General features: G+C 63.1%; 111 protein-coding genes and 1 tRNA gene (2 of these 112 cut by a window edge). 51 read left to right on the top strand and 61 right to left on the bottom strand.

The features are described from left to right. Positions 1-1,305 carry the 3' portion of a xylose isomerase gene (gene xylA, locus NKH21_RS03500; RefSeq protein WP_352863060.1) on the top strand. Its footprint begins 21 nt before the window's first position, so only the last 1,305 of its 1,326 coding nucleotides appear in the window; the start codon falls outside the window, past its left edge; the stop codon is at positions 1,303-1,305. A 130-nt stretch (positions 1,306-1,435) separates the two neighbouring features. Here the strand turns inward: xylA and NKH21_RS03495 are convergent, their stop codons facing one another. Next, complete coding sequence (locus NKH21_RS03495; RefSeq protein ID WP_352863058.1) at positions 1,436-2,068, bottom strand: TetR/AcrR family transcriptional regulator; 633 nt, start codon at positions 2,066-2,068, stop codon at positions 1,436-1,438. Between the two features lie 93 nt (positions 2,069-2,161). On the opposite strand from NKH21_RS03495, the gene NKH21_RS03490 reads away from it, so the two are divergent. Beyond that, positions 2,162-2,818 (top strand): O-methyltransferase, encoded by a 657-nt coding sequence (locus NKH21_RS03490; RefSeq protein ID WP_352663403.1) that lies wholly within the window; start codon positions 2,162-2,164, stop codon positions 2,816-2,818. Positions 2,819-2,983: 165 nt separating this feature from the next. Further along, on the top strand, positions 2,984-3,193 hold the full coding sequence (locus NKH21_RS03485; RefSeq protein ID WP_254815980.1) for a hypothetical protein: 210 nt from the start codon (positions 2,984-2,986) through the stop codon (positions 3,191-3,193). A 6-nt stretch (positions 3,194-3,199) separates the two neighbouring features. Here the strand turns inward: NKH21_RS03485 and NKH21_RS03480 are convergent, their stop codons facing one another. Then, the gene (locus NKH21_RS03480; protein ID WP_352663405.1) at positions 3,200-4,180 is read right to left on the bottom strand and encodes a GlxA family transcriptional regulator; all 981 of its coding nucleotides are present in this window, start codon (positions 4,178-4,180) and stop codon (positions 3,200-3,202) included. Between the two features lie 76 nt (positions 4,181-4,256). On the opposite strand from NKH21_RS03480, the gene bcoG reads away from it, so the two are divergent. The 7 genes from bcoG to NKH21_RS03445 all read left to right on the top strand — a co-directional run bounded on the left by bcoG (position 4,257) and on the right by NKH21_RS03445 (position 12,082). Further along, entirely contained in the window at positions 4,257-5,168 is a 912-nt protein-coding gene (gene bcoG / locus NKH21_RS03475; RefSeq protein ID WP_352863055.1) for a 3-dehydrocarnitine:acetyl-CoA trimethylamine transferase BcoG, read from the top strand. Between the two features lie 28 nt (positions 5,169-5,196). Beyond that, positions 5,197-5,826, top strand: coding sequence for an HD domain-containing protein (locus NKH21_RS03470; RefSeq protein WP_352863053.1), 630 nt, complete (start codon positions 5,197-5,199; stop codon positions 5,824-5,826). After that, positions 5,823-6,896: a 3-hydroxyacyl-CoA dehydrogenase NAD-binding domain-containing protein gene (locus NKH21_RS03465; protein WP_352863051.1), complete on the top strand. Its 1,074-nt coding sequence runs from the start codon at positions 5,823-5,825 to the stop codon at positions 6,894-6,896. The genes NKH21_RS03470 and NKH21_RS03465 overlap by 4 nt, the downstream gene beginning before the upstream one ends. Before the next feature lie 4 nt (positions 6,897-6,900). Beyond that, entirely contained in the window at positions 6,901-8,064 is a 1,164-nt protein-coding gene (locus NKH21_RS03460; protein ID WP_352863049.1) for an acyl-CoA dehydrogenase family protein, read from the top strand. Positions 8,065-8,067: 3 nt separating this feature from the next. Beyond that, positions 8,068-10,146: an acetate--CoA ligase family protein gene (locus NKH21_RS03455; protein WP_352863047.1), complete on the top strand. Its 2,079-nt coding sequence runs from the start codon at positions 8,068-8,070 to the stop codon at positions 10,144-10,146. Continuing rightward, positions 10,139-10,921, top strand: a complete 783-nt coding sequence (locus tag NKH21_RS03450) for a carnitinyl-CoA dehydratase (RefSeq protein WP_352863045.1) — start codon at positions 10,139-10,141, stop codon at positions 10,919-10,921. Before NKH21_RS03455 ends, NKH21_RS03450 begins: the two co-directional genes overlap by 8 nt. A 219-nt stretch (positions 10,922-11,140) precedes the next feature. Then, positions 11,141-12,082: an alpha/beta hydrolase gene (locus NKH21_RS03445; RefSeq protein WP_352863043.1), complete on the top strand. Its 942-nt coding sequence runs from the start codon at positions 11,141-11,143 to the stop codon at positions 12,080-12,082. Between the two features lie 46 nt (positions 12,083-12,128). Here NKH21_RS03445 and NKH21_RS03440 read toward each other — a convergent pair whose 3' ends face one another. The 3 genes from NKH21_RS03440 to NKH21_RS03430 all read right to left on the bottom strand — a co-directional run bounded on the left by NKH21_RS03440 (position 12,129) and on the right by NKH21_RS03430 (position 13,996). Then, entirely contained in the window at positions 12,129-12,395 is a 267-nt protein-coding gene (locus tag NKH21_RS03440; RefSeq protein ID WP_352863041.1) for a hypothetical protein, read from the bottom strand. 99 nt (positions 12,396-12,494) lie between these two features. Next, positions 12,495-13,280 carry a DUF899 domain-containing protein gene (locus tag NKH21_RS03435; protein ID WP_352863039.1) on the bottom strand — a complete coding sequence of 262 codons (786 nt, stop codon included), beginning with the start codon at positions 13,278-13,280 and terminating at the stop codon, positions 12,495-12,497. Positions 13,281-13,441: 161 nt separating this feature from the next. Beyond that, positions 13,442-13,996: an autotransporter gene (locus NKH21_RS03430; RefSeq protein ID WP_352863037.1), complete on the bottom strand. Its 555-nt coding sequence runs from the start codon at positions 13,994-13,996 to the stop codon at positions 13,442-13,444. 99 nt (positions 13,997-14,095) lie between these two features. On the opposite strand from NKH21_RS03430, the gene NKH21_RS03425 reads away from it, so the two are divergent. Further along, on the top strand, positions 14,096-14,842 hold the full coding sequence (locus NKH21_RS03425; protein ID WP_352863035.1) for a GntR family transcriptional regulator: 747 nt from the start codon (positions 14,096-14,098) through the stop codon (positions 14,840-14,842). A gap of 23 nt (positions 14,843-14,865) precedes the next feature. On the opposite strand, the gene NKH21_RS03420 is transcribed toward NKH21_RS03425, so the two are convergent. From NKH21_RS03420 to NKH21_RS03400, 5 genes are all read right to left on the bottom strand, one after another. Beyond that, on the bottom strand, positions 14,866-16,524 hold the full coding sequence (locus NKH21_RS03420) for an FAD-binding dehydrogenase (protein ID WP_352863033.1): 1,659 nt from the start codon (positions 16,522-16,524) through the stop codon (positions 14,866-14,868). Between the two features lie 59 nt (positions 16,525-16,583). Then, entirely contained in the window at positions 16,584-17,570 is a 987-nt protein-coding gene (locus tag NKH21_RS03415) for a Gfo/Idh/MocA family protein (protein WP_352863032.1), read from the bottom strand. A gap of 145 nt (positions 17,571-17,715) precedes the next feature. Beyond that, positions 17,716-18,291 (bottom strand): YceI family protein, encoded by a 576-nt coding sequence (locus tag NKH21_RS03410; protein ID WP_352863031.1) that lies wholly within the window; start codon positions 18,289-18,291, stop codon positions 17,716-17,718. Positions 18,292-18,359: 68 nt separating this feature from the next. Continuing rightward, a complete protein-coding gene (locus tag NKH21_RS03405) occupies positions 18,360-18,938 on the bottom strand; it encodes a cytochrome b (protein ID WP_352863030.1) in 579 nt (192 codons plus the stop codon). Between the two features lie 155 nt (positions 18,939-19,093). Continuing rightward, the gene (locus NKH21_RS03400) at positions 19,094-19,984 is read right to left on the bottom strand and encodes a LysR family transcriptional regulator (protein ID WP_352863029.1); all 891 of its coding nucleotides are present in this window, start codon (positions 19,982-19,984) and stop codon (positions 19,094-19,096) included. A gap of 114 nt (positions 19,985-20,098) precedes the next feature. On the opposite strand from NKH21_RS03400, the gene NKH21_RS03395 reads away from it, so the two are divergent. Then, on the top strand, positions 20,099-21,094 hold the full coding sequence (locus NKH21_RS03395; protein WP_352863028.1) for an aldo/keto reductase: 996 nt from the start codon (positions 20,099-20,101) through the stop codon (positions 21,092-21,094). A 234-nt stretch (positions 21,095-21,328) separates the two neighbouring features. On the opposite strand, the gene NKH21_RS03390 is transcribed toward NKH21_RS03395, so the two are convergent. The 9 genes from NKH21_RS03390 to NKH21_RS03350 form a co-directional block, all read right to left on the bottom strand. Beyond that, positions 21,329-21,931 carry a nucleotidyltransferase family protein gene (locus NKH21_RS03390; protein ID WP_352663436.1) on the bottom strand — a complete coding sequence of 201 codons (603 nt, stop codon included), beginning with the start codon at positions 21,929-21,931 and terminating at the stop codon, positions 21,329-21,331. A gap of 37 nt (positions 21,932-21,968) precedes the next feature. Next, positions 21,969-24,377, bottom strand: a complete 2,409-nt coding sequence (gene pheT / locus NKH21_RS03385) for a phenylalanine--tRNA ligase subunit beta (protein WP_352863027.1) — start codon at positions 24,375-24,377, stop codon at positions 21,969-21,971. Between the two features lie 106 nt (positions 24,378-24,483). Then, complete coding sequence (gene pheS, locus NKH21_RS03380; RefSeq protein ID WP_352663440.1) at positions 24,484-25,569, bottom strand: phenylalanine--tRNA ligase subunit alpha; 1,086 nt, start codon at positions 25,567-25,569, stop codon at positions 24,484-24,486. A gap of 96 nt (positions 25,570-25,665) precedes the next feature. Next, positions 25,666-26,067 (bottom strand): 50S ribosomal protein L20, encoded by a 402-nt coding sequence (gene rplT / locus NKH21_RS03375; protein WP_006201247.1) that lies wholly within the window; start codon positions 26,065-26,067, stop codon positions 25,666-25,668. 38 nt (positions 26,068-26,105) lie between these two features. After that, positions 26,106-26,309 (bottom strand): 50S ribosomal protein L35, encoded by a 204-nt coding sequence (gene rpmI, locus NKH21_RS03370; RefSeq protein ID WP_006201248.1) that lies wholly within the window; start codon positions 26,307-26,309, stop codon positions 26,106-26,108. Between the two features lie 191 nt (positions 26,310-26,500). Then, positions 26,501-27,142, bottom strand: coding sequence for a methyltransferase family protein (locus tag NKH21_RS03365; protein ID WP_352663442.1), 642 nt, complete (start codon positions 27,140-27,142; stop codon positions 26,501-26,503). A 227-nt stretch (positions 27,143-27,369) separates the two neighbouring features. Then, the gene (infC, locus tag NKH21_RS03360) at positions 27,370-27,906 is read right to left on the bottom strand and encodes a translation initiation factor IF-3 (RefSeq protein WP_023677573.1); all 537 of its coding nucleotides are present in this window, start codon (positions 27,904-27,906) and stop codon (positions 27,370-27,372) included. A gap of 175 nt (positions 27,907-28,081) precedes the next feature. Then, positions 28,082-28,543, bottom strand: a complete 462-nt coding sequence (locus NKH21_RS03355; protein ID WP_502903368.1) for a GNAT family N-acetyltransferase — start codon at positions 28,541-28,543, stop codon at positions 28,082-28,084. A gap of 47 nt (positions 28,544-28,590) precedes the next feature. Further along, complete coding sequence (locus tag NKH21_RS03350; protein ID WP_352863026.1) at positions 28,591-28,875, bottom strand: type II toxin-antitoxin system TacA family antitoxin; 285 nt, start codon at positions 28,873-28,875, stop codon at positions 28,591-28,593. Positions 28,876-29,067: 192 nt separating this feature from the next. Between NKH21_RS03350 and NKH21_RS03345 the strand changes: the two genes are divergently transcribed. From NKH21_RS03345 to NKH21_RS03330, 4 genes are all read left to right on the top strand, one after another. Next, positions 29,068-29,835, top strand: coding sequence for an alpha/beta hydrolase (locus NKH21_RS03345; protein ID WP_352863025.1), 768 nt, complete (start codon positions 29,068-29,070; stop codon positions 29,833-29,835). A 4-nt stretch (positions 29,836-29,839) separates the two neighbouring features. After that, positions 29,840-30,982: a benzoate/H(+) symporter BenE family transporter gene (locus NKH21_RS03340; protein ID WP_352663450.1), complete on the top strand. Its 1,143-nt coding sequence runs from the start codon at positions 29,840-29,842 to the stop codon at positions 30,980-30,982. 116 nt (positions 30,983-31,098) lie between these two features. Next, on the top strand, positions 31,099-31,575 hold the full coding sequence (locus NKH21_RS03335) for a DUF2852 domain-containing protein (protein WP_352663452.1): 477 nt from the start codon (positions 31,099-31,101) through the stop codon (positions 31,573-31,575). A 97-nt stretch (positions 31,576-31,672) separates the two neighbouring features. Beyond that, positions 31,673-32,431 (top strand): M48 family metallopeptidase, encoded by a 759-nt coding sequence (locus tag NKH21_RS03330; protein WP_352663454.1) that lies wholly within the window; start codon positions 31,673-31,675, stop codon positions 32,429-32,431. Between the two features lie 8 nt (positions 32,432-32,439). Here NKH21_RS03330 and NKH21_RS03325 read toward each other — a convergent pair whose 3' ends face one another. Then, a complete protein-coding gene (locus tag NKH21_RS03325; protein WP_352464644.1) occupies positions 32,440-32,658 on the bottom strand; it encodes a hypothetical protein in 219 nt (72 codons plus the stop codon). A 166-nt stretch (positions 32,659-32,824) separates the two neighbouring features. On the opposite strand from NKH21_RS03325, the gene NKH21_RS03320 reads away from it, so the two are divergent. The 6 genes from NKH21_RS03320 to NKH21_RS03295 all read left to right on the top strand — a co-directional run bounded on the left by NKH21_RS03320 (position 32,825) and on the right by NKH21_RS03295 (position 38,483). Next, positions 32,825-33,484, top strand: a complete 660-nt coding sequence (locus tag NKH21_RS03320) for a phosphoribosylanthranilate isomerase (RefSeq protein WP_352863108.1) — start codon at positions 32,825-32,827, stop codon at positions 33,482-33,484. A gap of 32 nt (positions 33,485-33,516) precedes the next feature. Further along, the gene (trpB, locus tag NKH21_RS03315; RefSeq protein ID WP_352863024.1) at positions 33,517-34,767 is read left to right on the top strand and encodes a tryptophan synthase subunit beta; all 1,251 of its coding nucleotides are present in this window, start codon (positions 33,517-33,519) and stop codon (positions 34,765-34,767) included. Positions 34,768-34,769: 2 nt separating this feature from the next. Next, on the top strand, positions 34,770-35,609 hold the full coding sequence (gene trpA, locus NKH21_RS03310) for a tryptophan synthase subunit alpha (protein ID WP_352863023.1): 840 nt from the start codon (positions 34,770-34,772) through the stop codon (positions 35,607-35,609). 96 nt (positions 35,610-35,705) lie between these two features. Beyond that, positions 35,706-36,632 carry an acetyl-CoA carboxylase, carboxyltransferase subunit beta gene (gene accD, locus NKH21_RS03305; RefSeq protein WP_352863022.1) on the top strand — a complete coding sequence of 309 codons (927 nt, stop codon included), beginning with the start codon at positions 35,706-35,708 and terminating at the stop codon, positions 36,630-36,632. A 55-nt stretch (positions 36,633-36,687) separates the two neighbouring features. Further along, positions 36,688-38,013: a bifunctional folylpolyglutamate synthase/dihydrofolate synthase gene (locus NKH21_RS03300; RefSeq protein ID WP_352863021.1), complete on the top strand. Its 1,326-nt coding sequence runs from the start codon at positions 36,688-36,690 to the stop codon at positions 38,011-38,013. A gap of 50 nt (positions 38,014-38,063) precedes the next feature. Beyond that, the gene (locus NKH21_RS03295; RefSeq protein ID WP_352863020.1) at positions 38,064-38,483 is read left to right on the top strand and encodes a VOC family protein; all 420 of its coding nucleotides are present in this window, start codon (positions 38,064-38,066) and stop codon (positions 38,481-38,483) included. Between the two features lie 47 nt (positions 38,484-38,530). On the opposite strand, the gene NKH21_RS03290 is transcribed toward NKH21_RS03295, so the two are convergent. The 13 genes from NKH21_RS03290 to NKH21_RS03230 form a co-directional block, all read right to left on the bottom strand. Continuing rightward, positions 38,531-38,812 carry a cupin domain-containing protein gene (locus NKH21_RS03290; RefSeq protein WP_023718287.1) on the bottom strand — a complete coding sequence of 94 codons (282 nt, stop codon included), beginning with the start codon at positions 38,810-38,812 and terminating at the stop codon, positions 38,531-38,533. 132 nt (positions 38,813-38,944) lie between these two features. Further along, entirely contained in the window at positions 38,945-39,268 is a 324-nt protein-coding gene (trxA, locus tag NKH21_RS03285; RefSeq protein WP_352663466.1) for a thioredoxin, read from the bottom strand. A gap of 72 nt (positions 39,269-39,340) precedes the next feature. Further along, positions 39,341-42,853 carry a double-strand break repair helicase AddA gene (addA, locus tag NKH21_RS03280; protein WP_352863019.1) on the bottom strand — a complete coding sequence of 1,171 codons (3,513 nt, stop codon included), beginning with the start codon at positions 42,851-42,853 and terminating at the stop codon, positions 39,341-39,343. Next, positions 42,850-45,987: a double-strand break repair protein AddB gene (addB, locus tag NKH21_RS03275; RefSeq protein ID WP_352863018.1), complete on the bottom strand. Its 3,138-nt coding sequence runs from the start codon at positions 45,985-45,987 to the stop codon at positions 42,850-42,852. Before addB ends, addA begins: the two co-directional genes overlap by 4 nt. Beyond that, a complete protein-coding gene (locus NKH21_RS03270) occupies positions 45,984-46,742 on the bottom strand; it encodes a nucleotidyltransferase family protein (RefSeq protein ID WP_352863017.1) in 759 nt (252 codons plus the stop codon). The genes addB and NKH21_RS03270 overlap by 4 nt, the downstream gene beginning before the upstream one ends. 41 nt (positions 46,743-46,783) lie before the next feature. Then, on the bottom strand, positions 46,784-48,295 hold the full coding sequence (tsaE, locus tag NKH21_RS03265; RefSeq protein WP_352863016.1) for a tRNA (adenosine(37)-N6)-threonylcarbamoyltransferase complex ATPase subunit type 1 TsaE: 1,512 nt from the start codon (positions 48,293-48,295) through the stop codon (positions 46,784-46,786). Positions 48,296-48,303: 8 nt separating this feature from the next. After that, on the bottom strand, positions 48,304-50,865 hold the full coding sequence (locus NKH21_RS03260) for a sensor histidine kinase (protein WP_352863015.1): 2,562 nt from the start codon (positions 50,863-50,865) through the stop codon (positions 48,304-48,306). 188 nt (positions 50,866-51,053) lie between these two features. After that, positions 51,054-52,454, bottom strand: a complete 1,401-nt coding sequence (gene ahcY / locus NKH21_RS03255; RefSeq protein ID WP_352863014.1) for an adenosylhomocysteinase — start codon at positions 52,452-52,454, stop codon at positions 51,054-51,056. 156 nt (positions 52,455-52,610) lie between these two features. Continuing rightward, positions 52,611-52,907 carry an HPr family phosphocarrier protein gene (locus tag NKH21_RS03250; protein WP_023677551.1) on the bottom strand — a complete coding sequence of 99 codons (297 nt, stop codon included), beginning with the start codon at positions 52,905-52,907 and terminating at the stop codon, positions 52,611-52,613. Next, entirely contained in the window at positions 52,904-53,305 is a 402-nt protein-coding gene (locus tag NKH21_RS03245) for a PTS sugar transporter subunit IIA (protein ID WP_254815942.1), read from the bottom strand. Before NKH21_RS03245 ends, NKH21_RS03250 begins: the two co-directional genes overlap by 4 nt. A gap of 164 nt (positions 53,306-53,469) precedes the next feature. Next, on the bottom strand, positions 53,470-53,916 hold the full coding sequence (locus NKH21_RS03240; protein ID WP_352863013.1) for an HPr kinase/phosphorylase: 447 nt from the start codon (positions 53,914-53,916) through the stop codon (positions 53,470-53,472). A 174-nt stretch (positions 53,917-54,090) separates the two neighbouring features. After that, positions 54,091-55,875, bottom strand: coding sequence for a sensor histidine kinase (locus tag NKH21_RS03235; RefSeq protein ID WP_352663480.1), 1,785 nt, complete (start codon positions 55,873-55,875; stop codon positions 54,091-54,093). 143 nt (positions 55,876-56,018) lie between these two features. Further along, complete coding sequence (locus tag NKH21_RS03230) at positions 56,019-56,720, bottom strand: response regulator transcription factor (RefSeq protein WP_023677547.1); 702 nt, start codon at positions 56,718-56,720, stop codon at positions 56,019-56,021. Between the two features lie 342 nt (positions 56,721-57,062). Here NKH21_RS03230 and NKH21_RS03225 point away from each other — a divergent pair, with 342 nt between their 5' ends. The 3 genes from NKH21_RS03225 to NKH21_RS03215 all read left to right on the top strand — a co-directional run bounded on the left by NKH21_RS03225 (position 57,063) and on the right by NKH21_RS03215 (position 59,938). Continuing rightward, positions 57,063-58,673, top strand: coding sequence for a phosphoenolpyruvate carboxykinase (locus tag NKH21_RS03225; protein ID WP_352863012.1), 1,611 nt, complete (start codon positions 57,063-57,065; stop codon positions 58,671-58,673). A gap of 79 nt (positions 58,674-58,752) precedes the next feature. After that, positions 58,753-59,190 (top strand): alternative ribosome rescue aminoacyl-tRNA hydrolase ArfB, encoded by a 438-nt coding sequence (arfB, locus tag NKH21_RS03220; RefSeq protein WP_352663484.1) that lies wholly within the window; start codon positions 58,753-58,755, stop codon positions 59,188-59,190. A gap of 130 nt (positions 59,191-59,320) precedes the next feature. Beyond that, complete coding sequence (locus NKH21_RS03215) at positions 59,321-59,938, top strand: alpha-ketoglutarate-dependent dioxygenase AlkB family protein (RefSeq protein WP_352863011.1); 618 nt, start codon at positions 59,321-59,323, stop codon at positions 59,936-59,938. On the opposite strand, the gene NKH21_RS03210 is transcribed toward NKH21_RS03215, so the two are convergent. From NKH21_RS03210 to hisB, 14 genes are all read right to left on the bottom strand, one after another. After that, positions 59,901-61,514, bottom strand: coding sequence for a hypothetical protein (locus NKH21_RS03210; protein WP_352863010.1), 1,614 nt, complete (start codon positions 61,512-61,514; stop codon positions 59,901-59,903). The two genes, NKH21_RS03215 and NKH21_RS03210, sit on opposite strands and share 38 nt — an antisense overlap. Positions 61,515-61,602: 88 nt before the next feature. Beyond that, positions 61,603-63,075 (bottom strand): hypothetical protein, encoded by a 1,473-nt coding sequence (locus NKH21_RS03205; RefSeq protein ID WP_352863009.1) that lies wholly within the window; start codon positions 63,073-63,075, stop codon positions 61,603-61,605. 91 nt (positions 63,076-63,166) lie between these two features. Then, positions 63,167-63,562, bottom strand: coding sequence for a GtrA family protein (locus tag NKH21_RS03200; RefSeq protein WP_023677541.1), 396 nt, complete (start codon positions 63,560-63,562; stop codon positions 63,167-63,169). Between the two features lie 7 nt (positions 63,563-63,569). Continuing rightward, entirely contained in the window at positions 63,570-64,340 is a 771-nt protein-coding gene (locus NKH21_RS03195; RefSeq protein WP_352863008.1) for a class I SAM-dependent methyltransferase, read from the bottom strand. Beyond that, positions 64,340-65,347 (bottom strand): glycosyltransferase family 2 protein, encoded by a 1,008-nt coding sequence (locus NKH21_RS03190; RefSeq protein WP_352863007.1) that lies wholly within the window; start codon positions 65,345-65,347, stop codon positions 64,340-64,342. The genes NKH21_RS03195 and NKH21_RS03190 overlap by 1 nt, the downstream gene beginning before the upstream one ends. 77 nt (positions 65,348-65,424) lie before the next feature. After that, positions 65,425-66,384: a type I pantothenate kinase gene (gene coaA, locus NKH21_RS03185; protein WP_352663496.1), complete on the bottom strand. Its 960-nt coding sequence runs from the start codon at positions 66,382-66,384 to the stop codon at positions 65,425-65,427. 18 nt (positions 66,385-66,402) lie between these two features. Then, positions 66,403-66,729 carry a phosphoribosyl-ATP diphosphatase gene (locus tag NKH21_RS03180; RefSeq protein WP_292660336.1) on the bottom strand — a complete coding sequence of 109 codons (327 nt, stop codon included), beginning with the start codon at positions 66,727-66,729 and terminating at the stop codon, positions 66,403-66,405. Between the two features lie 36 nt (positions 66,730-66,765). Next, positions 66,766-67,560 carry an imidazole glycerol phosphate synthase subunit HisF gene (gene hisF / locus NKH21_RS03175; RefSeq protein WP_352863106.1) on the bottom strand — a complete coding sequence of 265 codons (795 nt, stop codon included), beginning with the start codon at positions 67,558-67,560 and terminating at the stop codon, positions 66,766-66,768. Next, positions 67,557-68,393, bottom strand: a complete 837-nt coding sequence (locus tag NKH21_RS03170) for an arginase family protein (protein ID WP_352663498.1) — start codon at positions 68,391-68,393, stop codon at positions 67,557-67,559. The genes hisF and NKH21_RS03170 overlap by 4 nt, the downstream gene beginning before the upstream one ends. Next, the gene (gene hisA / locus NKH21_RS03165) at positions 68,390-69,139 is read right to left on the bottom strand and encodes a 1-(5-phosphoribosyl)-5-[(5-phosphoribosylamino)methylideneamino]imidazole-4-carboxamide isomerase (protein WP_352663500.1); all 750 of its coding nucleotides are present in this window, start codon (positions 69,137-69,139) and stop codon (positions 68,390-68,392) included. The genes NKH21_RS03170 and hisA overlap by 4 nt, the downstream gene beginning before the upstream one ends. A 2-nt stretch (positions 69,140-69,141) precedes the next feature. Then, positions 69,142-69,432, bottom strand: coding sequence for a DUF1330 domain-containing protein (locus tag NKH21_RS03160; RefSeq protein ID WP_352464684.1), 291 nt, complete (start codon positions 69,430-69,432; stop codon positions 69,142-69,144). A gap of 3 nt (positions 69,433-69,435) precedes the next feature. Further along, a complete protein-coding gene (hisH, locus tag NKH21_RS03155; protein ID WP_352505976.1) occupies positions 69,436-70,086 on the bottom strand; it encodes an imidazole glycerol phosphate synthase subunit HisH in 651 nt (216 codons plus the stop codon). 1 nt (position 70,087) lies between these two features. Beyond that, a complete protein-coding gene (locus tag NKH21_RS03150) occupies positions 70,088-70,561 on the bottom strand; it encodes a DUF2628 domain-containing protein (RefSeq protein WP_352863006.1) in 474 nt (157 codons plus the stop codon). 4 nt (positions 70,562-70,565) lie between these two features. Next, positions 70,566-71,165, bottom strand: a complete 600-nt coding sequence (gene hisB / locus NKH21_RS03145) for an imidazoleglycerol-phosphate dehydratase HisB (RefSeq protein WP_352863005.1) — start codon at positions 71,163-71,165, stop codon at positions 70,566-70,568. A gap of 226 nt (positions 71,166-71,391) precedes the next feature. Between hisB and hslV the strand changes: the two genes are divergently transcribed. From hslV to NKH21_RS03120, 5 genes are all read left to right on the top strand, one after another. Beyond that, the gene (gene hslV / locus NKH21_RS03140) at positions 71,392-71,943 is read left to right on the top strand and encodes an ATP-dependent protease subunit HslV (protein ID WP_352663510.1); all 552 of its coding nucleotides are present in this window, start codon (positions 71,392-71,394) and stop codon (positions 71,941-71,943) included. Beyond that, the gene (locus NKH21_RS03135) at positions 71,933-72,490 is read left to right on the top strand and encodes a GNAT family N-acetyltransferase (protein ID WP_352663512.1); all 558 of its coding nucleotides are present in this window, start codon (positions 71,933-71,935) and stop codon (positions 72,488-72,490) included. Before hslV ends, NKH21_RS03135 begins: the two co-directional genes overlap by 11 nt. 4 nt (positions 72,491-72,494) lie before the next feature. Continuing rightward, on the top strand, positions 72,495-73,091 hold the full coding sequence (locus tag NKH21_RS03130) for a DUF2585 domain-containing protein (RefSeq protein WP_352863004.1): 597 nt from the start codon (positions 72,495-72,497) through the stop codon (positions 73,089-73,091). 4 nt (positions 73,092-73,095) lie between these two features. Beyond that, positions 73,096-74,409 (top strand): ATP-dependent protease ATPase subunit HslU, encoded by a 1,314-nt coding sequence (hslU, locus tag NKH21_RS03125; protein ID WP_254815924.1) that lies wholly within the window; start codon positions 73,096-73,098, stop codon positions 74,407-74,409. Between the two features lie 183 nt (positions 74,410-74,592). After that, the gene (locus tag NKH21_RS03120) at positions 74,593-75,552 is read left to right on the top strand and encodes a DUF1402 family protein (protein WP_352863003.1); all 960 of its coding nucleotides are present in this window, start codon (positions 74,593-74,595) and stop codon (positions 75,550-75,552) included. A gap of 34 nt (positions 75,553-75,586) precedes the next feature. Here the strand turns inward: NKH21_RS03120 and NKH21_RS03115 are convergent, their stop codons facing one another. The 3 genes from NKH21_RS03115 to NKH21_RS03105 are packed head-to-tail and all read right to left on the bottom strand — an operon-like array spanning position 75,587 to position 78,322. Then, positions 75,587-76,816 (bottom strand): NAD(P)/FAD-dependent oxidoreductase, encoded by a 1,230-nt coding sequence (locus NKH21_RS03115; protein WP_352863104.1) that lies wholly within the window; start codon positions 76,814-76,816, stop codon positions 75,587-75,589. A 2-nt stretch (positions 76,817-76,818) separates the two neighbouring features. After that, positions 76,819-77,133: a MocE family 2Fe-2S type ferredoxin gene (locus NKH21_RS03110; RefSeq protein WP_352565657.1), complete on the bottom strand. Its 315-nt coding sequence runs from the start codon at positions 77,131-77,133 to the stop codon at positions 76,819-76,821. A gap of 40 nt (positions 77,134-77,173) precedes the next feature. Next, positions 77,174-78,322: a fatty acid desaturase family protein gene (locus NKH21_RS03105; protein ID WP_502911840.1), complete on the bottom strand. Its 1,149-nt coding sequence runs from the start codon at positions 78,320-78,322 to the stop codon at positions 77,174-77,176. A 118-nt stretch (positions 78,323-78,440) separates the two neighbouring features. Here NKH21_RS03105 and NKH21_RS03100 point away from each other — a divergent pair, with 118 nt between their 5' ends. The 7 genes from NKH21_RS03100 (at position 78,441) to NKH21_RS03070 (ending at position 86,010) form a co-directional block, all read left to right on the top strand. Beyond that, complete coding sequence (locus NKH21_RS03100; protein WP_352863002.1) at positions 78,441-79,472, top strand: LacI family DNA-binding transcriptional regulator; 1,032 nt, start codon at positions 78,441-78,443, stop codon at positions 79,470-79,472. Between the two features lie 309 nt (positions 79,473-79,781). Continuing rightward, complete coding sequence (locus NKH21_RS03095; protein ID WP_352863001.1) at positions 79,782-80,723, top strand: sugar ABC transporter substrate-binding protein; 942 nt, start codon at positions 79,782-79,784, stop codon at positions 80,721-80,723. 115 nt (positions 80,724-80,838) lie between these two features. Further along, a complete protein-coding gene (locus NKH21_RS03090) occupies positions 80,839-81,915 on the top strand; it encodes an ABC transporter permease (protein ID WP_292655972.1) in 1,077 nt (358 codons plus the stop codon). A 2-nt stretch (positions 81,916-81,917) separates the two neighbouring features. Beyond that, on the top strand, positions 81,918-82,685 hold the full coding sequence (locus NKH21_RS03085) for an ATP-binding cassette domain-containing protein (RefSeq protein ID WP_254815918.1): 768 nt from the start codon (positions 81,918-81,920) through the stop codon (positions 82,683-82,685). A gap of 63 nt (positions 82,686-82,748) precedes the next feature. Then, positions 82,749-83,750 carry an inositol 2-dehydrogenase gene (iolG, locus tag NKH21_RS03080; RefSeq protein WP_352863000.1) on the top strand — a complete coding sequence of 334 codons (1,002 nt, stop codon included), beginning with the start codon at positions 82,749-82,751 and terminating at the stop codon, positions 83,748-83,750. Positions 83,751-83,773: 23 nt separating this feature from the next. Then, positions 83,774-84,568 carry an SDR family oxidoreductase gene (locus NKH21_RS03075; RefSeq protein WP_352862999.1) on the top strand — a complete coding sequence of 265 codons (795 nt, stop codon included), beginning with the start codon at positions 83,774-83,776 and terminating at the stop codon, positions 84,566-84,568. A gap of 350 nt (positions 84,569-84,918) precedes the next feature. Further along, complete coding sequence (locus tag NKH21_RS03070) at positions 84,919-86,010, top strand: 3-deoxy-7-phosphoheptulonate synthase (protein WP_352862998.1); 1,092 nt, start codon at positions 84,919-84,921, stop codon at positions 86,008-86,010. 56 nt (positions 86,011-86,066) lie between these two features. Here the strand turns inward: NKH21_RS03070 and NKH21_RS03065 are convergent, their stop codons facing one another. Beyond that, complete coding sequence (locus tag NKH21_RS03065; protein ID WP_352663531.1) at positions 86,067-86,702, bottom strand: LysE family translocator; 636 nt, start codon at positions 86,700-86,702, stop codon at positions 86,067-86,069. A 126-nt stretch (positions 86,703-86,828) separates the two neighbouring features. Between NKH21_RS03065 and NKH21_RS03060 the strand changes: the two genes are divergently transcribed. Then, positions 86,829-87,530 (top strand): helix-turn-helix transcriptional regulator, encoded by a 702-nt coding sequence (locus NKH21_RS03060; protein ID WP_352863100.1) that lies wholly within the window; start codon positions 86,829-86,831, stop codon positions 87,528-87,530. A gap of 46 nt (positions 87,531-87,576) precedes the next feature. Here NKH21_RS03060 and NKH21_RS03055 read toward each other — a convergent pair whose 3' ends face one another. Continuing rightward, positions 87,577-88,686, bottom strand: a complete 1,110-nt coding sequence (locus tag NKH21_RS03055; RefSeq protein ID WP_352862997.1) for a Gfo/Idh/MocA family protein — start codon at positions 88,684-88,686, stop codon at positions 87,577-87,579. A gap of 154 nt (positions 88,687-88,840) precedes the next feature. Here NKH21_RS03055 and NKH21_RS03050 point away from each other — a divergent pair, with 154 nt between their 5' ends. Beyond that, positions 88,841-89,686 carry a MurR/RpiR family transcriptional regulator gene (locus NKH21_RS03050; RefSeq protein ID WP_352663941.1) on the top strand — a complete coding sequence of 282 codons (846 nt, stop codon included), beginning with the start codon at positions 88,841-88,843 and terminating at the stop codon, positions 89,684-89,686. Between the two features lie 7 nt (positions 89,687-89,693). Here NKH21_RS03050 and NKH21_RS03045 read toward each other — a convergent pair whose 3' ends face one another. Next, complete coding sequence (locus NKH21_RS03045) at positions 89,694-90,572, bottom strand: AraC family transcriptional regulator (protein ID WP_352862996.1); 879 nt, start codon at positions 90,570-90,572, stop codon at positions 89,694-89,696. 137 nt (positions 90,573-90,709) lie between these two features. Here NKH21_RS03045 and NKH21_RS03040 point away from each other — a divergent pair, with 137 nt between their 5' ends. The 9 genes from NKH21_RS03040 (at position 90,710) to phnN (ending at position 100,212) form a co-directional block, all read left to right on the top strand. Next, on the top strand, positions 90,710-91,438 hold the full coding sequence (locus tag NKH21_RS03040; RefSeq protein WP_352862995.1) for an SDR family oxidoreductase: 729 nt from the start codon (positions 90,710-90,712) through the stop codon (positions 91,436-91,438). 200 nt (positions 91,439-91,638) lie between these two features. Next, positions 91,639-93,573: a bifunctional 5-dehydro-2-deoxygluconokinase/5-dehydro-2-deoxyphosphogluconate aldolase gene (locus tag NKH21_RS03035; RefSeq protein WP_352862994.1), complete on the top strand. Its 1,935-nt coding sequence runs from the start codon at positions 91,639-91,641 to the stop codon at positions 93,571-93,573. 34 nt (positions 93,574-93,607) lie between these two features. After that, positions 93,608-95,452, top strand: coding sequence for a 3D-(3,5/4)-trihydroxycyclohexane-1,2-dione acylhydrolase (decyclizing) (iolD, locus tag NKH21_RS03030; protein WP_352862993.1), 1,845 nt, complete (start codon positions 93,608-93,610; stop codon positions 95,450-95,452). Positions 95,453-95,493: 41 nt separating this feature from the next. Further along, complete coding sequence (gene iolE / locus NKH21_RS03025) at positions 95,494-96,411, top strand: myo-inosose-2 dehydratase (RefSeq protein WP_352862992.1); 918 nt, start codon at positions 95,494-95,496, stop codon at positions 96,409-96,411. Positions 96,412-96,455: 44 nt separating this feature from the next. After that, positions 96,456-96,674, top strand: a complete 219-nt coding sequence (locus tag NKH21_RS03020) for a DUF3329 domain-containing protein (protein ID WP_254815905.1) — start codon at positions 96,456-96,458, stop codon at positions 96,672-96,674. Positions 96,675-96,676: 2 nt separating this feature from the next. Beyond that, positions 96,677-97,489, top strand: a complete 813-nt coding sequence (iolB, locus tag NKH21_RS03015; RefSeq protein WP_352862991.1) for a 5-deoxy-glucuronate isomerase — start codon at positions 96,677-96,679, stop codon at positions 97,487-97,489. A gap of 153 nt (positions 97,490-97,642) precedes the next feature. Continuing rightward, positions 97,643-98,350: a DUF1045 domain-containing protein gene (locus NKH21_RS03010; RefSeq protein ID WP_352862990.1), complete on the top strand. Its 708-nt coding sequence runs from the start codon at positions 97,643-97,645 to the stop codon at positions 98,348-98,350. 96 nt (positions 98,351-98,446) lie between these two features. Continuing rightward, positions 98,447-99,586: an alpha-D-ribose 1-methylphosphonate 5-triphosphate diphosphatase gene (locus tag NKH21_RS03005; RefSeq protein WP_352862989.1), complete on the top strand. Its 1,140-nt coding sequence runs from the start codon at positions 98,447-98,449 to the stop codon at positions 99,584-99,586. Beyond that, on the top strand, positions 99,583-100,212 hold the full coding sequence (gene phnN, locus NKH21_RS03000; protein WP_352862988.1) for a phosphonate metabolism protein/1,5-bisphosphokinase (PRPP-forming) PhnN: 630 nt from the start codon (positions 99,583-99,585) through the stop codon (positions 100,210-100,212). Before NKH21_RS03005 ends, phnN begins: the two co-directional genes overlap by 4 nt. 83 nt (positions 100,213-100,295) lie before the next feature. Here the strand turns inward: phnN and NKH21_RS02995 are convergent, their stop codons facing one another. The 4 genes from NKH21_RS02995 to NKH21_RS02980 form a co-directional block, all read right to left on the bottom strand. Then, positions 100,296-100,826: a DUF2231 domain-containing protein gene (locus tag NKH21_RS02995; RefSeq protein ID WP_352862987.1), complete on the bottom strand. Its 531-nt coding sequence runs from the start codon at positions 100,824-100,826 to the stop codon at positions 100,296-100,298. A gap of 151 nt (positions 100,827-100,977) precedes the next feature. Further along, a complete protein-coding gene (locus tag NKH21_RS02990; protein WP_352663553.1) occupies positions 100,978-101,973 on the bottom strand; it encodes an ABC transporter permease in 996 nt (331 codons plus the stop codon). 23 nt (positions 101,974-101,996) lie between these two features. Next, complete coding sequence (locus NKH21_RS02985) at positions 101,997-103,541, bottom strand: sugar ABC transporter ATP-binding protein (protein ID WP_352663555.1); 1,545 nt, start codon at positions 103,539-103,541, stop codon at positions 101,997-101,999. Between the two features lie 112 nt (positions 103,542-103,653). Next, positions 103,654-104,616, bottom strand: coding sequence for a sugar-binding protein (locus NKH21_RS02980; protein ID WP_352663557.1), 963 nt, complete (start codon positions 104,614-104,616; stop codon positions 103,654-103,656). A gap of 435 nt (positions 104,617-105,051) precedes the next feature. On the opposite strand from NKH21_RS02980, the gene NKH21_RS02975 reads away from it, so the two are divergent. Together NKH21_RS02975 and NKH21_RS02970 are read left to right on the top strand one after the other, a co-directional pair. Next, positions 105,052-106,158: a LacI family DNA-binding transcriptional regulator gene (locus NKH21_RS02975; RefSeq protein ID WP_352862986.1), complete on the top strand. Its 1,107-nt coding sequence runs from the start codon at positions 105,052-105,054 to the stop codon at positions 106,156-106,158. A gap of 69 nt (positions 106,159-106,227) precedes the next feature. Continuing rightward, positions 106,228-107,370 carry an alpha-hydroxy acid oxidase gene (locus NKH21_RS02970; RefSeq protein WP_352862985.1) on the top strand — a complete coding sequence of 381 codons (1,143 nt, stop codon included), beginning with the start codon at positions 106,228-106,230 and terminating at the stop codon, positions 107,368-107,370. Between the two features lie 47 nt (positions 107,371-107,417). Here the strand turns inward: NKH21_RS02970 and NKH21_RS02965 are convergent, their stop codons facing one another. From NKH21_RS02965 to NKH21_RS02950, 4 genes are all read right to left on the bottom strand, one after another. Then, the gene (locus NKH21_RS02965; RefSeq protein WP_352862984.1) at positions 107,418-107,732 is read right to left on the bottom strand and encodes an antibiotic biosynthesis monooxygenase family protein; all 315 of its coding nucleotides are present in this window, start codon (positions 107,730-107,732) and stop codon (positions 107,418-107,420) included. Between the two features lie 925 nt (positions 107,733-108,657). Then, positions 108,658-109,554, bottom strand: a complete 897-nt coding sequence (locus NKH21_RS02960) for an ankyrin repeat domain-containing protein (protein ID WP_352862983.1) — start codon at positions 109,552-109,554, stop codon at positions 108,658-108,660. Between the two features lie 322 nt (positions 109,555-109,876). Further along, a tRNA-Arg gene (locus tag NKH21_RS02955) sits at positions 109,877-109,953 on the bottom strand. A 324-nt stretch (positions 109,954-110,277) separates the two neighbouring features. Beyond that, positions 110,278-111,765, bottom strand: a complete 1,488-nt coding sequence (locus tag NKH21_RS02950) for an ATP-binding protein (RefSeq protein WP_352862982.1) — start codon at positions 111,763-111,765, stop codon at positions 110,278-110,280. Positions 111,766-112,098: 333 nt separating this feature from the next. On the opposite strand from NKH21_RS02950, the gene rpmH reads away from it, so the two are divergent. Continuing rightward, positions 112,099-112,227, top strand: the 5' portion of a protein-coding gene (rpmH, locus tag NKH21_RS02945; RefSeq protein ID WP_008833937.1) for a 50S ribosomal protein L34. It continues 6 nt past the right edge of the window; 129 of the gene's 135 nt are visible here — the first part of the coding sequence; its start codon is at positions 112,099-112,101; its stop codon lies off the right edge, out of view.

Genomic DNA, 112,227 nt, shown 5'->3' with positions numbered 1-112,227 from the left:
GACATCCGACAGATCAAATATGAGGGACCGGATTCGACCAATCCGCTGGCCTACCGGTTCTACAATCCCGACGAAATTGTCGCCGGCAAGCGGCTGGAAGACCATCTGCGCTTTGCCGTCGCCTACTGGCATTCCTTTGCCTGGCCGGGCGGCGATCCGTTCGGCGGCCAGACGTTTGAGCGGCCGTGGTTTCCGAAGGCCGGCGGTACCGACACGATGGAACTGGCCAAGCTCAAGGCCGACGTCGCCTTCGAGATGTTTTCGCTGCTGGGCGCGCCCTATTTCTGCTTCCACGACGCCGATGTGCGGCCGGAGGGCCGGGACTTTTCCGAAAGTGCAGCGCGGCTCGACGAGATCGCCGATTATTTCTCGGGAAAGATGAAACAGACCGGCGTCAAGCTGTTGTGGGGCACGGCGAACCTGTTCTCCAACCGCCGCTTCATGTCGGGCGCCGCCACCAATCCCGATCCGGACGTCTTTGCCTATTCGGCGGCGACGGTGAAACACTGCATCGACGTCACCAAGCGTCTGAACGGCGAGAACTACGTGCTGTGGGGCGGCCGCGAGGGCTATGAGACACTGCTCAACACCGACCTTGGGCGCGAGCAGGAACAGGCCGGCCGTTTCCTCAACCTGGTCGTCGACTACAAGCACAGGATCGGCTTCGAAGGCACCATCCTGATCGAGCCGAAGCCGCAGGAGCCGACCAAGCACCAGTACGATTACGACGTCGCCACCGTCTATGGCTTCCTCAAGCGTTTCGGACTCGAGAACGAGGTCAAGCTCAACATCGAGCAGGGCCACGCCATCCTGGCCGGCCATTCGTTCGAGCATGAACTGGCGCTGGCCAATGCGTTGGGCATCTTCGGCTCGATCGACATGAACCGCAACGACTACCAGTCGGGCTGGGACACCGACCAGTTCCCCAACAATGTGCCGGAGATGGCTCTCGCCTACTACCAGGTGCTGCAGGCCGGCGGCTTCAAGACCGGCGGCACCAATTTCGACGCCAAGCTCAGGCGCCAGTCGCTCGATCCGCAGGATCTGCTGATCGGCCATATCGGCGGCATGGACTGCTGCGCTCGCGGCCTCAAGGCGGCAGCGCGCATGGTCGAGGACAAGGCGCTGTCCGCCCCGCTCGCCGAGCGCTATGCCGGCTGGGATGCGGCCGAGGCCAAGGCGATGCTTGCCGGCAAGCGCACGCTTGAGGAAATCGCTGCGCGCGTCGTCAAGGAGAAGATCGAGCCGCAGCCCCGATCCGGCCGCCAGGAACTGCTCGAGAACATCGTCAACCGGTACGTCTGAGGCGTACCCGGTTCGCGGCCGCATTGTTCGAACGGCCGCGGATAAAGGCGGCTTTCCGCGGGGCTGAAACCAACAAGGTTTGCCCCGTGCGAAACTTCGCCCTGCTTGCTGACCGGGCCTGGCATTTGCCTTAGTCATGATCGAGGCCTCTCAGGTAGGCGCAGAACATGTCGGCCATGGCGTCGGCGTAGGCTTCAATCTCCTTGGCGGTTCGAGGCGCCTCCGAGAACTGCTTTCCCACCGTGCTCAGCGTCGTCATGACTAGGTCGCCGGCTACTTCGCGAGTCGCTTGTGCGGCGTTGGGCAACGCCTCCTGCATGAAGAGCTGGATGGTGCGGTCTCCGGACGCCCTTGCCGCCTGCGCCTCAGGCGCGTCGCGATAAAGCGGTGCGGCGTCGTCGAGCGCCACACGCACCGCGGCCTCGTCACACTCCGAGCGGAGGAAGGCGTGGACCAGGCCGGGCAGCCGGTCAAGCGGCGGTTTCCTGATATCCTCGAGGATGTCGCGCAGCAAACCAGTCGTCTGCCGCCATTCGTCGCTCTGGAGCCGGAACAGGATCGCCGCCTTGTTCGGAAAATACTGATACAGCGATCCGACACTGACACCGGCCTTCTCGGCCACCCGCGCCGTGGTGAAGCGCTGCGCGCCTTCTTTCGCCAAAACCTGAACAGCAGCCTGCAAAATCGCAGCGACGAGCTCTGCCGAGCGGGCCTGCTTGGGCTGTTTTCGCGAGGAAATCCGCGGACTTCGGTGATCGCTCATTGAGAGGCGCGCCAATGCGATTAGTGAATGCGAATGATTAGTCGTATTTTGAATGGCGCACAAGGACGCATTCAATTTTGACTGGAGACCGATATGACCACACTGACGACAAAGCCGCTCGCACCCCTGCTGGACCGCCTGTTCGAGGAAGCCGCTGCGGCAACGAGCCCTGCAGTGGCGGAACTCTCCGCCGAGGAGCGGATGCGCCTGGTTCGAAGCAAGACCGAATACGTCGAGCTCTATGGGCGGCTAAAGGATCTCTGGCTTCCCGTTTCGCGAGAGACCGGCACGCTGCTCTACATGCTGGCACGAGGCAGCGGCGCACGGACGATTGTCGAATTTGGAACCTCGTTCGGCATTTCGACCCTGCACCTTGCCGCAGCCTTGCGGGACAATGGCGGCGGCCGCCTGATCACCAGCGAGTTCGAGCCGTCCAAGGTGGCGCGTGCGAGGCGTAATCTGACAGCAGGCGGTCTCATTGACATGGTGGAAATCCGCGAAGGTGACGCGCTGCAAACATTAAGCGTCGATCTTCCCGAAACGGTCGACCTGCTTCTGCTCGACGGCGCCAAAGCGCTCTATCCCGAGATCTTGAGTCTGGTTGAAAGCCGCCTCAGGCCGGGCGCCTTCGTCGTTGCCGACAACGCCGATCTTTGCCCCGAATACCTCGAGCGGGTGCGCTCGACCGGGAGTGGCTACATGTCCACGCCGTTCGGCGAGGATGTTGAACTGTCGATGCGGCTTGGCTGAAGCACTGCCTGACCTGCCGGAACGATCGTGCCCAAGATGCGCGGCGGCGGACAAAACTTTGCCCGGCATCGCCCATCAATCGCCTCGCTCTTGCCTTCAAACAGCCGTCACGAACCTCCTATAGTGTGGTTCGTGGCGGGAACAGAAAGAAGGAGGCGAAACGATATGCAGCACGAACGCGAAATCGACGCCCTGCTCTCATCTGGCGAGGCCGGATCGATCATCGACCGGCTGATGGCGCTGCCGCACCCGAAGCAAGGTGCGCTGAGTGCAAACGAATGGGATCGCGCGGTCGCCAGCCGCTTCGAGACCCATCTTGCGAGACAGATGCGCTCGCAGATCGACGGCAACAGCGACCGCCAGGACGCTGCCTGATCCACCCTACCTCTGGCGCAGCCTGACCGGCGCTTCGCCGAACGCTCTTGAAAACGCTCTGGAAAATGCCGCGGCGGACGAAAACCCCGTTCGCCCGGCAATGTCCGCCATGGCGATGCGCGTATCGACCACCAGCCGGCGCGCGGCGCCGAGGCGCAGCCTGAGGTAGTAAGCGCCGGGTGTTTCGCCGATCGACTTGCGAAAGATGCTTTCCAGCGTCCGTGCCGTCACCCCGGCGCGCTTTGCCACCGCGGTGATGGTCAGCGGCTGGTCGACATGCGCTTCCATCAGCCGGATGGCTTGCGCCAGCCTGGGATCGTAGCCGTCAAGACGGCCGAGTGAGACCAGCGGCTGCGCGTCGGTCGCGGCGCGCGCCTGGTCGTAGATGAAGACGCTCGCGACATCGAGCGCGACGGCCATACCGAGCCGCGTGCGAATCAGATGCAGCATCAGGTCGAAGGTCGGCGAGGCGCCGCCTGTGGTGAACACCGGGCCATCGATGACGTAGCGGTCGGGGCGCACGTCGACGCCGGGAAAGGCCGAAGAGAAATCCTCCATGTCCTCCCAGTGGGTGGTGGCGCTGCGCCCTTCCAGCAAGCCCGCGCGCGCCACCAGCCACGTACCCGCCTCGACGCCGCCGCAGGCACGTGCCGTGCGCGCCGCCCGCCGCAGTCCGGACAGCAGGGCCGATGTGGCGTAGTTTTGCGTGCCGAAACCGGCGACGACGACCAGCATGTCGGTTGCGTCAGCCGCATCGAAGCGGCCGCTGACCGCCACCGGCAGGCCGCATGTGGTGACCGGCGCTTCGCCTGTCACCGAGACCAGCTTGAAATCGAACAGCGTCTCACCGGCAATACGGTTGGCGGCGCGCAACGGATCGACGGCGGAGGCGACGCACATGATCGACGAGCCGGAGAATACCAGCAGCGTTACCTTGAGCGGCAAACGCTCAGCCCGAAAGATCGTCGGTTTTTCGTTTTTCGTCACACGATCTTCGTAAAACGCAAAACAGTTTCCGGCAAGTCAGGCATTCTTGCCCTACGTTCTATTGGGAGAGAGTCCGATGCCGCTTGCGATGAACCGTGAGGTCTTCATTACCTGTGCCGTAACCGGGTCCGGCAGTTCGCAGGACCGCAGCCCGCATCTGCCGCGTTCGCCCAAGCAGATCGCCGATTCGGCCATCGAGGCAGCAAAGGTAGGGGCTGCGATCGTCCACTGCCATGTGCGCGATCCCGAGACCGGCAAGCCTAGGCGCGACGTGCATCTCTATCGCGAAGTAACCGAGCGCATCCGCGCGGCGGACGTCGATGTCGTTTTGAACCTGACCGCCGGCATGGGCGGCGACATGGTGTTCGGCCCGCCGGAAAAGCCGCTGCCGCTGAACGAAAAAGGCACGGATATGGGCGGTGCCAGCAACCGCATGGAGCATGTGCGCCAGTGCCTGCCGGAAATCTGCACGCTCGACTGCGGCACCATGAATTTCGCCGAGGCCGACTATGTCATGACCAACACGCCCGGCATGCTGCGCGCCATGGGCGGCATGATGACGGCGCTCGGCGTCAAGCCGGAGATCGAGGCCTTCGACACCGGGCATCTGTGGTTCGCCAAGCAATTGGTCGAGGAAGAAGTGCTGAAGCCGGACGCGCTGGTGCAATTGTGCATGGGCGTGCCGTGGGGAGCGCCGGACGACCTCAACACTTTCATGGCGATGGTCAACAATGTGCCGCCAACCTGGAACTGGTCGGCCTTTGCCATCGGCCGCAACCAGATGGCCTATGTCGCGGCCGCGGTGCTAGCCGGCGGCAATGTCCGCGTCGGGTTGGAGGATAATCTCTGGCTCGACAAGGGCGTGCTGGCGACCAATGCTCAGCTAGTCGAGCGGGCGGTCAGCATCGTGTCGAATATGGGCGCCAGGGTCATCGGCCCGGACGAAGTCCGCAAGAAGCTGAACCTGACGAAGCACGCACCGCTTTGAACAGGGAATCGGTTGGGAGGAGCCGCCGATGAAGACCGTGAAATTCACCGCCATGAAGGACGGCGACCGCGAGGATTACGCCTTCCTCACCGAGCACGAGATCGACTATGCGGCAAAGACCGGCGAGCGGTTGCTCGACGCGCTGGTCCAGCTCGACGAAGGGCTGTCGGGCTACAAGATCACCCGGCTCGGCCATTCGCTGCAGGCGGCAACACGGGCATGGCGCGACGGCGCCGACACCGACTGGATTGCCTGCGCGCTGCTGCACGATATCGGCGACATCTATGCACCCTATAATCACGACGAGTATGGGGCGTCGATCCTGAAGCCTTTTGTGCGCGAGCAATGCACCTGGGTGGTGGAGAAGCACGGCGACTTCCAGCGTCTCTATTACGCCCATCACCTCGGCGGCAATCCGCACGCCCGCGACCGTTTCGCCGGGCACATCTACTTCGATGATTGCGATGAGTTTTGCGAACGCTGGGACCAGTCGAGCTTCGATCCCGACTACGAGACATTGCCGATCGATTTCTTCCGGCCCTTCGTGCTCGAAGTGTTCGCGCGCAAGGCCTATGACGCGTCCGTGATCCGTGCCGGCGAGCGTGTCGCCCTCACCGACCCCGCAACAGCCAGCACAAGAACCGGAGCCTCCGCATGAGCATCATCAACAAGGCGGCCGCCATCGGCGGCGGCGTCATCGGCGCCGGCTGGGTGGCGCGGCTGCTGCTCAACGGCATCGAGGTATCGATCTTCGATCCCGACCCCGAGGCGTCACGCAAGGTCGGCGAGGTGATGAAGGGAGCGCGACGCGCCTACAAGCAGATGCTGCCCGGCGGCCTGCCGAAAGAGGGCAAGCTCACCTTCGCCAAGACGATCGCCGAGGCGGTGGCCGATGCCGACTTCATCCAGGAAAGCGTGCCGGAGCGGCTCGACCTCAAGCACCGCGTGCTGGCCGAGATCGACCTCTATGCGCCGGCCAACTCCATTGTCGGCTCCTCCACTTCCGGCATCAAGCCGACCGACATGCAGGTGGCGATGAAGAAGCACCCGGAACGGTTGGTCGTCGGCCATCCGTTCAACCCCGTCTATCTCCTGCCGCTGGTCGAAATCGTCGGCGGCGAACAGACCTTTCCCGAGGCGATCGAAGTCGCCAAGGAGATGTATGCCTCGATCGGCATGAAACCGGTGGTGATCCGCAAGGAGATCGAGGCCTTCGTCGGCGACCGCCTGCTCGAAGCGGCCTGGCGCGAGGCGCTGTGGCTGGTCAAGGACGGAATCTGCACGGTCGAGGAGCTTGACGACATCATGCGCTATGGCTTCGGCCTGCGCTGGGCGCAGATGGGCATGTTCCAGGTCTATCGCGTCGCCGGCGGCGAGGCCGGCATGCGCCACTTCATGGCGCAGTTCGGCCCGTGCCTGAAATGGCCGTGGACCAAGCTGATGGATGTGCCGGAGTTCAACGACGAGCTGGTCGAGCTGATCGCGACCCAGTCGGACGACCAGGCGCACGGTCTGTCGATCCGCGAGCTCGAAAAGATCCGCGACGACAATCTGGTCGCCATCATGGAGGCACTGTCGAAGCAGAACAAAGGCAAAGGCTGGGGTGCCGGCGCCCTGCATAAGGACTACACCAGGCAGCTGGCCAAACTTGCGGCGAAGAAGCCCGTTGCCTCCAAGGCGGCCGAAAAGGCCAAGGCTGAAAAGCCGAAGAAAAAGAAGAAAGGCTGAGACCATGGATTTTGGTCTTTCGGAGGAGCAGAAGCTCATCGTCGAGACGACGCGGGCATTCGTCGAGAACGAGCTTTACCCGCATGAGCGCGAGGTCGAGCGTACCGGCGTGCTGCGCCGCGAGCTGATCGAGGAGATCAAGGCCAAGGCGATCGAAGCCGGCCTCTATGCCGCCAACATGCCGGCCGATGTCGGCGGCGCCGGGCTCGATACGGTGACCTGGCTCCTTTACGAGAAGGAGCTCGGCCGCGCCAACTACGCGCTGCATTGGACTTGCGTTGCGCGGCCTTCGAACATCCTTCTCGCCGGCACGCCGGAGCAGCGCGAAAAATATCTGTTTCCCTGCATTCGCGGCGAGAAGTGGGATTGCCTGGCAATGACCGAGCCAGGCGCCGGTTCCGATTTGCGCGGCATGAAGGCAACCGCCGTGCAAGACGGCGACGACTGGGTGCTGAACGGCACCAAGCATTTCATAAGCCACGCCGACATTGCCGATTTCGCCATCGTCTTCATGGCCTCGGGGGAGGAAGAATCTTCGCGTGGCAAACGCAAGAAGATCACCGCCTTCTTCGTCGACAAGGGCACCAAGGGTTTCAGCGTGCGCGACGGCTACCGCAACGTCTCGCATCGTGGCTATACCAATGCCATCCTCGAATTCGACGATTGCCGGTTGCCGGCCACTCAGGTTCTGGGCGAGGTCCACAAGGGCTTCGATGTTGCCAATTCATGGCTCGGCGCAACGCGCCTGCAGGTCGGCGCCACCTGCCTCGGCCGCGCCGAGCGGGCGCTTGGCCACGCCATCGAATACGCCGCGCAGCGCCAGCAGTTCGGCCAGCCGATCGGCAAGTTCCAGGGCGTGTCGTTCAAGCTCGCCGACATGGCGACCGAGCTGAAGGCCGCCGACCTGATGGTGTTCGAAGCCGGCTGGAAGTACGATCAGGGCACCGTCACCGACCAGGACATGGCCATGGCCAAGCTGAAGGCCACCGAAATGCTTGCCTTCGTCGCCGACGAGGCGATCCAGATCCATGGCGGCATGGGGCTGATGGACGATTTGCCGCTGGAACGCATCTGGCGCGACGCCCGCGTCGAGCGCATCTGGGAGGGCACCTCGGAAATCCAGCGCCACATCATCTCGCGGGCGCTGCTGCGCCCGTTGGGGGGCTGAACTATGCACAAACTTGAGCGCCTTTTGCGCCCGCGGACAATCGCCGTCTTCGGTGGCGCGCAGGCCGCCGCCGTCGTCGCGCAGTCGATCAAGATGGGCTTTGCCGGCGAGATCTGGCCGGTGCATCCGACCAAGGCCGAGGTCGCCGGCCGCAAGGCCTATCGCTCGGTGGCCGAATTGCCCGGTGCGCCGGATGCCGCTTTCATCGGCGTCAACCGGCATTTGACCATCGAAGTGGTCAAGGCGCTGGCCGAGCGCGGCGCCGGCGGTGCGGTCTGCTTCGCCGCCGGCTTCCTCGAAACCGAGGCCTATGACGAGGACGGCGAGCGGCTGCAGGCCGAGCTGGTCGCGGCGGCGGGCCAAATGCCGATCATCGGGCCGAACTGCTACGGGCTGATTAATTATGCCGACGGCGCGCTTTTGTGGCCCGACCAGCATGGCGGCATCAGGCTGCCAGAAGGCGGTCACGGCGTCGCCATCATCACCCAGTCGTCGAACATCGCCATCAACATGACGATGCAGAAACGCGGCCTGCCGATCGCCTTTCTGATGACCGCCGGCAACCAGGCGCAGACCGGGCTTTCGGAAATGGCGCTCGGCCTGATCGAGGACGACCGCGTCACCGCGCTCGGCCTGCATATCGAGGCCTTCGATTCGGTAGCCGGCTTCGAAAGGCTGGCGGCGCGGGCGCGCGAACTGAAGAAGCCTGTCATCGCCATGAAGGTTGGCCGCTCCGAGCAGGCGCGGCAGGCGACCGTTTCCCATACCGCGTCGCTGGCCGGCTCGGACGCGGCGTCCGGCGCCTTTCTGAAGCGGCTCGGCATCGCCCGCATCGATTCCATCCCGGCCTTCATCGAAGCGCTGAAGCTGCTGCACGTCACCGGTCCCCTGCCCGGCTACCGGCTGTCGTCGATGAGCTGTTCGGGCGGTGAGGCGTCGGTGATGGCCGACAGCGCCGAAGGCCGCTGGGTGATGTTTCCGCCATTCACCGCCGAGCACCGCGCGCATGTCAAATCGACGCTCGGGCCGCTGGTCGCAGTGGCCAACCCGCTCGACTATCACACCTTCATCTGGAACAACGAGCCGGCGATGACCGCCACCTTTACCGCCATGGTGTCGGGCGGCTTCGACCTCAACATGCTGGTGCTCGATTTCCCGCGCCCCGACCGCTGTTCGGACACCGACTGGTGGGCGACGCTGCGCGCCTTCGAAGCGGCACTGAAGACCAATAGCGCGCAAGGCGCGATCGTCTCCTCGCTGCCGGAGAACCTGCCCGAGGAATACACGGCCGGCCTGATGGCGCGGGGCATGGTGCCGCTGTTCGGCATCTCCGAAGCCATGGACGCCGCCCAGGCGGCGGCCTTCATCGGCTGGGCCTGGCGCGAGCCGCAGGCGCAGCCGATCGACACCTCGGCGGCCGGCGCGCCGGCCGGCGACCATGTCACGCCGGACGAGGCGGAGGCGAAAGCGCGGCTCATCGAGGCCGGGCTTTCCGTGCCGAAGGGCGAGCGCGCCGGCAATGCGGTCGAAGCTGTCATCTCCTCGATGGCGCTCGGCTTCCCGGTGGCGCTGAAGGCCCTTGGCGTCATCCACAAATCCGAGCTCGATGCGGTCCGGCTCAACCTCAGGGATGCCGAATCCGTCAGCACCGCCGCCCATGATCTCGGCCCGCTCGGCACCGGCCTTTATGTCGAGCGCATGGTGCGCGACGGCGTCGCCGAGCTGCTGGTCGGCTTCACCCGCGACCCGATGTTCGGCGCGGTGATGACGCTCGGCACCGGCGGCGTGCTGGTCGAGCTGTTGCGCGACAGCGTCACGCTGATGCTGCCGGCGACCCGCGACGATATTGAGGCCGCTTTGCGCGGGCTGAAATTGTTCCCGCTGCTCGACGGTTATCGCGGTCGGCCGAAGGCCGATGTCGCGGCGGCAATCGATGCGATATCGGGCATTGCCGCTTTCGTGCAGCAAAACGCGGGCGAAATCGAGGAGCTCGACATCAATCCGCTGATCGTCTGCACCGAGGGCAAGGGCGCCTGGATCGCCGATGCGCTGCTGGTGCTTGGAGACAAGAAGAATGGCTGAAATCATCACCACCCGCCGCGAGGGCACGATCCTCGAAGTGACGCTCGACCGGCCTAAGGCCAACGCCATCGACCTGAAGACGTCGCGGCTGATGGGCGAGACGTTCAAGACGTTCCGCGACGATCCCGACCTGCGCGTCGCTATCGTCAAGACCGCCGGCGACAAGTTCTTCTGCGCCGGCTGGGACCTGAAGGCCGCGGCCGGTGGCGACGCGGTCGACGGCGACTATGGCGTCGGCGGCTTCGGCGGCTTGCAGGAACTGCGCGATCTCAACAAGCCGGTGATCGCCTGCGTCAACGGCATGGCTGTCGGCGGCGGCTTCGAGCTGGCGCTGTCCTGCGACCTCATCTATGCGTCGGATCACTCCTCCTTCGCCCTGCCCGAAATCCGCGCCGGCACGCTAGCCGATGCGGCGACGATCAAGCTGCCGAAGCGCATCCCCTATCATGTCGCCATGGACCTTTTGCTCACCGGCCGCTGGATGGACGTCGCCGAGGCGCATCGCTGGGGCCTGGTCAACGAGGTGCTGCCCAAGGACAGGCTGGAGGACCGCGTCTGGGAGATCGCCCGGCTGCTCGCCAGCGGCCCGCCGCTGGTCTTCGCCGCGATCAAGGAAACGGCGCGGGTCGCAGAATCGCTGACCTTCCAGGACGCCATGAACCGGGTGACGCGCCGGCAACTGCCGACGGTTGACGCACTCTACGGCTCGGAGGACAATCTCGAGGGTTTTCGCGCCTTTGCCGAAAAACGCGATCCGGTGTGGAAGGGGAAATGACACTGCCGAGATGATGGCGTTCCGTCGCACCCCCCTCTGGCCTGCCGGCCATCTCCCCCGCAAGGGGGGAGATTGGATGTCGCCCTCGCTTTCGCCAATCGCCGATGTTGCAAGACGTACGCCGTCGGCAAAGCTACCAATCTCCCCCCTTGCGGGGGAGATGTCCGGCAGGACAGAGGGGGGTGTCCAGGCTCAACCTTGGCAGCCCATTCAGCGCCCATGACCGACTACAAAACCCTCATTGACGCCGAGACCTGGGCTTTCATCGAGCGGACCAACTCCTATTATCCGCCCGATACGATCGACTACACCATCGCCGAGCAGCGCGAGATCTATAACCGGATGTGCCGCGAGTTCTTTGCCGGCTATCCCCAAGGCGTCACGGCGGAAACCACCGCCATTGCCACGCCATGGCATCGGGTTCCAATTCGCATCTACCGCGCCCCGGCGCCGGAAACGGCGGCGATGGTGCTTTATTTCCATGGCGGCGGTTTTATGCTCGGCGGGCTCGACAGCCATGACGACCTCTGCGCCGAGCTTTGCAGCCGCACTGGCTACGAAGTGGTTTCGGTCGACTACCGGCTGGCGCCGGAACACCTTCATCCGGCCGCCTTCGACGATGCCATCTGCGCCTTCGAATGGGCGTCGACCACTTACGAACGGCCTATCCTGCTGTGCGGCGACAGTGCCGGCGGTAATCTCACCGCGTCCGTCAGCCACGCGACGCGCGGCCATGCGCGCAAGCCGATCGGCCAGATGCTGGTCTATCCCGGCCTTGGCGGCGACAGCTCCACAGGCTCCTACGTCACCCACGCGGAAGCGCCGATGCTTAACGTGCGCGACCTCGTTTTCTACAAGGACATCAGGACCGGTGGCGAGGACCGGACCGGCGATCTCACCTTGTCGCCGCTCGCCGACGCCGACTTTGCCAATCTGCCACCTACCGTCGTGATCACCGCCGAATGCGACCCGCTGTCGTCGGACGGCGAAGCCTATCGCGACTGCATCGTTGCTGCAGGCGGGCGGGCCTGGTGGTTCGAGGAGCCGGGACTGGTGCATGGCTATTTGCGCGCCAGACACACTGTCGGCCGCGCCCGCTCGAGCTTTACCCGGATTGTCGATGCGGTAGCGGTTTTGGGAAGGGGCGAGTGGATCTGGTGAGGGATGCCTTCCCGACCAGAACGGGCCTTTGTCGGCCGGTACAGCTCTATTTGCGGCGGCGTCGCCGGCCGGAAACCTGCTTCAGCCAAGGTCCTAAATGAAAGCCGCTCATCAGCAGGTACATCGGGACCATGCCGCCCAGCGGTGACACCTCTTGCCCGGTCGAGCACATCATATCCGGCGCGCCGCCGAGAAGCGTCAGCAGCGCCATGGTTGCGAAGGTCGGCGCGGCCGCAAAGGACAGCCAATCGGCTACGCCATGGCCGGCCGGGCTCGGATCGCCGGCGGATCCGCCTGCATGAATCTCGCTCATGTCCGTCGTCCCTGGTAGTGAGCGGGATGCGGTCGAATTGAACCGTGCATCCCGCTCCTCCGTTTGTCCTAGCCGTATTTCCGCGACGCTAAAGACGTTCTATTCAGTGCGGTTCCGGAACGCCGCCTCTCCGGCGTCCGACACCTCGACCCACTTTTTGTCGGGAACGGCTTCGGCGCCGTAATTGTCGTGCCAGTTCCACCACTTGTACGTCGGCGTCTGCGGATAGCCCTCGGGCGAATCTTCCCAAACCTCCTGCCGGCCGAGCGGCGACAGGTCGAGATAGCTCCATACGGTCCCCATCGCCTCGTCGCCGCGGTTGTTGATGAAGTAGGTGCGGAACACGCGATCATCGTCGCGGATGAACACGTTATGGCCGTGCCACTCGTCAACGCCGAAGTCGGCATCGAAGCTGTCGGTGATGGTGTACCAGGGCATCTTCCAGTCCATCCGCGCCTTCAGCCGCGCAATGTCGGCCTGCGGTGCGCGCGAGGCGTAGGCAAGCGTGGTGTCGCGGGCGTTCAGATGGGCGAGGTTGCCAACCTGGTCCGCCCCCAGCGAGCAGCCGCGGCAAGCGTGATCGGGCCAGCCGAATACGCCGGGCTCGAAGAAGGCGCGGTAGACGATCAGCTGACGGCGGTCCTCGAACAGGTCGAGCAGGCTCACCTTTCCGTCGGGCCCTTCGAACGTATAGGTCTTCTCCACCGCCATCCACGGCATCCGCCGGCGCTCGGCGGCCAAGGCGTCGCGAGCCCGGGTCACGGCCTTCTCCTTCACGAGCAGCTGCTGGCGCGCGGCTTCCCACGCGTCGGGCGAAACGACCGGTGGTGTCTTCATCGCGAGCCGCGTCGTCTGCTCGCCTGTGCCATTCTGATGTGCCGTCATTGTGCATCTCCCTTGCTGGTTTGTCGCCGCATCGGCGCGACGTCTTGCTTGGTCGTGAGATAGGATAGGGGCGATAGCGGATTGGCGAGAGTGACAAGTGTGACGCGATTCCGACGGGTTCGCTGATCACGGCCAATTTCGCCGCCCGCGACGCCCTGCGCTCATTCCCGCCCGGACTGCTGAATGGGCCGAGCGCCGGCCAGATAGCGGTCATTGTCAAACGGTTCGGCCTGGTTGCTATCCGGGCTCCACAGCTGCCGGTGGGTTCGTGTGAGATCGCCGAGGTAGACATGCAGCGCACCTGATCGCGCGCTGCCGGTATTCGCAACCGCATGCACGGTATTTGACGCCATGTGCACCACGGCAGGCGCTGCGATGTCCTGCCTTTCGGGAACATCGAGTTCGCTGCCGGCAACGGGATAGATGAAGTTCGTCTCGCTTCCCTTGTAGATGCCGATCAAGGCATCCATCAGGTGGTTGTGGGGCGGGTACTGCAGGCCGGGCGACAGCGTGATGTGATAGATCGTCAGGTTCGGGCTCGCATGCAGAAGAACCTCGTCGTCTTCTTCTTCGTGAGCGAGTGTTCCCGATGCGTGAAAACGGTTGGTGTAGTCGCCCAGGACCGTCCTTACCGCTTCGAGGGGATCTGGCCCCTTCGCGGCATTGACGATATCGTCGGCAACGGCGTAGAGAGGCGAGTTGGCGGGCAAAGGCATATCAGTTATCCTCCCTGAGATGATCAGATTATCAATCTGAGATGCTCAGGCTAGCGAATGCCGATGCCAGCGTCAACGGGACAGCCAGACGGACAGAATATGAAAACGACGAAGTTGACCGCCGAACCGGCAAGGCCGGCCACGGTCGAGGCGACAGCACTGTCAGCCGCCGACGTCCTTCGCAGGGAACAGGCATATGAGCAGCTGAGGAACGACATCATTGCCTGCGTGCTGCGCCCCGGTGAAGCGCTGACCGAGAAACAGATCGGCGATCGATACCAGATCAAAAAGGCGACCATCCGCGCGGCGTTGGCCCGCCTGATGCAGGAAGGTCTGGTCAGGAGCGAGCCGCGCCGTGGCTACGTCGTTGCGACGCTCAGCCTGCGGGACGTCAACGAGATCTTCGATGTCCGCGGCTTGATCGAGCCGGAAGTGTTCAGGGTGGCAGCATCGAACATGACCGAGCGCGGGCTCGAGGACATCGGGCTGGCAGCGAAAAAGGTGCTGAAACCGGAGACGCTGCGCAGCCACATCGCCTTCCTTGCGGCCGATCGTGCCTTTCGTCTGGCCTTTGCGGAGCTCTCGGGAAATCTACGGCTGGCGCATCTGCTGGACCAGATACTCGACCAGTCGGCGCGGGTTCTCCACCTCGGGTTCAAGTCGCGCGATTTCACCCAGTTGATCATCGCCCAGCAAAAGGAACTGGTTCTTGCCTGCGAAGCAGGCGACGTTTCCGGCATCGTCAAACTTGCCCGTTCGCAGTGCCTGTTTCTCAAAAAGCAGGTGCTCGAGGCTTTGCTTGCCGGCTCCAAGCTTCAGGACGTCAATTTGCAGCCCTTCGCCTAAAGCGCGTTGCGGTCGACTTTGTTTCACCCCACCGCTCGCGCCGCTGCCCGTCCCGCACTGCGGCCGGAAAAGATGCAGCCGCCGAGAAACGTACCTTCGAGCGCTGCATAGCCGTGCATGCCGCCGCCGCCGAAACCGGCGGCTTCGCCCGCCGCGTACAACCCCTCGACCGGTTGGCCGCCGGGGCCCAGCACGCGGCTGTCGAGGTCCGTCTCAAGCCCGCCGAGCGTCTTGCGGGTCAGGATGCTGAGCCTGACGGCGATCAACGGGCCATTGGCGGGGTCGAGCAGCTTGTGCGGCCTTGCGGTGCGGATCAGCCGGTCGCCGAGATAGGCTCGCGCGCCGCGCAGCTCAGTAATCTGCATGTCCTTGGAGAACGGATTGTCGAGCTGCCGGTCGCGGGCGCGGATTTCGCGCTCGACTTGGCGCAATTCGAGCAGCGGCTCGCCGCCGGCCATTGCGTTCATGCGGGCGACCAGCGCCGGCAGTTCGGGCTCGACGATGAAATCCTCGCCCTTCTCCATGAACGCCTTGACCGGCCCGGGCACGCCGCTGGTGGCACGGCCAAGCACCTGGCGCCAGCTCTTCCCCGTCAAATCCGGGTTCTGCTCGGAGCCCGACAGCGCGAACTCCTTCCGGATGATCTTTTTGGTCAGGATGAACCAGGAATGATCGAAGCCGGTGCTCATGATGTGGCTGAGCGTGGCCAACGTGTCGAAGCCGGGATAAAGCGGCACCGGCAGGCGCTTGCCGCGCGCATCGAGCCACAGCGATGACGGGCCGGGCAGGATGCGGATCGCATGATCGGTCCAGATCGGTGCCCAGTTCCTGACGCCCTCGACATAGTGCCACATGCGGTCGCGGTTGATGAGCCTGCCGCCGGCAGCCTCGGCGATCGCCAGCATGCGGCCGTCGACATGGTCGGGAACGCCGGTGATCATGCGTTTCGGCGGCGCACCCAGCCGCTGCGGCCAATTCTCCCGGACCAGCTGGTGATCGGCGCCGATGCCGCCGGAGGCGACGATGACGGCCTGCGCCTTCAGCTCGAAATCGCCGGTGATCTCGCGCGAGCTCTTGCGGCCGCGCTCGGAATCGCTCGCCGCCAATAGGTCGCCGCGCACGCCGTCGACGACGCCGCCCGTCCGGGTCAATTCGTTGACCCGGTGACGGAATTTGAACCGGATCAATCCGCGCTTCTCGGCCTCGCGCACGCGCTGCACGAACGGCTCGAGGACGCCGGGGCCGGTGCCCCAGGTGACATGGAAGCGCGGAACCGAATTGCCGTGGCCGACGGCATTGCCGCCGCCGCGTTCGGCCCAGCCGACTACCGGAAAGAATTTAAGGCCGCGCTGCATGAGCCAGGAGCGCTTCTCGCCGGCGGCGAAGCCGACATAGGCCTCGGCCCAGCGGCGCGGCCAGAGATCTTCCGTGCGATCGAAGGCTGCGGTGCCCAGCCAGTCCTCGAGCGCCAGCTCATACGAATCGCGGATGCGCATACGCCGCTGTTCGGGCGAATCGACGAGGAAGATGCCGCCGAGCGACCAGAATGCCTGACCGCCAAGCGACTGTTCCGGCTCCTGCTCGACGATGATGGTCTTCTTGCCGGCCGCAGTCAGTTCGGCCGCCGCGACAAGGCCGGCAATGCCGGCGCCGACAATGATCACATCCGCGTCGTCGGGCATCTATTTGACCATGATCTCGTCCAAAAACCGGTCCCCCACTTTTTGGGATCATGGCCGGCCTAGACTGCCTCCCAGCCTTCCTTCTCGCCGGCGCGGAAGATGGCATCGATGATCTTCTGGTTGAGCACCGATTCTTCCAGGGTGAAGACGCGATCCTTGCCGCCCTGCGCCGCCCGTGCGAAGGCCTCGACCTCGAGCCGGTACTGTTGCGTGCCGGGAAAGCGGAACACCTGCGCCCCGCTGTGGTTCTGGTTGTGCAGCTCGACGCGGTGATGGTCGTAGAGCCCGGCGTTGAACGGCGAGAACACCTCGATGAAGCCCTTCTCGCCGTGGAAGACCATCACCTGGCGTGCCGCCATCTGCGTCGACAGGTAGAAGGACAGCTCGAAATCGCCGAAATCGGCACGGATCGAGGAATAGATGTCGGTGCCGAATGTCTTGTCGCGCTCGATCGTCGCCTGGACGCGCAGCGGCTCCTTGCCTGTCGAAAAGCGCGTCGACACCGTCGGGTAGACACCGATGTCGGGCAGCGCGCCGCCGCCGAGATCGAGCTTGTTGCGCATGTTGTTGGGGTCGACATTGTAATAGGAGAACGCGCCCTGGACATGGCGCAGCCGGCCGATGGCGCCGTTGGCGATCAGCTCGCGCACCTTGATCCATTGCGGATGATAGACGACCATGAAGGCTTCGCAGACCAGCACCTTCCTGGCATCGCGCAGCTTGATCAGCGGCGGAATGTCCCTGGCATCGAGCGCCAGTGGCTTTTCGACCAGAACATGCTTGCCGGCCTCGATCGCCTTGGCCGTCCATTCGACATGCTGCGAGGTCGGCAGCGGAATGTAGACGCCGTCGATGTCGCTGGAGGCGAGCAGTTCCTCATAGGAGCCGAAAGCGTGGCGCGCACCGAAGCGTTCGCCCAGCGCCCGGGCTTTCGACAGATCACGGCTGGCAATCGCCGACAGCACGCCGTTCTCCGCCTCGCCGATTGCCGGCAAAAGCTGCTCGCGGCCGATCTTGGCCGTCGACAAAACACCCCATCGGAACATCAGATTTCTCCTCTCGATTGCAGGCCTGGAGGTTTGCCCTAATTCAGGAGAAAAGCCAATGCGGGAGCGTGGCGGCGAACAGGGCGATCGTCTGCGGCTTGTCGGATGTCGGCGCTGCCCTCGCGGAACCTGAGTTCCGCAAAGACTATCCCCTTCTACCCGTCAGCGTCATGTCGAAGTCGACGACGTTGGAATAGATCGGCGTGCCGACATCCATGCCGTAGCGTGACCGCAGCACCTTGCCGGTGACGTGGAATTTTATCGTGCCCGCCTTGAGGCCGCCAAGCTCGGCCGTGAACTTTTCCTGAAACGTCTTGCCGCGCGCCGTCAGCCGGCCGGTGACAAGGGCCGACGTGTCGCCGGTGCGTTTGACGCTGGTCGAACGGAACTGGATCTCCGGATTGTTGGCTGCGTCGAAAACCGCGTCCGAGCGAAGAAAGGCGTCGATGCGACTTTGGCCGGTACCGACGCTTTCGGGGAAGATGGTGAAATTGACCTGGGACCGGCCGACATCGCTGTTGTCGATGAGGATACTGCCCTTGAAGCGGGAGAAAGCACCGTCGAGCCCGCCGCCGCCGAGCTTGCCGATCGAGAAGTGGATGCTGGAACTCCCCGGGCTGATGGTGTAGCTGCCGGCCGCGTCGCCGAGGGCAACGGCGGCGAAAACAGGCATGGCAAAACAAGCGGCGGCGGCCGCAAATCCGAAGATGCGCGCGTACATGGAAATGGTCCTCTTGGTAGGCAACGCTTTCTTGCGTCCTCGCCCCATCAACGAATGAGCCGTCCGCTCTATTCCGTGTCGCGATCTGACGAAGCCGTGATCATGCGCGTCAGCACGGTATCCCTCAGCCAGAAATGGTGGCGCAGCGCTGCGGCGAGATGCAAAGCGACAAGTCCGATGCCGGCATAGGCGAGATACCAGTGCGTCGCTGCCCAGAAGCTTTCTGCCGTGTCCGATTCGCCAAGCGGCAGATTGGGCATGACGAACAGATTGAACGGCACGCTCGGGATCTCCAGCACCGAGACCGAGACCAGCGCCCAGCCGGACAGCGGCAGAGCGAGCTGAAACGCATAAAGCGCGAGATGGACCAGCGGCGCCATCCGGCGCTCGAACGGCCCGACCGAGCGCGGCAGCGGCGGGGCCGGTCTGCCTAGGCGCCAGGCGATGCGCAGGATGACCAGCCCAAGCAGCAGAAAGCCGAAGGATTTATGCAGCTGGATCAGCTCGAAGGCGGTGCGCTGGCTGGACAGCCGCACCATGACGAAGCCGAGCACGAACTGGCCGATAAAGAGCGCCGCGATCAGCCAGTGAAGGATGATCGCCGTCCAGCCGTAGCCGGCCGTTTGGTTTTTGGGCAGTGTAGACATGGTCGGTGAACGAATGCCAGGTCTGGTTTCTTCCAGGCCAGAAAGGCGGTTCCACTTGTGTTTGGAGACGAATAATTGCCGGCGCCGGCGCCGCAACGGCCGTGAGATGAGCATTCAGCCTGAAGAGATTGCCCGCCGCTGTTCCGACGGTGCCCCTATGTACTCACCCCGAAGAAATCGACAAAGGCCCTGAGTGCCGGCCGCATCTGGCGGCGGCTGGGGTAATAGACGAAGAAGCCGTCGAAGGGCGGGCACCAGTCCTCCAGCACGCGAACGAGCTTCCCGGTGGCGAGCGCGTCGCGGACATAGTCCTCGAACACGAAGGCGAGCCCGGCGCCGTCAACCGCGGCGTTGGCAATCAGATGGTCCTCGTCGAGGATCAGCGGCCCTTGCACCGCTATCTCGATCTCTTCGCCGTTTTTCTCGAATTCCCAGCGGTAGAGAATGCCGCTGGAGAAGCGGAAACGGATGCAGCGGTGGCCGGCAAGGTCGTGCGGATGGATCGGCCTGGGCCTGGTCTCGAAATAGGATGGCGCGCCGACCACGGCGCCGCGGAGATTCGGCCCGATACGCACCGCGATCATGTCGCGCTGCAGGCTCTCGCCCAGCCGCACGCCGGCGTCGAAGCCGCCTTCGACGACATTGGTGAAGCGGTCCTCGATGACGATCTCCAGCACGATGTCCGGATAGGCCGCGGCAAAGGCGCCGGGTCGAGGCGTCAGCGTCAGATGGGCCGCGGTGCGCGGCACGTTGAGCCTCAGATTGCCGGCCGGCCGGTCGCGCGCCTCGATCGCCGATTCCAGCGCCAGGTCGATCTCCGACAGCGCCGGCCTGAGACGCTCGAGCAGCTGCGCGCCTTCCTCGGTCGGGGCGACGCTGCGCGTGCTGCGCGCCAGAAGACGGACGCCGAGGCGGGCTTCGAGGCTGGAAACGGCATGGCTGACCGCGGATGGCGCGATTGCCAGCTCCTTGGCGGCACCGCGAAAACTGCCGCATTGGGCGACAGTTGCCAGCACAGCGAGCTGTGAAAGATGGGTTCGCTTCATTGATCTATTTCTTGGAACAGCCCGTGCAGATGAGAGCCGATTATCGAACGCAGCGCAAGAGGCTATCTCTGCGGCATCACAACCATCACAACCATCACAACAAGGAGACAGGTGATGCAAACCCGCAAGCTTGGCAATGAACTCGACGTCTACCCGGTCGGCCTCGGCTGCATGGGGATGAGCTTTGCCTATGGCGGCCAGCCGGAGGCAGACGCGATCGCCACGCTGCGCCACGCCGTCGAGATCGGCGTCAATTTCTTCGACACGGCCGAAGTCTATGGCCCCTACGAGAACGAGATCCTGGTCGGCAAGGCGCTGAAGCCGGTGCGTGACAAGGTGACGATCGCAACCAAATTCGGCTTCAAGATCCTCGAAGAAGGCAGCGGCATGGAGCGCATGGCCGGCGTCGACAGCCGCCCCGAACATGTCAAGGCGGTTGCCGAAGCGTCGCTGAAGCGGCTGGATACCGAAGTGATCGACCTCTACTACCAGCACCGCGTCGACCCCAACGTGCCGATCGAGGATACGGTCGGCGCCATGGCCGAGCTGGTGCGCGAGGGCAAGGTGCGGGCGCTCGGCCTGTCGGAGGCGAGTGCGGCGACCATCCGCCGGGCGCATGCGGTGCATCCGATCGCCGCCGTGCAGAGCGAATATTCGCTGTGGACCCGCGATCCGGAAGAAGAAGTGTTTGCCGTCTGCCGCGAGCTCGGCATCGGCTTTGTCCCCTATAGCCCGCTTGGCCGCGGTCTGCTGACCGGCACAATCGCCAAGCCCGATGTTCTCGGCGCCGACGACTGGCGCCGCGGGTTGCCGCGCTTCCAGGCCGACGCCATGGCGGCCAATGCGGCGGTCGTCGCCGTGCTGGAAAAGATGGCCGCCGAGAAGGGCGTGACGCCGGCGCAGCTGGCGCTCGCCTGGGTGCTGCATCAGGGCGACTTCATTGTGCCGATCCCTGGTGCGCGAAAAATCCGCCATCTGGAGCAGAATACGGCGGCAGCCGATATCGTGCTGAGCCAGGCCGAAGTGGCATCTATTGGCGACGCCCTGTCGCCGGAGAAGGTGGTCGGCAAGCGCTACACCGAAGAGCTGTTGGCGTTGGTCAACGGGTGAACGGCACAGTAGTCGAAACGGGGCGTTTCGGCACCCTTTTTGACTAGACCTCGACGCGAGGCACCCCCCTCTGTCCTGCCGGACATCTCCCCCTCAAGGGGGGAGATTGGCAGTTCCAGCGCGCTGCCCGCCCTTCCGGCGCCGGTGATTAGCGAAAGCAGAGGCGACATCCGATCTCCCCCCTTGAGGGGGAGATGCCCGGCAGGGCAGAGGGGGGTGCCTCGCGCCGACATTCTACCAGGGCACGACACTGATCTCCGGCCAGTTCTCCCTTGCGCGAGCGCCCTTCGTCTCGTGCGTCTGCCGATTGTCCAGTGCCCGGTTCGGGGTAATGCGAAACGAGAAGATGTCGTCGAGCCCGAACGGCGCCACGAGCGCGAGTTGCCCATCTGTGCCGAATCTAACGCCGACCGCATGGGTTTTCGACGCGAAATAGAAAAGCGCCTCGGCGGACGACGACAGCCTGGGATAGGAACCGCCAAAGCGCGCCTCAAACCACAGATGCACCCGCGCCTGATTGCGCACCTCGACCGGCAGCTTCAGCCCTTCGAAATGCTCCGCCGCACGGCGGATGACTGTGTCCTCGGCTTCATATGACAGATCGCTCTCATCGAAATAAAACAGGTCGACATCCCGGATGCCGTACCCCGACGGGTTTCCGGTCAGATAATTCCAGACGCTGTTGTAGAGCGCGCCGGACACGACCAGCCACTCGGGTAGGCCTAGCTCCCGTGCCCGCTTCAGCGTCTCGCCGACCAGCGGATCGGTTGAGACGATATCGAGAAAGGCTGCACGCTGTTCCTCAAAGGGCAGCCCCGAATAGCGCAAATGGTTCATCGCCCTTTGGAGGGCGATTCGCCATGTGTCCGCAAGCTCAGCCGCGCAGCACACCGCCGGTCTGCTTGCCGACATTCTCGACGATGCGCTTGGCCAGCGCCTCGAAATCCTCGTCGGTCAGCGTCTTTTCGACCGGCTGGATCGACACCTCGATGGCGATCGATTTCTTCGCCGCCCCAAGTGCGGCACCTTCGAAGACGTCGAACACCGAGACGCCGGAAATCAGCTTTCGGTCGGCGGCAAGGGCGGCGCGAACGAGTGTGCCGGCTTCGACCGCCTTGTCGACGACGAAGGCGAAGTCGCGCTTGACCGCCTGGAAGGCGGACAGATCCAGTCTCGGCTTTGTCCGAGTCGGCTTGGCCTTCGGCTCGGGCACCGCATCGATGAATACTTCGAAGCCGCAGAGCGGGCCGGAGACGTCCAGCCCTTCCAGCGTCTTCGGGTGGAATTCGCCGAAGGTGCCGAGCACGACCTTCGGCCCAAGCTTGATCGTGCCGGAGCGGCCGGGATGATACCAGGCCGGGCCGCCGGCCTCGATCTGCAGCCGCTCGACGGGCGCGCCGCAGGCTTCGAGTGCGGCGATCGCATCGGCCTTGGCATCGAACACGCCGACGGCGCCGGCGTTGCCGGCCCAATGGCGGCCGAAGCCCTCGAGCTTGGCGGTGCCGCGCCGCACGCCGGCGGCAACACGTCGCTGCTGGTCGGCGCCGTCGCCCTCGTAAGTGCCCGACACTTCGAACAGCGCGACATCACCGATGCCCTTGTCGGCATTGCGTTGCGCTGCCGCGATCAGCCCCGGCAGCAGCGACGGCCGCATGTCCGACATGTCGGCGGCGATCGGGTTGGCAAGCTTCAGCGCCTGCTGGCCGCCGCCGAACAATTCGGCGTGTTTTGCCGGAATGAACGACCAGGTGACGGCCTCCATCATGCCGCGCACGGCAAGTGCCCGCTTGGCGGCACGGGTGCGGATCTGCAGCACGGTCAGGATCTTGGCGTTGACCGCGTCGTGGCTGCCGAGCGGCTGCGGCGCGATATTGTCGACGCCGTGGATGCGCATGACCTCCTCGACCAGGTCGGCCTTGCCGTCGACATCCGGCCGCCAGGACGGGACTGCCACATTGACGACATCGCCGGCGCCCTCCGGCTTGAAGCCGAGGCGGGCTAGAATGTCGAGGCTCGTCGAGTGCGGCACTTCGATACCGGTCAGCCGCTTCACTTCCGACAATGGGAACGAGACGATCTTCGGCCGATGGCCGGTATAGCCGACGACTTCGGTTTGCGTCGGCGTGCCACCGCAGAAATCGAGCACCAGCTTCGTCGCCAGCTCCAGGCCGGGAACCATCATTTCCGGGTCGACGCCGCGCTCGAACCGATAGCGTGCATCGGTGATGATGCCGAGCGTGCGGCCGGTCCGGGCGGTGGCGATCGGGTCCCAAAGCGCCGACTCGATCAGCACGTCGGTGGTGTTCTCGTCGCAGCCGGAATGCTCGCCGCCCATAATACCGGCGATCGATTCGATGCCGTCCTGGTCGGCGATCACGCACATCTCCGGCGTCAGCGTGTATTCGCGGCCGTCGAGCGCCAGCACCTTTTCGCCGTCTCGCGCCCGGCGCACGGTGAGATTGCCGGTGACCTTCGCAGCGTCAAAAACATGCAGCGGCCGGCCGCGGTCGAAGGTGACGTAATTGGTGATGTCGACGAGCGCGCTGATCGGCCTCAAGCCGATGGCGAGAAGCCGTTGCTGCAGCCATTTCGGCGACGGGCCGTTCTTGACGCCGCGCACCAGGCGCAGCGCAAAGCCGGGACAGAGCTCCGGCGCTTCGATCGTCACCTTTATCGGCGTCTCGCCCTTGCCGGAGATCGGCTCTATCGGCGCGCTCTTCAGCGTGCCGAGCCCGCTCGCCGCCAGATCGCGGGCGATGCCATGGACACTGGTGGCATCCGGCCGGTTCGGCGTAAGATTGATCTCGATCAGCGGGTCGTCGAGATGGGCATAGGCGGCGAAACTGGTGCCGACCGGCGCATCGGCCGGCAGGTCGATGATGCCGTCATGCTCTTCGGACAGCTCGAGCTCGCGCTCGGAGCACATCATGCCGTGGCTTTCAACGCCGCGGATCTTGCCGACGGTCAGCGTCACGTCGATGCCGGGAATATAGGTGCCCGGTGCTGCAAAGGCGCCGATCAGGCCGGCGCGGGCGTTCGGCGCTCCACACACAACCTGCACAGGCGGCTTGCCGTCGCCTGTGTCGACGGTCAGCACGCGCAGCCGGTCGGCGTCGGGATGCTGGACCGCCGTCAGCACCTTGGCGATGACGAAGGGGGCCAGGCTCGCCCGGTCGTCGACATGCTCGACCTCGAGGCCGATCGAGGTGAGACGCTCGACGATTTCCGCCAGCGAGGCGTCGGTCTCGAGATGATCCTTGAGCCAGGAGAGGGTAAGTTTCATGACTGTGTTCCGTCTGGTCTGGGCACGCTGCACTTGAAGCTATGCGGCCGCGCGTCGGACATGTGCAGGAAGGCGAGCTGCCCGCGGATTTGCTGCGGCCAGCTCGTCACGCGCTCAAGCCCCCGAACAGCGTCGGCATGTCGAGCGGCCTAAATCCGTAATGCGACAGCCAGCGCACATCCGCGTCGAAGAAGGCGCGCAGATCCGGCATGCCGTATTTCAGCATGGCAATGCGGTCGATGCCCATGCCCCAGGCAAAGCCCTGGTATTCGTCGGGATCGAGGCCGCCGTAACGGAGCACATTGGGGTGGACCATGCCGCAGCCGAGGATCTCCATCCAGTCCGAGCCCTCGCCGAAGCGCACCTCGCCGGGCCGCGAACGGTCGCACTGGATGTCGACCTCGAGGCTGGGCTCCGTGAACGGGAAGAAGGACGGCCGGAAGCGCATCTTGACGCTCGGCACCTCGAAGAAGGCCTTGCAGAACTCCTCCAGCACCCACTTCATGTTGGCGACATTAGCCGATTTGTCGATCACCAACCCCTCGACCTGATGGAACATCGGTGAGTGGGTGGCATCGGAATCCTGCCGGTAGGTCTTGCCAGGAATAACGATGCGGATCGGCGGCTTCTGCATCTCCATGGTGCGGATCTGCACCGGCGAGGTGTGGGTGCGCAAAAGCTTGCGTTCGCCCTGCGCGTCCGGCTGGAAGAAGAAGGTATCGTGCATCTCGCGCGCCGGGTGGCCTTCCGGGAAGTTCAGCGAGGTGAAATTGTAATAGTCGGTCTCGATGTCGGGACCTTCGGCAATGGCAAAGCCGAGATCGCCGAAAATCGCCGCGATCTCGTCGATAACCTGGCTGATCGGATGGATGCGGCCGCGCTCGGCCGGCGATTGCCTGACCGGCAAGCTGACGTCGACCTTCTCGGCGGCAAGCCGTGCCGTGATCGCCACATCTTTCAGCTCGGCACGGCGCGCCGAAAGCGCCTCGGTAACGCGGTTCTTGAGGCCGTTGATTGCCGGGCCTTTGACCTGGCGCTCCTCGGCGCTCATCGAGCCGAGTGTCTTCAGCATCTCGGAAACCGAGCCCTTCTTGCCAAGGGCCGAGACACGCACCGCCTCGATCGCCTGCTCGTCGGCGGCCGAGGCGATCTCGGCCATCAGGGAATTTTCGAGAGTTTCCATGTCACTCATGTTCCAGATCCGATTGGAAGCAAAGAAAAACCCGCGCCAGCCCTGCCAGCGCGGGTTTCCCAAATCAAGTGTCGAATAGCTTGGGAAGCGCTGGTCTTAAGCGACAGCGCTTTCAAAAGCATTCGGCGTGGTATTCTTGAGATATTCGAGCGCGACCTTGGCCTTGGCCACGAGTGCGGCGAATGCCTGCGGCTCGTGGATGGCCATATCCGACAGGATCTTGCGATCGATCTCGATGCCGGCCTTGTTGAGACCGTCGATGAAACGGCCATAGGTCAGGCCATGCTCATGCGTCGCCGCATTGATGCGCTGGATCCACAGCGCGCGGAACGAACGCTTGCGGTTCTTGCGGTCGCGATAGGCGTACTGCAGCGACTTTTCCACCGCCTGCTTGGCGATGCGGATGGTGTTCTTGCGACGGCCGTAAAAACCCTTGGCGGCTTTCAGGACCTTCTTGTGCTTGGCGTGCGAGGTGACGCCTCTCTTTACGCGTGCCATGTCATGATCTCCTTAAAACGCTGTCCAGACCGAATGCCCTAGAGGCCGTTCGGCAGAAAATTCTTGATGACCTTCTTGCCATCCGGTTCAGCCAGAACCATCGTGCCGCGGGCATTTCGAATGAACTTGTTGGAGCGCTTGATCATGCCGTGACGCTTGCCGGCCGCAGCCGACAGAACTTTACCCGTACCTGTGATCTTGAACCGCTTCTTGGCGGCCGATTTGGTCTTCATCTTGGGCATTTTGCTACTCCGTTTATATGCGCACCAATGCGCTTTTTGTTCGCTTCAGGCCGACCAAAGCCCGAAAAGCAAATGAAACCGCCACGGCATGCCCTGCCGGGCGGTTTTTTGGGAACGGCGGTCCTATACGTCAAAGCGGGCTGGCGCGCAACACCCCGTGCTCAGCAACACTGTACTCAGCAACACCGGACTCAGGGGAAACGGAACAGCACCGGCAATATGCCGGACTGCTGGGCGCCGTCGATCAGTTCGAAAGCCGGCAAGGCAACCAGGAAGACCAGACCGTCCAGCAGCGTGGTTCGCAGCAGGCGCGGCTTGAAGCCGCCGGTGTCGCCTTCCTGATACAGCGCCAGCTTCGGGAAAAAGCGCGGCACTTTCGCCAGGTAGGCCTGGTATGGCGCGCCGAGAACCTCCTTGAGGAATTTCTCCTCGCGCAGGATAACGATGTAAAAGGCACCCGCGCAGAGCGCTCCAAAGCCGATCGTGGCGGTGATGGAGCCGATCTGTGCGCCGACACCGGCGGCAGCTAAAGTAGAGAAGACATAGAGCGGGTTGCGGGTGATCGAATATGGCCCGCCGGTCACCACTTCGGAGGATTTGCGTCCACCAATATAGAGCGTCGACCACAAGCGTCCGACGATGCCGAGAAAGATCAGCACGACGCCGACCATTTCGATCGTTTCATGCACAGGCGTATCGGGCGGAAAAACCGACTGCCCGAACAAAAGCATCGCGAACAGGACGACGACGACGACGGCAAGCACCATCCTGCGCGTGTGCTGGTAGCTGCCCAGCCCGTATTTGGCTTCCGAATGCTTGACGTCATTGACCATGTCGGGAATCCGATCGTCGAGGGAACCAGAGCGTCTTTGCTCTCGCCGGCGATCGCAGCGTCTGGCCAAGAAACAGGCGCCCCGCCGATCGCCGGGACGCCTTGCAACATGATTCAGGCGGATTTTATGCACGTCGCCCAAAAAGCCTCCCCACGGACTTGACCCGAGGGTGCGCAGCGGTTTTGGGACAACGACATGCACAAAACAGAACTAAAGCGCAACGCGCTTTAGCGGGGCGCCAGCACCATCATCATCTGGCGGCCTTCGAGCTTCGGTTCGGCTTCGACCTTGGCGATGGGCGCCACTTCCTCGCGAACCTTGTTCAGAAGCTGCATGCCGAGTTCCATATGCGCCATCTCGCGACCGCGGAAGCGCAGCGTCAGCTTGACCTTGTCGCCTTCCTCGAAAAAGCGCCGGACGGCCTTCATCTTGGTCTCGTAGTCGTGGCTGTCGATGTTCGGGCGCATCTTGATCTCCTTGATCTCGATGACCTTCTGGTTCTTGCGTGCTTCGGCCGCCTTCTTCTGGTTGGCGTATTTCAGCTTGCCGAGATCGAGGATCTTTACGACGGGCGGCACTGCATTGGGCGATATCTCGACCAGATCGAGCCCAGCCTCTTCGGCGAGCAGCAATGCGTCGTTGATGGAGACATCGCCGCGGTTCTGGCCTTCGGCGTCGATTAGCTGGACCCGGGGAACCCGGATGTCACGGTTGGAGCGCGGGCCTTCCTTGGTGGGCGCCGCTGCTTTGAAAGGTCTGCGAATGGTCGTGGTCTCCTTGAGCCGTTTCGTTAAGGGGTTCTTCAGTTCAGAATTGCGAACGCGCAATGTGGTGAGCGCGCGGTCGGAGTCAATAGCACAGCATTCTCAGGAAATCACCTGCTCGATGAGAAGAGCAAGACCAAGGCGGCGAACAAACGCGGCTGCGCATGAATGATGGTCAGTAGCCGGAGAGCCAGGCACGGATATCGTCAAGCGAGCGCATCAGAACCGAAGGGTTGTCGCGCGCCGGGATGAATCCCCAGCTTTGCCAGAATGTCTCGGCCTCACCATCAATGGCGCGAACAATGACGGCGCGGCCTGCGACGATTGCCGCGCCGGCGATACACCGTTGCAAGGCGTCCTTCACAAGCGCCGAGCCTATCCCCCGGCCGACATGGCGGCGGTCTACGGCAAGCTGGCCGATTAGCAAACAGGGAATTGGATCCGGCGGGCGCCCCGTTCGGATGGCACGTGGAGCGGTGTTGGGCTCAATCACAGTCGGAGCCAAGCCATAGTAGCCGATCACCTGACCAGCATCGTGAACCACAAGGACGCGAGTAAAGCCACGCGTGTGATTCGAATGGGCGAAATTCGCCAGCCAATGGTCAAGTGCGGGCTTGCCGCATTCGAACCCTTCCAAGCGATGTCTTTCCGAGAGGAGTTCGACACCAGACAGCGCCACCCGATTCAGCTGCTCCCGAAAGATTTACGTCGCAGGCGCTCGGCGACCTTGGGTGGAATGGGAGCAGGCGTCGCACTGATCGCCTGCACGAAGTCCCGAAAAGCGTCTGGGGAGAGCCGGATGACGATTTCGTTCAGGATGGCGGTTTGCGCCTCCTGAATTGCGGCGCGTCGCATGAATTCCGTTCTCGAAAGGCCGAGGAGGTCTGCGCCACGATCTATGATCGCAAGATCATCGTTGCGGAACCGCATCGATACGGGCGTCTCTTTTCTCGGTGACAGGGCGGACATTGCGCGGCTTCCTGGACGGTCAAAGACATATAGGGCTCTGTAACGCGATACGCAATACATTAAGCAAGCGACCGCCGTGTCGAATGGGAACGCGAAGGCAAATCAGCGCCGTTGCACCAAGCTAAAGACACCGCAGAGCACTTTTCGTTGAATGCCTTGCTGTGCCAAAAGACCGGCGTGAGGGAATACACCATGACCACCACCCCGATCTTTCTGGACGTCGACGGGACGAGCATCGCCGTCAGGCATGCGGCAGGTGCCGAGCCCGGCATCGTCTGGCTTGGCGGCTACAAATCCGACATGCTGGGCACCAAGGCCGAAACCCTGTCGGAATGGACGCGCAAAGAAGGCCGCGCCTTCCTGCGCCACGATTATTCCGGCCACGGCGAATCGAGTGGCGCCTTTGCCGACGGCACCATCTCGAAATGGCTGGGCGAGAGCATGGCGGTTTTCCGCCGCTTCACCCAGCGCCGGCAAATCCTGGTCGGCTCGTCGATGGGCGCGTGGATCGCGCTGCGCATGGTGCAGGAGTTGTGCAGGGCGGGCGAGAACAGCGTCGCCGGCCTTGTGCTGCTGGCGCCGGCGCCTGATTTCACGTTCGAACTGGTGGAGCCGGTGCTGACCGGGGCGCAGAAGCGCGACCTCAGGAAAAAGGGCTTTTTCGAAGAGCCGTCGGACTATTCCGTCGAACCGTACATCTACACCCGCACACTGATCGAGGACGGCCGCAACAACCGGGTGATGACCGGGCCGATCGACACGCACTGTCCGGTCCACATCCTGCAAGGGCTGGCCGATCCCGACGTGCCGTCGAGCCATGCGCTGAAGCTGGTCAGCCTGCTGCCGGCCGACGACGTCACGTTGTCGCTCATCCCCGACGGCGATCACCGCCTGTCGCGGCCGCAGGATCTCGACATGCTGGTGCGGGCGGTGGACGCGATGGTGCGGCAGGCGGGATAGAGACATGCGCATTTCCATTCCGGTGTCCGCCTCGGTGGCGGCGATCGTCGGCTTCGGCGGTACGCTGGCCATCGTCATTGCCGCGGCCAAGGCGGTCGGCGCAACGCAGGTCGAGACCGCAAGCTGGGTGACGGCGCTTTGCCTGGCGATGGCGATCGAGAGCCTGTGGCTGTCGTGGCGTACGAAAATGCCGGTCATCACCGCCTGGTCGACGCCAGGCGTCGCGCTGATCGCCGCATCGACCGGCTTTTCGATGGGCGAGGCGGTTGGCGCCTTCATCGTCACCGCGGTCCTGCTGATCACCACAGGCCTGTTCAGGCCGTTGACCAAGCTGATCGCCAGAATACCGGCTTCGGTCGCATCCGGAATGCTGGCCGGCATCGTCGTCACCTTCGCCATCAATGCGGTGAAAACCGTTCCCCTCGACCCCTGGCTGATCCTGCCGCTGGTTGCGGCGTTCTTCGCCATCCGCCTGTTCAACCCGGCGCTGTCGGTGCTGCTGGTGCTGATCGGCGGCGGTCTCGCCGCCTTTCTCACCGGCCGGGTCGGCGGTCTGCCGGCACCGGAACTTTCGAGCTTGACGCTGGTGATGCCGCAGTTCAGCGCCACCGCGATCATCGGCCTCGCCTTGCCGCTCTACCTCGTCACCATGGCCTCGCAGAACTTGTCCGGCCTCGCCGTGCTGAGGGCAGCCGGCTATCATCCCGAACCCGGGCCGCTGATCGGCGTCACCGGCCTGTTTTCGCTGCTGACGGCGCCGTTCGGCGCCTCGACCACCAATCTGGCGGCGATCTCCGCGGCGATCTGCACCGGGCCTGATGTGCATCCCGATCCGGCCGAGCGCTGGAAGACCGGGCCGTTCTACGCGCTGGCCTATCTCGTCTTTGCCCTGTTCGGCGCATCGCTGGTGGCGATCTTCGCCGTATTGCCGCAGAGCCTGATCGCGCTGGTCGCCGGCCTGGCGCTAATGGCACCGCTCGCCAATGCGCTGTCAATCGCCTTGAAAGACGAGGACGAGCGGATGGCCGCCACCGTCACCTTCGCCGTCACCGCATCGGGGCTGACGCTGTTCGGCGTCGGCGCGGCGTTCTGGGGGCTGATTGCGGGATTGGTCGTGCTTTTCCTCGAAAAGCTCAAAAAGCGATAATCATTTCAGCCGCTTGTCCGGTTTTGGCGGTTGCTGTCTTGAATCGCCGTTTTCTCCATCCCATTTCGATTCCACGCAGCCGGATTTGGCTGTCTCCAACTGAAGGATTGGGAGAAATGAACACATCTGCATTGATCCGTCCGGCCTGGACGCCGGCGACCATCGCGTTGATGGTGATCGGGTTCATGGTGTTCTGGCCGCTCGGCTTAGCCATGCTCGCCTACATCATCTGGGGCGACAGGCTCGACGGCTTCAAGCGTGACGTCAACCGCGCCACCGACGGCATCTTCGCCGGCTGCCGCCGCGGTTCCGATAAGGCCGCGCGCTGGGGTCATGGCTCCGCCCGCACCGGCAACGTCGCTTTCGACGATTGGCGCGAGAAGGAGCTCGAGCGGCTTGCCGAGGAACGCCGCAAGCTCGACGAGATGCTGAGCGAGTTCGACGAATATGCCCGCGAATTGCGCCGCGCCAAGGACCAGGAGGAGTTCGATCGCTTCATGGCCAATCGCAACAAGTCGACGTCGCCCACGACCGGATCGACGACGAACAACAAACCCAGCGGCAAGTCCACGCCAGGCCTGCTCGACGAGTAAGGTCCCGTGCGCAGATAGATAATCCAACGGCGTCGCGTCAGCGGCGCCGTTTCTTTTTTGTTCTAGTCGTTTCCCTCGAATCACGTATCGTCCCGGAATGTCCTTCGGCTTCTTTCGCACCCCGACGAAACCCAAGCCCACGCCCGTCGTGGAGCGCGAGCATTGCGTTGCCGGCCGCACGCTGCCGCTCAAGATCGTCGAGAACGACCGGGCGCGGCGCCTGACGCTGCGCATCGATTCCGGCGGCCGCGGCCTGCGCATCACCGTGCCGCCGGGACTGCGCCGCGGCGAGGTCGAAAAATTCCTCGACCGCCATCAGGACTGGCTGGAGCAAAGGCTGGCCAAAGTGCCCAATCGGCCGCAGGTGCGGCCCGGCATCAAGATACCGGTGCGTGGCGTGCCGCATCGCATCGTCCATGAACCGTCGAAACGCGGCACGGTCACGCTATCGCGCGACGAGCGCGGGCCGCTGATGATCGTGCATGGCGAACGCGTGCACCTGCCGCGCCGCATCGCCGATTTCCTCAAGCGCGAAGCCAAGCGCGAGATCGAAGCGCTGGTGACCAAGCACAGTGCTGCGGTCGGCAAGCGCGCCAAGGCGATCCGCTTCAAGGATACGTCTAGCCGATGGGGATCGTGCACGTCGGAGGGCAATCTGTCGTTTTCCTGGCGCATCATGATGGCGCCGCGGCCGGTGATAAACTACCTCGTCGCGCATGAGGTGGCGCATCTCAAGGAGATGAACCACGGCCCGAAATTCTGGAAATTATGCGAGCAGCTTTGCCCGGACACCGAGCGCTGCAAGGACTGGCTCAAGCGCAATGGCGGCGCGCTGCAGGCGATCACGTTCGAGTAGTTGTCCGATCAATCGTCATTCGCCGCGTTCAACTCCTCCGGCCGCAACCCCTCATCGACATGGCGCGGCCAGGGCAGGAAATCCTGCTCGAAGGTGTCGTTGCTGAAATATGCCAGCGCCCGGTGCGCCTCGGCGCCGTTGAAAGCGGCCTTGTCCATCAAATGAGCGATGACCTCATGGGCCTGCGCCAGCTTGTGCCTGAGTTCCGCGACGGTCTTTTCCGGCATGGTCTTTGTTCTCCCGCCTTTGTGCCTGAGCAAGTAGCGCGTCGCGCTCTTATATTAGCAAGGTAGCGCATTCGGCTCTTACATTAGCAAGGTAGCGCGTTCCGCGCTGGCGGCAAACAGGATGCTTTTTCTCGACTCTTTGGCTGTTTCGTGCCAATCCCGCGCCATGGCGCTCGACATCAAGATATGCGGGTTGAAGACCGACAAGGCTCTGGCTGCGGCATTGGCCGGCGGCGCCAGCCATGTCGGCTTCATTTTCTTTGCCAAAAGCCCGCGCTATGTCGAGCCGGCGGAAGCCGGCCGCCTGCGCGAAGCGGCGCGCGGCAGAGCCAAGGCGGTTGCGGTCACGGTCGACGCCAGCGACGTGTTCCTGGATGAGATCGTCGAAAAGATGCAGCCCGACATGCTGCAGCTTCACGGCGCCGAAACGCCCGGGCGGGTGGCCGAAGTGAAGGTGCGCTTCGGCTTGCCGGTGATGAAGGCGCTGCCGGTCAGCGAGGCTGCCGATCTCGAGCGGGTTAAACCCTTCATCGGCATTGCCGACCGCTTCCTGTTCGACGCCAAGCCGCCTAAGGGTTCGGAATTGCCGGGCGGCAACGGCCTTGCCTTCGACTGGCGCGTTCTGGCCGGCCTTGACGCCGGCGTCGATTACATGCTTTCCGGTGGGCTCAATGCCGGCAATATCGGCGACGCCCTTCGGCTGGCGAACCCGCCCGGAATTGATATTTCCTCGGGCGTGGAGAGCGCCCCGGGCGTCAAGGAACCGGCGCTGATCGAACAATTTTTCCGGGCCGTCGGGGCAGCACGCGACAACCGCGCCGCCTGACCCGCTTCAAGCCACAAACCAGGAGATCGGCGATGGACAAGCCGGCGATACCGAATTCCTTCCGCACCGGCCCCGACGAGCAGGGCATGTTCGGCATTTTTGGCGGTCGTTTCGTTGCCGAAACGCTGATGCCCCTGATCCTCGAGCTGGAGCGGCACTGGAACGAGGTCAAGAACGACCCGGATTTCAAGGCCGAGCTGACCGATCTCTCGACGCATTATGCCGGCAGGCCGTCGAAGCTCTATTTCGCCGAAGGCCTGACCCGGCATCTTCGCGGGGTTTCCGCGGCTAAGGGCCTCGCGGGTGGCGCAAAAGTCTATTTCAAGCGCGAGGACCTGAACCACACCGGCTCGCACAAGATCAACAACTGCCTCGGCCAGATCCTGCTCGCCAAGCGCATGGGTAAGACGCGGATCATCGCCGAGACCGGCGCCGGCCAGCATGGCGTCGCTTCCGCCACGGTGGCGGCGCGCTTCGGCCTTCCCTGTATCGTCTATATGGGCGCGACCGACGTCGCGCGGCAAAGCCCCAACGTCTTTCGTATGAAGCTTCTGGGCGCCGAGGTGCGGCCGGTGACCGCCGGCCACGGCACGCTGAAGGACGCAATGAACGAAGCGCTGCGCGACTGGGTGACCAATGTCGAGGATACCTATTACCTGATCGGCACCGCCGCCGGCCCGCACCCCTATCCGGAGCTGGTGCGCGACTTCCAGTCGGTGATCGGCACTGAGGCGCGTGCCCAGATCCTCGAGCAGGAAGGCAGGCTGCCGGACACCATCATCGCTTGTGTCGGCGGCGGTTCCAACGCTATCGGCCTGTTCCATCCCTTCCTCGACGACAGTGAGGTGCACATCATCGGCGTCGAAGCCGGCGGCCGCGGCCTCGACGGCATCGAGCATTGCGCCTCGATGAGTGCCGGTGCGCCCGGCGTGCTGCACGGCAACCGCACCTACCTCCTGCAGAACGCCGACGGGCAGATCATGGACGGCCACTCGATCTCGGCCGGCCTCGACTATCCCGGCGTCGGGCCGGAGCACTCATGGCTGCGCGATTCCGGCCGCGTCGACTATGTGCCGATCCTCGACAGCGAGGCGCTGGAGGCGTTTCAGCTGACGACACGCGTCGAGGGCATCATTCCTGCGCTGGAATCGGCCCATGCCATCGCACAGGCGGTGAAGATCGTGCCCGATATGGACAAGGACCAGATCGTCATCGTCAACCTGTCCGGCCGCGGCGACAAGGACGTGCATACGGTGGCCAATATGCTGGGCATGGAGATCTGATCATGGCCACCCGTATCGACCGCCGCATGGCAAAGCTGAAGGCCGAGGGGCGCCCGGCACTCGTCACCTATTTCATGGGCGGCGACCCCGACTATGAGACGTCCTTGTCGATCATGAAGGCGCTGCCCGGCGCCGGCAGCGACATCATCGAGCTCGGCATGCCGTTTTCCGATCCAATGGCCGACGGCCCGGCGATCCAGGCGGCCGGCCTGCGGGCGCTGAAGGGCGGCCAGACCCTGGTCAAAACGTTGAAGATGGCCTCGGAATTCCGCGCCGGAGACAGTGAAACGCCGATCGTCTTGATGGGCTATTACAATCCGATCTACATCTACGGCGTCGAGCGCTTCCTGAGCGATGCGCTGGCCAGCGGCATAGACGGGCTGATCGTCGTCGACCTGCCGCCTGAGATGGACGAGGAACTTTGTATCCCGGCACTCAAGGCCGGCATCAATTTCATCCGGCTGGCGACGCCGACCACCGACGACAAGCGCCTGCCCAAGGTGCTGCAGAACACATCGGGATTCGTCTACTACGTCTCGATGACCGGCATTACCGGTTCGGCACTGGCCGACACCGGCAAGGTGGCGGCAGCGGTCAAGCGCATCAAGAGCCATACCGACCTGCCGGTCTGCGTCGGCTTCGGCGTCAAGACCGCCGAGCAGGCGCGCACCATCGGCGCGTCGGCCGACGGCGTCGTTGTCGGCACCGCAATCGTCAATGCCGTCGCCAACGTGCTCGGGCCGAAGGGCGAAAAGACCGCCGATCCGGCCGAGGCCGTCGCCACGCTGGTCAGCGGGCTTTCGCAAGGGGTTCGCGCGGCTCGCCTTGCTGCCGCCGAATAATCTTGATCTTCTGGTTGGCCATGACCTTTGCCGAAAACCAGTTTCCACTTTTCGGGATCATGGTCTAACTCTTCGTAAGGACAGGAGCCGAAGCGAATGAACTGGATCACCAATTACGTCCGTCCGAAGATCAATTCGATGCTCGGCCGCCGCACCGACATGCCGGAAAACCTGTGGATCAAGGATCCCGAGACCGGTGAAATGGTGTTCCACAAGGATCTGGAGCAGAACCAGTTCGTCATCCCGTCCTCCGGCCACCATATGAAGATATCGGCCAAGGAACGGCTGAAATTCTTCCTCGACGACGGCAAATACGAGACGCTGGAAAACCCCAAGGTCGTTCAGGATCCGCTCAAGTTCCGCGACGAGAAGCGCTACGTAGACCGGCTGAAGGATGCCAAGGCCAAGACCGGCATGGAAGACGCTATCATCAATGCGCTGGGCACGGTCGAGGGCGTGCCGGTGGTGGTGACGGTGCAGGATTTTGCCTTCATGGGCGGCTCGCTCGGCATGGCGGCCGGCGATGCCATCGTGCATGGTTTCGAGGTCGCCCTGCAGCGCAAGCGGCCGCTGATCCTGTTTGCGGCCTCCGGTGGCGCCCGTATGCAGGAAGGTATCCTGTCGCTGATGCAGTTGCCGCGGACCACGGTCGGCGTCGACAGGCTGAAGGAAGCCGGCCTGCCCTACATCGTCGTCCTGACCAACCCGACGACCGGTGGCGTCACCGCCTCCTACGCCATGCTGGGTGACGTGCATATTGCCGAGCCCGGCGCCCTGATCGGCTTTGCCGGCCCGCGCGTCATCGAGCAGACCATCCGCGAAAAGCTGCCCGACGGCTTCCAGCGCGCCGAATATCTGATGGAACACGGCATGGTCGACATGGTGGTGTCACGGCTGGAAATGCGCCAGACGATTGCGCGGCTGCTGAGAATGCTGCTCAAGCTGCCGGAAGAGCAAAAACCGCAGGAGCCGGAGATCCTGCCACCGTCGGTGATTCCGGCCGAAGCCCGGCCGCACGCCTGACGCATTCGCCACGAACTGCGATTGCGCGCCGTCCGTGGCGCGCCTAGGATTCGCCATGACCACGCTTGCCGCCGACCGCGAAATCGAAAGCCTGATGGCGCTTCACCCGAAGGGCTTCGACCTTTCGCTCGACCGCATTTCGCGGCTGCTCGAACGCCTCGGCAATCCGCAGGACCAGCTGCCGCCGGTCATCCACATCGCCGGCACCAACGGCAAGGGCTCCTGTGCCGCCTTTTCACGGGCGCTGCTCGAAGCCGCCGGCTACCGCGTCCACGTCCACACCTCGCCACATCTGGTGAACTGGCACGAGCGCTACCGGCTGGCCGATGATGGCGGCGGCAGGCTCGTGGACGACAAGGTCTTCGCCGAAGCCATCGCCCGCGTCGCCAAAGCCAATCAAGGCCAGAAGATCACCGTCTTCGAAATCCTCACCGCCGTCACTTTCCTGCTGTTTTCCGAACATCCGGCCGATGCCGTCATCCTCGAGGTCGGCCTTGGCGGCCGCTTCGACGCCACCAATGTCATCGCCGAGCCGGCCGTGTCGGTGATCATGCCGGTGTCGCTCGACCACGAAGCCTATCTCGGTGACCGCGTCGAGCTGATTGCCGCCGAAAAGGCCGGCATCATCAAGCGCGGATGCCCGGTTGTCATCGGCGCGCAGGAAAGCGAGACGGCGCAGCAGGTGCTCATCGAAACCGCCGAGCGGCTCGACTGCCCCGCCTTCGTCTATGGCCAGGATTTCCTCGCCTATGAGGAAAACGGCCGCATGGTCTATCAGGACGAAGATGGGTTGATGGACCTGCCGCCGGCGCGCCTGCCGGGGCGCCATCAATTCGCCAATGCGGCGGCGGCGATCGCGGCGGTCAAGGCGGCGGGCTTCGAGATCAGCCACCGAGCCGCCGAGAAGGCGATGACGAATGTCGCCTGGCCGGGCCGCATGCAGAAGCTGCCGCAAGGCCGGCTGAGCGAACTGGCGCCGAAGGGCGCCGACATCTGGCTCGACGGCGGCCACAATCCCGGCGCCGGCGTTGTCGTCGCCGAGGCGCTGGCCGAGCAGGAGGAAAAGAACCCGCGGCCCCTGTTCCTGATCTCGGGCATGATCAACACCAAGGACCAGAGCGGCTATTTCCGCGCCTTCAAAGGGCTGGTCCGGCATGTCTACACAGTGCCGGTGAGCCTGAGCGACGCCGGCGTGCCGAACGACGAGCTGGCGACACGCGCTATCGAGGCCGGCCTGTCGGCCGAACCGGTCAGTTCCGTCGCCAATGCGCTGATGCTGCTGCGCGACACATGGGACGGACCACCGCCACGCATCCTGATCGGCGGATCGCTTTACCTGGCCGGTGCGGTATTGGCCGAAAACGGCACGCCGCCGGTTTGAGGCGTGCCTCCACCCGGACACACTTACCAGGTCACCGCGAGGAGCCAGTCATGATCAAGGTAAAGCAGCTCGCTCACGTTTGCATTTTCGCGAATGACCTGGAGACCACGCGAAGCTTCTATCGGGACGTCCTCGGCATGGATACACAGTTCAATTTCCTGCGCGACGGAGAGATTTTCGGCTTCTACCTCAATTGCGGCGGCCGTAGCCATGTCGAGGTGTTCCAGAAAGACGGCGCAAGCTATAGCGACTTGAACCAGATCAACCACTTCTGCCTCGAAGTGGAAAACATCGACGCCGCGATCGTCCATTTGAGGTCAAAGGGGGTTGATGTCACTTCCAAGAAACGCGCGTGCGATGACACCTACCAGGCCTGGATTCGTGACCCCAACGGCGTGAAGATAGAACTGTTCGAATACACTGAGAAAAGCGCCCAATTCGTCGGCGGCGATCGTATCGCGGATTGGTGATCGCGCGGCGCCGGACAATTGCAGCGGCGCAGCCGATGGTTGGTGGACTATTTCAGCTCGACCTCGATGAAGGCGAATTCGCCATCGTTTGCGCTGATGACGTCATGTTCGACGCCCTCATTGCGGAAATACGGCGCGCCCTTCTTCATTTCGGCGAAGGATTCCCCATCCTTGGTCAGGAGCTTCACCTTGCCGTCGGTCAACGGCACGATCACATAGTCGTGGCCATGGCGGTGCCAGCCGGTGTTGTCGCCCGGGGCGAAGCGGTATTCGGTGACGATGACGCGCTCATTGTCGATGAAGACGGTGGCCTTGGCGGATCCGGTCATATCGCTTCTCCTTTGTGTTCAGAAGAGAAGAATACGGGGCGGCAAGCCGCGAGTGCCAGAGCGGCCCACCAATGACGCCAGCAAAAGAAAGCCCGGCGCGAGGCCGGGCTTTTCTGCAAAATCTTGATTGGATCAGGCGAGGCTGCCGTTGATCCAGTGCGACAATGCCGTTTTCGGCGCGGCACCGACCTTCATGTCGGCGACTTCGCCGCCCTTGAAGATCATCAGCGTCGGGATCGAGCGCACGCCGAACCGCGCGGCCAGCTCAGGATTCTCGTCGATGTTGAGCTTGGCGATCTTTATCTTGCTGCCGAGTTCGATGGCGATGTCCTCAAGCGCCGGGGCGATCATCTTGCACGGGCCGCACCATTCCGCCCAGAAATCGACCACGACCGGCTCCTTGGCGTTGAGCACGTCGGCCTGGAAATTGCTCTTGTCGACCTTGACGGTGGCCATGCTGAGATCCTTTCGATTGTTCGTCGCACCAAATGTGGTGGTGATCGCGTCCGTCTTCAAGCAAGTGTTGTGTCACGCTCCCGTGAGTCTAGCAAGCGCACCGTCCATGGCCGCCGCCGGCAGCTCGATCAGCCGCGGCGCCTCGGTGAACAGCAGCGCCGCCGAGACCTCGCGTCCCGGATAGAGCGGCTGAAGCAGCGCGCGATAAAGTGCGAGCTGCAGAACATAGGCTTGAGGCACTTCAGCGAGCGTAGCTGGCGCTGGCCGATTGGTCTTGTAGTCGACGATCGAAACCTTGTCCGGCGTTACTGCCAGTCGGTCGATCTTGCCGGAAATCGAGCGCAGTTTGCCCCTTACCTCCAGGCTGCCCATGATGGCGACTTCAGCGCGCGAGTTTGGCGCAAACAGCGGCGCGAAACGGCCGTCGGCAAGAATTCTGAAAACGCCAGCCAAGGCCTTGTCGTGCTCGTCGTCGGGCCATTCCGCGCCGGCTCTTGCCAGATAGCGTTCGGCGGCATCCCGGCGTTTTTCCTCGGCGATGCCGGGCAGCATCTGCAGCAATTTGTGCAGCGCCAGCCCGCGTATCACGGCAAAGCCGGGCTCGGCGTCGATATCCAGCACCGGCGAACGCGTGTCGGCCACCGCTTGCCGCGCCTCGTCGATCAGCACCGAGGCGCCGGACGGCGACAGCGGCCGCGGCAATTCCTCGTAGGGTGGCAGTGGCTGGAACAGGGTTTCCGGTAATGGCGCAAAGCGTTCCGCCTGTCGTGCCTCATCCACTGACGCCAGCGGCATCGGCGGCAGTTTCGTCACCTGGAAACGATGCACGGTCTCGCCAGTGGCGGGATGCCGGCGTGCTTCGCTCTCCGCGGCACCGACCAGTGCGCGGCTGACGATCGAATGCCAGGTGCCGGTATTCGGCGCCCGCTTGCCATGGTAGCCGCAGACGATCAGCCGATCCTCGGCGCGGGTCATGCCGACATAGAGCAGCCGGCGGTATTCATCGTCGGCGAGTTCGCGAGCGCGGGCCGATGCAGCGCGTGAAAATCCATTGGCGACATCGCTGGCCGAGCGCCAGAGATAACCCTTGCCCTGCCAGCAGTCGCCCGAGCCTTCGAACGGCATCAATCTCGGCAGATGCTGGTCGCTGAACGGCGCCGAGCCGCCATCGACAAGGAATACCACCGGCGCTTCCAGGCCTTTGGCGGCATGCACGGTCATGACGCGAACCTCGTCGCGGGTCTGGTCCATTTCGCGCTTGATCTCGGGGCCGGCGTTTTCCAATGTCGACAGGAAGGATTCTAGTCCCGGCAGGCCGGTCCGCTCCTCGGCCAGGCAGAAATTCAGGAATTCGTCGAGGATATCGCCGGCCTCCGGACCGAGCCGCGCGATCATCTTCTTGCGCAGCCCGTCGCGTGCGAGAGCTGCGGCATAGAATTCGAACACCGGCTTGAATGCGGCCTCGTTCGACCATGTGTCGAGCCGGCTGACGACGGCGGCCAACGCCTCGCTTTCGCCGGCATGCCGGCGCAGCGAGGCGATCAGCGAGACGCCCGACGGCCTCTCGGCAGCAAGCGCGAAAAGCTGCTCTTCCGGGACATCGAAGAGCGGGCTGCGCAGCACGGCGGCCAGCGACAGATCGTCCTCGGGCTGGATGAGAAAATGACCGAGTGCGATCAGGTCCTTCACCGCGATGTGGCCGGGCAGGCTGAGCCGGTCGGCGCCGGCCACCGGAATGTCGCGGCGCTTCAGCGCCCGCGTCAGCGCATGGACGAAGCGGTCGCGCTTGCGCACCAGCACTAGCACGTCGCCGGGCCGGAGTTTCTTGCCACGCCCTTCGATCACCTCGCCGCCGCCGATCCAGCCGGCAATGGTCGCTGCGACGTTTTCAGCGACGCGGACTGCCGGCGCGTGAGCATGGTCGACCGCTTGCGTCCAATCGTCCGGTTCGTCGACGACGTCGGCGCCGATCGACGGCCAGACCTCGACATAACCCGGCGCATCGTTGCGGATCGCCTTGTGGTCGAGCGGATCGGGATCGCGGCTGATGCCGCGCCGCACGTTCGGGTCGGCAAAGACACGATCCACCCCGGCAAGAACATCTTCGGTCGACCGGAACGACCAGGTCAGCTTGAGATCGGCGAAGGCGGCGGCGGCGGATCTAACTTTGCCGGCAAACAAAAGCCGGCTGTCGGCAAAGGAATCCGGGGCGGCTCCCTGGAAGGAATAGATCGACTGCTTTTCGTCGCCGACAGCAAAGATGGTGCGGTGGACGGCGTCGCGTGCGCCGAGCCCGGCAAAGAACTCCTCCGCCAGCCGCTTGACCACCTCCCACTGGTCAGGACTGGTGTCCTGCGCCTCGTCGAGGAGGATGTGGTCGATGCCCTGGTCGAGCTTGTATTGCACCCACGGGCCGGCATCGGGCCGCGCCAGAAGGTTGACGGTGCGGGTGATCAGGTCGTTGAAGTCGAGGAAGCCGCGGGCGCGCTTCAATTGCTCGTAGCGGGCGATCAGCCAGTCGGCGATGGTCAGCGCGGCACGCGTGCCTTCCAGCATCCTGAACAAGGCCAGCCGGTCGGAGATTTCGAGAATGGCGTCGACCGCCGCCAGATAACGTTCGGCAAGATCGGGCAGCCGGTCAAGCAAGGCCCTTTTAAACGTCTTTGCCGGATCGTAAGGGCCGCCGTCGGCCCTCAGGAAAGCCTTAGAGAGCAAATTCAGGCGACGGACCGGATCCTCCTCGGCAAAGGCAAGGCGGGCGTAGGGCAAGAGATTGTTCAGCACGATGCGCGCATCGGCGGCCTCGGCCGCCCGTGAAAAGGTGACGAGATAATCCGGCAGGAAGCCGGGCAGCGGCCAGACCGAGGCGGCTATACCTTCGGCCGTCTGGCCGGCGCGGAACTGAAACTCGTCGAACAGCGCCTGAAAACCATCGCCGCCGGCCGCGGCGATGAAGGCACGCAAACCATCGCGCTTGCGCACGATCTCGGCCAGCAGTGCGTCGAGCCCATGTTCGCCGCCGCGCTCCAGCACGGTGGCAAAAGCTTCGGCCAATGCCGCATCGCCTGCAACGCCGCCCGAAATCATGTCGCGGCGGGCGGCGGCAAACAGCGAAGCCTCCATCTGCGGATCGAGTAGTTCGAAATGCGCCGGGATGTTGGCTTCCAGCGGGAACTGATGCAGCACCGATTCGCAGAAAGCGTGGATGGTCTGGATCTTCAGTCCGCCCGGTGTTTCCAGCGCCTCGGCAAACAACCGCCGCGCCCGGCGCATGGTTTCGCGGTCGGGCTGGCGGCCGTCCAGCGCCTCTATCCGTGTCGAGAGCTCGGCATCGCCCAGGGCCGTCCATTGCGACAGGGTCGAAAACACCCGGTTCGACATGTTGGCGGCGGCGGCACGCGTATAGGTCAGGCACAGGATCTTGGACGGATCGGTGCCGCGCAGCAAAAGCCGGATGACGCGCTGGGCGAGTACATGGGTCTTGCCCGATCCGGCGTTGGCCGACACCCAGGCGGAATTGCGCGGGTCGGAGGCGCTTGCCTGGCTCGCGGCAGTGTCGCTCGGAATTGGGTAGGCCTTTTTCATGCCTCCCCGCCCTCGTCGTCGGCATCGCCGCCGGCCGACCATTCGAGCACGCGGGCGAGATGGTCATAGTCGCCGTCGGTCTCGCCCTCGCGGAACGGCAGCGCCCGCGACAGATAGCCGGTCGCCGGGTCGGCGTAGTGGATCAGCAGTTTTTCCAGCCGCGCCCACGCTTCTTCGGCGAGATCGGCGGCGGTTCGCGGCTTGCGGTTGTATTCGAGGATCGATTCCTCGAACACCTCGCCATTCGGCTTCAGCCGCACGAAGGCCAGTTGCGATGGCTCACGCGCGCCAAGCTCCTTGAAGGCGCCGCGACGCAGCAGCGCGCCCTCCAGCGCCAGTTGCGGCGCGAGCAGCGTGTGCGCCTGTGCTTTGGATGGCGACGAGCCGGTCTTGTAGTCGAGAATGTCGGCCATTCCGCCAGCCAACAGATCGATTCGATCGGCATAGCCGGACAGGGTCACGCCGGATCGGCCGACACCGATCTTTTCGGCGCGTTCCTCGGCGTGCCGCCGTGCCACGGCTGCGGCCCGCCCGCGCTCCCATTCGATGATGCCGGCGGCAAGCTTTTCGAAGCGCGGCCACCACACCGCCTCGACGTCGGCGGGCAGGGCCGCGTCGGCAAAGCAGGAGCGGCCTGCGGCGATGAGCCCGTCCAGCGCCTCCGGCGCCCGCGGTTCGGCCACCCTCGCTGAGAAGAGGTGCAGAATAGCGTGAAACAGCGTGCCGCGCTCGGCGGCGCCCGGATCGCGAATGACCGGATCGAGCGGCATCAGGCCGAGTATCCTTCTGGCATAGACCGCATAGGGATCGCGACGCAGCGTTTCGATCTCGGTGACCGAGAAGTGGTGCGGCCGTGCGGCGAGCGGCGGTTTCGGCTGCGGCCGCGGCGCAAAGTCCTGCTTTTCGCCGGCATCGAGCGCACGCGCCCAGGCAAGCAGTTCGTCGCCGCGCCGGCGAAGTGCCGCCGCATGATCCTCGCCGACGAAGGTAAGGATGCGCTGCAGCCAGCGCGAGGGCACTGACGGTGCGTCGCCGGAGCGGCCGGAGCGAGCCAGCACCACTTTTTTGGCACCCATCGCCATCTGGAAATCATGAGCGGTAAGGCCGATGCGCCGCTCCGGCGGTTCAAGATCGATGCCGGTCTTCATCAGCCGCGACATGAAGCGGTCACTCTCCGGTTTGCGCGGCCACACGCCTTCGTTGAGCCCGCCGACGACCAGCGTATCGACGTCCTGAAGCCGCGCTTCCAGCACGCCCCAGATGGCGATGTTCCTGTCGGTGCCCTGCGCCGGCTTGACCGTCTCGGGCGCGATCAGCGCCTCCATCACGTCAGGCCATTCGTCCGCCGCGAAGGAGAACGACACCGAGGCCGCGACCAGCCCGCGCAAGAGCTCGGCGAGCTTTTCGCCGGCATCGCCGGCATAGAGTTCGCTCAGGCTACCGTCGGCGGCGCGTCCGAGGCTTTCGAGCACGCCGACACTGGCGCGCACAAGCGTGGCAAGATCGGCATTTTCCTCGCCGCGAAAGGCAACCAGCGGCGCCAGCGCAGCCGTTAGCCGGATCAGCAGATCGCGCGCCTGTTCGATGCGCCTGACCGAGAGGCGCGATCGCCAGAAAGGCGGGCGGCGGTTGCCGCCGCCGTCGAATTCGAGGAGCCGGGTGTCGAAGAGCTGCGGCAGCGACGCCACGTCCGGACGCCCTGTGCCGCCGCGCAGCCCCACGAGTTCGACGATCTCGGCCGCATGGCGCACGCTTGCCCGCTCCAGGCCGAGGCCAAGCAGCGGATGCTTGAGCAGCGACAGCAGGGCGACAGGGTCGCCGGGGCGGAAGGCTGCCTGAAGTGCCAGCCTGAGCAGGCTGGGGGCTGGCGTGTTGATGAGCGGCGTGCCGCCGGAATCGTCGGCGGCAACGCCGAAGCGCAGCAGCTCGACCGAGACGCGCCGCGCCAGAGCACGGTCGCCGGTGACAAGTGCGGCGCGCTGGCCGGGCCGTTCGACGGCCTGTTTGAGCGCGACGGCGATCGCCACTGCTTCGTCGCGTTCGCTGGCGGCTTCGAGAAGCGTCACGCCGGCGAAGGCCTCGGCAACATCGCCGGCGGTGAAACCGGCGCGCGTCTCGGCCCAGAGCTCAGTGGTCTCCGCCGGGCGCAGCGCTTCGCCGACAAGTGCGGCGCGCAATGCAAGCGGCCGCGGTGCAACAGCAAGGTCCTCGACGTCGGTGCGCGGCACGCCGATCTTGCCGATCAACTTTGCCAGGCCGTATTGCGGGTGGCCAAGCAGGGCCGGGCGCGCACCGAGTGCACTGATGGCGGCAAAGGAGGGGTCGTCCAGTGTCCGGTCGAGCCCGGGCACCACAACGGCACCATTGGGCAGACCGGCGATCACGGCAAGCAACTCGGCCGTGGCGGGAATAGACCCGGTGGAACCGGCGGCGATCACCGGCCCGGCCGGCGGATTGCGCTTCAGCCGCGCCGCCTCCAGCCTTATCAGGGCGTTTCGGTGCGCGGTCGGATTGGAGCGATGGCGTTCCTTGAGCAGCTTCGGCCAGTTCTCGGTCACGATGGTCAGGAAGTCGAGCGTCACCTGCCACCAGCCCGCCAGATTGCCGGTTACAAGGTCGGCGAGCCTTGCCCAATCCGTGCCTTCGGTCTCGATCTCATCCATCAGCCGCGCCAGGTCGCGCGCCAGCCAGATGGCGTCGGCGGCAGAGGCCGGGATGACGATCTCCTCATCGAACAATGCCGCGACATGTGCCGGCAGGCGGCGTTTCCACGCCCGCACCAACGGCGCAAGCAGCAGAAGACGCTCTACCGCGGCGATCGGCGGCGCAAGGTCGATGGCGGCCGAAGCTCCCGCCTCGAAGGCGGCTTCATCTTCATCGAACTCACCGAGCGGGCGGATGACCGGCAGGATCGCCGAACGGCTTCCGGAGCGCGAGAGAACATCGACGAAGACGCCGCGAAGCGCCCGCGCCGCACGGCGCGTCGGCACATAGATAGTGAGATCGGCCAGCACCAGCGGATCGCCATCATAGGCAAAGCCGGGAACCAGGCGCCCCGCAAGCAGCGCCTCGGCCAGCGTCGGCAGGAACGGCGCTCCGGGAGGGATCGAGAAAACGCGGCGGGAGCCGCTCATTTCGACTCGGTAAGAGCGCCGGGTGCCTCAGCAACAGCAGCGGGCGCGCCGGCAAGCGCGGCGGCGACTGCTGCTTCCGCCCGCGGGATCGCGTCAGGTGTGCCGACAGTGATCCAGTGACCCTGCATCTTCATGCCGAACAGGCGGCCGGCGGCGATTGCCGCATCGAAATAGGCGTTGAGCGACAGCGGGCCGGCCGGCGCATCCTTGAAGATGCGCGGATGGACGATTGCGGCGCCGGCATAGATCAGCCCGGCTGGATCACCCTTCGAACGCCGCAAGGCGCCATCCGGCGCGATCAGGAAATCGGTGCCGCCGCTATGCCCGGTTGCCGACTGGAGATCCGCAAGCATCAGCAGAATGTCCATTGTCGCGCCCTCCCATGCAAGGGCAAGACGCCTGAGATTGGAAACGCCGCTGTCGATCCAGAAGGTGTCCGCGTTGAGCACATAGAAGGGCGCCCCTAACCTGGGCAATGCCTTGATGATACCGCCGGCAGAGTCGAGCAAGCCGCCACTCTCATCCGAGATGACGATTCTCGGCGCACTGCGGCGGGCTGCATGGTCCACGATCTGTTGCGGCAGGTAATGGACGTTGACGACGGCGTTGGCGACGCCGGCTTCGGCCAGGCAGTCCAGCCCCCAGTCGAGCAATGTCTTGCCGGCGATCTTGACCAGCGGCTTCGGCATGGTGTCGGTGATCGGCCGCATGCGCTTGCCGAGCCCGGCGGCGAGCACCATGGCGGTCGTTGGCATCGGTCCCTCGTGCGACGCCTCCAGGCCCAAATCCTTAGCCGTCAAATCGACCGTTCCTCCAGCAAGCCGTGGGCGATGTAGAAATCCTGTAGCCCGGCCAGCGCCGGATGCGCCAGTGCCCGGCGAAGATAGTCGCGGATGCGCGGCAGGTGCTTCAGATAATAGGGCTTGCCGTCGCGTTTTTCGAGCCGCACGAAGATGCCGAGGATCTTGGAATTGCGCTGTGCGGCCATGATTGCATAGGTTTCGCGGAATTCGTCCTCGTCGAAGGCGCCGGCGGTGCGTCGCGCGGCGATATAGGCGGCGAGCGTGTGCTTTTCGATTTCGGGTGAGATGGTGACGCGCGCGTCCATGGCGAGCGAGGCGACGTCGTAGGCTGACGGTCCGATCAGCGCATCCTGGACATCGACGACGCCGAGGCGGTCGTGACCGGAACGGTCACCGCGCCAGATCAGGTTGGGCGAATGAAAGTCGCGCAGCATCAGCGTGTATTCGCGCCCCTCCAGCCGATCGAGCACCGCATTCCATTCGCTGCGGTAACCGGCGCGCAGTGCCTCGCCTGGCGGAGCGCCTGATATCGCCGGGACATACCAGTCGACCAGCAATTCGGCCTCGATCATCATGGCGTCGCGGTCGAAAGGCGGCACCTCGTGGAAGACGCCGGGGCCGGCCTGCATGCGGGCCGGCCATGTTTTGCCGTGCATCATGGCAAGCAGTTCGGCCGCCGCCGCATAGCGCGCGACCACCGGCTGGCCGCGCTTGTCGAGAAACCCTTGGGAACCGAGATGTTCCAGCAGGAGAAAACCCTGGTCGAGGTCCTGGGCATGGATTTCCGGGACGCTGACGCCGCCGGCCCGCAAGGCCCGATCGATGGCGACGAACGCCGAAACGGATTGCGCGGTGTGGGCGATCTCGGCATAGGGTTTGCCGTCGCGAACTGGCGGTCCGAGCACCAGCCTTGGCGAGTTCATCAGCACGCGCGGCGGAAATCCGGCGAGCGTGACGATCTCGTAGGAGCGGGCCGAGGCATCACCGATGAAATATCGCCGCTGCGCTTCGCCCCAACCGGCCTGCCCGAGAAAATCGCGCATCGCCAGCGATCGCGCCGCGCGCTCGAAGGCGGCGCCCTCTCCCGACAGTCTCGCCAGTCGGCCATGGCCCTGCTGGAGAAGTTCGACCAGCACCGAGGTTTTCGGCAGATATGCCTCTGCCCGCTCCGACCATTCGACCAGCGCGGCGCCTTGCGTCAGCGCCTCGTCGAAGCCCAGCTCGTGCAGCTCGGATGCCGTGCCCAAACGGTAGAGATCGAAATGATGGACCGGCACACGCGTGTCGTAGCTCTGGACCAGGGTGAAGGTCGGGCTCGGCACGTCGAGGCCGGCATCGTCGGCCAGTGCCCTGATCAGCGCCCGTGCCAAGGTCGATTTGCCGGCGCCGAGATCGCCCTTGAGAGCGAGCACGTCGCCAATGCGCAGCGACATGGCGAGATCCTCACCAAGCCTTGCCGTCGCGGCCTCGTCGGCGAGAAAACGCTCCAGCACCAATACCACCATCGAACGCGCTACTCGGCCGCCGCGCGGATGCCGGACGGCGTGTCGGGAAAGGCGCAGACAACCGTGGTGCCCTTATCCCTGCCTGTCTCGATGCGGACGCTGCCGCCATGCAGTTCGACAAAGCTCTTGACGATCGAAAGGCCGAGCCCGGCGCCACGGCGACGGCCGCCATTGGTGCGCGGCTCGAAGCGCCGGAACACCGAGTCAAGCAAGTCCGGCGGCATGCCGGGACCGTCATCGTGAACGGAAAATTCCACGCCGTCGGCAAGTTGGCGGCAGGCGAGCGTTATGGTGCTCGCCTCCGGCGCGTAATTGGCGGCATTGCTGAGCAGATTGTAGAGGATCTGGCGGACACGTATCTCGTCGCCGTGGAAGGTTTTCGGCGCGGCCGCCGCGTCGATCCTAAGCTTGATCGCATGTTCCTCCAGCCGGTCGGCGACCAGTTCGGCGGCGGCTGTAATGGTTCGGTCGATGTGAACTTCGGAAATGTCGAGTTCCATGATGCCGGCATCCACCGTCGCCAGATCGAGGATGTCGTTGACGATGGTGAGCAGGACCGAGGAGGACGAGCCGACATGCCCGATATATTCGCGTTGCTTCTGGTTCAGCGGACCAGTCGACGGCAGTGAAAGAAGCTCGGTAAAGCCGATAATGTTGGTGAGCGGCGAGCGCAGCTCATAGGAGACGTGCTGCACGAATTCGTTCTTGATCTGGTCGGACTTTTGCAGCGCCTCATTCTTGTCCTTCAGTGCCCGCTCGACGTTGACGCTGTCGGTAACGTCGACGAAGGTCATCATCACCTGGCCGTTAGGCAAAGGGATGACTGCGTAGCGCAAAACGGTGCCGTTGTTCAATTCGGTCTGGCCGTGGCGGTCGCGGCGCTCGTCGTCGAAGCCGGTGATGGCGGCAACGAACCCACCCCACGGACTATCGACGGCACGGCGGTCGCACAGGTCGCGGATCGTCGAGACATGAACGTTGGGTTTTGAGGCATCGGCATCCAGCCCCCACAATGCCGCAAAGGCCGGGTTCGACAATCTCAGCCTGCCGTCGGGGCCGAACACAGCGACGCCTTCGGCAAGGTTGTCGAGCGTCTCGCCCTGGACCCGCACGGCGGTCTGGTAGCGGCTTTCAAGGTCCATCTTCTCGGTCAGGTTCTCGAACACCCAGGTGACGCCGCCCTTGGGCTGCGGATTGGCGACGACGCGAATGGTTTTGCCGTCCGGCAGATGCCACCAATGCTCCTGCGATTCAACCGCGCGGTAAGCGCCGAGCAAACCCTCTTTCCAGCGCCGCCATTCGGGCTGCTCCGCGATCTTGCCTTCGCTGCGCAGGCGGTCGAGCAGCAAGGCGTTGTCCGGCGCGCTGTGCAGGAAGCCACTGTCGAGGCCCCATAGTTTCTGGAACGCCTGATTGAAAAACCGCAATTTCTCGTCGGTATCGAAAATCGCCACGGCGGTGTTGAGCTGATCGAGCGTATCGGCGTGGCTCTGCACGGTCCGCTCATACTCGGCGCGAATGGCCTCGATAGCGCTGATGTCGCAGGCAAGACCAGCCGAACCATCCGCCCCGGCAAAATCGGTCACGGCAAACATGCGGCGGTCACCTTCGATGACCGTGGAGAGCGTCTGTTCGAAGACGGGGTGCGACTTGTGTTGCGCAGCGATCGTGTCGCGCGCCTGGCCGCCGAGGAATTCCTTGCCATCGCGGACCGCCGCTTCGGCATTCCCGGCCTCGACCGCTTCGGCGTAGGCCCGGTTGACCCATTTCAGCCGCCCGTCGACGGTGCGCAGCCATGATGGCATCTTGAGCGCATCGAGAAGCCCGATCAGCGTCTCATGGTCGGCGGCTAAGCGCTGGTTCTCGATTTTCAGCCTGGCCTGGCTTCGCTGTGTCTCCGAAAGCGAGACGAAGCGAACCAGCACATGCGCCGCACTCTTGCGGCCGTGGACCTCGAGCGGCTGGCCGGCCTGCGATTCGATAACCAGATCGAACGGCTTTGCCCTGTCCCGCAGCGCCGCGATGGCATGTTCGAGTGCGGCCGCCGAACGCGGCATCAGCCAGCGGCCGAAAGCCAGGAAGGCGGCCCGGTCCTCCGGCGCGCCGCTTTCGATCGGCAACGTCCCGACAAGCTCGGGTTTCTTGTTCTCGGCCGCCCATACCACCACGCGCTGATCGCGGGAATGGAGCAGCGCCTCCGAGCGCTGCAGCGCTGCATTGACGTCGGCGATGCGGGTCCTGAGCTCGGCATTTTCCGCCGAGGTCCGCGCCCTTTCGCGGATCAGAAAGATGGCCGACAGCAAGGCCGCCCCCATGACGCCGACGAACATGGCGAGTTGCATGACCTCGACCGTGCTGACCGACAGCCCGGCCTTTTGCGCCACGCGGGTTTGGGCATGTGCAGTAAAGCCAAGCAGCGGACCAACCAGCGCGGAAGAAGCAAGCAGCACCCCGACACGGCTGCCGGCACGCCATAAAAGGCTGCCGCCTCTGGCAGCGGAGCCCGTGATCGAATCGTGATGGCCGCCGGAAACGGCCTGTCCCGCGCAAGGCGGGTTATCCCCCGGCATGTCTTGGTCCTCTTCGCCGCCTGAATGCAAGACCGCCCTGATGCGTGCGCCCGGGCCTCGTCCCCGGACCGCGAATCAGCACCATAGCGCTTGCGCGAATCGGCGTGAAGAATCAATCAGCGCAAAAATAAAGCCGGGCGAAAAGTCAATCACCCGGCTTCAATATCTAGTGGCAAGTTTCGCCGTGGTTAATAGCGGTAGTGTTCCGGCTTGAACGGTCCCTGCGGAGTGACGCCGATATAGGCGGCCTGTTCGCCGGACAGTTCGGTCAGGCGGGCACCGAGCTTGTCGAGATGCAGGCGCGCGACCTTTTCGTCGAGATGCTTCGGCAGGACATAGACCTGGTTCTCGTACTGACCGGGCTTGGTGTACAGCTCGATCTGGGCCAACACCTGGTTGGTGAAGGACGCCGACATGACAAAGCTCGGGTGGCCAGTGGCGTTGCCCAGGTTGAGCAGACGGCCCTCCGACAAAAGGATCATCCGCTTGCCGTCCGGGAAGGTGATCATATCCACCTGCGGCTTGATGTTGGTCCATTTCAGGTTGCGCAGCGACGCCACCTGGATCTCGTTGTCGAAGTGACCGATGTTGCCGACGATCACCATGTCCTTCATCAGGCGCATGTGGTCGAGGGTAACGACGTCCTTGTTGCCGGTGGTGGTGATGACGATGTCGGCCGTCGGCGCCGCGTCTTCGAGCGTGACCACCTCGAAACCATCCATCGCCGCCTGCAGCGCGCAGATCGGATCGACCTCGGTGACCTTGACGCGGGCGCCGGCGCCCTTGAGCGAAGCCGACGAGCCCTTGCCGACGTCGCCATAGCCACAGACGACCGCGACCTTGCCGGCCATCATCGTGTCGGTGCCGCGGCGAATGCCGTCGACCAGCGATTCCTTGCAGCCATATTTGTTGTCGAATTTCGACTTGGTGACGGAATCATTGACGTTGATCGCCGGGAACGGCAGCAGGCCTTTTTTCTGCAACTGATAGAGCCGGTTGACGCCGGTCGTCGTCTCTTCGGTGACGCCGCGGATCGCTTCCTTCTGCTTGGTGAAGAAGCCGGGCGATGCCTGCATGCGCTTCTTGATCTGGGCAAACAGGATCTCTTCCTCTTCGCTGCCCGGATTGGACAGCACATCCTCGCCGGCCTCGGCGCGGGCGCCGATCAGGATGTACATGGTGGCATCGCCACCGTCGTCGAGGATCATGTTGGAGGTGCCGCCATCGGCCCACTGGAAGATCTTGTCGGTATAGACCCAATAATCCTCCAGCGTCTCGCCCTTGACGGCAAACACCGGAATTCCGGCCTCGGCAATGGCCGCGGCAGCGTGGTCCTGGGTCGAGAAGATGTTGCAGGAAGCCCAGCGGATATCGGCGCCGAGCGCCTTCAGCGTTTCGATCAGCACCGCCGTCTGGATGGTCATGTGCAGCGAGCCGGTGATGCGCGCGCCCTTGAGCGGCTTCCTGTCGCCGAATTCCTCGCGGCAGGCCATCAGGCCAGGCATTTCGGTTTCGGCGATCTCGATCTCCTTGCGGCCCCAGCCGGCAAGCGCGATGTCTGCGACCACATAGTCCTTGCTACCCGTCATGGCAGTGCTCCGATGCGAATTGATTGCGGGACGCGCCCGCCCCGAAAGCGTGTCGGAGGGCGCGAGGTGCCGGCCTGACTAGCAGATCGGGAGTCGGACGACAATGGGATATAAAGAAATCTTTATCCGTGCATGTCTTCAGCAGCGATCAGCACGTCAGCATTCCTCGCCAAAACGGGAAGCAACCAGTTGCTCCAGCGCATCGATGACCTCTTCGGCCTCCGGGCCGGTAGCGGTGACGCGGATCGAATAACCGGGGCTCGCCGCCAGCATCATCAGGCCCATGATCGAGGTACCGCCGACCTTGACGCCGTCCTTCTCGACCTGGACCGTGGCGTTGAAGCCACTGGCGATTTGAACGAACTTGGCCGAGGCGCGCGCGTGCAGGCCGCGCTGGTTGACGATCGGAAAGTCGCGAACGATCTTGTCCTTTTCCGGCAACAGGGCACTCATTTGCTGCTCAGGAGCTGACTTGCGACATTGATGTATTTACGGCCGGCAGCCTGCGCCTCATCCAGCGCGGCCGTCATGTTGTCGCCTTTGCGAACGCTGGACAGCTTGATCAGCATCGGCAGGTTCATGCCGGCAATGACCTCGATACGGCCGGATTCCATCACGGAAATGGCGAGGTTGGAGGGCGTGCCGCCGAACATGTCGGTCAAAACGATGACGCCCGATCCCGTATCGACGCGGCCGACTGCGTCGATAATGTCGCGGCGGCGCTGTTCCATATCGTCGTCGGCACCGATCGCCACGGTCTCGAAATTGTCTTGTGGCCCAACGACATGTTCCACGGCATTGCGGAACTCGGCGGCCAGTTGACCGTGCGTTACAAGCACGAGTCCGATCATTCTTTGGTGGCTCCCGTCATCGCCGCTTCACAGGCGCATTTTATGCTCGCCGACCGTTCCAGGTGGCGGGAGCGCTATCTTGTCGACGCAAGGCCCGTTGACAAGCCCAAAATTGCGCCGGCCCAAGCCAATTTGACGCATTGCAGCAAAAAATCGAAATCGGATCACAGGAAAGGCGCAATCGACAGGCGCGACATCACTGCCGGCAAGGCCGCCGCTACATTGCGCCCGGCAAGATCGATGCGCGGCACCGGACAGCCTGCCACCGGCTCGCTGACTTCCTCCTGAAAACGGGCCATTTCTGCCTTCGGCACCAGCCGGACATGCAGGTCGATCACGCCACCCAGCTCGAACGGCAGCGGGCGCGGCATGAACCCAGGCACTTCGGCGAGACCGGCGATGGCCGTCGGTACGCGACAGACCAGCCGCCCGGTGTGAGCCGTGGCGAGCAGCCTGTCGTCGCCGATAAGCCGCGAAAAAAGCCCGCGCGCGCGGCAATGATCCAAGAGTGTCAGCGCCAGCGTTGTCTTGCCGGCGCCGGACGGTCCGGTGATGAGGACGCCGCGCTCGCCGATCAACAGCGCCGTGCCGTGAATGTTTTCAGCCTGCATGACCGGACCGGGTTATGCATTTTGGAAATCCTGATCCAGCCCCGTCATCCTCGGGCTTGTCCCGAGGATCTGCCGGTCTTTCAATTGTGTTCGCACCATAGTCATCGTCTCGTTGCGCGGCAGATCCTCGGGACAAGCCCGAGGATGACGACCGTAACGCCGCGATATCCGGGATCATGCTTCGGCCGGCAGCGTCACCACGAAGCGCGCGCCCTTGATCTCGCCAGGCTTGGTGCCCGGGATGTTCTCGGCGCTCAGCGTGCCGCCATGCGCTTCGACGATCTGCCTGGATATCGACAGGCCAAGGCCCGAGTTCTGGCCGAACGCCTCGCCGGCCGGCCGGTCGGTGTAGAACCGCTCGAAAATGCGATCGATGTTATCGGCCCGGATGCCGGGCCCGTTGTCGTCGATGGTAACGATGTTGAACTTGCCTGCGCGCGCCAGCGATATGGTGATGTGGCCACGTTCTTCGGGGACGAACGAGCGGGCATTCTCGATCAGGTTGGTGATCACCTGGCCGATCCTCAGATCATGGCCGACGACGAAGTAGCCTTTCACGCCCTGCGGCAGCTTGGCGACCTTGAATTCGATCTCGACCGCCTTCTTGTTGCGCGTGGCCTCGCGCGAGACGGCGACCAGATCGGTGATGAACTTCTTGAGGTCGACGGTTCCCGCATCTTCCCGCGCCAGTTCGGCGTCGAGACGGGAGGCATCGGAAATATCGGTGATCAAGCGATCAAGCCGCCTCACATCGTGCTGGATGATATCCATCAGCCGGCTGCGCGAATTGTCGTTCCTGGCCAGCGGCAATGTCTCCACCGCGCTGCGCAGCGAGGTGAGCGGGTTCTTCAACTCGTGCGAGACATCCGCGGCAAAACTTTCGATCGCCTCGATGCGGGCGTAGAGCGCATTGGTCATGTCGCGCACGGCGATCGACAGATTGCCGATCTCGTCCTGGCGGTCGGAGAAGTCGGGGATTTCCTCGCGGTTCTTGACGCCGCGGCGAACCCTGACCGCCGCCGCGGAAAGCCGGCGCAACGGGTTGGCTATGGTGGAGGCCAGCAGCATCGACAGGATGGCGGTAACCAGGGCGGCGATGCCGAACACGCGCAGGATCGCCTTGCGCTCGGCCGCGACGATCTTGTCGATGTCGCCGCCTTCGGTCGACAGCATCAGCACGCCGAGAACGGCACGGAAGCGCTGGATCGGTACCGCCACTGAAACGATCTGCTCGCCCTGCTCCGAGATCCGCACGATCGTCGACGGACTGCCGGTAAGCGCCTTGACCACTTCCGGAAACGCCGCCCCGTTGCCACCCGGCTGCTCGCGATAGACGGGCAGTTGCTTGTTGCGGAAGAAATCAAAGACGAATTTCTGGATGCGCTCCAGAAGGTCCGGCTGCTCCTCTTCGACCGGCGGCAGGTCGTAGCGAAGGATCTGGCCGCGCGAATAGAGATGGCGGGAATCGAGCAGCAGGTTGGCGTCGCGGTCGTAAATGCGGGCGCGTGTGCGCGTCGGCGAGATCAACCGCCTGAGCACCGGCGCCACGCGCTCCGGATTGATGGGGAAATCGAGGTTGTCGAGTTGATCGGAGCCCGGGCCGAGGCTTTCGCCGGCCTGCAACTCGAGCAGCTTCTCCGGATCGATGCTGATCGAATCGGTCTCGACCGTCGCCGAGGCGGCGATCGCGCCGGCGATGATCTCGCCTTGGGTCATCAGGCTCTCGACACGGGCGTCGATCAGCCCGTCGCGAAAGGTATTGAGATAGAGAATGCCGGTAACCAGGACGGCCAAGCCGGCAAGGTTGAGAAAGAGGATGCGCCGCGTCAGGCTGGAAAAGATGTGGTGGCCGAGAAACCGGCGCATCGGCACCGTAATTTTCGACACGAAGGCGGGCAGAATCCGCGGCGGGCGCCTGGCGGCGCCCGACCGTCTCACTCGCTCTACTTCCACTGCCATCGAATAGCAGCTCCCGCTTAGTCTTTAGTTTGATGCATGTCGTTGCCCCAAAACCGGGACCACTTTTGGGCGACATGCATTAGCGTTTCGATGCATGTCGTTGTCCCAAAAACCGGGACCACTTTTGGGCGACATGCATTAACTCATGCTTCGCGGAACCGATACCCGACTCCGTAAAGGGTTTCGATCATTTCGAAGTCATCATCGACGGCCTTGAACTTTTTGCGCAGCCGCTTGATGTGACTGTCGATGGTGCGGTCATCGACATAGACCTGCTCATCATAAGCCGAATCCATCAGCGCATCACGGCTTTTTACGACGCCTGGACGCTGGGCCAGCGAGTGCAGGATGAGGAACTCGGTGACGGTAAGCGTCACCGGCTCGCCCTTCCAGGTGCAGGTGTGGCGCTCCTGGTCCATGACAAGCTGGCCGCGCTCAAGCGACCGGGCCTGCTGGTTAGGCGCCTTGGCCGCCGCCTCGCGGGTGCTGGCGCGGCGCAGCACGGCGCGGACGCGTTCGACCAGAAGACGCTGCGAGAAGGGTTTGCGGATGAAGTCGTCGGCGCCCATCTTGAGGCCGAACAGTTCATCGATCTCGTCATCCTTGGAGGTCAGGAAGATTACCGGCAGGTCGGATTTCTGACGCATCCGGCGCAGCAACTCCATGCCGTCCATGCGCGGCATCTTGATGTCGAGGATGGCGAGGTTCGGCGGGCGCGCCGCCAGTCCCTCCAGCGCCGACGCCCCATCCGTGTAGGTTTCGACCCGATAACCCTCGGATTCGAGAGCGATCGAAACCGAAGTCAGAATGTTGCGATCGTCGTCGACAAGCGCGATTGTTGCCATTTCAAGCGGCTCCCTCATGAGCTGTCCCTTCTTTCGTCGAGAAGGGGCTTTTGCAGGACAAATTAGGTACAAAATGTGGCATAGGCTTTATCCGCTGTCACGCGCGGCATGCCGGCGGCCACAATTGTACCTCGATATGAATTGGACGAATGAACATCGCCAATCCTTTGGGCAACCATCAGTGTTTTTGCACATATAAACGATTTAAACAACTTTCAAAATATTTAAATCGATTAATGATTTGATATCATTCGCCTTTTCTGGTTTTGACGTTTTTAGCTCCTGCAATGGGAGTTCCGGAATTCGCCGGTAAAGACGCGGTAAATCGAAGAAGGGACACCCATGTCGGAAGCCGGCAAACGCAATCCTGCATGTGCAATCGATCGGATCGGCCTGAGAACCACTGGCGTGGTGCGCTATAATTTCGGCGCGGCCGCGCTCTACGAGGAGGCAATCCGCCGTGGCGAGGCCCGACTCACCGCGCATGGCGCGCTTGCGGCCGAGACCGGGCAGCACACCGGCCGCTCGCCCAGGGACAAATTCGTGGTTCGCGACGAAAGCACCGCGCCGCATGTATGGTGGGACAACAACAAAGCGATTTCGCCGATCCAGTTCGATACGCTGCTTGCCGATTTTCGCGCCCATGCGGCTGGAAAGGACCTTTATGTGCAGGACCTGGTCGGCGGCGCCGACGAGGAGCTGAAGCTGCCGACCAGGGTGATCACGGAGCTTGCCTGGCACTCCTTGTTCATCCGCAATCTGCTCATCCGGCCGGCCGCCGCCGAACTCGAGCATTTCATGCCCGATTTGACGATCATCGACCTGCCGTCGTTCCGTGCCGATCCCGCCCGCCACGGCACGCGCGGCGAAACGGTGATTGCCGTCGATCTTTCGCGCATGATCGTGTTGATTGGCGGTACCTCATATGCCGGCGAGATGAAGAAGTCGGTGTTCACCGTGCTCAACTATCTGTTGCCGGCAAAAGGCGTGATGCCGATGCATTGCTCGGCCAATGAAGGGCCTGCCGGCGACGCGGCCGTTTTCTTCGGCCTTTCCGGGACCGGCAAGACGACCTTGTCGGCCGACCCGTCGCGCACGCTGGTCGGCGACGACGAGCATGGCTGGGGACCGCACGGCATCTTCAATTTCGAAGGCGGCTGCTATGCCAAGACGATCAAGCTTTCGGCCGAAGCCGAGCCGGAGATCTTCGCCACCACCCAGCGCTTCGGCACGGTGCTGGAGAATGTGGCGCTCGACGCAGGCCGCGTGCCGGATTTCGACGACGGAGGGCTGACCGAAAACACACGCTGCGCCTACCCGCTCCACTTCATTCCGAACGCCAGCAAGACGGGGCGCGCCAGCCACCCGAAGAACATTATCATGCTGACCGCCGACGCATTCGGTGTGATGCCGCCGATCGCGCGGCTCACCCCGGCGCAGGCCATGTACCATTTCCTCTCTGGCTATACCGCCAAGGTGGCGGGGACCGAGAAGGGCGTTACCGAACCCGAAGCGACATTTTCGACATGCTTCGGCGCACCGTTCATGCCGCGGCATCCGTCGGAATACGGCAATCTGCTGCGCGAGCTCATCGCCCGCCACGGTGTCGATTGCTGGCTGGTCAACACCGGTTGGACCGGCGGCGCCTACGGCACCGGCAAACGAATGCCGATCAAGGCAACGCGGGCGCTGCTTGCGGCGGCGCTCGACGGCTCGCTGAAAGCGGCCGGCTTCCGCACCGACGCCAATTTCGGTTTCGACGTACCGGTGACGGTTGCCGGCGTCGACCGGGCCATTCTCGACCCGAGATCGACCTGGATCGACAAGCCCGCCTATGACCGGCAGGCGGCAAGGCTGGTCGGGATGTTCGTCGACAATTTCGAAAAGTTCGAAGCCCATGTCGACGCCACCGTGCTCGGCGCCGCACCACGCATGCAGGTCGCGGCTGAATAGCCGTCGCCCCTGGTGATGCTTCGAGGCCCGGCTTCGATCGGGCCTTTTCTTTTTTCGCCTGCCGCGCCATGACTGCGGCATGAACGCCGACGACAAGATCATCATTACCGACGATGCGGTGATTAATCCGGGCGACCTGCACGAGGACTTCATCCGTTCGTCGGGGCCAGGCGGCCAGAACGTCAACAAGGTGGCGACGGCAGTGCAATTGCGCTTCGATGCCGCCAATGCGGCTGGCCTGTCGGAGCGGGTGCGCGAACGGACCATCAAGCTTGCCGGCCAGCGCGCCACCAAGGACGGCGTCATCGTCATCGAAGCCGGACGCTTCCGCACACAAGAGCAGAACCGGGCGGACGCCCGGGCGCGGCTGACGGCACTGGTCGCCAAGGCCGCCGAACCACCACCACCGCCGCGCAAGAAGACCAGGCCGTCCAAAGGCGCGGTCGAAAGACGGCTCAAGAGCAAGGCCGGGCGCGGCTCGATCAAGAAAATGCGCGGCCGGGTCGAGGATGACTGACAGCCGAAGCGGCTTGGGATCGAAGATCGCCGGTTAAAGCACGCAGCCACCGTCGGAGGCGGCTTTCGGGTCGCCGTTTTCATTTGACCGTGGCATTCTGATTTTCCAGGCCAACGGATCAAGCGACGCGATGCTCGTACTGCCCAAAGGCGTCCGCCATATGCCCGGCTACCTGTCGCGCGCCATGCAGGAAGTGCTGGTGGAAGATATCAGGCAGGTCGTGCAGGAGGCCCCGCTGTTCGTGCCGGCGATGCCGCGTACCGGCAAGGAGATGAGCGTGCGCATGACCAATTGCGGCCCGCTAGGCTGGGTCACCGACAAGGAGCACGGCTATCGCTACCAGCCGACCCACCCGGTGACCGGAAGGCCTTGGCCGCCGATCCCGGAGATGCTGCTCGAACTGTGGCGGGACGTATCCGCCTATGCGCACCCGCCGGAGGCCTGCCTGGTCAATTTCTATTCGCAGGATGCCAAGATGGGTCTTCACCAGGACCGCGACGAGAGCGATTTCTCCGCGCCTGTCGTCTCGGTGTCGCTCGGCGACGATTGCCTGTTCCGGGTCGGTCAGACGACGCGCGACGGCGCCACCAAATCGTTCAGGCTGAAGAGCGGCGACGTCGTCGTGCTTGGCGGCGAAGGCCGGCTCTGCTTTCACGGCGTCGACCGTATCTACCCGTCGACCTCGGCATTGCTCAGGATTGGCGGCCGCATCAATCTGACGCTGCGACGGGTGACGATGCCGAAATAGGCTGTTCGGGTGGCCGATCGCCCGGGCGGACATAATCGTCGCGCAGATAGATGCGCTCGGTCTCGTCCTCGACGAGAATGCGGTAGTGCGCCAGGATGGCGTCAAAGCCAAAACGCCCCATCAGTTGGCTTGTCCACATTGTGTTGTTTTTCTTGAAGACGACGACATCCGGCCGCAGACGCGCGAACTCTTCGCGTTTGCTTTCGACGTAGCGTACCATGATGGCTTGGTAATGGATGGCTTCGGCGGTGTCACCCGAGAGGGCTGCCTCCCGGGACAGGGAAAGTGCGAACGCTCCAAGCCAATCGCTGACGTGGGTCGAAACGAATTGCCCATCGATCATACGGTTCAAGGGATGTCCCGAGGAAATATCCGAACTGACCAACGCCACGGTCGGTCGATCGGTGGCGGCGCGAATGGCGGCAACCAGCGCCGGCCCTGGTTTCTGGGTGCTCCAGTACGGCAAGAAAGCGATTGCCACCGCCGCCAAGGCCCAAGCTCGCGAAGGAGCCGTCACGAACGCCAACAGCTTCGACGGCGGCTGCACGATCCTGGGCACCGCCAGCAGGCAGAAAATGGCCGCCACGGCGCAAAAGATCGCGGGATAGGCATGATAAGAATAGCCTTTCGCTTGGTAGAACAGGGGAAACATGCCGGCGATCGATGCCGCCAACGCCACCGCCGCCAGCTCTGGAAACCGCCCGGCAGGCCACAGCCACCAGATCAGGAAGACAAGGAAACACCATGGGAAACCGTAGCCGGTCACAATCGGCCAAAAGATGCCGATCTTTCCATAAACATCCGCCAAGAGGGGATAGACGTCGCGCAGGAACTCCGGATGGATGAGCGTGACGGTGCTGAGATAGACAATGCAGATGGCGCCAATAACCCAGTGTTCCGGGGCGAAGATCGGTTTCAGACTGCGCCGGCGCACTGCAACGACCAACGCCGGCGCCAACACCATGATCGCATAGTAGGGCTTGACCAGCAGCAGAATGCTGCCCGACAGGCCGGCGAGTAAGGCAAGCCCGATGCTTGGTTGGGCAGCTGCGTCTCTGCGCGCGCGCCAGGCATGAAGCGCAAGCAGCGGCATGAAAAGCGCCGTGCCGATATGCTCCCGCTCGCTGAAGGCGTTGCCGGGGAAGATCACCAACATTGCGCAAAACGCCGGCCCCAGTGCAAACAGCGATGCAGTTTCAGTGAAACCCGCGCGCTTGACGATCACGCCCGAGAGCGAAAGTCCGATGAGCACGGCAAGATAAGTCCAGGCCTCAACCAGGATTTCCGGGGCGGTGCCCAGCAATCTGGCCGCAGCCACTGGCGGCAGATAGAGCCAGACGCTGAATGGAGGATTGGTCTCGTAGATTTGGGAGTAAAGCCGCTCACCGGACAGCATGCGCTCGCAGACCGTGATCAGCCAGCTGGTGTCGGTAACAGTTCCCCAACGTTGCTGCCAGACGATCGAGAAGACCGTGACGGCGGCAATGGCCAGGACATTACGGCTAGGAAGCAGCGACGCCGCGATATCCCGGCCGCGCCACCGGCTCAAGCCGTCAATGTCGTTCGAGACGCTCATGATGTTGCACCGAGGCTCTCGAGATCGAGCCATATGTCGTCGAGCGGAGCGATTGGATCCAGCCGTGCCATGGTTTCTGGAAGCCTCCTCAATCGGTTTGGAGCGGCGCGGCCGCCGTATAACGAAGATAGACAGTGATTTCCGGCTCGGCGTGCAGCAGACGATAGTCGGCCAAAGCGGCAGCGATCCGCTTGTCCTGCAGCATCAGGGCAGTCCACGCGGGCGAGCCTGACAGCACGATATCGGGCTTCCTCGCTGATATCTCGGCGGCGTATTCGCCGATCACCCGATCGCGGATGCTTTCAAGTTCCCGTCTCCGTTCGAGATCGCCGGTGACGCGGGCGAGCGTGTCCGCGTTGGAGACCGCCCAGGCGCTCGGATGGCGTGATATGAACCTGCCGCCGACCAGCCTGGCGAGGGGATGGGCGACCTGCATCTGGTCGGCAATCGACATGATAGTCGGGGTTTCGACCGTCGCGCGGATCGCGGCGACAGAGCGGGCGATCGGGCCGTTATCCGTTGTCAGCGCCGCGTACTGTGCCCTGACCGCTATTTGCAGCACCAGCACGCTACCGAAGATCAAGGCGGCCTTACGAACGACGCCTGCACTGCCGAATGTGCCGAACCGCAGAAGCTGGATGCCAAATGCAAGTGTTGCAACAACGACCATCGGCAGCGCGTGATTGGGCCAACCCTTGCCCATGATGATGAAGGCTGGAATGAACCCCAGTGCGGTCAGAAGCGGAATCCTGACGTCCCAGCTCGTCTTTCTCAGGCCGCCGGCCGCAAGCACGGTGGCGGCGGCCAGAAGCAGCACCACTTTCGGCCAGTTTGCCAGCATATCGGCGGCAGAGGCCCTCAACGGAAGATAGACCTCCCTGACCAAGGGCAGGACGTCGCTTAAATAGGCGCGGTCGAAGAGCGCGATGGATGCCGCATAGGCGGCCACGATCGCAGCGCCAACCAGGTTCTCTGCGACGAAGAGCGGTCTCAGCGACCGCCTTTCAAGCGCAAGACAGAGCGACGGCAACATGAAGGCCAGCACAAAATACGGCGGCTTGACCATGACCACGACCGCCGCGCCGAAGCCCGCGACCATGTGCTCCAGAGGCGAGCCCGCGGCGAAATCCGGAGTCCGCTGACGTGTGCATTGCAACGCCAGCCAAGGCAGAATGGCAATCAACGCCAAGTGCTCGCGTTGGCCGAATTGATCCGGCATGAAACACAGGATCAAAAACAGGGCCGCCGCTGCCGCCCACAGCGCATGGGGCTGCCGGTAGACCGGTTCATCGCGCGCGAAAATGCGGACGGAAATGAAAATACTGGCCAGGCTCAGGCAAACGACGCCAAGCGTCAGCCAGAATTCCGCACGGATGCCGGTGAGCTTTTCCAGGAGCATGAGCGGCAGGTAGAGCCAGATCGAGAAAGGTGGGTTGGTCTCCACGATGTCCGTGTTGAGCCGCTCTCCGCCAAGCAGGCGGTCGCAGACGACCAGAAGCCACGACACGTCGACATTGGTCGGAATTGCAACGGTGGATAGCCAGACGGCGTATGTGACCACCAGGCAGGCCAGCAGCAGCGGAGCACCCGCTACGCCCACAAAGGGCGAGAAACGGTTGGCGCCGGGGAGCAGTTCACTGAGGGATCGCGCGCTAGAGACCACGAAACACCCAGCGCCCGAGGACGACATAGTTGATGACCGGCACGGCAATGCAGGTGAGCAGGATCGGGATTGCGGCAGGGACGCCGAGCATCTGGGTCAAAAGCCCCGGCAGGGCGATCGCGACAGCGAGACCGGAAGCGGTGAGCAGGAGGAAGCGAGGCAGTTCCATCGCGTGGCTGCCGCCCGAGGTAAAGGTGAAATATTTGTGCCCGGTGTAGGAGAACAGCGCGGCGACGGCGTAGGCCGCAAACGATGTGAGCGCCGCCGGCAGGGCCGCCGTTGCCTGTCCACGCGACAGCAGGAAAGCGCAAACGGCGTAGATCAGCGTCGACGCAATGCCAATCAGCGCAAAGCGCGATAGTCGACGATACGAGCCGGTGCCCATGACGCGGTCAAGCTGCCAATTTCTCGTCGAGGTGACCGGTTTCGACGGCGCTGTCCTTGCGGAACACCGCCAGCAGCGAAACACCGAAGGGCAGGCTTGCATTTGGTATGATGCGGCCTTCCGCCGAAAACACTGCCTTCATCACTGCATTCAGTGGTTTCGGCGGCGTGGCATGGCCGGCTGGCAAGGCCGACTTGCGCAACCTGTCCACCAGTCGTGCCAGCGCCGCTACCGGAAAGAGCGCGGCATTTGTGTAGCTCAGCCGGTCGATCGCGAAACCAGCCTTTTCAATTCGTTGACGCAGCAGATCGCGCGAATAGCGCCGCATATGATGCAGCCCCACATCATGCGTGCTCCACAACCATTGGTGTGCGGGCACGGTAAGGACGACGCTGCCGCCCGGTTTCAGCATTTGGCGGATCGCGGCAAGCGATGCCTCGTCTTCAGCGACATGTTCCAGCACGTCGAACAGGCAGACGAGGTCGCAGCTTTGCGGCGTGACAGGAATGTTGTCCGGCAGATGTCCGGCGAGGAAGTCGCGGCCGGTCTTTTCCCGGGCAATCCTGCGCGCGAGATCGCTCATCTCGACTGCCGTCACGGCGCCGAACTGCTCCAGCATCCGGATGTTGCCACCGGTGCCGGCACCGATCTCGACGATGCGCGCGTTTTCAGGCAGGCCGATGCTGCGAATGACCGCCTCGGCGATGGCGCGACGCCCGCAGAACCACCAATGCTCGTCTTCGGTGGCGGCCATCTGTCGGTAGGCGTCGATCTCCATCAGCTCATTCCCTCATATTTGCGGCGCACGATGTAGATCGGACGCTGCTTGATCTCGGCATAGACCCTGCCGAGGTATTGTCCGATGATGCCGATGCCGAGTAACTGGATGCCGCCAAGGAAAAGAACACTGACCAGCAGCGAGGCGTAGCCGGGCACATCAACGCCAAAGATCATAGTCTTGGCGACGATCAGCAGGCCGTAGAGGAACGACAGCGCGGAAATCGTCGCGCCGACATAGGTCCAGATTTCAAGCGGAGCGGTGGAGAAGCTGGTGATGCCTTCGAGCGCGAAGTTCCACAGCTTCCAGCCGGAGAATTTCGACTGGCCGGCGATGCGCTGATCGCGGACATATTCGACGCTTGCGGTGCGGAACCCGACCCAGGCGAACAGGCCCTTCATGAAACGACGGCGTTCGGGCAAGGACCGCAACGCCTGGATGACCTGGCGGTCGATCAAACGGAAGTCGCCGACATCGTGCGGGATCTTCTGCTGCGCGATCCAGTTGTGAACGCGGTAGAACATCGAGGCGGAGCGTTGCTTGAGAAAACTGTCGCTCGACCGGTTGGCTCGCTTGGCCAGAACGACCTCGAAACCCTCGCGCCACTTTTCCACAAGCAGCGGAATGACATGCGGCGGATCCTGCATATCGACATCCATCGGAATCGCTGCATCGGCATCGCAGCTGTCGAGACCCGCAGTCATCGCGGCTTCCTTGCCGAAATTGCGTGAAAGGTCGATTACGTGGATGCGTGGATCGGTTTGTTGTGCTTCGATCAGCTTTTCGAGCGTCGTATCGCTGCTGCCGTCGTTGACGAAGATGAACTCGAGGGCAACGCCTTTGTCCTTCAGCGGCGCAGTGCTTTCGCACACCGCCTTCAGGAATGGAGCAATTGCGCCTTCTTCATTGTGGACAGGCACGATCAGGGCAATCGTTGCGGCGCCGCTGCCCGGATGTACGATGCGGTCAGCTGCCGGCCGATCAATGTTTAGGAATGGCGCATTCATTTGTTTGCCGAGCCCGCAGATCAGGCCCGACAATAGAAAGACTGGGTTAAGATGACTTTAAGGAATGTCCCGGGATTTCACAGTTTCCTGAGTGCCACTTCCTCGACCAGATGGTTGGCGCCCTTGCGCAGGATGAGATCGGCACGGGCGCGGGTCGGCAATATATTTTCACGCAAATTCTTCAGATTGATGTTGGTCCACAGGCCCTCGGCGATGGCGCGGGCCGCATCCTCGGAAAGCTGCGAATAGCGGTGAAAGAAGGAGGCCGGGTCGCGGAAGGCGGTTTCGCGCAGCCGCATGAAGCGGGCGATATACCAGTGATGGATCAGCGCCTCGTCGGCATCGATGTAGATGGCGAAGTCGAAGAAATCCGACAGGAAAGGCACGATCTTGCCGTCCTTCGGCAGCTTGCCCGGCTGCAGGACATTGATGCCTTCGAAGATCAGGATGTCCGGCCGGTCGATGGTCTGGAACTCGCCCGGAATGACGTCATAGGTCAGGTGCGAATAGACCGGCGCGCGGACGTTGCGCTGTGCCGATTTAATGCCGGACAGGAAGCGCAGCAGCGCGCCGACATCGTAGCTGTCGGGAAAGCCCTTGCGCTCCATCAGATTGTTGCGGCGCAGGACTTCGTTCGGCAGCAGGAAACCGTCGGTGGTGACCAGGTCGACCTTGGGACTCGACGGCCAGCGCGCCAGCAGCTCCTTTAGGACGCGCGCCGTGGTCGATTTGCCGACCGCCACGGAACCGGCAATGCCGATGATGAACGGTGTCTTGGCCACATCCAGCGCGTTGAAGAAGGCCTGGCGCTGCCTGAACAGGAGTTGACTGGCTTCGACATGAGCCGACAACAGCCGTGACATCGAAAGGTAGATGCGCTCGACCTCGTGGAGATCGACCGGATCGTTCAGCGACCGCAGACGATGGATCTCGTCTGCGGACAGCGTCATCGGCGTATCGGCGCGGAACCGCGACCATTGCTCGGCCGAGAAGAAACGATAGGGTGAATACTTCTCGGTAGGAGCGAGCTGGTCCATCGAGTTCCTCCGCAGCGATCAGCCCCGGTCCAGCCGAGACGCCTTTTCGGCGATGCCCGAACGACCGGTGCGGCGTTCAAGCTCGTTGAGCACATCGCTCAGCGGAATGCCCGCTACGCCAAGAACGACAAGCCAATGATAAATGAGATCGGCGCTTTCCGAAACAAGCGCGGCCCTATCGGCGCTAACGGCTGCGATCACCGTTTCGACCGCCTCTTCGCCGAGTTTCTGCGCTGCCTTGCTCATGCCGCGCTGAAAGAGCTTGGCCGTCCACGAATCCGGATCGCCGGAACGTGCGCGTTCGCCAATGATCTTCTCCAGATCGGAGAGCGAGAACTCAGTCATGACGGCATTTACAGCCTCTTCTTAGCCGGAAAGGCTCTAGGACCGATTACCCGGCGAGTCCAGCCGCATCGGCAGTCCGGCCTGAGCCATATGCAGCTTGGCCTCGGCGATGCTGTAGGTGCCGAAATGGAAGATCGACGCCGCCAGCACCGCGCCGGCGTGGCCGTCGCGAATGCCTTCGACTAGGTGGTCGAGCGTGCCGACGCCACCGGAAGCGATGACCGGCACGCGTACGGCGTCGGCGACCGCGCGGGTAAGCGCTATGTCGTAGCCGGACTTGGTGCCGTCGCGGTCCATTGATGTCAGCAGGATCTCGCCGGCGCCGAGATCGACCACTCGCCAAGCGAACTCGACGGCATCGATGCCGGTCTTCTCGCGGCCGCCATGGGTGAATATCTCCCAGCGATCGGCCTCGCCCGCAGCGGACACTTTCTTGGCATCGATGGCGACGACGATGCACTGGTTGCCGAACTTGTCGGCAGCCTCGGCGACAAAATCGGGGGTCTTCACCGCCGCCGTGTTGATCGACACCTTGTCGGCGCCGGCCAGAAGCAGCTTCCTGATGTCGGCGACCTGACGGACGCCACCGCCAACGGTCAGCGGCATGAAACACTGTTCTGCGGTGCGGGCGATGACATCGAAAATGGTCTCGCGGTTTTCCGACGAGGCGGTGATGTCGAGAAAGCAGAGCTCGTCGGCGCCGGCCGCGTCATAGGCTTTTGCCGCTTCGACGGGATCGCCGGCATCGACCAGGTCGACGAAATTGACACCCTTGACGACGCGGCCGTTCTTGACGTCGAGACAGGGAATGACGCGGGCTTTCAGCATCAGATCCTCCCGATCTCCGCAAGAAAATCGACAAGCAGCAGGCCGACGACGGGCGGAACCTCAGACTGGGAATCAAAGGCCGGGTCGTAGGCCGAGAGCGTCACGCCGACAATCGGGATGGACCTGGCCAGTCCGCAGGCAAGCTGCCGTAGCTGTTCCGGGCTCGGACCGCCCGGATGCGTGTAGCGGTTCACCTGCAACACATCCGGATCGAGGACATCCAGGTCGAGATGCAGATGTCCCCGAACCGCCCCTGCCGCTGTGAGCTTTCCGACTCTATCGAGTGCACCGGCACATTCGCTGCACACGATCGGCAAGGTTTCCAGCAGGCGCTTTTCGTCGGGATCGAGGTCGCGGGCATCGACCAGCATGCAGCGCGCCGGGTCTATCGGCCGGAACCCCGGAATCGCTGCCGCCATCGGACGCCAGCAGAGCCCGAGCGTCGCCGCCAGCGCCATGCCGTCGAGAAAGCCGTAGGCCGACGTCTCCGGCGTGTTGAGATCGCCATGCTGATCGATCCAGATTATCGAATCCGCGGCTTCACCGGCGACCGCACCGGCGGCGGTCAGGCAATTGCCAGCAAGGATAATGGGGAAGCGTCCTCCATCGCGGGCGAGGCTAACCTTGGTCGCGACGGCGTTGCAGACGGCAAAGCCGGTTGCGATTTCGCGCCCCTGCTCGTCTCCAACCTTGCCGATATCTTCGACGGCGACGTCATGGCCAGCCACGGTCAGGGCTTCGACGAGCCCACCGCCGACGATGGCGTCCGGCCCCTCGCCGCACCCTTCGTGATAGTGCCCGCTGTCGTAAGGAGCGAGGATAATCGAGACTTTCATGATGACGCCCCTGCCATCGGCTTGCCGCGCAGGATCGCCAGTGCCTCGGCCGGATCGATGCGGCCGTCGTAGAGCGCGCGGCCGGAGATCGCGCCTTCGAGCTTCTGCGCATCGGGCATGGTCATGCGCACGATGTCGGCGATCGAGGCGAGCCCGCCCGAGGCGATGACCGGGATCGACACCGCCTCGGCGAGATCGATGGTGGCGTCCCAGTTGATGCCGGTCAGCACACCGTCGCGGTCGATGTCGGTGTAGATGATGGCGGCGACGCCGGCGCCTTCGAATTTCCTCGCCAGTTCGAGGACGCCGAGGCTCGAGGCCTCGGCCCAGCCTTCGACCGCGACCTTGCCGCCCTTGGCGTCGATGCCGACGGCGATCTTGCCCGGGAATGCCTTGCAGGCCTGCCTGACCAGATCCGGATCGCGCACCGCCACGGTGCCAAGAATGACGCGGGCCAGCCCACGGTCGAGCCAGTCCTCGATCTGCGCCAAGGTGCGGATGCCGCCGCCGAGCTGCACCGGATTACTCGTCGCCTTGAGGATGGCGCCGACCGCCGCGCTGTTGACGCTCTGGCCCTTGAAGGCGCCGTTGAGGTCGACGACGTGCAGCCATTCGAAGCCCTGCTCTTCGAAGGCGCGCGCCTGAGCGGCCGGATCTTCATTGTAGATCGTCGCGGTCGCCATGTCGCCGTGCTTGAGGCGCACGCATTTGCCGTCCTTGAGGTCTATCGCCGGAAACAGAATCACCTTCAGGCGCCTTCGACGATGACAAAGTGGCCGGTCGAGCCGGCGAGCCTGTACTTCAAGGCCTCCTGGTACTCAGGCGAGCCGTAGCATTCCATCGCCTTTTCATAGGATTCGAATTCCACCAGCACGTGGCGATTGCCTGTCGGCCCTTCCGGGCTGGTATACCGCCCGGCGCGCACCGGGAACGTCGCGCCGTATTTCGCGAAAGCCGCGGCATTGGCCTCGATGTACTGCTTGTAGATCTCGGGATCGTGGACATCGACCATTGCCATCCAATAGCCCTTCTTGCTCATGATTCAGGGCCTCCAGCCTAGGAAATTGGTGATCAGCGCCAGGCCCAGCGCCTGGCTCTTCTCGGGGTGGAATTGCGTTCCGGCTAGGTTGTCGCGGGCGACAGCGGCCGTTACCGGGCCGCCATAGTCGGCAACCGCCAGCACCTCATCCTCCTTCCGTGCATCGAGATGGTAGGAGTGGACGAAATAGGCGTGCAGTCCCTTGCCGCCCGTCGCAATACCGGAAAACAGCGGATGCTTGCGCTTCAGGTCAATCGTGTTCCAGCCGATCTGCGGGATCTTGAGTGTCGGATCGGCCGGCGTGATCTCCTTGACGTCGCCGGCGATCCAGCCAAAGCCCTTTGTGACGGTCTTTTCCAGGCCTCGCTCCGACATCAGCTGCATGCCGACGCAGATGCCGAGGAACGGCCGAGCCTTGGCGATAGCCACCTCCTCCACCGCTTCCCACATGCCGGCGACCGCACGCAGTCCAGCGGCGCAATCGGCATAGGCGCCGACGCCGGGCAGGACGATGCGGTCGGCGGTCCTGACCCGCTCGGCATCGGCGGTGAGCTCGATCGCGGCGGCAATGCCGGCTTCATGCGCGGCACGCTCGAAGGCCTTGGTGGCCGAGCGCAGATTGCCCGACCCGTAGTCGATGATCGCGACCCTCATCTCAGGGCTTTCCCGGAATATGGTTCAGCCCCAGCGCCAGGCCCATCTGCGCCGGCCGGGCATGTGCTGCGTCCGGGACGATGCGCTGCGCAGGAGCTTGTGCATTCGAACCTGCATCGGCTTCCACTACATAGCGAATGTCGGCATCGTCGAGCCTGTCGGCCTCGACCACGCCCCATTCATGCCAGCCGCGACGGCGCAGGGCTGCGATCCGCAAGCCCTGTCCTTCCAGTCCGACAAAGAGCATGACAAGCAGGGATAAAAGCGAGCCGGCTGTTTCCAGGTCCAGCCTTTCGTCCAGCATCGAGAGCAGGCCCATGGCGACAAACGCCAATGCCGCTTCGACCCACAGCCGGTGCCAGGCCAGCCACAGCGGCGGCACCAGGAAGCCGAGCCAGGCAAAGCCGTCACGGACAAAGGTAGTGTCCACGCTTTCGCTGCGGCCTGGCGGCTCCATCACGACATAGATGGCCATGGCGCTACCCTTTCAGGGACCCCTTGGTGGAGGGAACCGCGTCCGGCTGGCGCGGGTCGCGCTCAAGTGCCGAACGCAGCGCACGCGCCACGGCCTTGAAGCAGGTCTCGGCGATGTGGTGGTTGTTGGCGCCGTAATGATTGGTGACATGCAGCGTGATGCCGGCATTCTGCGCCAGCGCGTGGAAGAATTCGCGCACCAGCTCGGTGTCGAACGTACCGATCTTCGGCGACGAGAATGAAACATTCCAGACCAGAAAAGGCCGGCCGGAGACGTCGATTGCCGCTCGCGTCAGTGTCTCGTCCATGGCGAGGTCGATCGAGGCGTAGCGCATGATGCCGCGCCGCTCGCCCAATGCCTTGGCCAGCGCCTGGCCGAGCGCGATGCCCGTATCCTCGACCGTGTGGTGGTCGTCTATGTGCAGGTCGCCCTTGGCCTTCACGGTCATGTCGATCAGCGAATGGCGCGACAACTGGTCCAGCATATGGTCGAAGAAGCCGACGCCCGTCGAAATGTCGGATTTGCCCGAGCCGTCGACCTGAACCGACACGGAGATGTCGGTTTCCCTGGTCTTGCGGCTTATCTCGGTGGAACGGGGCGCCATAACCTCATCCTTGTCTCAGATTTTGCACGATTCAGGCGTTCACATGCCTGAAAACGAAAGCCTTCTAGCAGCATGATCCTGCGATTGCCAGTTACCGCTGCCGAGCACAGTCCGGCCCGGCGGATGGCCGGTTTGCAATCGTCGGGCCTATGCATACATATGGCCGATCGAGTCACTCGTAACGCGCCGATCGCCTCGATGGGATCGGTGCTGATCGGAGCAGAAAATGTCGAATGAACTGACCATGCATGCCACGACCATCCTCACCGTGCGCAAGGGCGGCAAGGTGGTGATCGCCGGCGACGGCCAGGTCAGCCTCGGCCAGACCATCATGAAAGGCAACGCCAAGAAGGTGCGCCGCATCGGCAAAAGCGGCAACGTCATCGCCGGCTTTGCCGGCGCCACTGCCGATGCCTTCACGCTGCTCGAGCGGCTCGAAGCCAAGCTCGAACAATATCCCGACCAGCTGACACGCGCCTGCGTCGAGCTCGCCAAGGACTGGCGCACCGACCGCTATTTGCGGCGGCTGGAAGCGATGATGCTGGTGGCCGACAAGTCGGTGTCGCTGGCGCTGACCGGCACCGGCGACGTGCTGGAGCCCGAATTTGGCGTGATGGCCATCGGCTCGGGCGGCAATTACGCGCTGGCAGCGGCACGCGCCTTGATGGATAGCGACAAGGACGCCGAGGAGATCGCCCGCAAGGCGATGCAGATCGCGTCAGACATTTGCGTCTACACCAACAACAGCTTCGTCGTCGAAACTCTCGATGCCGCCTGAGCGGAGCCTCCGCTATAGTTTTCGGCCGGTGACCGAGAGGGACCTGCCGATGATCGCCGGCTGGCTTGCAGAGCCGCATGTCGCCGAATGGTGGAACGACCCAGAGACCGAGATTGCGGAGATCCGCGAACATATCGACAGCATTTCGGTCGAGCCGCTGATTGTCGAGCTCGACGGAAAGCCCATCGGCTATTTGCAGAGCTACGATCCGCATCTGGAGGACGGCCATCCCTATAGCGACCAGCCGTTCGGCACGCTCGGCATCGATCTGTCGATCGGCGTGCCGGAGCTTGTCGGGATCGGCCACGGCGCGGCGATCGTCCGGCAGTTCGTCGAGCAGCTTTTCGAGGAAGGTACGCCGCGCGTGATCATCGACCCGGACCCCGCCAATGCACGGGCTATCCGTGCCTATGAAAAGGCCGGTTTCAGGGCTATCGATCGCAGGAAGTCGGAATATGGCGATGCCGTGCTGATGGCGATTGATGCCCCAGAGGGTGATGCCGGACAGGGTGACGCCGAACAGGGTGACGCAGAAGAGGGGCAATAGCAGCATGAGCGTTTCCAGCGACAAAACCGTTTCGGCCTACGAAGACAGCTGGCGAATGGGGCTTCTGCTGGTTCTCGGCCTGGTCATCTTCCAGGCCGGGGCTCTCTACGGCATGGGGCGGACGCCGATCTGTACCTGCGGCTACGTCAAGCTGTGGCACGGCATCGTGCAGAGCTCCGAGAATTCCCAGCATATTTCCGACTGGTACAGCTTCTCGCACATCATTCATGGCTTCCTGTTCTATTCGCTGGCGTGGTTCCTTTTCCCGCGCTCGCCGATCGGGTTCAGGCTGGCCTTTGCGGTGGTTATAGAGGGCGGCTGGGAGCTGCTCGAGAACAGCCCTTTCATCATCGATCGCTATCGTGCCGGCACGATCTCGCTCGACTATTATGGCGACAGCATCATCAATTCGGTGTCGGACACGCTGGCCATGGTGCTGGGGTTTGTCATGGCGCGAAGGCTTCCTATATGGGTGATCGTAACCCTCGCCCTCATCTTCGAATTCGGTGTCGGCTATCTCATCCGGGACAATCTGACACTCAACGTGATCATGCTGCTGCATCCGTTCGAGTCCATTCGGCAGTGGCAAAGTGGAATTTAGTGACATGAGCACCTTCTCTCCCCGCGAAATCGTTTCGGAACTCGACCGCTTCATCATCGGCCAGAAAGACGCCAAGCGTGCCGTCGCGATTGCCTTGCGCAACCGCTGGCGCCGCCAGCAGCTCGAAGGCCAGATGCGCGAAGAGGTGATGCCGAAAAACATCCTGATGATCGGCCCGACCGGTGTCGGCAAGACCGAGATTTCACGCCGCCTGGCACGCCTTGCCGGTGCGCCTTTCGTCAAGGTCGAAGCCACCAAGTTTACGGAGGTCGGCTATGTCGGCCGCGATGTCGAGCAGATCATCCGCGATCTGGTCGAGATCGCCATCGGGCTGGTGCGCGAGAAGATGCGCGAGGACGTCAAGGCGCGTGCCCACATCAACGCCGAGGAACGGGTGCTCGAAGCGCTTGTCGGCAAGACGGCGAGCCCGGCCACCCGTGACAGTTTCCGCAAGAAGCTGCGCGACGGCGAGCTCGACGACAAGGAGATCGAGATCGAAGTGGCCGATACCGGCAATGGCGGCATGCCCGGTTTCGAGATCCCCGGCATGCCGGGCGCCAATATCGGCGTGCTCAACATCAACGACATGCTGTCGAAAGCGATGGGCGGCAAGAAGACCAAGTTGCGCAAGACGACGGTCAAGGAGTCCTACGGGCTGTTGATCAGCGACGAGTCCGACAAGCTGCTCGATCAGGACGAAGTGGTGCGCAGGGCGCTCGAATCGACCGAGAATGACGGCATCGTCTTCCTCGACGAGATCGACAAGATCGCCTCGCGCGAAGGCGGCATCGGTGCCGGCGTTTCGCGTGAAGGTGTGCAGCGCGACCTGCTGCCGCTGGTCGAAGGCACCACGGTTGCGACCAAATACGGACCGGTGAAGACCGACCACATCCTGTTCATCGCCTCGGGCGCGTTCCACGTCGCCAAGCCCTCCGACCTGCTGCCGGAATTGCAGGGCCGCCTGCCGATCCGCGTCGAGCTGCGGGCGCTGGAGAAGGACGATTTCGTCCGCATCCTCACCGAGACCGAAGCCAGCCTGATCAAGCAGTATATCGCGCTGATGAAGACCGAAGGCGTCGACCTGGTCTTCACCGACGACGCCATCGATTCGTTGGCCGGCATCGCCGTGGACCTCAACGCCAGCGTCGAGAACATCGGCGCCAGGCGGCTGCAGACGGTGATGGAGCGGGTGCTGGACGATATCTCCTACGACGCGCCGGACCGCAACGGCACCTCGGTGACCATCGATGCCGCCTATGTCGAGAAGCATGTCGGCGACCTCTCCAGGAACACGGATTTGTCGCGTTTCATCCTGTAGGAGACGCTCCATCCTCGAAGAGGCCGGGGAATTGCTCCCGGCCTCCGCCTAATTCGGCCCGGCATTCCCGATGTGTGGCCAAATGGAAGCATCCGGCAAGCTTTCGTCCCGTCCGGTGCAGGCGTCTCTCGACTCCCGGCGGAGCATTACCTAGTTTGCCGGCGATTATTTGGGCGGCGGCGCATGAAAAAACTGATCCTCGTCATTTTGGGGCTGACGCTGGCGGCAGCCATGTTCGCCGCGCAAGCGGCAACGATGGTGCCGCCGGGCAACCGCAACGCCGAGCAGCCCGACATACCGGGCGCATCGAGCCGGCGCACCCAGGCGACCAACACCACGTTCCAGGCGAAATACCGCAAGGTCTTTGCGCTGCTCCAGAACGATGCCGAGCTGCGCGGCAAGATCAAGCAGGCGGCCGCGGCCTATGGCATCGACCCAATGCATATCGTCGGCGCCATCGTCGGCGAGCACACCTACAACGTCGACGCCTATGACCGACTGCAGACCTACTACGTCAAGGCGATCTCGTATCTGTCGAGCAAGCTCTCCTTTGCCTATGATGGCGAGGACATCACCGATTTCATGCAACGGCCGCAATTTGCCAAATGCGCAGGGAAGTCCGACAGCTACGATTTGTGGGAGTGCCGCGAACAGGTGTGGAACCGGTCGTTCCGCGGCAAAACTGTCAACGGCGAGAGCTTTCCCAACGACCGCTTCGGTGCCACTTTCTTCCAGCCTTATTATGCCGGCCAGACTTTTGGCCTTGGCCAGCTCAATCCGCTGACCGCACTGCAGATGAGCGACCTCGTGCACAAGGTTTCCGGCCTGCCGGAACTCGACGTCGGCGACCCGAACGCGGTCTACAAGACGATCATGGACCCTGACCTGACACTGCCTTATGTCGCGGCGACGATCAGGAAGTCGATCGACGCCTATAGAAGCATTGCCGGCTTCGACATCTCAGGCAATCCCGGCATCACGTCGACGCTCTACAATGTCGGCAATCCCGAACAGCGCGCCTATGCACTGAAAGCCGAGAACGACAAGCGCCGCGCTGCGGGCGACCCGGAAAAGCTGCCTGAGGAAAATTACTATGGCTGGCTGGTCAACGACAAGCTGTCGGAGCTGAAGGCGCTGTTTTAGCCGAACGCGTTCGGCCAACTATCCACGCGGCGGATCAAGCCGCCAGCAGCGACTTTAACTTGACGGTCTGCGAGACTAGCGCTTCCGGCGCCGGCTTTGCCTGCTTTGCAATCAGCATCTCGGCCAGCCTTATGTCGCGGGCGACCGCGTTGCCGGGGCCGATGCCGCTTGCCGCAACCAGCCTGCCGTCCTCGGCGAGGTGGAACAGGATGAAGGCGCCGTCGCCGAGGTCGCGGCGCGCGATGCTGCGGCCTTCGTCCGACAGGCCGGCGATCTGTAAGGTCAGGCCGTACTGATCCGACCAGAACCACGGCACCGCCGCATGGGACTCGCCGGCGCCAAGCATATTCCTAGCGGCGAGCGCGCCCTGCTCCTGTGCATTGCGCCAGGCTTCGAGCCGCACGCGCCGGCCGCCATAGATGGCGAGCGGAAACGAACAGCAATCGCCGGCGGCAAAGATATCCCGGTCGCTGGTGCGAAGCTCGGCGTCGACGGCGATGCCATTGTCGATGGTCAGCCCTGCCTCCGCGGCAAGTCCGGTCACCGGCACGGCGCCGATGCCAATCACGGCAAGATCGGCGACAATGTCGCGTCCACCGGCAAGCGCGATGTGCACTTCGGCGCCATTATCGGCAATGGCGGCGATGCCCTCGCCGCACAGGATTTTCACGCCTTCGGCTTCATGCGCCTGATGGATGATCTCGGCGATCTCGGCCGGGACGCCGCGCATCAGAATGCGCGGCTGCGCCTCGATGACTGTGACCGCCGCACCCAGTCTGCGTGCCGCCGCGGCAAGCTCAAGCCCGATAAAGCCGCCGCCAATGATGGCGACGCGATTTCCGGCGCTGAGATGGGCGCGAATGGCCAGCGCGTCGTTGAAGGTCCGCAGATAGACGCAGCGCCCGCCAAGGCCCGGCATCGCCAGTTTGCGCGGCACCGAACCGGTCGCCAGCAGGAGCTTGTCGTAAGTCAGGACGGAACCGTCCGAGAGGCGCACGACATGCCCCGCGCGGTCGATCGCCACCGCCTGGACCGAGTGGACATGCCTGATCGATCTTTCGGCCAGGACCGCCTCACTGGCGATCGCCTTGATCAGGGGCGCCTCGGCGATCATCGCGTCTTTCGACAGCGGCGGCCGCTCATAGGGCAGATGCGGCTCGTCGCCGACCAGCATCACCGGTCTATTAAAGCCGAGCTCGCGCAGCGCAAGGGCGGCGCGCCCGCCGCATTCGCCGGCGCCAATGATGACCATTCCCTTCGTCATCATCAACCGATCCGGACAAGGACTTTGCCGGCGTCGACTTTGACCGGATAGGTTCTTAGATCGACGCAGACCGGCGCGCCCCTGGCAGCCCCAGTCTTGTAATTGAAGCGGCCATTATGCTTCGGGCATTCGATGATATCGTCCATCACCAGCCCGTCCGCCAGATGCACCTTCTCATGCGTGCAAAGCCCGTCGGTGGCGAAATACTCGTCGTCGGGGCTGCGATAGATGGCAAAGGTGCGACCGCCATGGTCGAAGCGCATCACGTCCTCTTCGTCGATGTCCCCAGCGTCACAAGCCTCGACCCAGTCGCTCATTTGCGCTTTCCCCGATTCTTGGTGCCCCGGCGTGGGCTTTTCATTCAGCAGCCACCGCAGCGGCAGCGTTATCGTTGTGGAAATCCTCGCGATAGGGCCTCGCCGTCGGCGGCAGTTCGCGCTTGATGAAATAATCCTCATTGCGCAGCTGGCGCAGGAAGGCGGGTACCATCTCGCGGTAGCCGGCCAGGATGGACGGTGTCGGCGCCGGCAGATCGTGCTTGATCAGTTCGTGTAGCCTGGGCAGCGCGTGATAGGGCACCATGGGAAACATGTGATGCTCGACGTGGTAGTTCATGTTCCAGTAGATGAAGCGGCTTATCGGGTTCATGTAGACGGTGCGGCTGTTGAGCCGGTGATCGGTGACGTTTTCAGCCAGGCCGCCATGCTGCAGCAGGCCGACCATGACATGGTGCCAGGCACCGTAAAGCCTGGGCAGACCGACCAGCATCAGTGGCAGGAACGAGCCGGTATAGAGCGCCAGCGCAATGGTCGCGGCATAGATTGTCGTCCAGATGCGGGCAATGCGGATTGCCTTCGGCTGCTCCTGGTCGGGAATGAAGGTTCTTTCGGCCGGGCTGATGATACCGGCCGCATTGCGCAGCATGTCGCTCATCGCATGCCAGGCATCGAGAATACCGACGAAGTTGAGCACCACGCGCAGCAGATCGGGCGGACGCATCACCGATATCTCAGGATCGCGGCCGACGATGATGGTATCGGTGTGGTGGCGCGTATGGCTCCAGCGCCAGGTCACCGGGTTGCGCATGATCATGAAGCAGGCGACCTGATAGACCGCGTTGTTCATCCACTGCGTCCTGAAGGCGGTGCCGTGGCCGCATTCGTGCCAGCGTGAATCGGTGGAGGAACCGTAGAGGACGCCGTAGACGAAGAAGAACGGCACACACCACCAGCTGCCCCAGAACCAGGCGGCGCCGGCTCCGCTGAGGATCATGGCGCCGAGCCAGATGATGGTATCGCGGATCGCCGGGCCGTCGGAGCGCTGCATCAGCTCCTTCATCTGCTTGCGCGGCACGTCGGTGTGATACCACTCGGCCGCCGCCAGCCCGCTCTCGACGGCAAGCTTCGCGTGGCGGCCGATCAGGCTGTAGTCGCGTCGGGACGCTGCTGCGGAGCTCGTATTCCCGGTTCGGAGTCCAATATCCACCATGGCGGAGGCCTCGATCATATTCGGTCAGCGTTCAAAATAGCGCCGAGCCCTGATAGGCTCAATATCACAAAGATAGTTTCTATCATTTTCCATCAGAATGGTGTAAAAGGGAGCCGGACAGTAGAGTGAGGCAGCGATGGCGAAACGGCCGACGATCACCGACCTGGCACGCATTTCGGGGGTCAGCGTTGCCACCGTCGACCGGGTGCTGAACAACCGCTTGCCGGTGCGCGAGGAAACCGCGCGCCGCGTCTATGAGGCCGCGACCAGCATCGGCTATCACGCAGCCGGATTGATCAAGCAGCGGATGCGCCATGAATTGCCCGAATACCGGCTCGGGTTCCTGCTGTTGCGGCGGGAGGACGTCTTCTACAGTGAATTTGCCCGCGAGCTTGAACTGGCGGTGTCGCAGTCGCCTCGGCTTCGTGGCGTGGCGACCATCGACTTCGCCGCTTCGCTGGCGCCGGACGAGATCGTCGAGCGGATGCGCAAGCTGGCCGCCAAATCCAGGGCCGTCGCCCTGGTCGGGCCTGATCACCCGACGCTGACGGTCGCCGTCGAGGCTCTCAAAGCCAATGGCGTACCGGTGTTCTCCCTGCTTTCCGACTTTGCGTCCGGTATTCGCGAGGGCTATGTCGGCCTGGACAATCGCAAGGTCGGCCGCACCGCTGCCTGGATGATCTCGAAGGCCGCGAAGAGACCTGGCAAGGTCGCCCTGTTCGTCGGCAGCCATCGCTTCCATGGCCATGAGCTTCGCGAGATCGGTTTTCGCTCCTTCTTTCGCGAGCAGGCGCCGGAATTCACTCTCCTCGAGACATTGGTCAATCTGGAAGCGAACCAGATCACGCATGATGCAATGATCGAGCTTCTGGCCCGCCACCCCGATCTCGCCGGTTGCTATGTCGCCGGTGGCGGCATGGAAGGTGCGATCTCGGCGCTGAGGGAGGCAAAGCCGGCTGAGATGCCGGCGGTCGTCTGCAATGAGATCACGCCCGACTCGCGCGCGGCGCTGGCGGATAATTTTCTGACCATGGTGATCTCGACGCCACTGGCGGCGCTTTGCCGCGAGCTTGTCGGGCTGATGGCGCATGCCATCGAGACCGGCGCTGCGAATGCGCCGGGCCAGACCTTTCTGCCCTTCGACATTTATCTGCCGGAAAACATCTGACGTCGCGGTCATCGGCGGCAGACATGATGTAATCTATCAGAACACTTTCAGGCCTGACTTGCCTGAGCGTCGGTCTAAAAGCGCTCGAAATGCCGAAAATCCATTCCTCATGGCGAAATCTCGCTTGACGCCCACGCGAAATGGAATAAATATTTCACCAGCTGAGCATTTTGGTTCTTTCGTTCCGGAAGATCTGTTTCAGGCAAATGCCTCCGGAACCAAAAATGGCAATCGGGAGAGAATTCCCTGCGAGATCGGGGATTCCGGGTAGATCGGTGCAGCCGGACACCAATGTGGAGGAGAAATAAAATGAAAAAACTGCTTTTGGGCGTCGCGTTCGCGGCGCTGATGAGTTCGTCCGCCTTTGCTGCCAAGATCGGCGTGTCGATGGCGTTGTTCGACGACAATTTTCTCACCGTGCTGCGCAACGGCATGATCGAGCAGGCCAAGGGCATGGATGGCGTCGAGCTGCAGGTGGAGGATGCGCAGAACGACGTCGCCAAGCAACTCGACCAGATCAAGAACTTCGCCGCCTCGGGCGTTGACGCCATCATCGTCAACCCGGTCGACACCTCGGCCACCCAGGCGATGTCGGACGCAGCCGCCGCTGCCAAGATTCCACTGGTCTATGTCAATCGCGAGCCGGTCAACGTCGACACGCTGCCCGACAACCAGGCCTTCGTCGCCTCGAACGAAGCCGATTCCGGCACGCTTGAGACCAAGGAGGTCTGCCGCCTGTTCAAGGAGGCCGGCAAGACTGAAGCCAACGTCTATGTGATCATGGGCGAGCTGTCGAACCAGGCAGCGGTGCAGCGCACCAAGGACATTGACGACGTGATCGCCGCGCCGGAGTGCAGCTTCATCAAGATCATCGACAAGCAGACGTCAAACTGGAAGCGCGAAGAAGCGCAGAACCTGATGACCAACTGGCTGTCAACCGGCAAGCCGTTCGACGGCGTCATCGCCAATAATGACGAAAGCGCCATCGGCGCCATCCAGGCGATGAAGGCCGCCAACATCGACATGAAGTCGGTTGTCGTCGGCGGCGTCGACGCTACCCAGGATGCGCTTGCGGCGATGCAGGCGGGCGACCTCGATGCGACAGTGTTCCAGGACGCGGCCGGCCAGGGTGCCGGCGCGCTTGACGCAGCGCTCAAGCTGGCGAAGGGCGAGAAGGTCGAGCACAAGGTCTACATCCCGTTCCAGCTGGTCACGCCGGCAAATATCGACAAGTTCCTGAAGAAGAACTGAGGCGGACCTGTCCGATACGGAGCGGCGCGCCAAAGTAAGACAGCGCCGCTCCGCTTTTTCCCTCTCGGCCTGAACAGCGCCGAGAGGAGAACCGTGGCTGACGGAGGAAGCACGATTGGCACAGACATCTCACGGCGTCGGCGGGCTCAGCTATGATGCAAAGCGGCGCGCATGGCCGGCCGAATTCAACGTCTTCCTGGCGCTCGTCATCCTCGTCGGCGCTTTCGAGCTGATCGGCCGGGTTTTCCTGGGCGACAGCTTCCTGTTCAATACCCGCGACAATATCGATGCGATCTTCAACGAAGCGCGCCTGCAGATCATCATCCTGCAGGTGTCGATCGTCGGCATCATTGCGATCGGCGTGACGCAGGTGATCATTACCGGCGGCATCGACCTTTCCTCGGGTTCGATCGTCGGCGCCACGGCGATGATAGCCATGAGCTTCGCCCAGGTGGCGACCGTCAATGGCAACCCGAACCCCAAGGCGATGTTCATCGCCCAAGGCTGGACCGACCTGCCGGTGATCGTGCCGGTGCTGGTCGCGATCGGCTGCGGCCTGCTGGCCGGCTTGGTCAACGGCGCTTTGATCGCCTACACGCGCATCCCGCCGTTCATCGCCACCCTCGGCATGATGGTCACCGCGCGCGGCATCGCCAAATGGTGGTCGAAGGGACAGCCGATCTCGTTTCCGACCGAGAGTTTCGCCGCCATCGGCAAGGGGCTGATGCCCGTCATCATTTTCATATCGCTCGCAGTGCTGTTCCAGCTGATCCTGAGCTACACCAAATATGGCAAGCACTGCTATGCAATCGGCTCCAATGAGGACGCCGCGCGCATGTCCGGCATCAACATCGCCAATCACAAGATCCTCGTCTACGTCATTGCCGGCGTCCTCGCCGCGCTCGCCGCCGTGGTGCTGAGCTCGAAAAATCTCACCGCCCAGGCCGGCATGGGTGTAATGTACGAGCTCGATGCGATCGCCATGGCGGTTATCGGCGGCGTGTCGCTGTCGGGCGGCCGCGGTTCGATTATCGGGACGGTGATCGGCTCGCTGATTTTCGGTGTCATCATCTCCGGCTTCACCTTTCTGCGCCTCGACGCCTATTATCAGGAGATGGTCAAAGGCGTGATCATCGTCGGCGCAGTCGTTCTCGACCAGTGGCGCCAACGCCTGCGGGCAATGAGGGCTTGATCATGTCGGACATCGTCCTGAAGACCGAAAACCTGACCAAGTATTATGGCGGCGTCCATGCGCTGGAGGGTGCCAACTTCGAGCTGCGCAAGGGTGAGCACGTCGCCATCATGGGCGACAACGGCGCCGGCAAATCGACCTTCGTGCGCCAGATAACCGGCGTCGAGCAGCGCACCAGCGGCAGGATGTGGTTCGACGGCAAGGAAGTGAATTTCGCCGGGCCGATCGAAGCCCGCGAGGCGGGCATCGAGACGGTGTTCCAGAACCTGGCGTTGGCCGACGACCTCGACGTGCCGTCGAACCTGTTCCTCGGCCGCGAGCGGGTGCTTTTCAATCTCGGGCCCTTCTCGATCCTCGATCGCAAATTCATGCGCAAGGCGACCGAGGCGGCGTTGGTCCGCACAGCGGTCAAGATTCCCAATCTTTCCAACACCATCCGCCACATGTCGGGCGGCCAGCGCCAGTGCGTAGCAATTGCCAGAACCGCGACCTTTGCTTCCAAGCTCATCATCATGGATGAGCCGACGGCGGCACTCGGCGTGCAGGAGACGATGCAGGTCGAAAACATCATCCGCACGCTGAAGGAGAATGGCGAACCGCTGATCCTGATCTCTCACAACATGCGCCAGGTGTTCGACCTGGTCGACCGCATCGTCGTTTTCCGGCGCGGCCGCATCGTCGCCAATTTGCGCAAGCAGGACACTGACGGCAACGATATCGTCTCCTACATCACCGGTGCCAAGACCGGGCAGGCGGAGCTTGCGGCGTAACGGCCAACGCCGAGCCACAGGCGCTGACTCCTTCTTCCAAACCATCTTCAAAGGAAATTCTTCATGCCTCTTCGTTTTGCTCTTCTCGGTGCCGGCCGTATTGGCAAGGTCCATGCTCGCGCTGTCGGTTCCAATCCTGAGGCCAGGCTGGTTGCAGTTGCCGACGCCTTCGAGAAGGCGGCGACCGATCTGGCCTCTGCCTATGGCGCCGAAGTGCGCAGCATCGATGCCATCGAACGGGCCGGCGATATCGATGCGGTCGTCATCTGCACACCGACCGATACCCATGCCGATCTGATCGAACGCTTCGCCAAAGCGGGCAAAGCGATTTTCTGCGAAAAGCCGATCGACCTCGACGCCGCCAGGGTGGAACGTTGCCTGGCCGTCGTCGACAAGACCGGCGCGACCCTGATGGTCGGCTTCAACCGCCGCTTCGATCCGCATTTTGCCGCCGTGCGCAAGGCTATCGACGACGGTGCGATTGGCACCGTCGAGATGGTGACCATCACCTCGCGCGATCCCGGCCCGCCGCCGCTCGACTATATCGGCCGCTCGGGCGGCATCTTCCGCGACATGACCATTCATGATTTCGACATGGCGCGATTCCTGCTCGGCGAGGAGCCGGTGGCGGTCAGCGCGCATGCTTCCGTGCTGGTCGACAAGAAGATCGGCGAGGCCGGCGACTTCGACAGCGTCAGCGTGATCCTCGAAACTGCCTCCGGCAAGCAATGCGTCATCTCCAACTCACGCCGCGCCACCTACGGCTACGACCAGCGTATCGAGGTGCATGGCTCGAAAGGCATGATTGCGGCCGAGAACCAGCGGCCGGTGTCGATCGAACTTGCCAATGAGAAAGGCTATACGCGGCCGCCGCTGCACGATTTCTTCATGACCCGTTATCTCGACGCCTATGCCAACGAGATCGCTGCCTTCATCGCGGCAGCGACGTCAGGCAAGAAGGCGGCGCCGAGCGGCAAGGACGGGCTGGTGGCGCTGAGGCTGGCAGATGCGGCGCTGAAATCGGCCAAGGAAGGCAAGACCGTCCGCCTCGACCAAACAATCTGACTATCAAGCACAGGAGCAAGGCGATGAACGGTTCAGCCGGTCGCAATTCCGAAACACGCGCCATCGTCACCGGCGGCGCACAAGGCATCGGCTTCGCCGTCGCCGAGGCGCTGGCCGATGAGGGCTGCCGGGCGCTGGCGCTGATCGGCCGCTCGCAGGAGAAGGGCGACAGGGCTGTCGCCGCTCTCAAGCGCGCAGGCGTCGATGCCGTCTTCATCAGCGCCGACGTCTCAAAAGTGGCCGACTGCAAGCGTGCGGTCGAAACGGCGATTGGCCATTTCGGCACCGTCAACGCGCTGGTCAACGCCGCCGCCACCTCGGCTCGCGGCTCGCTGGTCCAGACCTCCGAGGATCTCTTCGACCAGATATTCCAGACCAATGTGCGCGGCCCGTTTTTCCTGATGCAGGGCGTGGTGGCGCATCTGCTGGCGCGCCAGGCAACGGGCTCGATCGTCAACGTGCTGTCGATGTCGGCGCATTGCGGCCAGTCGTTCCTGGCACCCTATTCGTCGAGCAAGGGAGCGCTGGCGACACTGACCAAGAATGTCGCCAATGCCTATCGCGGCAATCGCATCCGCTGCAATGCGGTGCTGCCCGGCTGGATGGATACCGAGGGCGAGGACATCGTGCAGAAGAAGTGGCACGACGCGCCGGATGACTGGCTGGCGAAGGCCGAAGCCGCACAGCCGATGGGCCAATTGGTGAAGCCGGACCAGCTTGCCCGGTTGATCAGCTATATGATCAGCCCGCAGTCCGGCGTCATGACCGGGTCGCTTGTCGACTACGATCAGAGCATCGCCGGGGCGTCGCCGGAATAATGCCGGCAAGTCTAGCGGAACGCCGCCCATCACTTCGTCATCCTCGGGTCTCCGCGACGGAGCTCCGCTCCTGCTTCGCCCTGGGATGACGAAGTTCGGGGGGCTTCAGCCAATCGCGAATGGGCTGGAGTAGACCTCCTCCTCACCAGGCACGTGACAAACGCAACCGCTTCGACTATATCAGCCGTCATGATCAACCTGACCGCCACCTATTGGTACTTTATGAGCTCGCTGGCGGCGGGAGGATTGCGCTCGATCTGAAGATTGCAGCAACAACATCCGAACAGCCGCCAGATCTGGCGGCTTTTTTGTCTCAGCCGGCAGGTCTCCCCAATCAGGAGCAGAAAGCCGTGTTGACCACCACAGACGATCTTCGGGTCAAAGAAATCAGGGAATTGAGTACGCCGGACGAGGTGATGCGGGAAATACCGCGCACACTGACGGCAACGCGCACCGTTGCCGCGTCACGCAACGCCATCCACGCCGTGCTGACCGGCACCGACGACCGACTGGTGGTCGTCGTCGGCCCCTGTTCGATCCACGATCCGGCCGCTGCCGTAGACTATGCCAGCCGTTTGGCATCGCTGCGTGAAAGCCTGTCGGACCGGCTGGAGATCGTGATGCGCGTGTATTTCGAGAAGCCGCGCACGACGGTCGGGTGGAAGGGCCTGATCAACGATCCCGACCTCGACGGCAGCTTCAACATCGACAAGGGCCTGAGGATGGCCCGCAACGTGCTCGCCGCCGTGAACAATCTCGGCCTGCCGGCGGCGACCGAATTCCTCGACATGGCCACCCCGCAATATATTGCCGACCTCGTCGCCTGGGGAGCGATCGGCGCGCGCACGACCGAGAGCCAGATCCATCGCGAACTGGCGTCAGGCCTGTCCTGCCCGGTCGGCTTCAAGAACGGCACCGACGGCAATTTGCGGATCGCCGCCGAAGCCGTGAAATCCGCCGCCCAGCCGCATCATTTCATGGCGGTGACGAAGGGCGGGCGCAGCGCCATCGCGACGACCACCGGCAACGAGGACTGCCACGTCATCCTGCGCGGCGGTATTGTGCCGAATTATGACGCGGCCAGCATTGCTGCTGCCTGCGCGGAACTCGGCCGGATCGGCGTGGCGCCGCGGCTGATGATCGATGTCAGCCACGCCAACAGCTCGAAGAAGCCGGAAAACCAGCCAGGGGTGGCCTCCGACGTGGCTGGCCAGGTCGCGGCAGGCGACGAGCGCATCATTGGCGTCATGATCGAGAGCAACCTTGTCGCCGGCCGGCAGGATGTCATGCCCGGCAAGCGGCTCGTCTATGGCCAGAGCATCACCGATGGCTGCATCGACTGGGCAACCACTGAGACGGTGCTGTACGGCCTTGCCGACGCCGTCGAGCGGCGCCGGTCGGTGCGCCGCGCCATGATCGCCGACCGTCCTGGAGCCGCCTGACGAGGCCGAAGATGCCAGCGAGGACAAGGCGGGGGTCCTGATTTCAAGCCAGGACTTCACGCCGCCTTCAGACCTTGCCAGGCGGTTAGTACCGAAACCGCAACGAGAAGCAGTCCGGCCGTCCGGCCGGCAAATGCGGTCGCCCGGGGATTGGCGACCAGGAGATTGCGGCTGCGACCGGCGGTAAGGGCAAGTGCACCATAGACGGCAAACTGCAGGGCGATCGTCATCAATCCCATGATGGACGCCTGCATCCAGATCGGGCCGTAAGCGGGCTTCAGAAACTGCGGATAGACCGCAAAGACGAAGAGATAGGCTTTGGGATTGATCAGGCAGATCACCAGCCCCTGGCGAAACGCCTTCCAAGTGGAGCGGCTGCCGGCTAGCCGCTCGTGGCCGATCTTGATCGAGCTGCGCATCAGCGTCAGGCCGATAAAGGCCATGTAGGCAGCGCCGGCAATCAGCAGCGGATTGTAGAGGATCGGCACGAAGTGCATCAGCAAACCGACGCCGACAGCGCCGTTCAGCGTATGCGCCATGCCGCCCAGCATGATGCCGCCGGTCGCGGCAAGCCCCCTCTTGCCGCCTCCGGTCAGCGCATTGGCGAGCACGAAAAGCATGTCCATGCCGGGCACGATGATGATGCCGAACAGGAGGAGGAAGAACAGCCAGAGATTTTCCGCATAACCCATGTCAGTTGCCTGTCGCCTCGACCGGTCAAGCCGCTGAGGAATGTGTGATTTTCAATTCGATAAGCAGTGGTATAGGTCAGCTCAACTGACGATGTAGTGTCAGTTGTGATCGAAGCGGGCGAGGAAATGCGCAAGGCGTCGCGTCTGTTCGAGATCATCCAGATCGTGCGGCTGGCCAGGCAACCGGTGACGGCAGCCATGATGGCCGAGCGGCTGGAAGTGACGGTGCGCTCCGTCTATCGCGACATTGCCGCGCTGCAGGCAATGCGCGTGCCGATTGAGGGCGGGCGAGGCATCGGCTATGTCCTGCGCCCCGGATTCGATCTGCCGCCGCTGATGTTTTCGATCGAAGAAATGGAGGCGATCGTTCTGTCGCTCGCACTGCTGGAGCGCACGGGCGACACCGAGCTCAAGCAGGCGGCCAAACGCGTCAGCGACAAGATCGCCGGCGCGGTGCCGCCTCCTTTGCGCCAGACATTCGATGCCAATGCGCTGCATGCATGGGGGTTCGCCGCGCCTTCGGCCGGCGCGGTCGATCTGGCGCTGGTACGGCGCGCCATCCGCGACGAGGAGAAGCTGGACCTATCCTATCGCGACGAACTTGGCCGCGCCTCCGAGCGCCTCATCCGCCCGATCGCCCTGATCTATTACGCAGAAACCGCCAACATCGTCGCCTGGTGCGAGTTGCGCCAGGCGATCCGCAATTTCCGCAGCGACCGGATCAGGGACTGCCGGGCAACAGGGCTACGGTTCAAGGGCGAAGGCGATCGGTTGCGGCAGATCTGGGTAAACGGCTGGGAGACGAACGCCCCTGCTGCCGGCGATTGAAGCAACCATCGCGAAAAGCGGATGCCAGAACCTATCAAGCGGGAGACTACCGCACCTCCATCCAGCGCTGTTCCGCGAACGAGCGCGCCATCGCGTGCACGGTGCGCTCGATCTCCAGGCCTTCGTCGAAGTCGATGATCCGCGCCGGCTTGCCGGCAAGCCGCGTCAAAAGTTCCCGGCATTCGATGATCTTCAGGTCGTTGAAGCCGAGGCCGTGGCCGGGCGCCGGCAGGAAGGCGTCATAAGGCGTATGGTGCGGCGCCACCAGGATGGTGCGATAGCCTTGCTCGGTCGGCCGGTCGGCTGTCAGATAGAGCTGGAACTCATTCATCCGCTCCTGGTCGTACAGGATTGAGCCCTTCGAACCAAAAATCTGGATGGCGATCCGGCCTTTGCGGCCCCAGGCCGAACGGTTGACCAGCAGCGTGCCCGCGATGCCGTTTTCGAGATGCATCAGGATGCTGGCGATGTCATAGGTCTCGACCGCGCGGCGCCCGCCCGAGGCGACGCGGCGGTCGGCATAGGGTCTGGCCATGTCGCACATGACGCGGGCAACGCGGCCGAACAGTACGGCGACGAGCGACAGCGGATGCACGGCGAAATCGTCGAGCGCGCCGTAACCGGACGCCGCCTCGTGCTTCCAGAAGAACAGCGCCTCCGGATCGGCCATGAAGTCCTCGTCCATCTCGATACGCAGATGGTTGACCTCGCCGATGATCTTCTCGTCGAGCAGCGCGCCGATATGACGGATCGCCGGGTTCTGGATGTAGTTATAGCCCAGCGCCGCAACCTTGCCGGATTTCCGGGCGGCCGCAGCCATCGCTTGCGCCTCCGCAAAACTCGGCGCCATCGGTTTTTCACACCACAGATGCTTGCCGGCTTCGAGGATGGCGATGGCCATTTCCGGGTGGAACTGGTTCGGGGTGGTCAGCGAGATGACATCGACATCCGGATCGTCGACGACGGCGCGCCAGTCACCGGACGCCTTGGCGAAGCCGAATTCGCTGGCACGGCGTTTGGCAAGGTCCTCGTTGACCTCGCCCAGATGGACCAGCCTTGGCTTGGCCACATCGGGAAAGACGGTGCCAACCGCGTTCCAGGCAATGGCGTGGCACTTGCCCATGAAGCCCGTGCCGATAAGACCTATCCCGACCATCTGCTTTGTCTCCGCTGCGTCCGAATTTTGTGTGGATGAATTAGTCCATTTTGTCTCCGAATGGAACGCTTGTCTCATTTTTTATGGTGTTCTTGCACAGGCCCGCTATGATGGGGCACAGAGGGAACCGACGATGAGCCTGGGCGGAGCGACGATGGACGAACGGGTGCCTCGCGATTTCGAAACGCTTCGGGCGACGATCCTGGAGCGGCGCCAGAGCCTGCCGAAACGCATCGCCCAGATCGCCGCCTATGCGCTCGACAACCCTGACGATATCGCCTTCGGCACCGCTGCCAGCATCGCCGCTTCCGCCGGTGTTCAGCCTTCGACCCTGATCCGCTTTGCCCAGCAGCTTGGCTTTGACGGTTTCACCAGCCTGCAGCTGGTGTTTCGCGAGCGCCTGCGCGAGCGCAACTCATCCTATGATGAAAGGCTGGCGGCATTGCGCGCCAAGGCCGAGGAAGGCGCCGGCCACCGGGCGATTTTCGACGGTTTTGTCGCCGCAGCCAGCACCTCGCTCAACGACATTTCGCGCACGCTGAATGAAGACCATTTCGAAGATGCGATCGCCGTGCTGGCCAAGGCGGAAACCATTTACGTGCTGGCCAAGCGGCGCTCTTACCCGGTTGCCTCCTATATCGCCTATGCATTGGGCAAGCTCAAGATCCGCAACCAGCTGATCGAATCGGCCGCCGGCCTCAATGCAGAGATGATCGGCTTTGCCTCTCCAAGGGATGCCGTCATCGCCATCAGCTTTTCGCCCTATGCCCCGGCCACCATCGAGGAGGCGCGCGTCATTTCGGAGCAAGGCGTGCCGATCGTGGCGATTACCGACAGCTCCTTTTCGCCGCTCGCCCAGTTCGCCAGGGTCTGGTTCGAGGTCGCCGAAGCCGATTTCGCCGGCTTCCGCTCGCTGTCGGCGACGATGGCTTTGGCCATGGCGCTGACTGTCGCCGTCGGCGAGAAGCGGCGCGATACCGGCAAGAAGCGCAAGCCTTAGATCACCTCTATTGCCATTTCGCCTTCTGCAAAAGCCGCGCTGCGTCGCGGGCAGGCGGCGACCCAAACTGGCGGGCATACTCCCGGCTGAACTGGGAAGCACTCTCATAGCCGACAGCGAAGGCGACACGCGCCACGCTGCCCGGCTGGGCAATCAGCAGATGGCGGGCCTCCAGCAAGCGGATTTGCTTTTGATACTGGATTGGGCTCATGGCCGTCGCCGCCTTGAAGTGACGATAAAATGCGGCACTGCTCATACGGGCGATCTCGGCCAGATCGCCGACGAGGACCGGCTGATGGGGATGCGAACGGATCCAGGCGATCGCCCGGCCAATCCGGGACAGATGGCCATCGGCGCGCGCAAGTTCACGAAGCTTTCCGCCCTGGGGGCCTTGCAGGAGCCGAAACAGCATCTCTCGCTCGATCATGGTCGCGAGCACGGCAATCTCCGCTGGCCGGTCAAGCAACCGCATCATTCGACGCAACGCGTCGAGCAGGTCGTCATCAACGGGCGAGGTGGCGAAACTGTCGCCACTGAGGGCCGGCCCGTGCTCGACGAGGAGCGCGGCGACGGCCTGCAGGTCAAGGGTCAAGCCAATGGCCAGATAAGGACGCGCCGCGCTCGCTTCGACTATCTGGCTGATGGTGGGCGTCTCGACAGTGTAGATGAAATAGCTGGCCGGATTGTAACGAAGAGCCCGGTCGCCGATCAGAACCGTCTTCGCGCCCTGCAATACGAATAAGATCCCCGATCCCCATACGCCCGGTGATGGCGTCGTGGCAACTTCGCTGCGGCCGATCGAAACACGGGGAATCGCCGTTCTTGTTCGCCGCCCGTACGCATGGCGGCCGGCGATCTCGATCAACTCCTGCAGCGCCTCGCTCATTGCGCCAGCATCGCGCATTCGTACCGGCCGCGCAACAGCGTGAGAGGATTAGGCAAGAGCTGGAGAGTTTCCGGCGCGCGGCACCCGCTGCCTCGCGCCATTTGTGGGTCTTCCACAAGAAAAATGGAGACACTGAAATGACGACTTCGAAAACCGCGCTGGTGACCGGCGCCAACAAGGGTATAGGCCGCGAAATCGCCCGGCGACTGGCGACCATGGGCTTCAAGGTCTGGCTCGGCACCAGGAGCGCCGAACGCGGCATGGCGGCGGCGCAGGCATTGCGCGCCGAAGGCCTCGACGTGGAGTGGCTTGAGCTGGACGTCACGCGGGATGACAGTGTGAAGGCGGCAGCCGAGGCATTCAGGCAGGCCAGATCCTGTCTCGACGTGCTGGTGAACAACGCCGGCGTCGCCATCAACTACGACCTGCCGCCGAGCCAGCAGCGGATCGCCGACATCCAGGCCACCTACGACGTCAATGTCTTCGGCCCGATCCGCGTGACCCAGGCATTCCTGCCGCTGCTGCTGGCAGCACCTGCTGCCCGGATCGTGATGGTGAGCAGCTCCACCGGGTCCATCGGCCGGGCGCTCGATCCCGCCACCGCGAACCACGCCGTCAATATGATGGGCTACGGCAGCTCGAAGACAGCCTTGAACGCCATCGCCGTGGCCTTCGCCAGGGAGCTCGCGCCCCAAGGCATCAAGGTCAACGCCGCGGCGCCCGGCTACACCGCCACCGATCTCAACGGGTATAAAGGTCACCGCACGGTGCAGCAGGCGGCCGAGATCGTCATTCACCTGGCGACCCTGGACGCCGATGGCCCGACCGCCGGGTACTTCAACGATGATGGGCCGCTTCCTTGGTAAATCGGCTGGTTTCAGTGGTAGACACTTGACGTCCGTCTGACTTCAAAGTTTCTGAACGCGCGAGCCTTGCACAGCACTTTTCAGCCTTGGGAATGCTCGTTCCATATTGACTATGGATTGGAATTATTATTTCATATTGTCGGCGCCACGCTGCCGCTCGCGCGTGTTACCCAAGACAACAAAGCCGATGGGAGGTTCGAATGGGCGAAGCCGTGGAAGCGAGACATGCGCCGCTCGACATCATCACGATCGGCCGCGCTTCCGTCGATCTCTATGGTCAGCAGATCGGTTCGCGCCTCGAGGACATTACTTCCTTTGCCAAGTCGGTCGGCGGCTGTCCGGCCAACATCGCGGTCGGTACTGCCAGACTAGGCCTGCGCTCGGCGCTGCTCACCCGCGTCGGCAATGAGCAGATGGGCCGCTTCATCCGCGAGCAGCTGACCCGCGAGGGCGTTTCGGTCCAAGGCCTCAAGACCGATCCGGAGCGGCTGACCGCCCTGGTGCTGCTGTCGGTCGAGGATGAAGGCGTCTCGCCGATGATCTTCTATCGTAGCGATTGCGCCGACATGGCGCTTTCGGAAGACAATATCGATGAGGCGTTTATCGCTTCGGCACGCGCGGTCGTCGTCACCGGCACGCATTTTTCACGGCCCAACAGCGACGCCGCCCAGCGCAAGGCGATCCGTGTCATGAAAGCCAAGGGCGGCAAGGTGGTGTTCGACATCGACTACCGCCCTAACCTGTGGGGCCTCGCCGGCCACGCCGAAGGCTTCGAGCGCTATGTGAAATCCGACCGCGTCTCGGCGCAGCTGAAGACGGTGCTGCCCGATTGCGATCTCATCGTCGGCACCGAACAGGAAATCATGATCGCCTCGGGCACAGACGATTGCCTGAGTGCGCTGAAAACCATCCGCTCGCTGTCGGCGGCAACCATCGTGCTGAAACGCGGTGCCATGGGCTGCATTGTCTATGACGGGCCGATCAGCGACGACCTCGAGGACGGTATCGTCGGCAAGGGGTTTCCAATCGAGGTCTACAACGTGCTCGGCGCCGGCGACGCCTTCATGTCGGGCTTCCTGCGCGGCTGGCTCGGCGAGGAAAGCCTGGCGACGGCGGCAACCTGGGCCAATGCCTGCGGCGCCTTTGCCGTGTCGCGGCTGCTCTGCGCACCGGAATACCCGACTTTCGAGGAATTGCAGTTCTTCCTGAAAAACGGCAGCAGGCATCTGGCGCTGCGCAAGGACGAGGCGATCAACCACATCCATTGGGCGACCACGCGCCGGCGCGACATCCCCTCGCTGATGGCGTTCGCCTGCGACCACCGCGTCCAGTTGGAGGATGCCGCGACAAAAGCCGGCGCCGATCCGTCGCGAATCCCAGCTTTCAAGGTGCTGACGGTCAAGGCCGCGGCCAAGGTCGCAGCTGGCCGCGCCGGCTACGGCATGCTGCTCGACGAAAAATACGGACGCGAGGCGATGTTCGAATTCGCCCACCATTCCTTCGCCTGGCTCGGCCGGCCGGTCGAGTTGCCGGGTTCGCGGCCGCTTCGCTTCGAGTTCTCGCAAGACATAGGTTCGCAACTGACCGAATGGCCGGTCGACCATTGCATCAAATGCCTGTGCTTCTATCATCCCGACGATCCGGCGGCGCTGAAGAGCGAACAGCAGGAGAAACTGCGCGCTTTGTTCGAGGCCGCGCGGAAAGTGGGCAGAGAACTTCTGGTCGAGATCATCGCCGGCAAGCACGGCAAGCTCGACGACATGACGATACCGCGCGCGCTCGAGGAACTCTACGCACTCGGCATCAAGCCCGATTGGTGGAAGCTCGAACCGCAGGCATCGGCCGGCGCATGGGCAAAGATCGAGGCGGTGATCCTGAAGCACGATCCTTGGTGCCGCGGGATTGTGCTGCTCGGTTTGGAAGCGCCGCAGGACGAACTGGAAGCGGCCTTCGCCGCGACCGCCAAGGCGCCCATCGTCAAGGGCTTTGCAGTCGGCCGCACTATCTTCATCAACGCGGCCGAACAATGGCTTGCCGGCAAGATGTCGGACGATGAAGCGGTTGCCGACATGGCAGCTCGCTTCGAGCGACTGACCGAGGCATGGCTTGCGGCGCGCGGCCGCAAAGCAGCATAAGAAGGCGCGGCATAAGGACTGCGGAGGAACCGACATGACCAAGACAATCCGCCTGACGATGGCGCAGGCGCTGACCCGCTTTCTTGCCAGGCAGATGACCGAGGTGGACGGGAAGAAAGTGCCGATCTTCGGCGGCGTCTGGGCGATCTTCGGCCACGGCAATGTTGCCGGCGTCGGCGAGGCGCTCTACCAGGTTCGCGACGAGCTGCCGACCTTCCGTGCCCATAACGAGCAGGCAATGGCACATGCGGCGATCGCCTACGCCAAGGCCAATTTCCGCCGCCGCTTCATGGCGGCGACAAGTTCGATCGGCCCCGGCGCGCTCAACATGGTGACCGCTGCCGCACTTGCGCATGTAAACAGGTTGCCTGTCCTGTTTCTCCCCGGCGACGTCTTCGCCAATCGCATTCCCGATCCCGTCCTGCAGCAGGCCGAGGATTTTTCCGACGGCACGGCGACCGTCAATGACTGCCTTCGGCCGGTGTCGCGCTATTTCGACCGTATCACCCGGCCGGAGCAGATCATGCCGGCGCTCAACCGCGCCATGCAGGTGCTGACCGACCCCGCCGAATGCGGCCCGGTGACGCTGGCGCTGTGCCAGGACGTGCAGGCCGAGGCTTATGACTACCCCGACAGTTTCTTTGCCGAGCGGCTCTGGACCCAGCGCCGGCTGCGGCCGGACCGCCAAGAGCTAGCAGCTGCAGTGGCGGCGCTGACGAGCGCGAAGAAGCCATTGGTGATTGCCGGCGGTGGCGTACTCTATTCGCAGGCGTCCGAGGAACTGGCAAAGCTGGTGCAAGGCGCCGGCATTCCGATTTGTGAGACGCAAGGCGGCAAATCCTCGCTTCCGGACGATCATCCCTTGAACATGGGCGCGGTCGGCGTCACCGGCACTTCGGCGGCCAACAGGCTGGCCGAAGAGGCCGACGTCGTGCTTGCCGTCGGCACCAGACTGCAGGATTTCACCACCGGCTCCTGGGCGCTGTTCAAGCATGCCGGCAGGACCATCATCGGGCTCAACGTGCAACCTTTTGACGCCGGAAAGCACCAGGCGCTGCCGCTGGTCGCCGATGCGGCGGAAGGGCTCGCCGAATTGGCTGCCGCGCTGAAAGGCTGGAAGGCCCCATCAGGCTGGACCGACAATGCGATCACGGGCAAGGAGGACTGGCAAGCGGATGCCGGCAAGGTGACGGCGTCGACCAATGCCGCCTATCCGTCCGACGCGCAGGTGATCGGCGCAGTACAGCGTGCCATGGGCACCGGCGTGGTACTGCTCCATGCCGCCGGCGGCTTGCCCGGCGAATTGCACAAGCTATGGCAGGCGGGTGCGCCCGGCTCCTATCACGCCGAATACGGCTTCTCGACCATGGGCTATGAAATCGCCGGCGGGCTTGGCGTCAAAATGGCCAAGCCGGACGAAGAGGTCGTGGTGATGATCGGCGACGGCTCCTACCTGATGCTCAATTCCGAGATCGCGACGTCGGTGATGCTCGGCCTCAAGCTGACCATCGTGCTGCTCGACAACCGCGGCTATGGCTGCATCAACCGGCTGCAGATGGCGACCGGCGGCGCCAACTTCAACAATCTGCTGAAGGACGCTCGTCACGAGACCTTGCCCGAGATCGACTTCGCCGCGCATGCTGCGAGCATGGGTGCGATTGCCGAAAAAGTGCAGTCGATCGCCGGGCTCGAAACGGCGCTGGCGCAAGCGAAGAAGAATACGCGAACGACCGTGCTGGTCATCGACACCGACCCGCTGGTTTCGACCGAGGCCGGTGGAAGCTGGTGGGATGTCGCAGTGCCGGAAGTCTCGGCACGGCCGCAAGTGAATGCGGCGCGCAAGAAATATGAGGAAGCGCTGAGCGGGCGGCGATTTTAGCGCCCGCCAACGCCTCGAATGTCAGAAATCGGAGTGACGACTTGAAAGCCAAACTGGGCATGTCCCCTATTGCATGGTGGAACGACGATCTTGCGGAACTCAGCGATGATGTGTCGCTGGAGGAGTGCTTGCGCCAATCGCGTTCGGCTGGTTTCACCGGCATGGAAATGGGCCGCCGCTTTCCCAACGATCCGAAAATCATGCTGCCGATCCTCAGGCAGGCCGACGTGACGCTTTGCGGTGGCTGGTTTTCGGGAACGCTGGTCGACGAAGACATGTCGAAAAACAAGGATCGTATCCAGCCGATGATCGATCTGTTCAAGGCGGTGAATGCGCCTTGCATCGTCTATGGTGAAGTCGGCCGCTCCATCCAGGGCGACCGCTCCAAACCACTCGCCACCAAGCCGAGGCTTTCGGACGAGGAGATGAAAGCCTACGCGAAGCGGCTCACGCAGTTCGGCGAATGGTGTGCCGAGCAAGGCATGCCACTCTCCTATCACCATCATATGGCGGCGGTGGTCGAGACCGAGCCAGAGCTCGACGCCTTCATGCGCTATTCGGGAGAAGGCATTCCATTGCTGCTCGACGCGGGTCACCTGGCCTTTGCCGGCGGCGATGTGCTGCGCGCTATTGATAACCATCACCGGCGCATCAACCACGTGCATGTGAAAGACGTGCGCATGGAGGTGATCGATAAGCTGGATCGTAGCAGGCAATCCTTCCTCGATGCGGTGGCGCTTGGTGCCTTCACCGTGCCGGGAGATGGCTCGCTGGACTTTGGTGCCATCGTCCAGAGGCTCGCCGACCATGGCTATGAAGGCTGGTTCGTGGTCGAGGCCGAGCAGGATCCGAAGAAGAACCCGCCGCTCAAGATGGCGCAGGTCGGCTACAAGGAATTGATGCGGGTGATGACGGCAGCCGGCTACACGGTGGAGACACAAGGCTTTCCCAATGCTTGAGGGTCCGCGAGGAAAGGTGGTGATCCGATGCCGCGGGTGATCCGATGAAAGACTCCGAGCACCCGTTTTTCCGGCCGCTGTGGCGGCGCGTTGCCGTTGTCGCGGTCTGCCTGGTCTGGTCGGTGATCGAATTCGCTACCGGCACGCCGTTCTGGGGCGTGATCGCGCTCGGCTTCGCCGGCTATGCCGTCTGGCAATTCTTCTATCTCTACAAGCCGGCTGACGAGGACAAGCCATCGGCAGACGCCAAACCGAAGGAATGACCATGTCGAAGCTGCTGATCAAAGCCAATAAGGGCAACGGCCGCATCGCCCATGTGACGCCGCAAAACGCCGGCTGGAGCTATGTCGGCTTCGATCTGCATCGGCTGAGGCCCGGCGAGAGCGCTTCCGGGCAAACCGCGGATCGTGAGGTTTGCCTGGTGTTCGTCACCGGCAAGGGTAAGGCCAAGGCCGGCGGCAAAGAACTCGGCCTACTCGGCGAACGCATGTCGCCCTTCGAAGGCAAGCCGTGGTCGGTCTATGTGCCGCAGGGGTCGGAGTGGTCGGTGAGCGCCGATACCGATCTCGAACTTGCCGTCTGTTCGGCGCCAGGACTGGGCGGCGGTCTGCCGGTCCGTGTCATCGGGCCCGACGATCTCGGCCAGGAGGTTCGCGGCAAAGGCACCAACACGCGCTACGTCACCAACATCCTGCCGGAAGGCAAGCCGGCCGATTCCTTGCTGGTGGTCGAGGTCATCACACCCGGCGGCCACACATCGAGCTATCCGCCGCACAAGCACGACCAGGACAATCTGCCGGCTGAATCCTATCTCGAGGAGACCTATTACCACCGTCTCAACCCGTCACAGGGCTTTGCTTTCCAGCGCGTCTACACCGATGCCGACGAGAACGGTGCTCGTTCGCTCGACGAGGCGATGGCGATCGAGGACGGCGACGTCGTGCTGGTCCCCAGGGGTTATCACCCCTGCGCAGCCTGCCACGGCTATGATCTCTATTATCTCAACGTCATGGCCGGACCGAAGCGGACGTGGAAATTCCACAACGCGCCCGAGCACGAATGGCTGATGAAAGCCTGACAGGTTTTTCGCCTCACCTTCATCCGCTGGTCCAAGGCGAAAAAATCGTCGGCTAATGACCCGCCTGGACAACTTTGTTATCAGGAGCGATCACCAGCTTCGTCATTTCGTCATGCAAATCGCCTATGGCAGCGGGGCTGACGAGGACTTTCGATGCGCTACGCTATCTATTTCACCCCCCGACAGGACGAACCGCTGGCACGGATCGCCGCCAACTGGCTCGGCCGCGACCCATTCGGTGCCGCCACAAAGCCGGTCGAGGCTGCGGGCGAACTGTCGGCTGCAGAAGTTGCCTTCCATACCGCCTCGGCGCGCCGCTATGGCTTTCATGCGACGCTGAAGGCGCCCTTTCGACTGGCCCCCAACGAGACCGAAGCGTCGCTTCGCGCGACACTCGACGATTTTGCCGAGGCGACGCCGGTGGTGACCATCCCGCGCCTGATCGTCAGCCAGATCGACGGCTTCTTCGCGCTGGTGCCGGAAGCACCGCTGCCGGCGCTCAACCGCTTCGCCGATGATGTGGTGCGCGACTTCGACCGCTTTCGCGCGCCGTTGACGGAAGCCGAGATCGAACGGCGCAGCCCCGATTCGCTGAAGCCCGACGAGTTCCGCAATCTCTGCCAGTGGGGCTACCCCTATGTCTTCGAGACGTTTCGCTTCCATATGACGCTGTCCGGCCGGGTCTCGTCACAGGAAAGCCCTCGTCTTCGCCTAGCAATCGACAGCCTGTTTGCGGGCGTGCTGCAACGGCCGGTGCCGGTGGACGCGCTGACGCTGTTTGTGGAAACTGAACCGGGTGCGCCGTTCATGGTGCTGTCGCATCATGCGCTCGGGCGCCGCCCGGCCAGAAGAACTGCCTGACCAGAAGAACTGCCTAAATGACTATTTGCTTCAACCGCATTGTGCGACGCCGATTCATTTTCAGTTGGTTGCAAAATGCTCCGAGGACTGCCTGAAATGACCGCCGAGACCGTTCTTCACAATGCCCGCATCGTACTGGCCGACCAGATCATCGAAGGGTCGATCGTGCTGCGCGATGGCGTGATCGCCGACATCGCCCCCGGCGCTGGCCGCAGCGGCGAGGACATGGGCGGCGACTTCATCATCCCCGGCTTGGTCGAGCTCCACACCGACCATCTCGAAGGCCATTACGCGCCGCGTCCGAAAGTGCGCTGGAACCCGATCGCAGCTGTGCTCGCCCATGACGCGCAGGTGGCGACCGCCGGCATCACCACCGTGCTCGACGCCTTGCGTGTCGGCATGGACGAGGATGCCGACCTGACGGCCGCCGACATACGCAAGCTGGCCGACGCGATCGAAGACAGCGTGCAGCAGGACCGGCTCAGGGCCGACCATTTCCTCCATCTGCGCTGCGAGGTCTCGGCGCCGGACTGCCTCACGGCCTTCGCCAATTTCGACGGCGACGAGCGGGTCAGGCTGGCGTCGCTGATGGACCATGCGCCCGGACAGCGCCAGTTCGTCAATTTGGAAACCTACGCCTATTACTACCAGCGCAAGCTGAAGCTGACCGATCGCGATTTCCAGAAATTCTGCGAAAAGCGGATGGCGGAATCGGCGAGGAACTCAAGCCCGAACCGCAGCTTCATCGCCGCTGCCTGCCAGGAGCGCGGCATCGTGCTCGCCAGCCATGACGACGCAACCGTCGGCCATGTCGATGAAGCGATCGAGCAAGGTGTGCGCGTCGCCGAGTTCCCGACCACCGAGGAGGCGGCACGGGCTTCAAAGGAGGCAGGGCTCGGCGTATTGATGGGCGCGCCGAATGTCATGCGCGGCGCCTCGCATTCGGGCAATGTCTCGGCCCGCACGCTGGCCGGCAACGGCCTGCTCGACATCCTGTCGTCGGACTACATTCCGTTCAGCCTGGTCCAGTCGGCCTTCTTCCTCGGCGACGTGGTCGAGGGCATTTCCTTGCCTCAGGCGGTGGCGATGGTCTCGAAGAACCCGGCCGAGGCGGTCGGCCTCACCGATCGCGGCGTCATCGAGCCCGGCCGGCGCGCCGATCTGGTTCGCGTGCGCGTCGACGACCATGTTCCGGTTGTCCGCACGGTCTGGCGGCAGGGACGCCGGGTCGCGTGATGGTGTCGGCATCGGTCGAACGTGAATTGGCCGCCGCGGGATTTCCGATCCGCGACGGCGTCTTCGTCGCCGTCGTCGGGCCGAGCGGTGCCGGCAAGGACACGGTGATCGGCTATGCGCGCGCCGTGTTTGCCGACGAGAGCCGGCTGGAGTTCGTGCGCCGGGTGATCACCCGGCCGAGCGATGCGGCCACTGAGGATCACGATACGCTCGCCGACGCGGCCTTCGTCGAGGCCGAAGCGGATGGCGCCTTCGCGATTTCCTGGGAGGCGCATGGCCTGCGCTATGGTATCCCGGCCGAAGTCGACTGGTCGGTCGCCCACGGCCGTGTCGCGATTGCCAACGTCTCGCGCGCGATCATCCCGGCGCTGCGGGAGCGCTACGCCAATCTGGCTGTCGTCGAGATCACGGCTACACCGGAGATCCTGGCCGAGCGGCTGGCATTGCGCGGTCGCGAGTCGCGCGGCGAAGTGCTGGCACGGCTGGCGCGCAATGCCAATTTGGCGCTATCCGGACCGGGTGTCACCTCAATCGACAATAGCGGTCCTCGTGAAGCCGCCGGCGAGCGCTTCGGCGAGGTGCTGCGCAAGGCCATGGCCTTCTCCGATATGTCGGGCCTTATCTAAAGCGCGCCCACCCCGATGCAATCGGGATGGGCCTAACCGATATCTTTTTGGAAACCGGTTATCCACTTTTCGGGATTATGGCCTCATGCGGCGTGCCGGTCCCGACCAGCGTGATGAGTATCTGTGCCAGTGGTTGTCGAAGGCTTCGCGGGCGCATCCGCTGGTGTATCCAGAACTGCAACGTGATGGCGATACACCATTTCCCAGCCCTTCCAGCCGGTAAACAGCAGTATGCAGACCACTATGAACGACAACAGCACACCCCATGGGCGGACCGCGGCCTCGGCGCCTTGCGCATAGCGAAGATAGAAATTGATCAGTGCCACGACGACCGCGGTCAGATTGCCCAGCATGTGGTACCAGGCGTCCGACAAGGCGCGAATGCGCGGCTCGTTGAGGAAGTCGATAAAACCGGCTGTCGCGGCGAGAAGGGCCATTACGATGGCTGCCCCGATCAGCCACATCGATGCCCGTGCCCAGAAGGCATCGGCAGTTCCCCAGAAAACCAGGTCGGTGACAAAGGCGCCGACAAGAAACGCGACAGGAAAAGGTATCAGCATCGGGTGGAGGGGGTGAGTTCCTACCTTTGCGGTACTTACTGGATTCGTGGGCATGGGACGCCTCCGCGTAGCAAAGCTTAAATAAACGCTCAAATACGGGTTTCGTTCCAAATAGAGATTAACCTGAACTGCTGTCGCGAAGCTCAGGCTGACCTTTTCATGCCTGCCAATGGCAGTCGGCGTATTTCATCCAGCTATTTTTGCGTCATTCCGCGGCAGCACCCGCCACGCCCTTGCGGGTAGCTTCCAGCATCCGCCGCCGCGCCCTGAACACGCCCCATTGCTGGTCGACCAGCACGCCGATGAGGATCACCCCGCCCATGACGGCGAAGTTGAGCGAGGACGGGATGCCGAGCAGGTTGACGAGGTTCTGCAGCTCCTGCAGCAGCACCGTGCCGAGGAGGACGCCGATCAGCGAGCCTTCGCCGCCACGCAGCGAGAAGCCGCCGAGCACCGCTGCCGCGATGGCGTAGAGCTCGTAGAACTGGCCGTGGCTGGCCGGCGAGATCGAGCGTGTGTACATGGCGAAATAGATCGCCGACAGCGCCGTCAGCACGCCGCAGATGACATAGGCGGCCATGACGATGCGGCCGGTGCGGATGCCGGAATATTTCGCCGCTTCCTCGTTCTTGCCGATGGCGTAGAGATAGCGACCGAATACGGAGCGGTGCAGCACCACCCACATGACGATGGCAATGACGATCAGCGCGAAAAAGCTGTTCGGTACGCCCCACGACCGGCCGGCGGTCAGGAATTCCAGCTCCGGAAAGTTCTGGCCGAAGGCGAAACCGGCAGTGCCGTCGGCGGTGTAGAAGCGCGCCACGCCGCGATAGATCAGCAGGCCACATAGCGTGACGACGAAGGGCTGCAGTTTCAGCCGGGTGATCAACCAGCCATGCACCAGCCCAATGACGGCGCCAAGCGCGATGATCAGCACAAAGGCCAGTGGCCACTCCATCTCTCGCACGGCGATGAAATCGACGAACAGCGTCCCGAGCAGCGCAACCACCGAGCCGACCGACAATTCGATGCCGCCGGTGATGATGACGAAGGCTTGGCCGATCGACAGGATGCCGAACAGCCCGATCAGGTTCGAGGTGTTGGCGAGATTGATCGGCAGCAGGAAGCGCGGGTTGATGATCGCCACCACCGCGCCGACCACCAGGATCAGGATCAGCAGGCCGAGATCTTTCTTGCTCATCGTCTTCTCCCAATGCCTGCGAATTACTTCGGCTGCTTGCCGACCGCCAGCAACAGCACGTTTTCCTGGCTGAACCGGTCCTTGTCGAGAATGCCGGAGATCTGGCCCTCATGCATGACGGCGATGCGGTCGGAAACGCCGATCACCTCCTCCATGTCGCTGGAGATCATCAGCACGGCGACGCCGGCATCGGCCAGCGCCCGCATCAGCCCGTAGATTTCGGCCTTGGCGCCGATATCGATACCGCGCGTCGGTTCGTCGAGGATCATCACCTTCGGCTTCATCGCCAGCCATTTGGCCAGCACGACCTTTTGCTGGTTGCCGCCCGACAGCGTGCCGGTACGCGTCTGCACGGAGGGCGCCCTGATGCCGAGATCGGTCTTCTGCTTCTCGGCGGTGGCGGCCTCGGCACTGGCCGAGACCAGCGAGCGCCGCGAATGCGCCGGCAGATTGGGCAGCGAGATGTTCTGGGCGATCGACAGGTCGAGCAGGATGCCGGTCAGCTTGCGATCCTCGGGGACGAGGAAAATTCCGTTGGCCACTGCGTCGGCGGCCGAACCAAGAACCAGATCTCTTGCGTCAAGCTGGAACGAGCCGCCAAAGCTCCTGTCGATGCCGAACAGGACGCGCGCCAGCTCCGTCCGGCCGGAGCCGACGAGGCCGGCGAGGCCGAGGATCTCGCCATGCCTGACGTCGAGGTCGACCGGCCGGTCAGGATAGGCGGCGGTGCGAATGGCCTTTACCGACAGCGCGACAGAGCCCGGCGGGCGCGCCGATTCCGCGGCCTTCTCGCGCTCCTTCAGCATGCGGCCGATCATCAGCTTGACCATCTGGTCGTGATTGATGGCGCTCTTCGGCAAGGTTCCGGCGAGCATGCCGTCCCTGAGCACGACGACGCGGTCGGCGACGCGCTCGACCTCGTGAAGGCGGTGCGAGATGAAAATGACACTGATGCCGTCTGCCTTCAGCGCCTTGATGACACCAAGCAGCTTGTCGGTTTCGGCGATCGGAAGGCTCGAGGTCGGTTCGTCGAGGATAACCAGCCGTGCCTCGATCGACAGCGCCTTGGCGATCTCGACCATTTGCTGCTGCGCCAGCGACAGCGCCGACACCGGCGTATCGGCCGAGAAATTGGCGCCCACGCGTTTGAGCAGCGGCGCCGCCTGCGCTCGCAGCCTGGCGCGGTCGACCAGCTTGAGCGGCCCGGCGCGCAGCGGTTCGCGGCCGAAGAAGATGTTGGCGGCCACGTCGAGGTTTTCGAACAGGTTGAGTTCCTGGTGGACGAAAGCGATGCCCGAGCCGATGCTGGCCTCGACGGTCAGCCCGTCATGGGCGATGCCATCGACGGTGATGGTGCCGGTGTCCGGCCTGGTCACGCCCCCGAGGATCTTCATCAGCGTCGATTTACCGGCGCCGTTTTCGCCGACCAGGCCGATGACCTCGCCGGGCCTTACGTCGATCGAGAATCCGTCCAGCGCGACGACGCCGGGATAGGTCTTGCGCACACCGTCGAGGCTCAGGAACGGAGCGTCCGTAGATGCAACGATGGATGGGTCGGAATAATTCATCACGCCTGACAGCAGCCGGTGAGCCGTTTGGTCTCAGACTGACGGGCCTCGCGAAGCCCGTCAATAGAACGCCGGCTCAAGGCGAACCTTGAGCCGGCGTAACCTAATTCGCTCACTTTCCAGACATCGCCTTGAGGCTGGCGGCGTAGGCGTCGACATCGTCCTTGCCGATGATCTTGGTCGGGATGATGATCAGGCCATCGGCAGGAATGCCCGACTTGTCGCCCTCGAGATAGGCAGCCATCAGCTTCATGCCCTGATAGGCCCATTCGAAGGGTTGCTGCACGACGGTGGCGGCGACGGTGCCTTCCTTGACGCCGCCCAGCGTGATCGGATCGTCATCGAAACCGACGACGGTGATCTGGCCGAGCTTGCCGGCATCGCGCAGCGCTTCATAGATGCGCGGCGTGTTGTAGGAATAGAAGCCGACCATGCAGGTGACGTCGGGGCTGGCGACCAGCGCGTCCTCGACGTTCTTCTTGGCGCGAGCCTGATCGATGTCGTCGCCACGCACGTCGACCAATTCGATCTTGGTGCCCGCGAGGCCGTCCTTCATGCCCTGGATACGTTCCTTGGCATTGTCGGCACCGAGCAGGCCAACGAAGCCGAGGCACTTGCCACCGTCAGGCATTGCCTTCTTGGCGATCTCTGCCGCCTGCTTGCCGGCATCGACATTGGACGAGCCGATATAGGCGACACGCTTGGTCTGCGGTGCGTCGCTGTCGGTGGTGAACAACGCCGTTTGCGAGGCGATCTTGTTCAGTCCGTCGGTCGACGTCTTGGGATCGACGGCCGAGACCATGATCGCCTTCACGCCGGCCGTGACAAGATCGTCCATCAGGCGCTGCTGGATGGCGACCGAGGACTGCTCCGGATATTTGAGTTCCAGATTGTAATTGGGCAGTTCGGCTTGAGCCTTCTTGACGCCGGCTTCGGCCGCCTTCCAGAAATCGGAAGCGCCGTTGACGACGAAGGCCAGTGTCGGCTTGTCGTCGGCTCGCGCAATTGCGCTGGCGGACAAGCCGAGCAGCAGGGCCGCAGCGGCGACGGAAGCATTTCGTATTACAGATTTCATGTTCAACCTCCCATTTGACTCAGTGATTTTCGCTGATGATGAACGTGCCGACGCGGCTTGGACGCCCTCCTCCTCCTCAGGGTTCCGGCAGCGAGGAACGACGCCATTCCAGCCGCGATCATCGACTTTAGAGACTCATTCGCCGTTCGTAAATAGTCCGATTTGTCTGACATTTCCCCGGAACGGCAGGCGAGCTTCGGCTGACGGAAACGGTCCGATACCAGGCTGGCTTGCGTTCCGAACATGCGCGGTCCGATGTCGTCCGAGCATGACGGATTGACGTTATAGGGATGCCAGATATTAGTAAAGAGTATTAGTTGATCGGGATTCTCGCCACGATACCGTGTGGGATTGGCGACTAATCGCCAAAGAGGGTCGATTATATCTATTAGTAGCGCTTTACCTTATATAGGCGAAATTCGAAGGACCAACAACATGAACGAACCACTTCGGGATGCGGTCCTTCAGGGTACCAGACGGCGCAAGCCGTCCGGGAAAAAACCCAAGGGCCGCGTCACCATGACCGACATCGCCAGGGCCGCAGGCTGTTCGCAGGCGACGGTCTCGTTCGTCCTCAACAACACGCCGGGCATCAGGCTGTCGCAGCAAACCCGAGAGCGGGTGATTGAGACCGCGCGAACGCTAGGCTATTCGCCCCCGGTGTTTTCTGCCTTGCGAGCTCCTGTTGCCGCATTCGACGGGCTGGATGGGGTGATCGGCTTCGCAGTCGACCAACTGGCGACCAGCCCGGAGGCGGTCGTCGCCATCGAAGGGGCGCGGCAAGCCTCGTGGAACGCCGGCAATGTGCTTTTGGTGGCGCAGACCATGGGCGACGAGGTGATGGAGCCCAGGGCCATCGCGGCGCTGGCCAAGCGGGGAATTTCGGCGCTGATCTATATGACCATCTTCACCCGCGAGATCGTCGCGCCGGACTATCTCTACGGCCTCGACATCCCGGTCATCCTGCTCAATTGCTACACCGCCGACTATGCCTTTCCCGCCGTGGTGCCGAGCGAAATCGCCGGCGGCCAGAGCTCGACCCGGCACCTGATCAGCCATGGCCACAGGCGTATCGCCACCATTACCGGCGAGCCCTGGATGCAGGCGGCGCAGGACCGGCTGAAGGGTTACCGCCGGGCACTGGCGACGGCCGACATCCCGTTCGACCCGGCGCTGGTCGTCGAAGGCGATTGGTCGGCGAGCGCCGGCTATGCCGCGACCATCAAGCTTTTGGCGCTGAAGGACCGGCCGACCGCCATCTTCTGCCAGAACGACCGCACCGCGATCGGCTGCTATGAGGCGCTAAAGGAGGCCGGCCTGCACATCCCCCAGGATATTTCGGTGGTCGGCTATGACGACGAGGAGATCGCCCGGCATCTGTTCCCGCCGTTGACGACGTCGATCCTGCCGCATATGGCAATGGGACAATGGGCGATCGAGCAGCTCGAAGTCCCGGCTGCTCCCGGTCGCGGCCGCTATCCCATCACCAAGCTCGAATGCCCGCTGGTGGAGCGGGAGTCGGTTGGCGCGGTGGCGGGCTGAGGCGAGAGCGCCGGCGATCGACAGTGGCACAGGCTTGACATCGGGCCCGGCATATACCCGATTGATCTCATGAAACTGCAAAGCTGCTACAATTTTCAGGACTTCCGCCGGCTGGCAAAACAGCGCCTGCCAGGCCCGATCTTCAACTATATCGATGGCGGCGCGGACGACGAGACGACGCTGCGGCGCAACCCGGCGGCGTTCGAGGACTGCGATCTCGTCCCCAACGTCCTTGCCGGCGTCGGACAGGTCGACATGTCGGTCACCGTCATGGGCCAGAAGCTGGCGATGCCGGTCTATTGTTCGCCTACGGCCCTCCAGCGACTGTTTCACCATAGCGGCGAGCGCGCCGTCGCCGCGGCAGCGGAGAAGTTCGGCACGATGTTCGGCGTCTCGTCGCTTGGCACGGTCAGCCTGGAAGAAGTTCGCAAGCACAGGACGCCGCAGGTCTATCAGTTCTATTTCCACAGGGATCGCGGCCTGAACCGCGCCATGATGGAGCGCGCCAAGGCGTCCGGCGTCGAGGTGATGATGCTGACTGTCGACAGCGTCACCGGCGGAAACCGCGAGCGTGACCTGCGGACCGGCTTTTCGATCCCCTTTCGGCTTACGCTCGGCGGCATGATGCAGTTCGCGATCAAGCCGAGATGGGCCATCGACTATTTGACGCACGAAAAGTTCAGCCTGCCGCAGCTGGACGGCCATATCGATCTCGGCGGCGGAGCGCTTTCCATCAGCCGCTATTTCACGGAGATCCTCGATCCATCGCTGGATTGGAAAGACGTCGAAGACATGGTCCGCTTCTGGAACGGCCAGTTTTGCCTGAAGGGAATCATGAGCGTCGCCGATGCCAGAAAAGCCGTCGACATCGGCTGCACCGGCATCGTTCTGTCAAATCATGGCGGCAGGCAGCTGGACGGCTCGCGCAGCCCGTTCGACCAGCTGTCGGAGATCGTCGACGCGGTGGGCGACAGGATCGACGTGATCATCGACAGCGGCGTCCAGCGCGGCACCCATGTGCTGAAAGCCCTGTCGTTGGGCGCCAAGGCCGTCGGCGTCGGGCGCTACTACCTCTTCCCGCTGGCAGCCGCCGGACAGGCAGGCGTCGAACGGGCGCTCGGCCTGATGCGAACCGAGATCGAACGCGACATGCGGCTGATGGGATGCAGGTCGGTGGCAGAGCTTTCCAGGGGGAATGTGCGGTTTAGGTGAGGGGGCTGGGAAGTGGCGCACGGCATAAGCTTTTCGAAGTGCGAACACTATACCGACCGGCCGTCGCTCCTGCCGTCCGTGTCGAAGACAGTCTCGCCCGAAACAGCATCCGTATATCCGCCCTCAAGCTGCCGCAACGTATGGCGGAACCGATCAAGATTGCCCAGCATTTTAGGCCTGGCATCGACCATGTGCTGAAAAGTGTCCCACTCTCCAATCGAGAAGAAGGCGCCATCTCCCGATTTGATGAGAGCCATTTTTCGCAATCCCTCGAAATTGCGCGGAGCGCTGCTGAACAGTTCGACGAATTCGTCTTCACTACCCGGCTTGACCCGGAAGCGGACGCTGTTGAATGCCGTCATGTACGTCCCCCGTGAAAGAACTGAAAACCTCGAATATGCGAAGCCCTAACGCACCTCGAACCCTTCGAACACGTGTACAGGAAAATCGGAAGGTTGGCTTCAGTCACCTCTGGCCGAAAGCCCGTTTCTGGCGCTATTTGCCAGGAAGAGGACGACGCTCGATCTCAATCGGTATGCCCTTCCGACCGGCAATGAAACGCGCTGTTAACGCCGTTCGCGGGTGACAGGATGTTGGCCGCAGTTCGAAGGTATAATCTGCGTCTCGCTGTCAGTTGCGGAGGCGAAAATGAATTTGCTTCGGATTGCGCTCTTGTGCACGGCCATGATCGATCTTGCAATGCCGGCCGTTCGCGCTGAGGATCAGCCTGTGCCGCAGAACAATAAAGCCGCAACAACGCAGCCGCCCGTTCATTGTGAAGGCCAAAATTGTCTCCCGCCGGCGAAAGATCCCGTGCAGGAATGCACTGGCCAGGATTGCACTCCAGCTCCGCCGACTGAACCGGGTCCGGAGATTGAGCAGGCCGACTGAGCGGCATCAGCTGACGATCCCCTTTTTGGCATGGATAGCGCTCACGTCTCGCGACCTTCCGACCACTGGCGCCGGTCACGGTCATAGTCGGGCGGCTACTAGCTCACCGCGCCCGAGAGGCTCCATGAGGCGGACCGTGCATTGGATTGATGGCGCTCCCGAAGAGGATGAAACTGGGAACTCGTATGTTATTGCTGCGCCTATCGATTTCTGAGATCACCGCTCGGAGCCGAAGGTCCGCCTTGCGCGCCATAAACTGTCCCTTGCCACCCCTGAACAGCCAAAATCGGATCCGACCGGTCATTCGTCAAGGGGAAGCGAAGTGACCTCCATGCAGAATTCGAGCGCTCATCGGCGTTGGGCGCAATCCGGCCGCGGCCCTCCTGGGGCGAAAGTTCAGGGCAGCGGGATCGGCTTGTCGCTGAGTGTGCGCAAGTAGGCGATCAGGTCGACCCGTTCGGTCTCGTCCGGAACACCAGGCGTCTCCATGTAAACGCCCGGCGTGGTGAGCATGGGTCCGAAGAGATATCTGTTCAGATCCTCGTACGTCCATGCACCCTCCCAGTCGAGCAAAGCGTCGGAGTAACGCATTTTTGCCACAGACGCCTTGTCACGACCGACGACGCTCCACAAGTTGGGTCCCGTCTTGGTCCCTCCCTGTGGCTCGGCATTGTGGCAACCGGCACACAGGCGGGTGAAGTAGGTTCGACCTTTCTCGACATCGGCAGTAGCCAACTTCATCGAGATCGGACCTGGTGTTGGCAAGACGACGCCGTGCGACATGAGATAGTCGGCAACTTCGCGTTGCCCCTTCAATTTTGCCAGATGGAGCGGTGTCTTGCCGTCCTTTGTCGTCGCATTCACGTCCGCGCCGGCCTCGACCAGTGCCTTCACGCAATCGAGGCAACCGGATATGACCGCGATGTGGAGTGCGTTTTCGCGGTTGCGGCGCGAATTTGGATTTGCGCCACCGTCCAGCAACAGATTGATCAGGTCGATCCTGCGTTTTGCCAAAGCCGGCATGAGCGCAGGCCCCAAAAGCGGCGTCGGGGCGGCGTTGACGTCGGCACCGCGTTCCATGAGCAGTTTTGCCGCCGCAAAATGCCCGCCCCTAACCGCAAGATAGAGCGGTGTCGCACCTCCGTCGCTCTCATCGACGCCAGCACCAGCGTCGAGCGCTGCCGTGATCCCCGCGACATCGCCCTTCATGGCGGCGTCGTGGATGGCGGCGGCATGCGATACAATCGGAACGAGTAGAAGCACCAACAGAATGAAAGGCAAGAACCCGCGCATTAGCGTCTCCCAAGGCAAGCCTGAGGACCCGGCACGATTTCAAGAAGGGCAGAGTTTAGTACGAATGCTCGATAGCGGCAACGCACGTGTGATCGGGTTCGCCGCCGCCGTGGCGGGCGGCGGCAGCGTATGCAGTCGCCTGCATGCAAGGCGGTCCTAAACATCAGCCGACCAGCCGTGGCTCATCCCTCATGGAGAAGTCGTTTCTCAGCGCCGGGAGTCCCGCAGATTTGCCGGTAACCGCTAAAGCGCCACCATGGTGGCAGTGATGAGCGGCTAAGCGGCCCATCGATGCCCGGTGTATTGGGATGTGCATTACAAATGGCGCGCCCGAAGAGATTCGAACTCCTGACCCCCAGATTCGTAGTCTGGTGCTCTATCCAGCTGAGCTACGGGCGCGCAACAGGCCATGCTTTGCATGGCCCCGCGATCCGATCCTGGCGACCGGCCGCGATGTGACGTGTTCCCTAGCGACTGAATTTGCGAAAAGCAAGCCGATCCTGGCCAAAAGTTTTGCCGTCACGTTTTGCCGTCATGCGCCGGCCGGCGAAGGCAAGACCGCGTCACGCGGCGGCCGAGCCGATAGGTCGTCGTCTCGGATCGGTCATTTGCCAATCGAAACGGTCCGTAACGAAACACGCCGTTGCACGGCGGCCGAGCCGATGGCTCGTAGCCTCGGACCAACCCTTTGCGAATTGAAACAGCCCGTAACGAAACGGTTCGTTACGCCGGGCGGCGCAGACCGTTGCGGGCCTGGTCGAGCCGGACCGGCTGGTCGGGAATGGTGACCGCGAATGTGGTGCGGCCGCCGATGCTTTCGACCAGCTCCACCGTGCCGCCATGGGCGCGGATCAATTCATGGGCGATCGCCAGGCCAAGGCCGGTGCCGCCGCTGCGGGCCGAGCCGCGAAATGCCGCAAACAGGTTTTCTCGCGCCTTCGGCGGCAGGCCGGGGCCGGTGTCGGTGACGACGATGCGGCTGACGCTGCCGATGCGCTCGGCCGATATGGTCAGGCGGCGCACCACGGCGCTCTCGGTGTCGGCCGCCATCGCCTGCACGGCGTTGCGGCTAAGATTGGTGAGCACGCGGAACAGTTGGTCGGAATCGGCATCGACCTCGAGCACCGGATCGACGGCATTGACGAATTCGATGCCGCATTCGATGTCGAGCAGGCCCTGGACGTCTTCGACCAGTTGGCGCAGCCGCAGCCTGCGGCGCGACGGCGGCGGCTCCTGGGTGCGGCCGTAGGCAAGCACGCCCTCCGAATAGGACACGGCGCGGTCGAGCGCGCGCAGCAATTTTGGCGCGAACGCCTGCACGGTCGGGTCCTTGACCTGGCGCAGGCGGTCCGACATCAGCTGCGCCGAGGCGAGGATGTTGCGCATGTCGTGGTTGATCTTCGACACGGCCAGGCCGAGATCGGCCAGGTGCTTCTGCTCGGTCAGCATCTTTTGCAGCCGCTCCTGCATCTGCGACAGCTCGCGTTCGGCGACGCCGATCTCGTCGGCCCGGGCGGCGGGGTGAATGATGCGGCCGGGATCGTCGGGCGCCTCGGAAAAGGACAGCATCGAGCGTGTCATCGTCCTGATCGGGCCTATCATGATCAGGTCTATCGCGGCGTAAACCAGCATGGCGGTGAACAGCGAGATCAGCAGCGAGACGAAGGCGACGTTGCGCGAATAGATCAGCATGGCATTGCGCAGGCGGTGGTCGGGCATGATCAGCTCGAATTCCTTGTCGCTGTCGCCGACCGGCCCGAAAACGCGCAGCATCCGCTTGCCGCCGAAAAACAGCGTGTCCAGCGCTCCGGTCATGCCCTTGATCATGCCGACATTGGCGATATCGATATGCTCGTCGACCTGCGGCGGCATTTCGGCCACGACCAGAAGCCGCGAGACGCCGCCGTCGCGCACGGCGATCGCCTTGGCACCGATCGCCATCAGCACGTCGTTCTGGGCGGCACGCGACAGCGAGGCAGGTTCGCCCTGCACCAGGACGATTGAAACCGCGGCGGCCGTGCTCAGCCTCTCTTTCAGCCAGCTCAGCCTGTAGCTGGCAATCCAGGGCACGAAGATGAGGACTTCGGCCAAGAGCACGAAGACGATTGTGAGCAGCAGCAGCTTGGTCGACAGGCCGCGCGCCAGCGGCACCCTGCGGGTGGCCGCTTTCGCCTGGGCGATGCTTTCGTCGGTTGCTGGGACTTCACTCATGCTCGTCGTCACGGCTGCCTGTATCACGGCTGCTTGTCTTAAGGACTGCTCGTCTTCACGATCGCTTGATCGGGTGAGATTAGGCGATTGCGGCTTTTTTGCCAAATTCATCCTTGGTCGAAGCCGGACAAAGGGCCACAAGACTTCCCTGCCGGTCCGACAATGCCGGCCCGACGCGCTGGATTGACTTCCAAAACCCTTCTTTCTATAAGCCCGCTCACGCTCGGGCCATTCGTCCCGGCGCGGTTTCGATCGCGCCAAAACCGGCCCGGCAAAGCTCCTGTTACAAAGTGACAGAATCAAGAAGGGCCGCACCCCGCGGTATTTAAACAAATGAAGCGTACTTACCAGCCGTCCAAACTCGTCCGCAAACGCAGGCACGGTTTCCGTGCCCGCATGGCCACCAAAGGTGGCCGCGGCGTCGTCGCAGCCCGCCGCAACCGCGGCCGCAAGCGTCTCAGC

It is taken from the genome of Mesorhizobium sp. M1329 (assembly GCF_040318035.1).
Classification (GTDB): domain Bacteria; phylum Pseudomonadota; class Alphaproteobacteria; order Rhizobiales; family Rhizobiaceae; genus Mesorhizobium.
The sequence above is the reverse complement of the archived record's forward strand: the minus strand, read 5'-3'. Positions and strand labels throughout refer to the sequence as shown.

What these genes read in the sequence shown, in the direction of transcription:
- NKH21_RS03495 (WP_352863058.1), bottom strand. Translation starts at nt 2,068, where the DNA reads ATGAGCGATCACCGAAGTCCGCGGATTTCCTCGCGAAAACAGCCCAAG.
- NKH21_RS03490 (WP_352663403.1), top strand. Translation starts at nt 2,162, where the DNA reads ATGACCACACTGACGACAAAGCCGCTCGCACCCCTGCTGGACCGCCTG.
- NKH21_RS03485 (WP_254815980.1), top strand. Translation starts at nt 2,984, where the DNA reads ATGCAGCACGAACGCGAAATCGACGCCCTGCTCTCATCTGGCGAGGCC.
- bcoG (WP_352863055.1), top strand. Translation starts at nt 4,257, where the DNA reads ATGCCGCTTGCGATGAACCGTGAGGTCTTCATTACCTGTGCCGTAACC.
- NKH21_RS03470 (WP_352863053.1), top strand. Translation starts at nt 5,197, where the DNA reads ATGAAGACCGTGAAATTCACCGCCATGAAGGACGGCGACCGCGAGGAT.
- NKH21_RS03465 (WP_352863051.1), top strand. Translation starts at nt 5,823, where the DNA reads ATGAGCATCATCAACAAGGCGGCCGCCATCGGCGGCGGCGTCATCGGC.
- NKH21_RS03460 (WP_352863049.1), top strand. Translation starts at nt 6,901, where the DNA reads ATGGATTTTGGTCTTTCGGAGGAGCAGAAGCTCATCGTCGAGACGACG.
- NKH21_RS03455 (WP_352863047.1), top strand. Translation starts at nt 8,068, where the DNA reads ATGCACAAACTTGAGCGCCTTTTGCGCCCGCGGACAATCGCCGTCTTC.
- NKH21_RS03450 (WP_352863045.1), top strand. Translation starts at nt 10,139, where the DNA reads ATGGCTGAAATCATCACCACCCGCCGCGAGGGCACGATCCTCGAAGTG.
- NKH21_RS03445 (WP_352863043.1), top strand. Translation starts at nt 11,141, where the DNA reads ATGACCGACTACAAAACCCTCATTGACGCCGAGACCTGGGCTTTCATC.
- NKH21_RS03440 (WP_352863041.1), bottom strand. Translation starts at nt 12,395, where the DNA reads ATGAGCGAGATTCATGCAGGCGGATCCGCCGGCGATCCGAGCCCGGCC.
- NKH21_RS03435 (WP_352863039.1), bottom strand. Translation starts at nt 13,280, where the DNA reads ATGACGGCACATCAGAATGGCACAGGCGAGCAGACGACGCGGCTCGCG.
- NKH21_RS03430 (WP_352863037.1), bottom strand. Translation starts at nt 13,996, where the DNA reads ATGCCTTTGCCCGCCAACTCGCCTCTCTACGCCGTTGCCGACGATATC.
- NKH21_RS03425 (WP_352863035.1), top strand. Translation starts at nt 14,096, where the DNA reads ATGAAAACGACGAAGTTGACCGCCGAACCGGCAAGGCCGGCCACGGTC.
- NKH21_RS03420 (WP_352863033.1), bottom strand. Translation starts at nt 16,524, where the DNA reads ATGCCCGACGACGCGGATGTGATCATTGTCGGCGCCGGCATTGCCGGC.
- NKH21_RS03415 (WP_352863032.1), bottom strand. Translation starts at nt 17,570, where the DNA reads ATGTTCCGATGGGGTGTTTTGTCGACGGCCAAGATCGGCCGCGAGCAG.
- NKH21_RS03410 (WP_352863031.1), bottom strand. Translation starts at nt 18,291, where the DNA reads ATGTACGCGCGCATCTTCGGATTTGCGGCCGCCGCCGCTTGTTTTGCC.
- NKH21_RS03405 (WP_352863030.1), bottom strand. Translation starts at nt 18,938, where the DNA reads ATGTCTACACTGCCCAAAAACCAAACGGCCGGCTACGGCTGGACGGCG.
- NKH21_RS03400 (WP_352863029.1), bottom strand. Translation starts at nt 19,984, where the DNA reads ATGAAGCGAACCCATCTTTCACAGCTCGCTGTGCTGGCAACTGTCGCC.
- NKH21_RS03395 (WP_352863028.1), top strand. Translation starts at nt 20,099, where the DNA reads ATGCAAACCCGCAAGCTTGGCAATGAACTCGACGTCTACCCGGTCGGC.
- NKH21_RS03390 (WP_352663436.1), bottom strand. Translation starts at nt 21,931, where the DNA reads ATGAACCATTTGCGCTATTCGGGGCTGCCCTTTGAGGAACAGCGTGCA.
- pheT (WP_352863027.1), bottom strand. Translation starts at nt 24,377, where the DNA reads ATGAAACTTACCCTCTCCTGGCTCAAGGATCATCTCGAGACCGACGCC.
- pheS (WP_352663440.1), bottom strand. Translation starts at nt 25,569, where the DNA reads ATGAGTGACATGGAAACTCTCGAAAATTCCCTGATGGCCGAGATCGCC.
- rplT (WP_006201247.1), bottom strand. Translation starts at nt 26,067, where the DNA reads ATGGCACGCGTAAAGAGAGGCGTCACCTCGCACGCCAAGCACAAGAAG.
- rpmI (WP_006201248.1), bottom strand. Translation starts at nt 26,309, where the DNA reads ATGCCCAAGATGAAGACCAAATCGGCCGCCAAGAAGCGGTTCAAGATC.
- NKH21_RS03365 (WP_352663442.1), bottom strand. Translation starts at nt 27,142, where the DNA reads ATGGTCAATGACGTCAAGCATTCGGAAGCCAAATACGGGCTGGGCAGC.
- NKH21_RS03350 (WP_352863026.1), bottom strand. Translation starts at nt 28,875, where the DNA reads ATGTCCGCCCTGTCACCGAGAAAAGAGACGCCCGTATCGATGCGGTTC.
- NKH21_RS03345 (WP_352863025.1), top strand. Translation starts at nt 29,068, where the DNA reads ATGACCACCACCCCGATCTTTCTGGACGTCGACGGGACGAGCATCGCC.
- NKH21_RS03340 (WP_352663450.1), top strand. Translation starts at nt 29,840, where the DNA reads ATGCGCATTTCCATTCCGGTGTCCGCCTCGGTGGCGGCGATCGTCGGC.
- NKH21_RS03335 (WP_352663452.1), top strand. Translation starts at nt 31,099, where the DNA reads ATGAACACATCTGCATTGATCCGTCCGGCCTGGACGCCGGCGACCATC.
- NKH21_RS03330 (WP_352663454.1), top strand. Translation starts at nt 31,673, where the DNA reads ATGTCCTTCGGCTTCTTTCGCACCCCGACGAAACCCAAGCCCACGCCC.
- NKH21_RS03325 (WP_352464644.1), bottom strand. Translation starts at nt 32,658, where the DNA reads ATGCCGGAAAAGACCGTCGCGGAACTCAGGCACAAGCTGGCGCAGGCC.
- NKH21_RS03320 (WP_352863108.1), top strand. Translation starts at nt 32,825, where the DNA reads ATGGCGCTCGACATCAAGATATGCGGGTTGAAGACCGACAAGGCTCTG.
- trpB (WP_352863024.1), top strand. Translation starts at nt 33,517, where the DNA reads ATGGACAAGCCGGCGATACCGAATTCCTTCCGCACCGGCCCCGACGAG.
- trpA (WP_352863023.1), top strand. Translation starts at nt 34,770, where the DNA reads ATGGCCACCCGTATCGACCGCCGCATGGCAAAGCTGAAGGCCGAGGGG.
- accD (WP_352863022.1), top strand. Translation starts at nt 35,706, where the DNA reads ATGAACTGGATCACCAATTACGTCCGTCCGAAGATCAATTCGATGCTC.
- NKH21_RS03300 (WP_352863021.1), top strand. Translation starts at nt 36,688, where the DNA reads ATGACCACGCTTGCCGCCGACCGCGAAATCGAAAGCCTGATGGCGCTT.
- NKH21_RS03295 (WP_352863020.1), top strand. Translation starts at nt 38,064, where the DNA reads ATGATCAAGGTAAAGCAGCTCGCTCACGTTTGCATTTTCGCGAATGAC.
- NKH21_RS03290 (WP_023718287.1), bottom strand. Translation starts at nt 38,812, where the DNA reads ATGACCGGATCCGCCAAGGCCACCGTCTTCATCGACAATGAGCGCGTC.
- trxA (WP_352663466.1), bottom strand. Translation starts at nt 39,268, where the DNA reads ATGGCCACCGTCAAGGTCGACAAGAGCAATTTCCAGGCCGACGTGCTC.
- addA (WP_352863019.1), bottom strand. Translation starts at nt 42,853, where the DNA reads ATGAAAAAGGCCTACCCAATTCCGAGCGACACTGCCGCGAGCCAGGCA.
- addB (WP_352863018.1), bottom strand. Translation starts at nt 45,987, where the DNA reads ATGAGCGGCTCCCGCCGCGTTTTCTCGATCCCTCCCGGAGCGCCGTTC.
- NKH21_RS03270 (WP_352863017.1), bottom strand. Translation starts at nt 46,742, where the DNA reads ATGCCAACGACCGCCATGGTGCTCGCCGCCGGGCTCGGCAAGCGCATG.
- tsaE (WP_352863016.1), bottom strand. Translation starts at nt 48,295, where the DNA reads ATGGTGGTATTGGTGCTGGAGCGTTTTCTCGCCGACGAGGCCGCGACG.
- NKH21_RS03260 (WP_352863015.1), bottom strand. Translation starts at nt 50,865, where the DNA reads ATGCCGGGGGATAACCCGCCTTGCGCGGGACAGGCCGTTTCCGGCGGC.
- ahcY (WP_352863014.1), bottom strand. Translation starts at nt 52,454, where the DNA reads ATGACGGGTAGCAAGGACTATGTGGTCGCAGACATCGCGCTTGCCGGC.
- NKH21_RS03250 (WP_023677551.1), bottom strand. Translation starts at nt 52,907, where the DNA reads ATGAGTGCCCTGTTGCCGGAAAAGGACAAGATCGTTCGCGACTTTCCG.
- NKH21_RS03245 (WP_254815942.1), bottom strand. Translation starts at nt 53,305, where the DNA reads ATGATCGGACTCGTGCTTGTAACGCACGGTCAACTGGCCGCCGAGTTC.
- NKH21_RS03240 (WP_352863013.1), bottom strand. Translation starts at nt 53,916, where the DNA reads ATGCAGGCTGAAAACATTCACGGCACGGCGCTGTTGATCGGCGAGCGC.
- NKH21_RS03235 (WP_352663480.1), bottom strand. Translation starts at nt 55,875, where the DNA reads ATGGCAGTGGAAGTAGAGCGAGTGAGACGGTCGGGCGCCGCCAGGCGC.
- NKH21_RS03230 (WP_023677547.1), bottom strand. Translation starts at nt 56,720, where the DNA reads ATGGCAACAATCGCGCTTGTCGACGACGATCGCAACATTCTGACTTCG.
- NKH21_RS03225 (WP_352863012.1), top strand. Translation starts at nt 57,063, where the DNA reads ATGTCGGAAGCCGGCAAACGCAATCCTGCATGTGCAATCGATCGGATC.
- arfB (WP_352663484.1), top strand. Translation starts at nt 58,753, where the DNA reads ATGAACGCCGACGACAAGATCATCATTACCGACGATGCGGTGATTAAT.
- NKH21_RS03215 (WP_352863011.1), top strand. Translation starts at nt 59,321, where the DNA reads ATGCTCGTACTGCCCAAAGGCGTCCGCCATATGCCCGGCTACCTGTCG.
- NKH21_RS03210 (WP_352863010.1), bottom strand. Translation starts at nt 61,514, where the DNA reads ATGAGCGTCTCGAACGACATTGACGGCTTGAGCCGGTGGCGCGGCCGG.
- NKH21_RS03200 (WP_023677541.1), bottom strand. Translation starts at nt 63,562, where the DNA reads ATGGGCACCGGCTCGTATCGTCGACTATCGCGCTTTGCGCTGATTGGC.
- NKH21_RS03195 (WP_352863008.1), bottom strand. Translation starts at nt 64,340, where the DNA reads ATGGAGATCGACGCCTACCGACAGATGGCCGCCACCGAAGACGAGCAT.
- NKH21_RS03190 (WP_352863007.1), bottom strand. Translation starts at nt 65,347, where the DNA reads ATGAATGCGCCATTCCTAAACATTGATCGGCCGGCAGCTGACCGCATC.
- coaA (WP_352663496.1), bottom strand. Translation starts at nt 66,384, where the DNA reads ATGGACCAGCTCGCTCCTACCGAGAAGTATTCACCCTATCGTTTCTTC.
- NKH21_RS03180 (WP_292660336.1), bottom strand. Translation starts at nt 66,729, where the DNA reads ATGACTGAGTTCTCGCTCTCCGATCTGGAGAAGATCATTGGCGAACGC.
- NKH21_RS03170 (WP_352663498.1), bottom strand. Translation starts at nt 68,393, where the DNA reads ATGAAAGTCTCGATTATCCTCGCTCCTTACGACAGCGGGCACTATCAC.
- NKH21_RS03160 (WP_352464684.1), bottom strand. Translation starts at nt 69,432, where the DNA reads ATGAGCAAGAAGGGCTATTGGATGGCAATGGTCGATGTCCACGATCCC.
- hisH (WP_352505976.1), bottom strand. Translation starts at nt 70,086, where the DNA reads ATGAGGGTCGCGATCATCGACTACGGGTCGGGCAATCTGCGCTCGGCC.
- NKH21_RS03150 (WP_352863006.1), bottom strand. Translation starts at nt 70,561, where the DNA reads ATGGCCATCTATGTCGTGATGGAGCCGCCAGGCCGCAGCGAAAGCGTG.
- hisB (WP_352863005.1), bottom strand. Translation starts at nt 71,165, where the DNA reads ATGGCGCCCCGTTCCACCGAGATAAGCCGCAAGACCAGGGAAACCGAC.
- hslV (WP_352663510.1), top strand. Translation starts at nt 71,392, where the DNA reads ATGTCGAATGAACTGACCATGCATGCCACGACCATCCTCACCGTGCGC.
- NKH21_RS03135 (WP_352663512.1), top strand. Translation starts at nt 71,933, where the DNA reads ATGCCGCCTGAGCGGAGCCTCCGCTATAGTTTTCGGCCGGTGACCGAG.
- NKH21_RS03130 (WP_352863004.1), top strand. Translation starts at nt 72,495, where the DNA reads ATGAGCGTTTCCAGCGACAAAACCGTTTCGGCCTACGAAGACAGCTGG.
- hslU (WP_254815924.1), top strand. Translation starts at nt 73,096, where the DNA reads ATGAGCACCTTCTCTCCCCGCGAAATCGTTTCGGAACTCGACCGCTTC.
- NKH21_RS03120 (WP_352863003.1), top strand. Translation starts at nt 74,593, where the DNA reads ATGAAAAAACTGATCCTCGTCATTTTGGGGCTGACGCTGGCGGCAGCC.
- NKH21_RS03115 (WP_352863104.1), bottom strand. Translation starts at nt 76,816, where the DNA reads ATGACGAAGGGAATGGTCATCATTGGCGCCGGCGAATGCGGCGGGCGC.
- NKH21_RS03110 (WP_352565657.1), bottom strand. Translation starts at nt 77,133, where the DNA reads ATGAGCGACTGGGTCGAGGCTTGTGACGCTGGGGACATCGACGAAGAG.
- NKH21_RS03105 (WP_502911840.1), bottom strand. Translation starts at nt 78,322, where the DNA reads ATGATCGAGGCCTCCGCCATGGTGGATATTGGACTCCGAACCGGGAAT.
- NKH21_RS03100 (WP_352863002.1), top strand. Translation starts at nt 78,441, where the DNA reads ATGGCGAAACGGCCGACGATCACCGACCTGGCACGCATTTCGGGGGTC.
- NKH21_RS03095 (WP_352863001.1), top strand. Translation starts at nt 79,782, where the DNA reads ATGAAAAAACTGCTTTTGGGCGTCGCGTTCGCGGCGCTGATGAGTTCG.
- NKH21_RS03085 (WP_254815918.1), top strand. Translation starts at nt 81,918, where the DNA reads ATGTCGGACATCGTCCTGAAGACCGAAAACCTGACCAAGTATTATGGC.
- iolG (WP_352863000.1), top strand. Translation starts at nt 82,749, where the DNA reads ATGCCTCTTCGTTTTGCTCTTCTCGGTGCCGGCCGTATTGGCAAGGTC.
- NKH21_RS03075 (WP_352862999.1), top strand. Translation starts at nt 83,774, where the DNA reads ATGAACGGTTCAGCCGGTCGCAATTCCGAAACACGCGCCATCGTCACC.
- NKH21_RS03065 (WP_352663531.1), bottom strand. Translation starts at nt 86,702, where the DNA reads ATGGGTTATGCGGAAAATCTCTGGCTGTTCTTCCTCCTCCTGTTCGGC.
- NKH21_RS03060 (WP_352863100.1), top strand. Translation starts at nt 86,829, where the DNA reads ATGCGCAAGGCGTCGCGTCTGTTCGAGATCATCCAGATCGTGCGGCTG.
- NKH21_RS03055 (WP_352862997.1), bottom strand. Translation starts at nt 88,686, where the DNA reads ATGGTCGGGATAGGTCTTATCGGCACGGGCTTCATGGGCAAGTGCCAC.
- NKH21_RS03050 (WP_352663941.1), top strand. Translation starts at nt 88,841, where the DNA reads ATGGACGAACGGGTGCCTCGCGATTTCGAAACGCTTCGGGCGACGATC.
- NKH21_RS03045 (WP_352862996.1), bottom strand. Translation starts at nt 90,572, where the DNA reads ATGAGCGAGGCGCTGCAGGAGTTGATCGAGATCGCCGGCCGCCATGCG.
- NKH21_RS03040 (WP_352862995.1), top strand. Translation starts at nt 90,710, where the DNA reads ATGACGACTTCGAAAACCGCGCTGGTGACCGGCGCCAACAAGGGTATA.
- NKH21_RS03035 (WP_352862994.1), top strand. Translation starts at nt 91,639, where the DNA reads ATGGGCGAAGCCGTGGAAGCGAGACATGCGCCGCTCGACATCATCACG.
- iolD (WP_352862993.1), top strand. Translation starts at nt 93,608, where the DNA reads ATGACCAAGACAATCCGCCTGACGATGGCGCAGGCGCTGACCCGCTTT.
- NKH21_RS03020 (WP_254815905.1), top strand. Translation starts at nt 96,456, where the DNA reads ATGAAAGACTCCGAGCACCCGTTTTTCCGGCCGCTGTGGCGGCGCGTT.
- iolB (WP_352862991.1), top strand. Translation starts at nt 96,677, where the DNA reads ATGTCGAAGCTGCTGATCAAAGCCAATAAGGGCAACGGCCGCATCGCC.
- NKH21_RS03010 (WP_352862990.1), top strand. Translation starts at nt 97,643, where the DNA reads ATGCGCTACGCTATCTATTTCACCCCCCGACAGGACGAACCGCTGGCA.
- NKH21_RS03005 (WP_352862989.1), top strand. Translation starts at nt 98,447, where the DNA reads ATGACCGCCGAGACCGTTCTTCACAATGCCCGCATCGTACTGGCCGAC.
- NKH21_RS02995 (WP_352862987.1), bottom strand. Translation starts at nt 100,826, where the DNA reads ATGCCCACGAATCCAGTAAGTACCGCAAAGGTAGGAACTCACCCCCTC.
- NKH21_RS02990 (WP_352663553.1), bottom strand. Translation starts at nt 101,973, where the DNA reads ATGAGCAAGAAAGATCTCGGCCTGCTGATCCTGATCCTGGTGGTCGGC.
- NKH21_RS02985 (WP_352663555.1), bottom strand. Translation starts at nt 103,541, where the DNA reads ATGAATTATTCCGACCCATCCATCGTTGCATCTACGGACGCTCCGTTC.
- NKH21_RS02980 (WP_352663557.1), bottom strand. Translation starts at nt 104,616, where the DNA reads ATGAAATCTGTAATACGAAATGCTTCCGTCGCCGCTGCGGCCCTGCTG.
- NKH21_RS02975 (WP_352862986.1), top strand. Translation starts at nt 105,052, where the DNA reads ATGAACGAACCACTTCGGGATGCGGTCCTTCAGGGTACCAGACGGCGC.
- NKH21_RS02970 (WP_352862985.1), top strand. Translation starts at nt 106,228, where the DNA reads ATGAAACTGCAAAGCTGCTACAATTTTCAGGACTTCCGCCGGCTGGCA.
- NKH21_RS02965 (WP_352862984.1), bottom strand. Translation starts at nt 107,732, where the DNA reads ATGACGGCATTCAACAGCGTCCGCTTCCGGGTCAAGCCGGGTAGTGAA.
- NKH21_RS02960 (WP_352862983.1), bottom strand. Translation starts at nt 109,554, where the DNA reads ATGCGCGGGTTCTTGCCTTTCATTCTGTTGGTGCTTCTACTCGTTCCG.
- NKH21_RS02950 (WP_352862982.1), bottom strand. Translation starts at nt 111,765, where the DNA reads ATGAGTGAAGTCCCAGCAACCGACGAAAGCATCGCCCAGGCGAAAGCG.